100 protein-coding genes and 2 pseudogenes (1 of these 102 cut by a window edge) are annotated in these 113287 nt (G+C 66.4%); 66 read left to right on the forward strand and 36 right to left on the reverse strand.

Going from position 1 to position 113287, the window contains the following annotated elements; genetic code table 11:
• Positions 1–4 precede the first annotated feature (4 nt).
• The 5 genes from C1H66_RS06815 (at position 5) to C1H66_RS06835 (ending at position 4044) form a co-directional block, all read left to right on the forward strand.
• The gene (locus C1H66_RS06815; protein ID WP_423133077.1) at positions 5–133 is read left to right on the forward strand and encodes a muconolactone Delta-isomerase family protein; all 129 of its coding nucleotides are present in this window, start codon (positions 5–7) and stop codon (positions 131–133) included.
• Between the two features lie 67 nt (positions 134–200).
• On the forward strand, positions 201–1136 hold the full coding sequence (gene catA, locus C1H66_RS06820) for a catechol 1,2-dioxygenase (RefSeq protein ID WP_102627148.1): 936 nt from the start codon (positions 201–203) through the stop codon (positions 1134–1136).
• A gap of 65 nt (positions 1137–1201) precedes the next feature.
• Complete coding sequence (locus C1H66_RS06825; RefSeq protein WP_102627149.1) at positions 1202–2188, forward strand: TRAP transporter substrate-binding protein; 987 nt, start codon at positions 1202–1204, stop codon at positions 2186–2188.
• A gap of 42 nt (positions 2189–2230) precedes the next feature.
• A complete protein-coding gene (locus tag C1H66_RS06830; RefSeq protein WP_102627150.1) occupies positions 2231–2779 on the forward strand; it encodes a TRAP transporter small permease in 549 nt (182 codons plus the stop codon).
• The gene (locus tag C1H66_RS06835) at positions 2776–4044 is read left to right on the forward strand and encodes a TRAP transporter large permease (protein ID WP_102627151.1); all 1269 of its coding nucleotides are present in this window, start codon (positions 2776–2778) and stop codon (positions 4042–4044) included. Before C1H66_RS06830 ends, C1H66_RS06835 begins: the two co-directional genes overlap by 4 nt.
• A 162-nt stretch (positions 4045–4206) precedes the next feature.
• Here the strand turns inward: C1H66_RS06835 and C1H66_RS06840 are convergent, their stop codons facing one another.
• The 4 genes from C1H66_RS06840 to C1H66_RS06855 form a co-directional block, all read right to left on the reverse strand.
• Positions 4207–4863: a MarR family winged helix-turn-helix transcriptional regulator gene (locus C1H66_RS06840; RefSeq protein ID WP_146010695.1), complete on the reverse strand. Its 657-nt coding sequence runs from the start codon at positions 4861–4863 to the stop codon at positions 4207–4209.
• A gap of 218 nt (positions 4864–5081) precedes the next feature.
• Entirely contained in the window at positions 5082–6998 is a 1917-nt protein-coding gene (locus C1H66_RS06845) for a TRAP transporter permease (protein ID WP_102627153.1), read from the reverse strand.
• Positions 6999–7000: 2 nt separating this feature from the next.
• Positions 7001–7957, reverse strand: a complete 957-nt coding sequence (locus tag C1H66_RS06850) for a TAXI family TRAP transporter solute-binding subunit (protein ID WP_102627154.1) — start codon at positions 7955–7957, stop codon at positions 7001–7003.
• Positions 7958–8045: 88 nt separating this feature from the next.
• Positions 8046–8942 (reverse strand): MBL fold metallo-hydrolase, encoded by an 897-nt coding sequence (locus C1H66_RS06855; protein WP_102627155.1) that lies wholly within the window; start codon positions 8940–8942, stop codon positions 8046–8048.
• A gap of 393 nt (positions 8943–9335) precedes the next feature.
• On the opposite strand from C1H66_RS06855, the gene kynA reads away from it, so the two are divergent.
• The gene (gene kynA, locus C1H66_RS06860) at positions 9336–10193 is read left to right on the forward strand and encodes a tryptophan 2,3-dioxygenase (RefSeq protein ID WP_102627156.1); all 858 of its coding nucleotides are present in this window, start codon (positions 9336–9338) and stop codon (positions 10191–10193) included.
• A 25-nt stretch (positions 10194–10218) separates the two neighbouring features.
• Here the strand turns inward: kynA and C1H66_RS06865 are convergent, their stop codons facing one another.
• The gene (locus tag C1H66_RS06865; protein ID WP_102627157.1) at positions 10219–10686 is read right to left on the reverse strand and encodes an Lrp/AsnC family transcriptional regulator; all 468 of its coding nucleotides are present in this window, start codon (positions 10684–10686) and stop codon (positions 10219–10221) included.
• A gap of 137 nt (positions 10687–10823) precedes the next feature.
• Between C1H66_RS06865 and kynU the strand changes: the two genes are divergently transcribed.
• The 5 genes from kynU to C1H66_RS06890 all read left to right on the forward strand — a co-directional run bounded on the left by kynU (position 10824) and on the right by C1H66_RS06890 (position 16484).
• Positions 10824–12056: a kynureninase gene (gene kynU, locus C1H66_RS06870; RefSeq protein WP_102627158.1), complete on the forward strand. Its 1233-nt coding sequence runs from the start codon at positions 10824–10826 to the stop codon at positions 12054–12056.
• Positions 12056–12235, forward strand: a complete 180-nt coding sequence (locus tag C1H66_RS06875; RefSeq protein ID WP_102627159.1) for a hypothetical protein — start codon at positions 12056–12058, stop codon at positions 12233–12235. The genes kynU and C1H66_RS06875 overlap by 1 nt, the downstream gene beginning before the upstream one ends.
• Before the next feature lie 63 nt (positions 12236–12298).
• The gene (locus tag C1H66_RS06880) at positions 12299–13642 is read left to right on the forward strand and encodes a sodium-dependent transporter (RefSeq protein WP_102627160.1); all 1344 of its coding nucleotides are present in this window, start codon (positions 12299–12301) and stop codon (positions 13640–13642) included.
• Between the two features lie 322 nt (positions 13643–13964).
• Positions 13965–15455, forward strand: a complete 1491-nt coding sequence (locus C1H66_RS06885) for a glutamate-cysteine ligase family protein (protein ID WP_102627161.1) — start codon at positions 13965–13967, stop codon at positions 15453–15455.
• A complete protein-coding gene (locus C1H66_RS06890) occupies positions 15456–16484 on the forward strand; it encodes a M14 family metallopeptidase (protein ID WP_102627162.1) in 1029 nt (342 codons plus the stop codon). It begins immediately after the preceding gene.
• A gap of 299 nt (positions 16485–16783) precedes the next feature.
• On the opposite strand, the gene katG is transcribed toward C1H66_RS06890, so the two are convergent.
• Together katG and C1H66_RS06900 are read right to left on the reverse strand one after the other, a co-directional pair.
• The gene (gene katG, locus C1H66_RS06895) at positions 16784–18955 is read right to left on the reverse strand and encodes a catalase/peroxidase HPI (protein ID WP_102627163.1); all 2172 of its coding nucleotides are present in this window, start codon (positions 18953–18955) and stop codon (positions 16784–16786) included.
• Positions 18956–19183: 228 nt separating this feature from the next.
• Positions 19184–20125 (reverse strand): LysR family transcriptional regulator, encoded by a 942-nt coding sequence (locus C1H66_RS06900; protein WP_102627164.1) that lies wholly within the window; start codon positions 20123–20125, stop codon positions 19184–19186.
• A gap of 205 nt (positions 20126–20330) precedes the next feature.
• Here C1H66_RS06900 and C1H66_RS06905 point away from each other — a divergent pair, with 205 nt between their 5' ends.
• From C1H66_RS06905 to C1H66_RS06915, 3 genes are all read left to right on the forward strand, one after another.
• A complete protein-coding gene (locus C1H66_RS06905; RefSeq protein ID WP_102627165.1) occupies positions 20331–21830 on the forward strand; it encodes a CoA-acylating methylmalonate-semialdehyde dehydrogenase in 1500 nt (499 codons plus the stop codon).
• A gap of 131 nt (positions 21831–21961) precedes the next feature.
• On the forward strand, positions 21962–23818 hold the full coding sequence (locus tag C1H66_RS06910) for a sensor domain-containing diguanylate cyclase (RefSeq protein WP_170064111.1): 1857 nt from the start codon (positions 21962–21964) through the stop codon (positions 23816–23818).
• A gap of 101 nt (positions 23819–23919) precedes the next feature.
• Complete coding sequence (locus tag C1H66_RS06915; protein ID WP_102627167.1) at positions 23920–24507, forward strand: peroxidase-related enzyme; 588 nt, start codon at positions 23920–23922, stop codon at positions 24505–24507.
• 141 nt (positions 24508–24648) lie between these two features.
• Here C1H66_RS06915 and C1H66_RS06920 read toward each other — a convergent pair whose 3' ends face one another.
• Complete coding sequence (locus tag C1H66_RS06920) at positions 24649–25272, reverse strand: TetR/AcrR family transcriptional regulator (RefSeq protein ID WP_102627168.1); 624 nt, start codon at positions 25270–25272, stop codon at positions 24649–24651.
• Between the two features lie 333 nt (positions 25273–25605).
• Here C1H66_RS06920 and C1H66_RS06925 point away from each other — a divergent pair, with 333 nt between their 5' ends.
• The 9 genes from C1H66_RS06925 (at position 25606) to C1H66_RS06965 (ending at position 34586) form a co-directional block, all read left to right on the forward strand.
• Positions 25606–26448: a fumarylacetoacetate hydrolase family protein gene (locus C1H66_RS06925; RefSeq protein WP_205738634.1), complete on the forward strand. Its 843-nt coding sequence runs from the start codon at positions 25606–25608 to the stop codon at positions 26446–26448.
• Positions 26449–26636: 188 nt separating this feature from the next.
• Positions 26637–27575, forward strand: coding sequence for a 2,4,5-trihydroxytoluene oxygenase (locus C1H66_RS06930; protein WP_102627170.1), 939 nt, complete (start codon positions 26637–26639; stop codon positions 27573–27575).
• A 125-nt stretch (positions 27576–27700) separates the two neighbouring features.
• Entirely contained in the window at positions 27701–28786 is a 1086-nt protein-coding gene (locus C1H66_RS06935; protein WP_102627171.1) for a C4-dicarboxylate TRAP transporter substrate-binding protein, read from the forward strand.
• A 200-nt stretch (positions 28787–28986) separates the two neighbouring features.
• Positions 28987–29523 carry a TRAP transporter small permease subunit gene (locus C1H66_RS22835; RefSeq protein ID WP_170064112.1) on the forward strand — a complete coding sequence of 179 codons (537 nt, stop codon included), beginning with the start codon at positions 28987–28989 and terminating at the stop codon, positions 29521–29523.
• Between the two features lie 3 nt (positions 29524–29526).
• A complete protein-coding gene (locus C1H66_RS06945) occupies positions 29527–30846 on the forward strand; it encodes a TRAP transporter large permease (RefSeq protein ID WP_102627173.1) in 1320 nt (439 codons plus the stop codon).
• Positions 30847–30877: 31 nt separating this feature from the next.
• Entirely contained in the window at positions 30878–31276 is a 399-nt protein-coding gene (locus tag C1H66_RS06950) for a YciI family protein (protein ID WP_102627174.1), read from the forward strand.
• A gap of 90 nt (positions 31277–31366) precedes the next feature.
• Positions 31367–32224, forward strand: coding sequence for a hypothetical protein (locus tag C1H66_RS06955; protein ID WP_240618234.1), 858 nt, complete (start codon positions 31367–31369; stop codon positions 32222–32224).
• A 125-nt stretch (positions 32225–32349) separates the two neighbouring features.
• Entirely contained in the window at positions 32350–33855 is a 1506-nt protein-coding gene (locus C1H66_RS06960; protein WP_102627176.1) for a CoA-acylating methylmalonate-semialdehyde dehydrogenase, read from the forward strand.
• A gap of 140 nt (positions 33856–33995) precedes the next feature.
• Positions 33996–34586, forward strand: coding sequence for a malonic semialdehyde reductase (locus tag C1H66_RS06965; RefSeq protein WP_102627177.1), 591 nt, complete (start codon positions 33996–33998; stop codon positions 34584–34586).
• A 28-nt stretch (positions 34587–34614) separates the two neighbouring features.
• On the opposite strand, the gene C1H66_RS06970 is transcribed toward C1H66_RS06965, so the two are convergent.
• Positions 34615–35571: a LysR substrate-binding domain-containing protein gene (locus tag C1H66_RS06970; RefSeq protein ID WP_102627178.1), complete on the reverse strand. Its 957-nt coding sequence runs from the start codon at positions 35569–35571 to the stop codon at positions 34615–34617.
• Positions 35572–35693: 122 nt separating this feature from the next.
• Here C1H66_RS06970 and C1H66_RS06975 point away from each other — a divergent pair, with 122 nt between their 5' ends.
• The 6 genes and pseudogenes from C1H66_RS06975 (at position 35694) to C1H66_RS07000 (ending at position 40163) form a co-directional block, all read left to right on the forward strand.
• Positions 35694–36563, forward strand: a complete 870-nt coding sequence (locus tag C1H66_RS06975) for a pirin family protein (protein WP_102627179.1) — start codon at positions 35694–35696, stop codon at positions 36561–36563.
• A gap of 77 nt (positions 36564–36640) precedes the next feature.
• Complete coding sequence (ycaC, locus tag C1H66_RS06980) at positions 36641–37264, forward strand: isochorismate family cysteine hydrolase YcaC (RefSeq protein WP_102627180.1); 624 nt, start codon at positions 36641–36643, stop codon at positions 37262–37264.
• 104 nt (positions 37265–37368) lie between these two features.
• Complete coding sequence (locus C1H66_RS06985) at positions 37369–38310, forward strand: pirin family protein (protein ID WP_102627181.1); 942 nt, start codon at positions 37369–37371, stop codon at positions 38308–38310.
• Positions 38311–38348: 38 nt separating this feature from the next.
• On the forward strand, positions 38349–38927 hold the full coding sequence (locus C1H66_RS06990) for an antibiotic biosynthesis monooxygenase (protein WP_102627182.1): 579 nt from the start codon (positions 38349–38351) through the stop codon (positions 38925–38927).
• A gap of 278 nt (positions 38928–39205) precedes the next feature.
• Positions 39206–39337: pseudogene (locus C1H66_RS06995) on the forward strand (peroxidase-related enzyme); the annotation flags it as partial.
• Between the two features lie 61 nt (positions 39338–39398).
• The gene (locus tag C1H66_RS07000; protein WP_102627183.1) at positions 39399–40163 is read left to right on the forward strand and encodes an HNH endonuclease; all 765 of its coding nucleotides are present in this window, start codon (positions 39399–39401) and stop codon (positions 40161–40163) included.
• A 16-nt stretch (positions 40164–40179) separates the two neighbouring features.
• Here C1H66_RS07000 and C1H66_RS07005 read toward each other — a convergent pair whose 3' ends face one another.
• Positions 40180–40845, reverse strand: coding sequence for a hypothetical protein (locus C1H66_RS07005; RefSeq protein WP_102627184.1), 666 nt, complete (start codon positions 40843–40845; stop codon positions 40180–40182).
• Positions 40846–41072: 227 nt separating this feature from the next.
• Between C1H66_RS07005 and C1H66_RS07010 the strand changes: the two genes are divergently transcribed.
• On the forward strand, positions 41073–42479 hold the full coding sequence (locus C1H66_RS07010) for a sodium:solute symporter family transporter (RefSeq protein ID WP_102627185.1): 1407 nt from the start codon (positions 41073–41075) through the stop codon (positions 42477–42479).
• On the forward strand, positions 42476–43171 hold the full coding sequence (locus C1H66_RS07015; protein WP_102627186.1) for a TenA family protein: 696 nt from the start codon (positions 42476–42478) through the stop codon (positions 43169–43171). The genes C1H66_RS07010 and C1H66_RS07015 overlap by 4 nt, the downstream gene beginning before the upstream one ends.
• 21 nt (positions 43172–43192) lie before the next feature.
• On the opposite strand, the gene C1H66_RS07020 is transcribed toward C1H66_RS07015, so the two are convergent.
• Both C1H66_RS07020 and C1H66_RS07025 read right to left on the reverse strand, forming a co-directional pair.
• Positions 43193–43597 (reverse strand): helix-turn-helix domain-containing protein, encoded by a 405-nt coding sequence (locus tag C1H66_RS07020; protein ID WP_102627187.1) that lies wholly within the window; start codon positions 43595–43597, stop codon positions 43193–43195.
• Positions 43594–43887: a type II toxin-antitoxin system HigB family toxin gene (locus tag C1H66_RS07025; RefSeq protein ID WP_102627188.1), complete on the reverse strand. Its 294-nt coding sequence runs from the start codon at positions 43885–43887 to the stop codon at positions 43594–43596. The genes C1H66_RS07020 and C1H66_RS07025 overlap by 4 nt, the downstream gene beginning before the upstream one ends.
• A 187-nt stretch (positions 43888–44074) precedes the next feature.
• On the opposite strand from C1H66_RS07025, the gene ilvD reads away from it, so the two are divergent.
• Positions 44075–45763 (forward strand): dihydroxy-acid dehydratase, encoded by a 1689-nt coding sequence (gene ilvD, locus C1H66_RS07030; RefSeq protein ID WP_102627189.1) that lies wholly within the window; start codon positions 44075–44077, stop codon positions 45761–45763.
• Between the two features lie 77 nt (positions 45764–45840).
• Here the strand turns inward: ilvD and C1H66_RS07035 are convergent, their stop codons facing one another.
• From C1H66_RS07035 to senA, 4 genes are all read right to left on the reverse strand, one after another.
• On the reverse strand, positions 45841–47328 hold the full coding sequence (locus C1H66_RS07035; protein ID WP_102627190.1) for a PhnE/PtxC family ABC transporter permease: 1488 nt from the start codon (positions 47326–47328) through the stop codon (positions 45841–45843).
• A gap of 2 nt (positions 47329–47330) precedes the next feature.
• Positions 47331–47978, reverse strand: coding sequence for an ATP-binding cassette domain-containing protein (locus tag C1H66_RS07040; protein WP_240618236.1), 648 nt, complete (start codon positions 47976–47978; stop codon positions 47331–47333).
• A gap of 2 nt (positions 47979–47980) precedes the next feature.
• Positions 47981–48856 carry a putative selenate ABC transporter substrate-binding protein gene (locus C1H66_RS07045; RefSeq protein WP_102627192.1) on the reverse strand — a complete coding sequence of 292 codons (876 nt, stop codon included), beginning with the start codon at positions 48854–48856 and terminating at the stop codon, positions 47981–47983.
• Between the two features lie 101 nt (positions 48857–48957).
• On the reverse strand, positions 48958–50307 hold the full coding sequence (senA, locus tag C1H66_RS07050) for a selenoneine synthase SenA (protein WP_102627193.1): 1350 nt from the start codon (positions 50305–50307) through the stop codon (positions 48958–48960).
• Between the two features lie 43 nt (positions 50308–50350).
• Here senA and senB point away from each other — a divergent pair, with 43 nt between their 5' ends.
• The 3 genes from senB (at position 50351) to C1H66_RS07065 (ending at position 53245) form a co-directional block, all read left to right on the forward strand.
• Complete coding sequence (gene senB, locus C1H66_RS07055; protein ID WP_205738635.1) at positions 50351–51343, forward strand: selenoneine biosynthesis selenosugar synthase SenB; 993 nt, start codon at positions 50351–50353, stop codon at positions 51341–51343.
• Between the two features lie 148 nt (positions 51344–51491).
• The gene (locus tag C1H66_RS07060; RefSeq protein WP_102627195.1) at positions 51492–52085 is read left to right on the forward strand and encodes a TMEM175 family protein; all 594 of its coding nucleotides are present in this window, start codon (positions 51492–51494) and stop codon (positions 52083–52085) included.
• The gene (locus tag C1H66_RS07065) at positions 52082–53245 is read left to right on the forward strand and encodes a low temperature requirement protein A (RefSeq protein ID WP_102627196.1); all 1164 of its coding nucleotides are present in this window, start codon (positions 52082–52084) and stop codon (positions 53243–53245) included. The genes C1H66_RS07060 and C1H66_RS07065 overlap by 4 nt, the downstream gene beginning before the upstream one ends.
• A 23-nt stretch (positions 53246–53268) precedes the next feature.
• Here the strand turns inward: C1H66_RS07065 and selD are convergent, their stop codons facing one another.
• A complete protein-coding gene (gene selD / locus C1H66_RS07070) occupies positions 53269–55623 on the reverse strand; it encodes a selenide, water dikinase SelD (RefSeq protein ID WP_205738636.1) in 2355 nt (784 codons plus the stop codon).
• A gap of 97 nt (positions 55624–55720) precedes the next feature.
• On the opposite strand from selD, the gene egtD reads away from it, so the two are divergent.
• A complete protein-coding gene (egtD, locus tag C1H66_RS07075; protein ID WP_102627197.1) occupies positions 55721–56683 on the forward strand; it encodes an L-histidine N(alpha)-methyltransferase in 963 nt (320 codons plus the stop codon).
• Between the two features lie 96 nt (positions 56684–56779).
• Here the strand turns inward: egtD and C1H66_RS23390 are convergent, their stop codons facing one another.
• Positions 56780–57058, reverse strand: coding sequence for an XRE family transcriptional regulator (locus tag C1H66_RS23390; protein WP_102627198.1), 279 nt, complete (start codon positions 57056–57058; stop codon positions 56780–56782).
• Positions 57059–57466: 408 nt separating this feature from the next.
• Between C1H66_RS23390 and C1H66_RS07085 the strand changes: the two genes are divergently transcribed.
• The 4 genes from C1H66_RS07085 (at position 57467) to C1H66_RS07100 (ending at position 62787) form a co-directional block, all read left to right on the forward strand.
• Entirely contained in the window at positions 57467–58906 is a 1440-nt protein-coding gene (locus C1H66_RS07085) for an APC family permease (RefSeq protein WP_102627199.1), read from the forward strand.
• 263 nt (positions 58907–59169) lie between these two features.
• Positions 59170–60129 carry a TAXI family TRAP transporter solute-binding subunit gene (locus C1H66_RS07090; RefSeq protein WP_102627200.1) on the forward strand — a complete coding sequence of 320 codons (960 nt, stop codon included), beginning with the start codon at positions 59170–59172 and terminating at the stop codon, positions 60127–60129.
• Between the two features lie 28 nt (positions 60130–60157).
• Positions 60158–60766, forward strand: a complete 609-nt coding sequence (locus tag C1H66_RS07095; RefSeq protein WP_240618238.1) for a DUF1850 domain-containing protein — start codon at positions 60158–60160, stop codon at positions 60764–60766.
• Positions 60767–60777: 11 nt separating this feature from the next.
• Positions 60778–62787 (forward strand): TRAP transporter permease, encoded by a 2010-nt coding sequence (locus C1H66_RS07100; RefSeq protein ID WP_102627201.1) that lies wholly within the window; start codon positions 60778–60780, stop codon positions 62785–62787.
• A gap of 72 nt (positions 62788–62859) precedes the next feature.
• Here C1H66_RS07100 and C1H66_RS07105 read toward each other — a convergent pair whose 3' ends face one another.
• Entirely contained in the window at positions 62860–63270 is a 411-nt protein-coding gene (locus C1H66_RS07105) for a hypothetical protein (protein ID WP_102627202.1), read from the reverse strand.
• A 251-nt stretch (positions 63271–63521) separates the two neighbouring features.
• Here C1H66_RS07105 and purE point away from each other — a divergent pair, with 251 nt between their 5' ends.
• Both purE and C1H66_RS07115 read left to right on the forward strand, forming a co-directional pair.
• Positions 63522–64034: a 5-(carboxyamino)imidazole ribonucleotide mutase gene (gene purE, locus C1H66_RS07110; protein WP_102627203.1), complete on the forward strand. Its 513-nt coding sequence runs from the start codon at positions 63522–63524 to the stop codon at positions 64032–64034.
• A gap of 22 nt (positions 64035–64056) precedes the next feature.
• On the forward strand, positions 64057–65169 hold the full coding sequence (locus C1H66_RS07115) for a 5-(carboxyamino)imidazole ribonucleotide synthase (RefSeq protein ID WP_102627204.1): 1113 nt from the start codon (positions 64057–64059) through the stop codon (positions 65167–65169).
• Positions 65170–65256: 87 nt separating this feature from the next.
• Here C1H66_RS07115 and C1H66_RS07120 read toward each other — a convergent pair whose 3' ends face one another.
• From C1H66_RS07120 to C1H66_RS07130, 3 genes are all read right to left on the reverse strand, one after another.
• Entirely contained in the window at positions 65257–67281 is a 2025-nt protein-coding gene (locus C1H66_RS07120) for a PhoX family protein (protein ID WP_102627205.1), read from the reverse strand.
• 177 nt (positions 67282–67458) lie between these two features.
• Positions 67459–68010, reverse strand: coding sequence for a DUF2231 domain-containing protein (locus tag C1H66_RS07125; RefSeq protein ID WP_102627206.1), 552 nt, complete (start codon positions 68008–68010; stop codon positions 67459–67461).
• Complete coding sequence (locus C1H66_RS07130; protein ID WP_240618239.1) at positions 68007–69446, reverse strand: ethylbenzene dehydrogenase-related protein; 1440 nt, start codon at positions 69444–69446, stop codon at positions 68007–68009. Before C1H66_RS07130 ends, C1H66_RS07125 begins: the two co-directional genes overlap by 4 nt.
• Before the next feature lie 168 nt (positions 69447–69614).
• Here C1H66_RS07130 and C1H66_RS07135 point away from each other — a divergent pair, with 168 nt between their 5' ends.
• The 3 genes from C1H66_RS07135 (at position 69615) to C1H66_RS07145 (ending at position 74191) form a co-directional block, all read left to right on the forward strand.
• Positions 69615–70913: a ferredoxin reductase family protein gene (locus C1H66_RS07135; protein WP_102627208.1), complete on the forward strand. Its 1299-nt coding sequence runs from the start codon at positions 69615–69617 to the stop codon at positions 70911–70913.
• A complete protein-coding gene (locus tag C1H66_RS07140; RefSeq protein ID WP_102627209.1) occupies positions 70910–71737 on the forward strand; it encodes a cytochrome b5 domain-containing protein in 828 nt (275 codons plus the stop codon). The genes C1H66_RS07135 and C1H66_RS07140 overlap by 4 nt, the downstream gene beginning before the upstream one ends.
• A 90-nt stretch (positions 71738–71827) precedes the next feature.
• On the forward strand, positions 71828–74191 hold the full coding sequence (locus C1H66_RS07145; protein ID WP_240618240.1) for an EAL domain-containing protein: 2364 nt from the start codon (positions 71828–71830) through the stop codon (positions 74189–74191).
• Between the two features lie 2 nt (positions 74192–74193).
• Here C1H66_RS07145 and C1H66_RS07150 read toward each other — a convergent pair whose 3' ends face one another.
• Positions 74194–74991 carry a TraX family protein gene (locus C1H66_RS07150; protein ID WP_102627210.1) on the reverse strand — a complete coding sequence of 266 codons (798 nt, stop codon included), beginning with the start codon at positions 74989–74991 and terminating at the stop codon, positions 74194–74196.
• A 117-nt stretch (positions 74992–75108) separates the two neighbouring features.
• On the opposite strand from C1H66_RS07150, the gene C1H66_RS07155 reads away from it, so the two are divergent.
• From C1H66_RS07155 to C1H66_RS07200, 10 genes are all read left to right on the forward strand, one after another.
• Positions 75109–76068 carry a LysR family transcriptional regulator gene (locus C1H66_RS07155; protein WP_102627211.1) on the forward strand — a complete coding sequence of 320 codons (960 nt, stop codon included), beginning with the start codon at positions 75109–75111 and terminating at the stop codon, positions 76066–76068.
• Positions 76069–76278: 210 nt separating this feature from the next.
• The gene (locus tag C1H66_RS07160; protein ID WP_102627212.1) at positions 76279–76791 is read left to right on the forward strand and encodes a TRAP transporter small permease subunit; all 513 of its coding nucleotides are present in this window, start codon (positions 76279–76281) and stop codon (positions 76789–76791) included.
• On the forward strand, positions 76788–78110 hold the full coding sequence (locus tag C1H66_RS07165; protein ID WP_102627213.1) for a TRAP transporter large permease: 1323 nt from the start codon (positions 76788–76790) through the stop codon (positions 78108–78110). Before C1H66_RS07160 ends, C1H66_RS07165 begins: the two co-directional genes overlap by 4 nt.
• Before the next feature lie 100 nt (positions 78111–78210).
• Positions 78211–79269: a TRAP transporter substrate-binding protein gene (locus C1H66_RS07170; protein ID WP_102627214.1), complete on the forward strand. Its 1059-nt coding sequence runs from the start codon at positions 78211–78213 to the stop codon at positions 79267–79269.
• 138 nt (positions 79270–79407) lie between these two features.
• Entirely contained in the window at positions 79408–80361 is a 954-nt protein-coding gene (locus C1H66_RS07175; protein WP_102627215.1) for a LysR family transcriptional regulator, read from the forward strand.
• Positions 80362–80619: 258 nt separating this feature from the next.
• Positions 80620–82002 (forward strand): glutamine synthetase family protein, encoded by a 1383-nt coding sequence (locus C1H66_RS07180; protein WP_102627216.1) that lies wholly within the window; start codon positions 80620–80622, stop codon positions 82000–82002.
• Between the two features lie 9 nt (positions 82003–82011).
• Positions 82012–83397 carry an aldehyde dehydrogenase family protein gene (locus C1H66_RS07185; protein WP_102627217.1) on the forward strand — a complete coding sequence of 462 codons (1386 nt, stop codon included), beginning with the start codon at positions 82012–82014 and terminating at the stop codon, positions 83395–83397.
• A gap of 14 nt (positions 83398–83411) precedes the next feature.
• A complete protein-coding gene (locus C1H66_RS07190) occupies positions 83412–84593 on the forward strand; it encodes an iron-containing alcohol dehydrogenase (RefSeq protein WP_102627218.1) in 1182 nt (393 codons plus the stop codon).
• A gap of 49 nt (positions 84594–84642) precedes the next feature.
• Positions 84643–85371 carry a glutamine amidotransferase-related protein gene (locus C1H66_RS07195; protein WP_102627219.1) on the forward strand — a complete coding sequence of 243 codons (729 nt, stop codon included), beginning with the start codon at positions 84643–84645 and terminating at the stop codon, positions 85369–85371.
• Positions 85361–86563, forward strand: coding sequence for a cation:proton antiporter (locus C1H66_RS07200; protein WP_102627220.1), 1203 nt, complete (start codon positions 85361–85363; stop codon positions 86561–86563). Before C1H66_RS07195 ends, C1H66_RS07200 begins: the two co-directional genes overlap by 11 nt.
• Here the strand turns inward: C1H66_RS07200 and C1H66_RS07205 are convergent.
• Positions 86544–88736, reverse strand: coding sequence for a heavy metal translocating P-type ATPase (locus C1H66_RS07205; RefSeq protein ID WP_102627221.1), 2193 nt, complete (start codon positions 88734–88736; stop codon positions 86544–86546). The two genes, C1H66_RS07200 and C1H66_RS07205, sit on opposite strands and share 20 nt — an antisense overlap.
• A 75-nt stretch (positions 88737–88811) precedes the next feature.
• Positions 88812–89765, reverse strand: a complete 954-nt coding sequence (corA, locus tag C1H66_RS07210) for a magnesium/cobalt transporter CorA (protein WP_102627222.1) — start codon at positions 89763–89765, stop codon at positions 88812–88814.
• 163 nt (positions 89766–89928) lie between these two features.
• Here corA and cadR point away from each other — a divergent pair, with 163 nt between their 5' ends.
• Entirely contained in the window at positions 89929–90387 is a 459-nt protein-coding gene (gene cadR, locus C1H66_RS07215; RefSeq protein WP_102627223.1) for a Cd(II)/Pb(II)-responsive transcriptional regulator, read from the forward strand.
• 94 nt (positions 90388–90481) lie between these two features.
• Here the strand turns inward: cadR and C1H66_RS07220 are convergent, their stop codons facing one another.
• The 5 genes from C1H66_RS07220 to C1H66_RS07240 all read right to left on the reverse strand — a co-directional run bounded on the left by C1H66_RS07220 (position 90482) and on the right by C1H66_RS07240 (position 94871).
• The gene (locus tag C1H66_RS07220) at positions 90482–91249 is read right to left on the reverse strand and encodes a transporter substrate-binding domain-containing protein (RefSeq protein ID WP_102627224.1); all 768 of its coding nucleotides are present in this window, start codon (positions 91247–91249) and stop codon (positions 90482–90484) included.
• A gap of 126 nt (positions 91250–91375) precedes the next feature.
• Positions 91376–92101, reverse strand: coding sequence for an ABC transporter permease (locus C1H66_RS07225; RefSeq protein WP_102627225.1), 726 nt, complete (start codon positions 92099–92101; stop codon positions 91376–91378).
• Position 92102: 1 nt separating this feature from the next.
• Positions 92103–92804: an ABC transporter permease gene (locus C1H66_RS07230; protein ID WP_102627226.1), complete on the reverse strand. Its 702-nt coding sequence runs from the start codon at positions 92802–92804 to the stop codon at positions 92103–92105.
• A 53-nt stretch (positions 92805–92857) separates the two neighbouring features.
• On the reverse strand, positions 92858–93628 hold the full coding sequence (locus C1H66_RS07235; protein ID WP_102627227.1) for an ABC transporter ATP-binding protein: 771 nt from the start codon (positions 93626–93628) through the stop codon (positions 92858–92860).
• Positions 93629–93872: 244 nt separating this feature from the next.
• The gene (locus C1H66_RS07240; protein WP_102627228.1) at positions 93873–94871 is read right to left on the reverse strand and encodes a succinylglutamate desuccinylase; all 999 of its coding nucleotides are present in this window, start codon (positions 94869–94871) and stop codon (positions 93873–93875) included.
• Between the two features lie 259 nt (positions 94872–95130).
• Between C1H66_RS07240 and C1H66_RS22570 the strand changes: the two are divergent.
• Positions 95131–95730: pseudogene (locus C1H66_RS22570) on the forward strand (class I SAM-dependent methyltransferase); the annotation flags it as partial.
• A gap of 309 nt (positions 95731–96039) precedes the next feature.
• On the opposite strand, the gene C1H66_RS22575 reads toward C1H66_RS22570, so the two are convergent.
• Positions 96040–97113 (reverse strand): tartrate dehydrogenase, encoded by a 1074-nt coding sequence (locus C1H66_RS22575; protein ID WP_146010696.1) that lies wholly within the window; start codon positions 97111–97113, stop codon positions 96040–96042.
• Positions 97114–97224: 111 nt separating this feature from the next.
• On the opposite strand from C1H66_RS22575, the gene C1H66_RS07250 reads away from it, so the two are divergent.
• Together C1H66_RS07250 and C1H66_RS07255 are read left to right on the forward strand one after the other, a co-directional pair.
• Positions 97225–98157, forward strand: coding sequence for a LysR family transcriptional regulator (locus tag C1H66_RS07250; protein WP_102627264.1), 933 nt, complete (start codon positions 97225–97227; stop codon positions 98155–98157).
• Positions 98158–98171: 14 nt separating this feature from the next.
• Positions 98172–99431, forward strand: a complete 1260-nt coding sequence (locus C1H66_RS07255) for a glycosyltransferase (RefSeq protein WP_102627229.1) — start codon at positions 98172–98174, stop codon at positions 99429–99431.
• A 13-nt stretch (positions 99432–99444) separates the two neighbouring features.
• On the opposite strand, the gene C1H66_RS07260 is transcribed toward C1H66_RS07255, so the two are convergent.
• Positions 99445–100245, reverse strand: a complete 801-nt coding sequence (locus C1H66_RS07260; RefSeq protein WP_102627230.1) for a M90 family metallopeptidase — start codon at positions 100243–100245, stop codon at positions 99445–99447.
• Positions 100246–100249: 4 nt separating this feature from the next.
• On the reverse strand, positions 100250–101836 hold the full coding sequence (locus C1H66_RS07265) for a bifunctional GNAT family N-acetyltransferase/carbon-nitrogen hydrolase family protein (protein ID WP_102627231.1): 1587 nt from the start codon (positions 101834–101836) through the stop codon (positions 100250–100252).
• Between the two features lie 188 nt (positions 101837–102024).
• On the opposite strand from C1H66_RS07265, the gene C1H66_RS07270 reads away from it, so the two are divergent.
• The 7 genes from C1H66_RS07270 (at position 102025) to C1H66_RS07300 (ending at position 111323) form a co-directional block, all read left to right on the forward strand.
• On the forward strand, positions 102025–103257 hold the full coding sequence (locus tag C1H66_RS07270) for an ABC transporter ATP-binding protein (RefSeq protein ID WP_370741324.1): 1233 nt from the start codon (positions 102025–102027) through the stop codon (positions 103255–103257).
• Positions 103254–104561, forward strand: coding sequence for an ABC transporter substrate-binding protein (locus C1H66_RS07275; RefSeq protein ID WP_102627233.1), 1308 nt, complete (start codon positions 103254–103256; stop codon positions 104559–104561). Before C1H66_RS07270 ends, C1H66_RS07275 begins: the two co-directional genes overlap by 4 nt.
• 187 nt (positions 104562–104748) lie before the next feature.
• The gene (locus C1H66_RS07280; protein WP_102627234.1) at positions 104749–105636 is read left to right on the forward strand and encodes a carbohydrate ABC transporter permease; all 888 of its coding nucleotides are present in this window, start codon (positions 104749–104751) and stop codon (positions 105634–105636) included.
• Positions 105633–106475, forward strand: a complete 843-nt coding sequence (locus C1H66_RS07285) for a carbohydrate ABC transporter permease (RefSeq protein WP_102627235.1) — start codon at positions 105633–105635, stop codon at positions 106473–106475. Before C1H66_RS07280 ends, C1H66_RS07285 begins: the two co-directional genes overlap by 4 nt.
• Positions 106476–106603: 128 nt before the next feature.
• A complete protein-coding gene (locus tag C1H66_RS07290; protein ID WP_240618241.1) occupies positions 106604–108319 on the forward strand; it encodes a transporter substrate-binding domain-containing protein in 1716 nt (571 codons plus the stop codon).
• The gene (locus tag C1H66_RS07295; protein ID WP_102627236.1) at positions 108309–109718 is read left to right on the forward strand and encodes a sigma-54-dependent transcriptional regulator; all 1410 of its coding nucleotides are present in this window, start codon (positions 108309–108311) and stop codon (positions 109716–109718) included. Before C1H66_RS07290 ends, C1H66_RS07295 begins: the two co-directional genes overlap by 11 nt.
• A 324-nt stretch (positions 109719–110042) precedes the next feature.
• Positions 110043–111323, forward strand: a complete 1281-nt coding sequence (locus tag C1H66_RS07300; protein WP_102627237.1) for a dicarboxylate/amino acid:cation symporter — start codon at positions 110043–110045, stop codon at positions 111321–111323.
• Positions 111324–111459: 136 nt separating this feature from the next.
• Here the strand turns inward: C1H66_RS07300 and C1H66_RS07305 are convergent, their stop codons facing one another.
• The 3 genes from C1H66_RS07305 to C1H66_RS07315 all read right to left on the reverse strand — a co-directional run.
• The gene (locus tag C1H66_RS07305; protein ID WP_102627238.1) at positions 111460–112365 is read right to left on the reverse strand and encodes a DMT family transporter; all 906 of its coding nucleotides are present in this window, start codon (positions 112363–112365) and stop codon (positions 111460–111462) included.
• Between the two features lie 101 nt (positions 112366–112466).
• The gene (locus C1H66_RS07310; protein ID WP_102627239.1) at positions 112467–112733 is read right to left on the reverse strand and encodes a DksA/TraR family C4-type zinc finger protein; all 267 of its coding nucleotides are present in this window, start codon (positions 112731–112733) and stop codon (positions 112467–112469) included.
• 141 nt (positions 112734–112874) lie between these two features.
• Positions 112875–113287 carry the final stretch of a BCCT family transporter gene (locus C1H66_RS07315; RefSeq protein ID WP_170064113.1) on the reverse strand. 1228 nt of this gene lie beyond the right edge of the window, so 413 of the gene's 1641 nt are visible here — the last part of the coding sequence; the start codon falls outside the window, past its right edge; its stop codon occupies positions 112875–112877.

Genomic DNA, 113287 nt, shown 5'->3' on the forward strand with positions numbered 1-113287 from the left:
CAGCATCTTCGACGTCGAGGACAACGCCGAACTGCAGGAGATCGTCTCGAACCTGCCGCTGTTTCCCTGGATGGAGATCCACGTCAAGCCGCTGTGCCGACACCCCTCCTCCATCCGTGACGACGATAGCTGACCACGGGTGAACTCAGCCACGACCCGTAACGCAACGGGTAAAGAACGACAACTAGAGAGACAAGACCATGACCGTAAAGATCTTCGATACCCCCGACGTGCAGGACTTCCTGAAGACCGTCAGCGGCTTCGACCAGGCCGGCGGCAGCGAGCGGGCCAAGCAGATCCTGCATCGCCTGCTGTCCGACGTCTATCGGCTGATCGACGACTTCGACGTCACCCCGGAGGAGTTCTGGGGCGCCATCAGCCAGCTCAATGCCCTGGGCAAGGAGACCCAGTTCGGCCTGCTGGCGCCGGGCCTGGGCTTCGACCACTACCTGGACATGCGGTTGGATGCCGAGGACGAAGCGCTCGGCCTGACCGGCGGTACCCCGCGCACCATCGAGGGCCCGCTCTACGTGGCCGGCGCCCCGGAGGCCGAGGGCTTCGCGCGCATGGACGATGGCAGCGACACCGAAGCCGAGGTGATGTGGCTCACCGGCCAGGTCCGTGACGTGAATGGCAACCCCGTTCCTGGCGCCAAGGTCGAGATCTGGCACGCCGACACCAAGGGCAACTACTCCTTCTTCGATCCCACCCAGTCGGAGTACCACCTGCGCCGCACCATCCATGCCGATGCCGACGGCCGCTACAGCGCCCGCAGCATCATTCCGTCCGGCTACGGCTGCCCGCCGGACAGCCCGACCCAACAGGTGCTCGACCTGCTCGGCCGCCATGGCCAGCGTCCGGCGCACATCCACTTCTTCATCTCGGCGCCGGGTCACAAGCACCTGACCACCCAGATCAACCTGGCCGGCGATCCCTACACCTACGACGACTTCGCCTTCGCCACCCGCGAGGAGCTGGTGATCGATGCCAATCGCATCGAGGACGCCGCCGAGGCCGAGCTGCGTGGCCTGGAAGGGCCCTTCACCGAGGTGGTGTTCGACGTCGAGCTGGCCAGGACCGACGCCGCCGAGCTGCAGAGCCGTCACAAGCGGCCCCGGGCCCTCGAAGACGCCTGATGGATGGCCCGGCCCGCCGTGGCCGGGGCATTCGTTCTCGATGACATAACAAGAGAGACACTCCCATGACACCCATCAAGACCCTGGTGACCGCTGCCGTTGCGGTCTCCCTCTCCGTGACCGCCATGACCGCCCAGGCCCGGGACTTCCGCCTGGGGTTGATCACTCCCCCCGCCCACCTCTGGACCCAGGCCGCGGAGAACTTCGCCGCCGAGCTCGCGGAGCTGAGCGATGGCCAACACAGCGTCAGCGTCTTCCCCTCCCAGCAACTGGGCAACGAGGCCCAGATGGTCCAGCAGCTGCAAGCGGGCTCCCTGGACATGGCCTTCCTGACCATCGCCGAGATCTCCAACCGGGTGCCCGACTTCGGTGCCCTCTATGCCCCCTACCTGGTGGAAAACGTCGACCAGGCGGCGGCCCTGCTGCGCTCCGAGACGGCCATCGACCTGCTGGAGCAACTGCCGGCCCGGGCCGGCCTGGTGGGGGTCGGCTACGGCATGGCGGGCATGCGTCAGGTACTCAGCCGCAGTCCCATCGACAGCGCCGGCGACCTGCGCGGCAAGAAGCTGCGCATCACTCCCTTCGACCCGATCCGTGACTTCTACCTGGCCGCCGGTACCGCCCCGACCCCGCTGCCGCTGCCCGCCGTCTATGACGCCCTGGCCAATGGTCAGGTGGACGCCATCGACATGGACTTCGACTCCATCCTGATCCTCAAATTCTACGAGCAGGCCGATAACCTTTTGATCTCCAACCATATGATGTTCCCGATGGTGGGAGTGGTCTCGGGGCGCGTCTGGCGTGAGCTGGGCGAGGAGGATCGCGCGCTGATCCAGGCCAGCATGAACCGGCACCTGGACGGGGTGATCACCGCCTTCCAGCAGCAGGATGCCGATCAGGAAGCCGAGCTGCGTGGCCTGGACATCCATATCGTGGATGCCGATGACGCCTTCTTCGGCGAGGTGATCGAGGCCTGGGAGGCCACCTGGGCCGCCAAGGCACCGTCACTGGCCGCGCTGCGCGAGGCAGCCGCCGAGCTGGCATCCCCGTAACCGCCTACGTGCCCCGGGCCTGCCCGGGGCAAGGACGTCGATATGCTGAATACCCTGTCTAGAGGCCTGGCGCGGGTGGAGCTGTTTACCGCCGCCCTCCTGGCCGCGGCGATCACCGGGCTGATCCTGCTCAATATCGTTACCCGAGCCCTGGGCAATGCCCTCTACTGGACCGACGAGCTGGCGATCCATGCCATGGTCTGGATGGCCTTCCTGACCACTTCGGTGGTGCTCAAGCGCCGCGAGGGCATCGCCGTGACCCTGCTCGTCGATGCCCTGCCTGCCGGGGCCCGCACCGTGGTGGCACTGTTCGTCGATGCCATGGTGCTGTTCTTCGCGGTGCTCCTCTTCGTGCTCTGCTGGCGCTGGTACGAACCGGCCATGCTGTGGGCCACCGGCTTCGATATCGACGCCTTCCAGATGGAGACCTTCAACTTCATCTATTCGGAGCGCACCAACACCCTGGGGATCCCGAAGTTCTGGTCATGGCTCTGCCTGCCGATCTTCTCGGTATCGCTTGGCCTGCATGGCCTGGTCAATCTCACCGATAGCCTGAAGGGCCTCTGGCCCGGGCAAAGGAGGCTGGCATGACCCTCGCCGTTTTCGCCCTGCTGCTGCTGGGCGCCGTGCCCATCGCCCTGGTGCTGGCGCTCTCTGCCGCCTGGTATATCCTCGATTCCGGCAACACCCTGCTGTTTGCCTCCTACCCGCAGCAGCTCTACGGGGCCATCGAGAACTACGGCCTGCTGGCCATCCCGCTATTCATGCTGGCCGGCGAGCTGATGAACGAGGGTGGCCTGACCCGGCGACTGATCGACCTGGCGCGGATCCTGGTGGGGGGCTTCCGTGGTGGCCTGGTCTATATCAACCTAGTGGCCAACATGATGATGGCGGCCATCGTCGGTTCGGCGGCCTCGCAGATCGCCATCATGTCCAGGGCCATGGTGCCGGCCATGGAGAAGGAGGGCTACGACAAGGCTTACTCGGCAGCGATCACCGCCGCCGGCGGCCTGATGTCGCCGATCATTCCGCCGTCGATGCTGTTCGTGCTGTTCGGGGTGATGGCCCAGGTGCCCATCGCCGACATGTTTATCGCCGGCATCCTGCCGGGGCTGCTGATGGGGCTGCTGTTCTTCGTCGCCATCACCGCCGTCGGCCTGGTGCAGCAGTACCCCAAGGGCGAGTGGCCGACCCGGGCCCAGGCGCGCCGCTTCCTGCTGATGGGGCTGCCGGCCATGAGCATCCCGGTGATCATCATCGGCGGTATCCTCTTCGGCCTGGCCACGCCCACCGAATCGGCGGCGCTGGCCTCATTGGCGGCGCTGCTGATCGGGCGCTACGTCTACGGTGATTTGAGCTTCGCGCGGCTGCCGCAGATTCTGGAGCGCACCGCCATCAATGCCGGGCTGGTGATCGTGCTGATCGCCGCCGCCGGGGTGTTCGGCTGGGTGATCGTCTATGAACAGCTGCCGCAGATGGCCGCGGCCTGGATCGCCTCGCTGACCACCGACCCCTTCCTGTTCCTGCTGCTGGTGGTGGGCGTGCTGCTGCTGGTGGGGATGATCGTCGACGGCATCGCCGCCCTGATCCTGGTAGTGCCGATCCTGCTGCCTATCGCCCAGGGCCAGTTCGGTATCAGCCCCTTCCAGTTCGGGGTGGTGGTCTGCCTGACCCTGGTGCTGGGGCTGCTCACGCCGCCGGTGGGGGCGGGGCTGTTCATCAGTTCCTCCATGACCGGGGTGCCGCCGATGCGCATCTTCCGCGCCCTGCTGCCCTTCCTGGCCATGAGCCTGGTAGCCCTGGTGCTGCTGGCCTGGCTGCCCTGGCTGACCCTGGCGCTACTGCAAGGCTGGTAGGCATCAGCGCTCGAGCCGCGGTACCGGAGGCGCCGGACTTCTTCGAGGCCTGGCGTCGCCGGCACCCTCCACTTCTCGGTGATGGAGGCCTTCCATGAAGAGGGTTAGGCAGGTCTGTGTGGTAACGGTCCACTTACGACAAGACCTATGTGGTGAGGCTGATCAAGGTAGGGCATTGTGATTAACACGCCTTAGAAAGCCGATGAAAAGCTGTGCCTCACTTTCGTCGAACCCATGAAGAAGTTTCTTATGGACGCTGCAGACGACAGGTAGGATTTCCGAGAATTTGTCGCGGCCACTTTTTGTAAGGAAAGCAAGCGAAAATCGCTTGTCCGTACAGTTATCTTGCTTTGTAATCCAGTCACGATCTCTCATGCTGTCGGTGATTCTGCTGACCCTTGAACGCTCGAGAAGCGTCATGGCAGAAATCTCGGTGGTGCTCAGGCCATCCGTTTCATTGAGCGAGGCCAGGATACGCCACTCCTGTGGAGTTACTCCATGAGGCCTGAGGGATTGGGCCAGGTTGTCCTGCAGGCGCTTCTGAATGGAGGCTATATAATAGAATGGGAAGTCCTTGAACCTGTAATCAAAGTTGGCTGTGTCACTCTCGAGCTCGGCGAGAGCCTTAAGAATTTCACTCATTATGATTTCCTTCTTGCCAAGATTTTTTTCAAATTTTGAGTCAGGCGCACTTGAAGGTGTGAGAAAATCTATGATGATAGCGTCTGTCGATGTTTTATTCAACAGCATGTGTGTGCCTTTATTTGCCGGGTGAGTAGGCAGGGCATTCGTTGAGAATACGGATGGTGCATGCTTCACACCTCCTGGTATTTAATATTCCATATATGCGGAAAATGGCTTTGACTCTGTTGTGGGCGGCGATATCATTTTCCACTTGGCCATGGGGAGCGGTCATGTAGATCTCGATTTTAGTCCTGGTTGGCCATGACTTGTGCCTCCGAGGGAGGAGGTTTGGCCGGAAACGTCCGGCCAAATGGAAGTTGTTGCTATAATTGTTATGCATATTGGTGCGGTGGTTATGTGGTCTGGCTCGCGGAATTACTCCGTTTTCCTCTCATGCCCAAGAAGACTAGGAGAGCAATTGAAGTTGTGCCCATTATGATGCCAGGCATGGGGTAGAGGACACCCAGAAGGCAGCCGGCACCCATGGCGGATATGATTATTCTCATAAGCAGTGAAAGCTTGCCAAAATAGTATCCCACGCTACCCACTGAGACGAGCGCAATACCCAGAATGGACATCGTTACCGCCTCTGTCACTTCCAGTGCGCTACCCTCCAGTAGCAGGGGAGGAGAGACGACGAAAAGGAAGGGGATGACGTAGGCTGTCCATGCAAGAAGCACGGTCTTTCCTGCTGTCAGCATTGGCCTTGTACCTGCGATTGCGGCTGCCGAGAAAGCTGCAATGGCGACAGGAGGCGTGATCATCGACATCATGCCGAAGTAGAGCACGAAGAGGTGAGCCCCCATCAGAGTCGTTCCTGCTTCGACGATCGCCGGGGCTACCAGAGTACCCAGCAGTACATAGACGCCGACGGTTGGCATCCCCATGCCAAGAATGATACTCAGCGCGGCGGACATGATGAGCAGAGTAGCCAGGTTTTGTCCTGTCAGCTCAAGAAGCGAGAGAGTCAGGGCGAATCCCAGGGTGCTGATATTCAAGACTCCGATAATGATGCCTGCCGATGCGCAGATCACAATGATCGTGGCGCAGGTCTTTCCAGCTGTGGACAGCAGATCCACGATGCCTGAAAAGGATGAGATACGGTGCTCCTTTCGTCCGATGCCAGGAAAGAACTGAACGATGAGTAGAAACGCAGAAGAAAATAGGGCCGACTCCCCGGGCGGGAACCTGAAGGCGAATAAGGAAACGATCAGTATTATGAATGCTGTCAGGTAGTGAAGTCCACTGAAGAAGATGTTTCCGAATACGGGGATGTCCTCTTTCGCTACCGGACGGATGCCATCTCGTCGTGCCAGCAAGTCAGTCTGTAAATAGAGAGATATGAAGTAGAGGGAGGCTGGAATCAGAGCCGCAATGACGACTTCCTGATAAGGAATCTGCAAGGCCTCAGCCATGAGGAAGGCGGCAGCGCCCATGACAGGAGGTGCCAATTGACCGCCCGTGGAGGCAACCCCTTCGATAGCCGCTGCTTGCTCTGGTTTATAGCCAGTCTTGCGCATCATCGGTATTGTCACTACCCCGGTTGAAGCAACATTGGCCACGGCGCTACCGGAAATTGAACCGAAAAGTGCCGAAGCTGTAATGGCGATTTTTGCTCCTCCACCGGTATATTTTCCTAAAAGAGATAGTGACAGGTTGGTGAAGTAGCTTCCTCCTCCGGTTTTTTCAAGTATTACGCCAAATAAGATGAAGGCGATAATGATATTAATAGTGACTGATAGCGGCATTCCGAGCATGCTGTTCGAATCACCGGCAAGGTAGGCCATCAGGAGGTCGAAGTCGGTCTGCCTTCCCTGCAGGTCTCCAGGGATCAGGTGTCCGACAAGTCCAAATAGAAGAAAGAAAAATACCACTAAAGCCAAGGGGAGTCCTGCCACCCGCCGGGTCGCTTCAAGACACACCACAACGATGATAGTGCTGCAGACAAGAAGGTCTGCCGGACGGGTGTACAGCTCACTGATCACCCGCGGATAGTTTATCGCAATATAAGTAGCGGATAGGAACCCCAGTAAGCCAAGGGTGACATCCAGAGGGACTCGCCATGTTGAAAATTTTTCTCCATTGGAAAAGCTAAGAAAAGTGGCAGGAAGGGCGAGCGCGATAGCGCTCGCCAAGACCTGTTCATTATATAGGTTGATCCCTAGTATGTCGGCGATACCAAGTGCCCATGCGATTCCAAGCAAGGGAATGAGGGCGAATAGGGTGATCGCTACCGACGCCAAGGCTTGCCTTGTTTGTTGAGTTGCCATGATCAGGGTTCCTCAATCTCTTCATAAAACTTCAAGGCGCCTGAGTGGTACTCGATGTCTTCAAGCTCAACCATCATGTTCATGGGGTCAAATGACTTGAACACCGCTGCAGCAGAAGCCAGCGACTCTGCATGATCATGAATGAGTCGTGTGACTTCGTAGACGAGATCATCAGGGGTGTTGTCACTGGCCAGTAATACGAATGGTGTCATCCAGACATTGGTTTCATCGATGATGCCGGGGAGGTTGGGAGCAGGGCTCAAAGTGGCGATGAAAGCCCCCGGTGTTACTCCTCTGATGGTTTCTAGCTCCTCGGGGGTATCGCTGAGTGACAGGAAGCGAATGCCTCCAACACTGGCATTGGCTTCTGCCACGGCGCCTGAGCCTACTGAAAACACAGCCGCATCAGTGCGCCCAGCAATGAAATCCTGGATGCCCCTTGTGCCGCTGGGAGTAAAGACGCCATTGATATCATCCTCACTCAGCTGCTCGGTAGCCAGCATGGCACGGCTCATCATCAGCAGGCCCTGCTGGCGTCCGAAACCTATCGGTACCCGTTTCCCAGCTAGATCGGCAATGTTATGAATGTCGGAGCTTTCATGCACAAAGAAGCCAACATTGAGAGGGAATAGCGCGGCCACTACCTTCATGTTGCTGTACTCTCGCCCTTCGAAGATCTCCTGGCCGCGGACGGCATAAATGGCATCGACAGCATTGGATACGGAGAACTCCATGGCTCCATCATTGACCATGGGAATCGTCGTTTCCGGGCCTCCTTGTGGCACTACACGCATGCGGTGGTCGGAGTTTTCCGAGACGACTCGCGCAATGGCGGAGGCGGAGGAGTAGGCGACGGATCCTTGGGGGTTGCTTCCTATGCCCACCGTGGCTGCATGGGCGTGCCCTATGATCAGGGCAGCGGCAAGGATTGATGGGATAATCTTGTGTATTATTTTCATCTTATTGCCCTTTAGGTTAAGGGAATGATTTCTGTCTGAGCCGTGTGATGGTCTACACGGCTCTGGAGAGGGTTTCTATGAAATTTTTCTATATGTCGATTCTCATAAGGTCGTGGGCCAGTAGCACGTGACCATCATATTCTGACTTGATGTCCTCGCTCACGGAGTCAAGAAGCTCTGCTCCGATCATTCCGGGGGGGAAATGAGATTTCAGATACTTTTGGACGACTGGACTCGGGTTGTCATAATGAACGATGTGATTGGCAACGAGCCGTTTGGCACCAGCTCGCTGTGCAATTCTTCCCGCTTCGCGAGGCGTAGAGTGGGAGAAGGTGCCAACTCCGAGCTCTTTCCTGTAGTCCATCGCTTCCTGAGGAAAGGTCGTATCATGAATCAGGACATCCACCCCCTTGGCGAAATCCACCATGGAGTCCAGGGCCGTGGTGTCGCTGCTGAAGACGACCGATTTGCCATTTGCTTCCACTTTGAAGGCAAAGCATACGCACGTCTCGGGAGGGATGTGGTCGACTGGCAGGGCATATACCTTGGCTACGCCATCATCGAAAATAAGTCCCCCCTCTTCGATCTCCGTGATCTCGGGACGAATCGCAAACATGTTGGATTGGCGCTTGGGATAGGCCGAGCGTGCCTCAATATCGACCTTGAATGCGCCGTTCTCGAGTAGGCCTTCACTGAAGTCTCTGGTCCCCTTGGGGCCGAACAGCTTAATTTGTGTGTCCCTATTACACATCCAAGTCGAGATCACGAAGTAAGGATAGTCGGAACAGTGATCATGGTGAAGGTGACTCAGAAAGATGTTATTCACCATGGCTGGATCGACATTCGCCTCGACGATACGATGCGTAGCACCATGGCCACAGTCGAGCAGGTAGTGGTGGTCCTGGTCGACGGTGATGAGGAATGCCGAGTGCATGCGCTTCGGGTCGGGCAGAGCTGCGCCGCTGCCCAGGATGGTCACTTTCATTGTCGTCACCTTGGTATGAGGATAGGTCCGATTCTGTCCGCGCGATCATTTTATGCATTCATGTGCTAAAAATGTGCTAATCGCGTGCCAATGCACGCAATAACTATCGTCCAGCATCCAAAGGTTGTCAAGCCCGGTTCGTGATATAACAGTAAAGTTGTTATAATACAGTGTGTTATATGATGTTCTTGCACCGTTTTGCTGCTGGTGGAGCGGGTGTCGGCAGTCTTCGTGTGGGGGAGCAGGTCAGGCGGGAAGCACCGGCGAGGCGTCGATCTCCCCTGACGGTAGCTCTGGAGAGGATCGCGGCAAGAGGGATCATCGCCAGGCGCTGGCGCCCCGGCCGGCCGTCGCCCACCCTGAAGCAGGAGAGTCCCTGAGCGAGGAGGCACCATGGCCAAGCGCGAGACGCCATCCGGCGGTCCCCCACTGGACAGCCTGGTAGGTGAAGCGGTGCATTGGGACCAGGCGATGAGCTACGGCCAGTACCTGAACCTGGAGTCGCTGCTGGCCTGTCAGCAACCCCAGTCCGGTGAGCATGACGAGATGCTGTTCATCGTCATCCACCAGGTCTCCGAGCTATGGCTCAAGCAGTGCCTCCACGAGGCCCACGCCGCCGCCGCGCATATCGCCGAGGACCGGCTCCAGCCCGCCTTCAAGATGCTCTCGCGGGTGGCCCGCATCCAGGAGCAGATGATCAAGGCCTGGGAGGTGCTGGTCACCCTGACCCCGGCGGATTATGTCAGCTTCCGCGACAGCCTGGGGCAGAGCTCGGGCCTGCAGTCCTACCAGTACCGGGAGCTGGAGTTCCTGCTCGGCAACAAGAATGCCGCCATGGTCGAGGTGCACCGCGGCCATCCACGGCACTACGAACGGCTGACCGAGGTGCTCGAGGCGCCGAGCCTCTACGATCTCTGCCTGCAGCTGCTGGCCCGGCGCGGCTTCGAGATTCCCGCCGACCTGCTCGCGCGGGACTGGTCGCAGCCCTACCAGGGCAGCGCCGAGGTGGAGCGGGCCTGGGCCGAGGTCTATCGCCATACCGACGAGCACTGGGAGCTCTACGAGCTGGCCGAGAAACTGGTCGACACCGAGTACAACTTCCACAAGTGGCGCTTCAGCCACATGAAGACGGTGGAGCGGATCATCGGCGGCAAGCGCGGCACCGGGGGCACCAGCGGGGTCGCCTACCTGACCAAGGTCCTGAACCTGCGCTTCTTCCCCGAGCTCTGGTCGGTCCGAACGGCTATGTAGGAACCCGATCCCTCGACCCGGGCCTTCAGGGGGTTACCCTCAGCGGGCCATTGACCTTGAGGGTATCCATGGCCACCTGGGTGGCGATATCGCGGATGCCCGCCATGGGGCTGATGGTGGTGGAGAGGAAGCGGGAGAGCTCGGCGAGATCCGCCACCACCACCCGCAGGATGAAGTCGTGGCTGCCGGTGACGGTATGGCAGTCGATCACCTCGTCCCGGGCCAGCAGCTCGGCGACCGCCTCCCGGGGCGCGGCCATGCGCCCCTTGTCCACCGAGAGAAAGATGAAGGCGGTGACCTTGAGCCCCAGGGCCTCGGGGTTCAGGCGCAGGGCATGGCCCTCGATGATGCCCTCCTTCTCGAGCCGGGCGATGCGCCGGGAGCACTGGCTGGGGGAGAGACTGACGGCCTCCGCCAGGGCGCCCAGGGTCAGGCGTGCGTCCCGCTGCAGGGCTCGCAGGATCCTGCTGTCGAAGCGGTCGATGTTGATCATTTGCACGAATCCTGATGATTTCGCAATTATCTTGCATCATTGGCCGGAATCCCGCCAGACAACGCAAGCCCATCCCGCGCCGGGCCTCCTAGAATCATGGTCATGCAGTCGCTGCCCATCTTCTCCGGAGGTACTCCATGCCCGTGACCCTCGACACCGTGCGTGAACTCGATCGCCGCGATCCCCTGGCCCATTTCAAGGCCCGCTTCGCCCTGCCCGAGGGCGTGCTCTACCTGGACGGCAACTCCCTCGGGGCCCAGCCCCTGGCCGCCCGGGAGGCGCTGGCCACCACCCGCGACCAGTGGCGGGACGAGCTGATCAAGGGCTGGAACCAGGGCTGGTTCGATGCCCCGGAGCGCCTGGGTAACCTGCTGGCGCCGCTGATCGGGGCGGGGCCGGGGGAGGTGATCGTCACCGACAACATCACCCTCAATCTCTTCAAGCTGCTGGGCTATATCACCGAGTCCCGGGGCCGGGTGCGCCCGGTGATCCTCAGCGAGGGCGGCAACTTCCCCACCGATGGCTATATCGCCCAGGGCCTGTGCCGCTTCGCCCGCCTGGAGCACCGGGTGCTGCCGGAGGGCGCCGAGCTCGCCGACCACCTCGATGATCGGGTGGCGGCGGTGGTGCTCAGCCAGGTCAACTACCGCACCGGGCGCCTGCGGGACATGGCCGCCACCACCGAGCTGGTGCACGAGCATGGCGCCGAGATCGTCTGGGACCTGGCCCACACCGCCGGCGCCCTGCCGGTGGACCTGCATGGCAGTGGTGCCCGCTACGCGGTGGGCTGCACCTACAAGTACCTCAACGGCGGCCCCGGGGCCCCGGCCTTCCTGTACGTCCATCGTGACCACCAGGGGGGCGGCTGGCAGCCGCTATCCGGCTGGCACGGCCATGCCGCCCCCTTCGCCTTCGACGCCGACTATGCCCCGGCGCCGGGTATCACCCGCTTTCGCACCGGCACCCACTCGGCGCTGAGCTACGCCCCTCTGGAGGCCTCGCTACGGTTGTGGCAGGAAGTCGACATGGCGGCGCTGCGCGACAAGAGCCTGGCGCTCAGCGAGCTGTTCCGCGACGGCCTGGCCGACCTGCTCGAGGCCGAGGGCATCGCCGATATCACCCCGCCCGCCGCCGAGCGCGGCAGCCAGGTGGCGCTGATCGAGCGCGAGCACGGCTATGCCATCGTCCAGGCGCTGATCGCCCGGGGCGTGATCGGCGACTACCGGGAGCCGGGTCTGATGCGCTTCGGCTTCACGCCGCTCTACCTGAGCCATGAGGACGTCTGGCAGGCGGCGCGCCACTTCCGCGAGGTGGTAGAAAACCGCGAGTACCTGGAGGCTCGCTTCAAGGTGCGTTCGGAGGTCACCTGATGGAGCCCTTCGGGGATCGTGCCGAACGCGAGCACGCCTTTTCGCCGAGCCGCTGGGCCCGGGACTTCGAGGCCAGCCTGGCCCGCGACTTCCGGGCCGCGGTCCAGGCCGTCGGAGGCCAGGCGGTCCTCGAGGAGCTGCCTGGCTGCGATCACTTCGACATCCTCGACCATCTCTAGGCCGCCTCGGCGGAATTACAACAACCAAGGGGCCGTTGGAGACCCCTGAGGGACCCTTTCGTCATGAACAACACCAGAGCACAGTTCTCCTCCCGCTTCGGCTTCCTGATGGCGGCGGCCGGTGCCGCCGTCGGTCTCGGTAACGTCTGGAGCTTCCCCTCCATGGCCGCCAACAACGGCGGCGGGGCCTTCCTGCTGCTGTATGTGGTGATGGCCTTCGTCCTGGCCTATCCAGCGCTGATGGCCGAGCTGACGCTGGGGCGTTACGCCCAGAGCGGGGTCATCCAGGCCATGTCGCGAGTCGGCGGCAGCGGCACCGCCGGTCGCCTGGGCGCCGGTATCGGGGGGCTGGCCATCCTCACCGCCTGCCTCGGCCAGGCCTTCTACGCCATCGTCACCGGCTGGCTGATCGGCTTCACGGTCACGCCACTGCTCGACGTACTGGGCCTCGACGCCTGGGCCACGATCTTCGGCGAGGGCGGCTTCTGGAAGGACTGGTGGCTGGCCTGCGCGGCGATGCTGGTGACCGTCGCAGTGGTGCTGGCCGGGGTCAACAAGGGCATCGAACGCTGGTCCAAGCGCCTGATGCCGCTGCTGATCGTGCTGATGCTGGTGCTGATCGGCGTGGTCATGACCCTGCCCGGCGCGACCCAGGGCCTCGGCGCCTACCTGGTGCCGGACGTCTCGCGAATCGATGGCCAACTGGTGGTGGACGCCATGGGTCAGGCCTTCTTCTCGCTGTCCATCGGCGTGGGCGCCATGGTGATCTACGGCTCCTACCTGAGCCGCGAGGCCAGCCTGCCGAAGACCGGCGCCCAGGTGATGTTCATCGACATGGGGGTGGCCTTCATCGCCGGCCTGCTGATCGTGCCCTCGATGTTCGTGGCCGACGAACTGGGGGTAGACATCTTCAATGCCGCGGGTGAGCTGCAGAGCTCCTCCACCCTGCTGTTCGACGTCATGCCGGCGATGTTCGCCCAACTCGGCGGCATGGGGGCCGGCCTGGAGATCCTGTTCTTCGCCCTGCTGGCCATCGCCGCCCTGACCTCCATGTTCCCGGTGCTCGAGGTGCCCGTCGCCACCCTGGCGGAAACCGGCCGGGTGTCACGCTCCTGGGCGACCTTGCTGATGGGCGGGCTGATCTTCGCCATCTCGACGCTGATCCTGATGTACTTCGACGTGCTCTTCGGCCTGGCCATCGAGGTGACCATCACTTACAACATGCCGCTGATCGGCGCCCTGGTCTGCCTTTACGTGGGCTGGCTGCTGTCGCGCAACGCCAAGCTGCAGGAGCTGCGCCAGGGCGCACCGGAGATCGAGGACACCCTGTTCTGGAAGCTGTGGCCCTGGTACATCCGCTTCGTCTGCCCGCTGCTGCCGTTGGTGGTGCTGGTCAACAGCCTCTAGGCCGGGTTGTCAGCGGCCGAGCCGCCTGCTTGACTGACGAGGGCCGCGGCTTCACCGAGCGCCCGAACAAGCTGGCCCGGTTGCCTGGGGCTCGAGCGCTACTATGTGCTGATCGAGGGGCGTCGCGACCACTTCGTGGCCATGGTGGCGACCCTGGCGCTGAGCTATGCGGACTGCGTGCGCCAGGACTTACACACCTTCCTCGAGGGGCGGTAGGGGGCTATCGGGTGGACATCAGGGCGTGATCCGCGTTCGGCGCCCCATCCCCCGGCGCCATTACCTAGACTGACAGCAGTGACGGCCGCTCCGGGGAGTGGGTGTTATGGGCGCGATCATCGACCGCGACGCCTTCTCGGCGTCGGACTACCAGCGCTTCGGCAAGCGCCTGCGGGATAGCGTCGAAGTGCTGCGCGAGCTGCTCGCCCAGCCGGGCTTCGGAGCGGGGGCACCCAGCATCGGCGCCGAGTTGGAGGCCTACATCGTCGACGACCGGGGCCGGGTCGCCCTCCTCAACCAGGCCCTGGTCGACGCCCTGCAGGACCCCCAGCTGCAGCTGGAGCTCAACCGCTTCAACATCGAGTACAACCTGGCGCCGCTGCCGCTCTCGGGCTGCCCCCTGCATGCCCTGGAGCGCCAGCTGTTGCAGGCCCTGGCGCGGCTCGAGGCGGCCGCGGCGCCCTACCGGGCCCATGTGGTGCCGATCGGCATCCTGCCCACCCTGCGCCGTACGGACCTGGGTGAGCACGCCATGAGCGACCTGCCGCGCTATCGTGGCCTGGAGCAGGGTCTCAAGCGGATGCGCGACGAGCCCTTCGATGTCGAGATTCATGGCGAGGACAGCGTCCGGGTCAGCAGTGACCATGTGGTCCTGGAGGGGGCCAACACTTCCTTCCAGCTCCACCTGCGAGTCCCTCCCGAGCGCTTCGCCGCGACCTTCAACACCGCCCAGATCGTCACCCCGCTGGTACTGGCGCTTTCCGCCAACTCACCGCTTTTCCTGCAGCGCCGGCTGTGGGACGAGACCCGCATCGCCCTGTTCAAGCAGGCAGTGGACTGCCGGATGCGCGGCGCCGGCCGCTGGCGGCAGCCGGCACGGGTGACCTTCGGCCAGGGCTGGGTGCGCGAGGGCGCCTGGGAGTTGTTCGCCGAGGCGGTCGCCCTCTACCCGCCGATCCTGCCGCTCACCGCCGAGGCCCTCCCCGAGGATCGGCCACCCGGCACCACGGCCCCGGGCCTGGCGGAGCTGCGCCTGCACATGGGCACGATCTGGCCCTGGAACCGGGCGGTCTACGATCCCGGCGACGGCGGCCACCTGCGGGTCGAGATGCGCGCCCTGCCGTCGGGGCCCACCGCCGTGGACATGGTGGCCAATGCGGCCCTGCTGCTGGGGCTGGTGGCCGCCCTGCGCGACGACATCACCGAGTGGCTGAGCGCCATGCCGTTCCGCTATGCCGAGTACAACTTCTATCGTGCCGCCCAGTCGGGGCTCGACGCCCGGCTGCTGTGGCCGCATCGCAAGCATCATCGCCTGGAGGAGACGCCGGTGGTGACGCTGCTCGAGCGGTTGCTGCCCGAGGTTCAGCAGGGCCTGCGCGCCCTGGGCGTGGCGGATGCCGACAGCCATGCCTACTTCGGGGTGATCGCCGAGCGCCTCCAGGCCCGGGCCAGCGGTGCCCGCTGGCAGCGCCAGGCCCTGCGGCGCCTCGAGGAGGCGGGCCTCTCCCGTAACGAGGCCTGTCGACGGATGTTCGCGGCCTACCGCGCCGCGTCGGCAACCAACCGGCCGGTAGCGCGCTGGCCGCAGGAGGGGTGAATGGAAGGACTGTCGCTGCCGGTGATCATCGACCCACCGGTCGATCATGCCGACGTGGAGTCCTGGCTCCAGGCCCTCGGCGGGCCAGTCTGGCTCGTCCTCGAGGGCGAAGACGACCGGCGCTGCCGGGTGGTCACCACCCTGCTGCACGGCAACGAACCCTCCGGGGCGCTGGCACTGCATCGCTGGCTGGCGGAACGCCCCCGGCCCCGCACCCGGCTGGCGGTGCTGCTGGCCAACGTCCGGGGGGCGCTGTCGCCCCCGACCTTCACCCATCGTCATACCCTGGACGACCGGGACCTGAATCGCTGCTTCCGCCCCCCCTTCGCGGGGCCGGACGGGGAACTCGCCTGGACCATCATCCAGGATCTGGAGACCTGGGCCCCGGAATGCGTCATCGACCTTCACAACACCTCGGGCAATGGGCCCGCCTTCGCCGTGACCACCCGTCGCCACCCCGTCATCGAGGCCCTGGCCGGCCGCTTCTGCGAGCAGTTGATCGTCACCGACCTGAGGCTGGGCAGCCTGATGGAGCTGCCGCTCCGGATTCCGGGGCTGGCCGAGTGCCCCGTCTTCACCCTGGAGTGCGGCGGTGCCCTGCAGCCCGGGGCCCGGGAAGTGGCCGACGGCCTGTATCGGCTGCTCGCCGAGTGTTCGGACCTGACGGTCCTGCCCTCTGCTCCGGGGCTCGAGGTGTTGGTCCATCCGCTGCGGGTGGAACTGCGACCCGGCGCCAGCGTCGCCTATGACCGCTCGCCCCGTCCCGACGTGGATCTGACGCTCTGGGTGCGTATCGACGAGCACAATCGTGGCGTGACCTCCCCGGCCGCGCCGCTCGGCTGGCTGGGACACCACGGCCTGGCCTGCCTGCAGGCGCGAGACGGGGATGGCCGGGAGCATGTCGGGGAGCTGTTCTGCGTCCGGGAGGGGAGGCTCCATGCCCGCCGCCCGCTTCGTCTGTTCATGGCCACCACCAACAGCGAGATCGCCCGCAGCGATTGCCTCTTCTATGCCGTCCCCCTGGCATAGTCGAGGTGGCCGGGGCCGGGACTTGGCGGCCAGCCAGGCTCGTTTGGTCAGCCAGCAGGCAATGCCCGTGTCGCTTGGCAATGGCTTGCCGGGAGTTCAAGGTTTCATGGATAAACGTTTCTACCTGGTTGGCCAACTCATTCGGGCTGTTTTCTGCACTGATGGTCAGCACAGCGATGCCCATTGATTCGAAGAACTTCAGTGCATTCCGGCGACTGAACCTGCCCGCGCCGGGAGCGGGATGCCCGAGCGCCACCGGATGACGGCAGCGCCCGAGCGTTTCGCTATGCGCGTCTCGATCAAGCGAGGTCGAAGCGATCCGCGTTCATCACCTTGGTCCAGGCCTTGACGAAGTCCTTGACGAACTTCTCCTGGTTGTCGTCCTGGGCGTAGACCTCGGCGTAGGAGCGCAGGATGGAGTTGGAGCCGAACACCAGGTCGATGCGGCTGGCGGTCCACTTCACCTGGTCGCTGTTGCGGTCGCGAATCTCGTAGAGATTGTTGCCCACCGGCTTCCAGGTGTTGCCCATGTCGGTCAGGTTGACGAAGAAGTCGTTGGTCAGTTGACCTTCCCGCTCGGTCAACACGCCGTGGTGACTGGAGCGAGCATGGTTGGTGCCCAGCACGCGCATGCCGCCGATCAGCACGGTCATCTCCGGCGCGGTCAGGCCCATCAGCTGGGCGCGATCGAGCAGCATCTCCTCCGGCTTGACCACGTACTCCTGCTTCTGCCAGTTGCGGAAGCCATCGGCCAGCGGCTCCAAGTACTGGAAGGACTCGGCGTCGGTCATCTCGTCGCTGGCATCGCCGCGCCCCGGAGCGAACGGCACGGTGATGTCGACGCCGGCGGCCTTGGCGGCCTGCTCGATGCCCACACTGCCGCCCAGCACGATCACGTCGGCCACGCTGGCGCCGTTGTCGGCAGCGATCTTCTCGTACACCCCCAGGACCCTGGCCAGACGGTCCGGCTCGTTGCCCTCCCAGTCCTTCTGCGGGGCCAGGCGAATACGGGCGCCGTTGGCGCCGCCGCGCAAGTCGGAACCGCGGAAGGTGCGTGCGCTGTCCCAGGCGGTGCTGACCATCTCGGCGATGGAGAGGCCGCTCTCGGCGATCCGCTGCTTGACCGCCTCGACGGAGTAGTCGGTGCTGCCGGCCGGTACCGGATCCTGCCAGACCAGGTCCTCCCTGGGGGCTTCCGGACCGATATAGCGGGACTTGGGTCCCAGGTCGCGGTGGAGCAGCTTGAACCAGGCCCGCGCGAAGGTGTCCTGGAAGTAGCCCGTGTCCTTGCGGAACGCCTCCATGTACTTCCGATAGCTGGGGTCCATCTTCATCGCCATGTCCGCATCGGTCATGATGGGATTGTGGCGAAGGGAGGGGTCGCTGGCATCGACCGGCTTGTCCTCCTCCTTGATGTCGACGGGCTCCCACTGGTTGGCGCCGGCGGGGCTCTTCTTCAGCTCCCACTCGTGGTCGAGCAGCATGTCGAAGTAGCCCATGTCGAACTTCGTCGGGTACTTGGTCCAGGCCCCTTCGATGCCGGAGGTCACCGCATTGGCGGCCTTGCCCTGCATGTTGGGGTTCTTCCAGCCCAGGCCCTGCTCCTCGACGTCGGTCGCCTCGGGTTCCGGGCCCAGCGCGGCGGCATCACCGTTGCCGTGGGTCTTGCCCACGGTATGGCCACCGGCGGTCAGGGCAGCGGTCTCCTCGTCGTTCATCGCCATCCGCTTGAAGGTCTCGCGAACCTGCTCGGCGGACTTGAGCGGATCCGACTGGCCATTCACGCCTTCCGGGTTGACGTAGATCAGCCCCATCTGCACCGCGGCCAGGGGATTCTCCATGGTGTCGGGCTGGTCGACGTTGCCGTAGCGCTCGTCGGAGGGGGCCAACCACTCCTTCTCGGCGCCCCAGTAGATGTCCTTCTCGGGGTGCCAGATGTCCTCGCGGCCGAAGGAGAAGCCGAAGGTCTTCAGGCCCATGGATTCGTAGGCCACGTTGCCGGCCAGGATGATCAGGTCGGCCCAGCTCAGCTTGTTGCCGTACTTCTTCTTGATCGGCCACAGCAGGCGGCGCGCCTTGTCCAGGCTGACGTTGTCGGGCCAGGAACTGATCGGCGCGAAGCGCTGGTTGCCGGTACCGCCGCCGCCGCGGCCGTCGGCGATGCGGTAGGTGCCGGCCGCGTGCCAGGACATGCGGATCATCAGGCCGCCGTAGTGGCCCCAGTCGGCCGGCCACCAGACCTGACTGTCGGTCATCAGGTCGTGGAGGTCCTGCTTGAGCGCATCGAAGTCGAGCTTCCTGACCTCGTCGCGATAGTTGAAGTCCTCGCCCATCGGGTCGGTCTTGCGATCATGTTGATGGAGGATGTCCAGGTTCAGGGACTCTGGCCACCAGTCGGTGTTGGAATGACCGCTGGCGGTCTGGCCACCGTGCATGACTGGACACTTGCCTGCGTTCTGCTGATCACCCATCTCGCTCTCCAAGCTTGGCTGCGTTGAGGGAACTGTCACCTGTGTATAGACGATGACGTTCCGATGGGACAATGAACCGAATCAACCATGCCCATTCGGGCGCCTGACGGTCGGGTTCCTCGTCGTCGCCCTTATAAGCTAATCACCGGTCTCTATTAGGACAAAGCGGGAATATCCACCGACTCGATAGCCAGCCTTTATCAACCCGAGACTCGGGGGACGAGGGCCTCAGGGGGAAGGCAACACCAGCGTCCCGGTGCTACCCATCAGGAAGGCACGGTTGGCGTCGAGCGCCTCGCGCAGGAAGTCCCACAGCAGCCGCACCCGGGCCAGGCGGCGCTGCTCCTGGCGGGCGGTGATCCAGAACTGGCGGTCGATCGCCACCTCGTCGTCGAGCACCGTGACCAGCGACTCGCTGGTTTCCGCCATGAAGCAGGGCAGCACGGCGAGCCCTGCCCCGTACAGGGCGGCGGCGTGCTGGGTGGTGACGCTGGTGCTGCGCATGGCGAAGTGCGGCCCCGGGTGGCCGACCACCGAGGGATCGAGCAGCGGCTCCAGGTAGCTCAGCTGCTCGCTGAAGATCAGGTCGTCGACGTAGCCGATCAGCCGGTGCCGACCCAGTTCGGGCAGATGCTGCGGGGTGCCGTGGCGTTGCAGGTAGGCGCGGCTGCCGTAGAGCCGCAGGCGATAGTCGCAGAGCCGCGAGATCACCAGCCCCGGGCTCACCGGACGCTCCACGGTGATCGCCAGGTCCGCCTCGTGGCGGCTGAGGTTGACCACCCGGGGCAGGGCGAGCAGGTCCAGGGTCACGCCCGGGTGGCGCTCGCAGAACGCCGAGAGCAGCGGGGCGATCACCCAGGTGCCGAAGCCTTCGGTCACCCCGAGGCGGATCTGGCCGCCGATCTGGTGGTTCTGGTCGGTGAGGCTCTCGCCGGCCTCGAAGGCGTGGCGGGCCATCTCCTCGGCGTGGGCGAGCAGCCGCTGACCGGCCTCGGTGAGGTGGTAGCCGTGGGTGCTACGCTCGAAGAGCTGGGTATTGAGCTTCTGCTCGAAGCGGCGGGTGCGCCGCGACAGCGTGGAGTGATCCAGCCCCAGGCGCCGGGCGGCGTCGGTGAGGCGCTGGCTGCGCGCCACCTCCAGGAAGATCTGGATATCCTGCCAGTCCAGCATCGGCGTCTCCCCTGATCGCTTGTTTGTGCATGGGTGCACAAACAATGTGCCCGAGTGCCCGTTGTCATGCCCTCGAGCGTCTGGATAGACTCGATGACATCACATTCCGTGCCGTCATGCACATAAAGTCGAAAGTCGACTTCCAGTGTCCAACGCAAGAGCCGAATAACAAGGCAACGCCACCCAATCACAGAGGAGCACCCCCATGCCTATCCGCGAGATCCCCATGTATATCGATGGCCAGGCCGTCGCGTCCCAGAGCCAGGAGTGGCGCGACGTGGTCAACCCGGCCACCCAGGAGGTGGTCGCCCGGGTGCCGTTCTGCAGCGCCGAGGAAGTCGACCGTGCCGTGGCCAGCGCCAAGCAGGCCTTCAAGACCTGGCGCAAGGTGCCGCTGGGCAAGCGCATGCGCATCATGCTCAAGCTGCAGGCGCTGATCCGCGACCACACCGAGGAGCTCGCCGCGCTGATCACCGAGGAGCACGGCAAGACCCTGCCCGACGCCGAGGGCGAGGTGGGCCGTGGCCTGGAAGTGGTCGAGCACGCCTGCTCGATCACCTCGCTGCAGCTCGGCGAGCTGGCCGAGAACGCCGCCAACGAGGTCGACGTCTACACCCTGAACCAGCCGCTGGGCGTGGGCGCCGGCATCACCGCCTTCAACTTCCCGATCATGCTGCCGTGCTTCATGTTCCCGCTGGCCATCGCCACCGGCAACACCTTCGTGCTCAAGCCCTCCGAGCAGGATCCCAGCTCCACCATGCGCCTGGTCGAGCTGGCCCACGAGGCCGGCATTCCCGCCGGCGTGCTCAACGTGGTGCACGGTGGCCCGGACGTGGCCAACCAGATCGCCGACCACCCGGACATCAAGGCGCTCTCCTTCATCGGCTCGAGCCATGTCGGCACGCTGCTCTACAACCGCGCCGCCGCCGCCGGCAAGCGCATGCAGTCGATGATGGGCGCCAAGAACCACTGCGTGGTGATGCCCGACGCCAACCGCAGCCAGGCCATCAACAACCTGCTGGGCTCGGCCTTCGGCGCCGCCGGCCAGCGCTGCATGGCCAACTCCGTGGTGGTGCTGGTGGGCGAGGCCCGGGCCTGGCTCGAGGACATCGTCGAGGGCGCCCGCAACATGAAGGTCGGCCCGGGCACCCAGCGTGACGCCGATCTCGGCCCGCTGGTCTCCCCGGCCGCCCGCGATCGCGTGGTACGCCTGATCGGTGCCGGCGAGCAGGAGGGCGCCACCCTGGCGCTCGACGGCCGCGGCTGCCAGGTGGCGGGCTATCCCGACGGCAACTTCGTCGGCCCTACCGTCTTCGCCGACGTGACCGCGGAGATGACCATCTACCGCGAGGAGATCTTCGGCCCGGTGCTCTGCGTGGTCAGCGTCGACACCCTGGACGAGGCGATCGAGTTCATCAACGCCAACCCCAACGGCAACGGCACCTCGATCTTCACCAACTCCGGCTGGGTGGCGCGCCGCTTCGAGACCGACATCGACGTCGGCCAGGTCGGCATCAACGTGCCGATCCCGGTGCCGGTGGCCTACTTCAGCTTCACCGGCTCGCGTGGCTCCAAGCTCGGCGACCTGGGCCCCAACGGCAAGCAGGCGATCCAGTTCTGGACCCAGACCAAGACCGTCACCGCGCGCTGGTTCGAGCCCGAGAACGTCTCCAGCGGCATCAACAGCACCATCTCGCTGCACTGATCCCGCCGGCAGCGTGAAACGCGGCCCCGTCTCGCGAGAGGCGGGGCCGCCTTGCGTTGACGATGCCTGCCTGGCCGGTCGGGAAAGCTGGTAGAGTCCCGTTATCGTATGGATACGATGCCGGAGCTCATTTGACTCGTCACACTTCGCCGTTCTCGTCGGTGGCCAGCCGGCTGTGCTGGGCATTGGCCCTGCTCTGCCTGCTGGCGCTGCCGGCCCAGGCCGCCATCGAGGTTACCGGGATGCCGGGCGAGCTCAACCTCGGGCCGCGGGTAGCGGTGCTCGAGGACCCCGATCGCGAGCTCGACATCGCGTCGCTGCTCGCCCGCCGCGACCGGCTGCCCTGGCGGGCCTCCGACCAGGACACCCTCAACTTCAGCTTCTCGTCGTCGGCCTGGTGGCTTGAGGTCGACCTGGCGAATGCCTCCGCGGCGCCAGAGCGCCGGCTGCTGGAGCTGGCCATGCCGCTGCACGACTACCTGGATGCCTGGCTGGTCGACGAGCGCGGGGAGGTGGTCCAGGCGTGGCAGACCGGCAATCGCCGCGACTTCGACTCGCGCCCGGTGGCGCACCGCACCTTCGTGCTGCCGATCGCGCTGCCGCCCGGCGAGACGCGCCGCGTGATCCTGCGGCTGGACACCCACGACGGGCTGTATGACGCCACGCCGCTCTACCTGATGGACGATGCCAGCTTCCTGGCCAAGACCCAGCGGGAGCTGATGGCCTTCAGCCTCTACTTCGGGGCACTGCTGGCGCTGCTCATCTACAACCTGCTGCTCTACGTCGCCACCCGCGAGCGCCCCTTGCTGCTCTACGTGATCTATCTCGGCACCTTCTTCGTGCTGATGTTTGCCGCACGTGGCTTTGCCTTCCAGTATTGGTGGCCGACCCTGCCGACGTTCAACAACCAGATGATCCCGCTGAACATCGGCCTGTTCGCCATCACGCTGGCTATCTTCAGCAGCAATTACCTCAGCCTGCAGCGGCAGGCGCCGGGAGTGGCCCGGGCGCTGTACGGGGTGGCGGGCGTCTGCCTGGCGAGCGCCCTGCCGGCGCTGCTGGGGCACTATGCGCCGATCTTTCGCCTGATGATTCCCGCGGCCATCGTGCTCTCCACGCTGCTGCTCGGCGTGGCCGCCTGGCTGAGCTGGCGGGGCGACGTCCTGGCCAGGATCTTCCTGGTGGCGTGGAGCGTGCTGCTGGTCGGCGTCTCGCTCTACTTCCTGCGGGTGGCCGGGGTGCTGCCCTACAACGCCGTCACCGAGTACGCCGTCCAGGCGGGCTCGGGGCTCGAGTTCCTGATGCTGGCCCTGGGGCTGGCCTGGAAGATCAATCGGCTCAAGAACGAGAAGCTCGCGGCCGAGCGCGCCACTCACGAGATGCAGCGGACACTCAACCAGCAGCTGGAGGCGCAGGTCCGGGCGCGCACCAGTGATCTCGAGGCGGCCAACCGGCAGCTCGTCGCCCTGTCGCGCACCGACCCGCTCACCGGGCTGCTCAACCGTCGCCAGTTCCATGCCCTGGTCGACGACGAGCTGCAGCGTCGTCGTCGCCACGGCCGGCCGCTGCTGTTCGCGGTGATGGATATCGATGCCTTCAAGGCCTACAACGACACCTATGGCCACCAGGCGGGCGACGAGGTACTGGTGAGGGTCGCGGCGCTGCTCGAGAGGCATTTCCGGCGCGCCGGCGATCGGCTGTTCCGGCTGGGCGGGGAGGAGTTCGGCCTGATGCTCGAGGCCGACACCCTGGCAGCCGGCCTCCAGGCCCTGGAGCAGTTCCGTGCGGCCATCGAGGGGCTGGGGATTCCCCACGCCGGCTCCGGGCATGGCGTGGTCACGGCGTCCTTCGGCCTGGTCGCCTGCGAGGACTTCGACAGGGTTCCGGATACCCAGGCGCTCTATGTCCAGGCGGACCAGGCGATGTACGAGGCCAAGGGCCGGGAACGCAACCGCATCGTGACGCGCCACCTGGCCTTCGGCGCCTGAGCGCCGGCAGCCTGACGCCGGCATGGACAACAGGATGACGTTGACGTTAACTGGAGATATCGCGTTCACTGATCCGACAACGACGTCACCCAGGAGCCGCCATGTCCGCCCCCATCAGCCGCTTTCCCGTTCCCGAGTCGATCCACGACCTGCCCGACGACATCCGTGACGCCATGCTGGCGGTGCAGGAGAAGGCCGGCTTCGTGCCCAACGTCTTCCTGATGCTGGCCCATCGCCCGGCCGAGTTCCGTGCCTTCTTCGCCTACCACGACGCCCTGATGGAGCGCGAGTCGGACACCCTGACCAAGGCCGAGAAGGAGATGATCGTGGTGGCCACCAGTGGGCGCAACCGCTGCCTCTACTGCGTGGTCGCCCACGGCGCCCTGGTGCGCATCTACAGCAAGGACCCGCTGCTCGCCGACCAGGTCGCCGTCAACCACCGCGTCGCCGACCTGAACGAGCGCCACCGGGTGATGCTCGACTTCGCCTTCCACACGGGCCTGGAGGTGGGCGAGCTCACCGAGGCGTGGCAGGCCCGCCTGCTCGAGGCCGGCTTCACCCTCGACGACATCTGGGACATCGGCGCCATCGCCGCCTTCTTCGGCATGTCCAACCGCCTGGTCACCCTCGCCGGCACCCCGCCCAACGAGGAGTTCTACCTGATGGGGCGGGTGCCGCGGGAGAAGTAGGTCTCGTTTACGTGGCCGGCTGAATACAAACCCCGTGCAGTCAGCAGTGGGAGATAGTCTGACACTCCTCCAGCAGTTGCAGCACCGGCATGAGCTGGCTCTCGTGCAAGCGTCACGAGGCCGGGCGCCGGTCATGACGCCTCAAGGGAGGCTGGCCCTTCGGTAGCCGATGCCATCGAGGAAGATGTCGATCGCCTCGTCGGACAGCGCCCGCAGTTTCTCCTTGTCCGGCTCATCGACGAGGCCCAACAGGCATCGTAGCTGGATATCCCCGGTGAGGGAGTCGAGGAACAGCCGCGCACGGTTGTAGGGACTGCCTGGCGTGATCAGGCCCTCGTTCTCGGCCCAGGCGAAGTAGTCCGAGAGGCAGCGGTACGAGATGGAGGGGGCGGCGGAGAAGAAGGCCCGGCCCGCGTCCGGGAAATGCGGGCTCTCGGCCACCACCAGTCGATGGAGCTCCAGGGTGTTCGGGGCCAGCAGCACGTCGAAGAAGGCGTCGGCCATCTTGCGCAGTGCCCGATCCGGCGCCAACCCGATGAGATCGAGCGACACCATGGGGGTGACGATCTTCTGACACAGGTGGGAAATCAGCGCCGAGAAGAGCCCATCCTTGTCGCCGAAATAGGCATAGATGGTGCGCTTCGATCCTCCCACCTTGGCGACGATGGCGTCGACGCTGACGCGTGAGTAACCGCTTTCCAGGAAGAGCTCGGTTGCGGCATCGAGAATGGCTTCACGCTTCTTCGCTTGTGATGGGCGTGCCATGCGTTCCCTCGGCGATACGGAAAAGATACCTGAAAGTACCATACTACCCGGGGCCGTCGGATAGCAAACCGACGGCCCAGCCGCGTCGGTCGATGACGGGTCAGGGGCTTGAGGTAGGCATCATGGCTCGCGCACGGGCTCGAGGCCCGGCCCGGCGCGTCCCGCCGATGTGGCCGCCCTGCAGGTGCCGCCTTCGACGAAGGTAGGGCATCCCGATCGAGAAATCGTTTGACAGCGAGGAGTCCGTGGGCGATCTTTGATCCAGATTGGTACGGTACAGTACCGTACCGCAGTTAAGACAAATCCAACCAGCAGGAGGAAGACATGCGATTCGTGACCTTCGAACAGGATGGGCATCAGGGCCTGGCGATCGAGGAGCAGGAGGGGCTGCGAGGGCTGACAGTGAACGATGCCGGCTATCCAGGGGACCTTGCGCAGTTGCTGAAAGAGGGCGAAGCGACGCTGCAGAAGGCGCATCGATGGCTCGGTGGGGGCCGCTCCCTCGAGGGCGAGTCGATCCGTTTTCTGCCCCCTTTGCCGCGACCCGCGAAGATCATCTGCGTGGGACTTAACTATGCCGATCATACCAAGGAGAGCCCCTATGACCAGCCCGATTACCCGACGGTCTTCACGCGCTTCGCGTCCAGCTTGATCGGCCACAATGCGCCGATCATCCGTCCTGCAGGCTCAGAGCAGCTCGACTACGAAGGCGAGATGGCCGTCATCATCGGCACCGGTGGGCGCAACATATCGCGGGGCCGAGCGCTGGATCATGTCGCCGGCTATTCGATCTTCAACGATGCCTCGGTGCGGGATTACCAGTTCAAGTCACCCCAATGGACCATGGGCAAGAACTTCGATGCCACGGGCGCCTTCGGTCCCGCCTTCGTCACCGCCGAGGAGTTGCCACTGGGTGGGAAGGGTCTGCAGCTCAGGACCCTGCTCAACGGGGAGGTCGTCCAGCAGGCCAATACCGATGACCTGATCTTCGATGTGGCAGACCTGATCTCCATCATCAGTGAAGTGCTGACCCTGGAGCCCGGCGACGTGCTGGTCACAGGCACGCCCGCCGGCGTCGGTTTCGCCAGGACCCCGCCGCTCTACATGCAGGAAGGTGATGTCTGCAGCGTCGAAGTCGAGGGGCTGGGGACCCTGATAAACCCGGTGTCCAGATAATCCTCTGACCGCGCACCAGCGATCTCGAAGCCGTGGAGGGAAGGGAGAGCGGAATCCAGGGAGATAGATCAGGACATGGGCCGAAGGGGAGTCGCTCCTCCTCGGCGGGAAGCAAGACAAGAATCCGTGTTTCCTTGGCTGTACCTCCTAGCGGTGAATAACGACAACAGCGAAGAAATGGAGCGAATATGCTTAGGGTCAAAGATATCCATCATGTGGTGTATCGCCACGCCGACCTGGAAGCGCTCGAAGCCTTCCTCGGCGACTTCGGCATGGTGGTGGCGTCCAGGGACGACGATCGGGTGTTCTTCCGGGGCGCCTGCTCGGCCCCCTACATCTATATCGCCGAGCGTGCCGAGACGCCATCCTTCGGCAGCATTGCCTTCGAGGTCGAGAGTCGCGACGACCTGCTGAAAGCCGCCGCCCTGGAGGGCGCCTCCGAGGTGCAGGCGCTCGACAGGCCAGGCGGCGGGGAGCGGGTGATACTCCACGACCCCGCCGGCCGTCAGGTCGATATCGTCCATGGCATCTCGACAGTGGCGCCGCTGCCGATGCGACCCGCCCTGACCTACAACACCGCCGACAGCAAGCAGCGGTTCGGTGATACGCAACGACCAGAACCGGGCCCCGCCCAGATCCTCCGGCTCGGGCATATCGCCCTGGGCGTCCAGGATCTCCACGCGAACCTCCAGTGGTATACGACCGTCCTGGGCATGTTGCCGTCCGACATGGTGGTCGAAGAACAGCGGGATAACCCCCATGCCGTCTTCCTGCGGATCGACCGCGGCGATGACTGGACGGACCATCACACCGTCGCCCTCTTCGGTGCCCCCAGAGATCACGTCCATCACTCCTCGTTCGAGGTTCAGGATGTGGACTCCCAGTATCTCGGCAACCAGTGGTTGACGCAGCGGGCATGGACGCCCTTCTGGGGGGTAGGCCGACACCTGCTCGGCAGTCAGGTGTTCGACTACTGGTACGACACCTCGGGCAACATCGTCGAGCACTTCACCGACGGCGACCTTTACAACCGCGAGTCGCGAACCGGCTACGTGGAGGGAGGAAGCAACACCCTCTACCAATGGGGACCCGACATGGCGATCGAGGACTTCCTCGGTCATGAGTGACGGTGAGCCCGCTCGCAGCCTGACCAGGACGAGAAAGGGGCGTGGGCGATAACCCTCGACGACAACAGCCCCGTCCCCCTCCGCTCGACACTCCAACAATACACAACAAGCTCAGGAGTCAGACGATGAACCTCAAGCTGATTTCCCCCCTTGCCCTGGCACTCCCCCTGGTACTCTCCGGCTGCGGCGAAGAATCCGCCCAGGCCATGGAGACGATCAATCTCAGGGTCGGGGCCAGCCATCCGGCATCCCTGCCATGGGTGGGCGCCATTTCCGATCACTTCATCCCCGAGGTCGACCGCCGCATCGCCGAGCTGGATCTGGGCTACCGGATCAACTGGCAGGAGTCCTACGGGGGCAAGCTGTACAAGGCCAACGCGACCCTCAGCTCGGTGTCGCAGGGCATCGTGGATATCGGCTGGGTGTTCAGCACCCTGGAGGGTTCCCGACAGCCCTTGACGCAGGTCACGGCCTATACGCCGGGCGTTACGGATGACCCGGCGATCATGATGGATGTCTTCAACGAGCTGAATCGCTCCGTGCCGGCGTTGAAGGCCGAATGGGAAGGCAATAACACGGTCTTCCTCGGCGCAACCGCCAGCGATCCCTTCCAGATCTTCACGGCCTTCCCCCTCGACTCCCTGGATGACCTGCAGGGCCAGAAGATCTCGGCGGCGGGGGTGCTGTCTTCCTGGCTGCGCGGGACGGGCGCCGTGGGGGTGCAAGGGGCCTTGCCCGATTTCTACATGCAGGTTCAGACGGGCGTCTCCAATGGCAGCCTGGTACTGCCGTCCGGTGCCTTCAGCATCAAGCTCCACGAGGTGGCGCCTTACCTGACGAAGGTGAACCTGGGTTCCACCTATTTCGGTGGGCTGGCCATCAACAAGGATACCTTCGAGGGCCTGCCCGACGAGCTCCAGAAGATCCTGCTGGAGGCCGGGGATGTCTACTCCGAGCACGTCGGGGTCGGGGCGATGGGCCTCTACGACCAGGGCATGGCGGCGATGGAGGAGAACCCCGACGTCACCATCGCCACCTGGTCGGAGGAGCAGACCCGGGAGTGGATCGACACCCTGCCGAACCTGGCGAAGGAATGGGTCGAGGACAATCGCGCCAAAGGTCTGCCTGCCGGGGAAGTCCTCCAGGCCTATATGGACGCGATACGCAAGCGGGGCATCGAGCCCATGCGTGCCTGGGACCAAGAAATCTAGTGGTGGAAACCTCGGTGAAGAGGCTACCCGGGAATGGGCATCGATGGATCACGCACAGGGACGTTCATCGACGACGCGACGTCTTCGGGTGTCGCCGGCGGAAACGCCTTCATCGAGCCCCTTGCATCCATGACGTCTCCAATGATCTTGGCTGCGCTCGGTGCTACCGAGGCGCCGAGAGAGTGAAAGGAGGTCGGAAAATGAGCAATACAAGAATGATGAATGAATGGTTCGGCCGTGTCGTCGATGGGCTCAATGCCGTGGGGTCGCTGCTGATATTCGCGATGATGGTCCTGGTGTGCGCGGACGTGGCGTCCAGGTCTCTGCTCAATCAACCCATCTATGGCGTCACGGAACTGATGTCGCTGTCCATCGTGGTGATCGTCTTCCTGCAGATGGCCAGCACGTTGAGGCATCGGCGCATGGCGAAGGCGGATATCTTCATCGAGAAGTTCATCACGACGTCCCCCGTGGCGGGACATGTCCTGAGTGCCGTGTACAGCCTGGGCGGCATCCTGGCCAGTGCCCTGATCGTCTACGGCACCTACCCGCTATGGGCGCAGGCATGGCATGCCAATGAGTACATCGGCGTCCAGGGCCTGCTCACCGTGCCCACCTGGCCGGTGAAGACCGTCATCCTGATCGGTGGCAGCGCCACCGGAATCCAGTACCTCATCGATGCGCTGCAGGACCTGGCTTCCGCAAGCGACCACTACAAAGAACGGAAGGGAGGCTGAGCCATGTCCGCCATGATCATTGGGCTGATCGCGATCGCCTCGATGCTGATTGCCATCTATCTGGGCGTTCACATCGCCATCGCCCTGATACTGATCTCCTTCGTCAGTCTCTGGCTGATGCTGGACCCGTCCCTCGCCCTGCGGATGGTGGCTTCCGCCGCCAATGATGCGATCCAGGACAGCCTCTACGGCGTGGTCCCGCTCTTCGTGTTGATGGGGCTCTTCGTCTCGGTCTGTGGCGTCGGGCGGGACACCTTCGATGTGGCCGGCTGGTTGCTGAGGAAAATCCGGGGAGGGCTCGGCATGGCCACCGTCGGTTCGAATGCCGCCTTCGCCGCCATCACGGGCGTCAGCATCGCCTCCGCCGCCGTCTTCAGCAAGATCGCCGTACCCGAGATGATGCGTCACGGGCATACCAGCCGCTTCTCGGTGGGCGTCGTCGCCGCCAGTTCGGTGCTCGGGATGCTGATTCCCCCCAGCCTGCTGCTGATCATCTACGGGGTGCTCGCCGAGGAGTCGATCGGCCGGCTCTTCATCGCGGGGGTCATTCCGGGGCTGCTGCTGGCGGGCTGCTTCTGCCTGCTGATCGTGGTGCTGGCCAGGTTCTTCCCCGACTTCGTGGGCAATGCCGACAGTCTGCAGCAGCACCCCGATGAGGAAAGGGCGGAAACCCTGGCGTCCCTGCTCAAGAAGGGCGTCCCCATCCTGGCCCTGATCGTCCTGGTGCTGGGTGGCATCTACTCGGGCATCTTCACGCCGATGGAGGCCGGCGCCGTGGGGGCCCTGGGCGCCTTCATCATGACGCTGCTGCGGGGGATGTTGACGCCGAGCAGGTTCTGGAAGGTGCTGGTGGAAACCGGGCATGTCTCGGTCTCCGTCCTCTTTCTCATCATCGCCGCGAGTCTCTACAGCAGGATGTTGGCGATGAGCGGCGTGCCCGAGCAGATCACCCACCTGATGATCGGCTCCGGGCTGGGGGCGGTCGGGTTCGTCCTCATGTACCTGCTGGTCATCCTGCTCCTCGGCTGCGTGCTCGACTCGGTCTCCATCCTGTTGATCATGGTGCCCATCGCGTTGCCCATCTCCGCTAGCTTCGGGATGGACCCGATCTGGTTCGGCATCATCACCGTGGTGGCCGTGGAGATCGGCTTGATCACCCCACCCTTCGGGTTGTCCGTCTATACGGTCAAGGCCTCGCTGGATGATCAGAGCGTGGCCCTGAAGGAAGTCTTCGTGGGCGTGATCCCCTTCGTCCTTTGCATGTTGTGCGTGCTGCTGATTCTGGCGGCATTTCCATGGCTGAGCCTGGTGCTGGCTCGCTGATTATCGACCATTACAAGAACCGGAGTCGATCATGAGTAACGATACCCTGACCAAGGATTTTATCGTCGGTGTCTGCAAGGAGAAGGGCTTTCTCGCCAAGCAGATGTATGTCGTCTCGACCACCTCCGCGGGGGACATGGACAGGATTCTGGCGAACCTCGAGGAGCATCTCGCCTATCAGGTAGAGCTGGAAAGGCGAGGCATCATGTTTTCCGCGGGACCCGTGTTCTCGGAAGATGGCCAAACATGGCATGGCGAAGGGATGGTCGTCATTCGGGCGGATTCTCTGGATGAGGCCCGTGACATCGCCGGCGCCGATCCGATGCATCGCAGCGGGGCACGCAACTTCACCGTTCGCCCCTGGCTGATGAATGAAGGCTCGATCCAGATCCGGGTGAACTATTCCGACGGTAGCGTTGAGGTGGTTTAAACAACCTGGCGTCGCTCCCATGGATGGGGCGGCCGGAAGACTCGATGCGCGACTAACAACGACAACACTTCAAATTAAAAGTGATACATGATGAATAAAAAATATATGCTTTGGCTCTCTGTCGCCATGCTTGGCAGCATGATCCTGACCGAAGCGCAAGCCGCAAGCTGGAGTGACACCTTCCTCGGCTACCGCTATGGCACTCAGTTTCACGAGCCTGGCATCGAGGAAGAGATTGAACAGCATATCGTGCAGTTTTCCCATGTCAGTGGCTATAAGTACGGATCCAATTACTTCAATGTGGATTTCATTCAGTCTGACCGGAATGATGCAATCAACGGTGGTGGTTCCGGGGCCATTAATGTTTACTCGGTCTATCGTCATCAATTGCATTACGGAAAGCTGTTCGGAGAGCCGTTGAGTTTCGGCCCCGTCAGGGATGTGGCCTTGACGGCTGGATTCGACCTGAGTCACAAGAACAGTAGCTTTGCATCCCGTAAACGGATGCTGTTATTGGGGCCAACGCTCAAGTTCGATCTGCCAAGAGGGTTTGTCGATCTGAGTGTCTTGCTAGCTCGTGAATGGAATCACTGTGGTCTCGATGTCTGTCGTCTCGAAGGTAACCAGGACAGCATCGATTTTGATCCCTACTATCAGTTCAGCCTGGCATGGGGGGTTCCTTTCGAAGCCGGCAGCCTTCCGATGAAATTTCAGGGTTTTTTTAATTACAACACCGAAAAGGGGGGAGATTACTTTGGTGTGGCGACGAAGCCGGAGCAACTTTCCCGCACCTCGCTCATGCTCGATGCAGGTGAGCTCGCCTGGGGAAGCAGCAATAACCTATGGGTAGGTGTCGGGTATGAGTTATGGAGGAACAAATTCGGAAACCACGGCAAGCCAGGCGTCGATGTTGATGCCATCACCTTCAATGCCGAGTGGCACTTCTAGAGCCTGATGATTTTCTGGTTCGTTGGCTCTGTCAATTGCGTAGCAATTCGCGGGGGAAGTTGGTGGGATGTCAAGCCAGCTTTCTCGGGGGCTTTCTGAGATCTAAACACTACTTCGAGGTGAATATGAATAATACCTTGCATCACTATGTTGACGGCGAAAGGCTCGCCGGCCAGGGGAATCGCTTTCACGATGTGTACGATCCGGCGACCGGCCAGGTGACGGCACGCCTGCCCCTGGCCGATGAAGCCGAGGTGGCCCAGGCCGTCGCCGCGGCGAAGCGTGCCTTCCCGTCCTGGTCCGCCATGACCCCCTTGCGCCGTGCCCGGGTCATGAGCCGCTTCAAGGCGCTGCTGGACGAGCATGCCGATGAGCTCGCCCGCATCATCTCCATGGAGCATGGCAAGGTGCATTCGGATGCCATGGGCGAGGTGCGGCGAGGGATCGAGGTGGTGGAGTTCGCCTGCGGGGGGCCTCATCTGCTCAAGGGGGAGGTCACCGAGAACATCGGCACGGACATCGACTCCCTCTCGCTGCGCCAGCCCCTGGGAGTCGTTGCCGGTATCACACCGTTCAACTTCCCCGCCATGGTGTCGCTGTGGATGTTCCCCGTCGCCCTGGTGTGCGGCAACACCTTCGTGCTCAAGCCTTCGGAGCGCGATCCGTCGGCCGCCCTCTTCCTGGCGGAGCTGCTGGAGCGGGCGGGGCTGCCCGATGGCGTCTTCAACGTCATCAACGGCGACAAGGAGGCGGTGGATGCGCTCCTCGCGCATCCCGACGTCCAGGCGGTGAGCTTCGTCGGCTCCACGCCGATCGCCCGCTACGTCTATGCCACCGGCTGTGCCAACGGCAAGCGAGTGCAGGCCCTGGGGGGCGCCAAGAACCACATGGTCGTCATGCCCGACGCCGACCTGGACAAGGCGGCGGATGCACTGATGGGCGCCGCCTACGGCTCGGCCGGCGAGCGTTGCATGGCGATCTCGGTGGCGGTGGTCGTGGGGGACGAGGTCGCCGATGCCCTGGTCGAGCGCCTGGCGCCTCGCGTTCGCACCCTCAAGGTGGGGCCCAGCAGCGACGAGACCGCCGAGATGGGGCCGTTGATCACCGCGGCGCACCGGGACAAGGTGGCCTCCTACATCGGCATCGGCGTGGAGGAGGGGGCCGGGCTGGTGGTCGATGGGCGCGACGTCGCCATCGCCTCGCCCGGTCATGAGGAGGGCTTCTTCCTCGGGGGGAGCCTGTTCGACCATGTCACCCCCCAGATGCGCATCTACCGGGAAGAGATCTTCGGCCCCGTGCTGGGCATCGTGCGCGTCGACAGCTGGGAAGAGGCGCTCGACCTGATCAATGCCCATGAGTATGCCAACGGGACGGCCATCTTCACTCGCGATGGTGATGCGGCCCGGCGCTTCGCCCACCGGATCGAGGTGGGCATGGTCGGCGTCAACGTACCCATTCCCGTGCCGATGGCCTTCCATAGCTTCGGTGGCTGGCGCAACTCGCTGTTCGGCGATCACCATCTGCATGGCCCCGAAGGCGTGCGCTTCTATACCCGCCTGAAGACCATCACCTCCCGCTGGCCCACCGGCATCCGGGCCGGCGCCGACTACGTCATGCCGACCATGGAGTAGCCGGCGCCGGATCCCCCCGCCCGGCCATGGCGTCGCCGGCGGCGGGATCCGGCCTCATGCGAGGCGGTGGGGCAGGACCCTGCCGCCAGTCGAGTCAAGGGCGCCCGCTGCGTCGAGCGCCCCAGTCAAGGAGTCATCTCATGGCTGCCATCGATGCCCGAGCCGTCGAAACGCTCTTCACGGAAGCCCGTACCCACAATGTCTGGTACGACTTGGACATCCGCGAGGAGACGCTTCGCGAGCTCTATCACCTCATGCAGCACTGTCCCACTTCCATGAACTGTCAGCCGCTGAGGATCCTCTTTCTCAGGAGTCCGGCGGCCAAGCAACGCCTCAAGCCGGCGCTGTTGCCCGGCAACGTGGAGAAGGCCATGACGGCGCCGGTGGTCGCGGTGCTGGGCTACGATACCGCCTTCTATGAGCACCTGCCGCGGACGTTCGCCCACAGCCCCGGGGCCAAGGCGATGTTCGAGGAGGACCCGGCGTTCGCCGATGTCACGGCCTTCCGGAACAGCTCCATCCAGGGCGGTTACTTCATCCTGGCGGCTCGTGCCCTGGGGTTGGACGTGGGGCCCATGTCCGGTTTCGACCATCGCCTCGTCGACCAGGAGTTCTGGCCGGACGGCAGGGTGAAGAGCAACTTCCTGTGCAACCTGGGGTTCGGGGATGCCTCGGCGCTCTTCCCCCGGGGCGAGCGCTTCGCCTTCGACGAGGCCTGCGGGTGCCTGTAGGCCGCGGTCGCCCGTTCTTCCCGGGCGGTCAGTCATCCAGGGAGGCGCTGGTCCGTTCGGTCGCCAGGATGACGTCCCGGGTCGCGACGTCTTCCTCCGCGATTTCCTCGGCGAGGAAGTCCAGCAGGGCCCGGACCGAAGGCAGCAGGCAGCGCCGGGAAGGGAAGATGGCATGCAGGATCCCGCCGCGTGGCACCCAGCCCGGCAGCACATCGACCAACCGGCCGGCCTGGAGGTCGCGCCCGGCGACCAGTAGGGCCAGCTTGACCACGCCCATCCCGGCCAGGGCCGCCTCATGCAGCGTTTCGGCGCTGTCCGTCACCAGGCGGGGGCGATGAGGGATCTGGGCGGTGACCCCGTCGGGGCCGACCAGATCCCAGCGATGCTGCTTGTCGGGCTGGTCGAAATCCAGGCTGGGTAGCTGGCACAGGTCGGCGGGCGTGCGGGGCAGCGAGTGGTTCTCGAACAGGCCGGGGGCCGCCACTAGCCGCTGGGGGCTGCGCGACAGGATCTTCATGGTCAGGTCGCTGTCTTCCAGGGGCGGGAAGCGGATCCGGATCGCCATGTCGAAGCCTTCCTTGACCACGTCCACCCGGCGACTGGTGGCCTCCACCTGGATATCGACCTTGGGGTACCGGGCCATGAAGCGGACCAGCAGGGGGGTGATCAGGTAATGCAGCACGCTCGGCGAACAGCTCAGTCGTATCACGCCCCGGGGCTCGGCGCGATTAAGCTGGATCAGTTCATCAGCCGCTTCCGCCTCCACCAGCATCGCCACGCAATGCCGGTAATAGGCCTGGCCGATCTCGGTCACCGAAAAATGGCGCGTCGAGCGATTCACCAGCCGAGTTTCCAGGCGCTCCTCCAGCTGGCCGATGCGACGACTCAGCTTCGACTTGGGGATCCCCAGGGCGCGACCGGCCGGTGCGAACCCCCCGTGATCCACTACCTGCACGAAGTAATAGAGGTCATTGAGGTCCTGCATTCTATTGTCCTATTAATGCAACGGTCTGTGCCGGATGTGCCGTCTAGTGGGTTCGTCGTTCATTTAATAGGCTTGTTGTCATCGAGGCTACCGGCCTCCCTACAACACTCAGGAGCCCGACGATGAAGAAGATCCAAGCGGTATACGGCGCCCCCCGCGGGCACTGGGTCGGTGACGGCTTTCCCGTGCGTTCCCTGTTCACCTATGAGCGCATGGGGGCCGAGCACATCAGCCCCTTCCTGATGCTGGATCACGCCGGTCCCTACACCTTCGAGCCGGCCAAGCAGCCTCGCGGCGTGGGGCAGCACCCCCACCGCGGCTTCGAGACCGTGACCCTGGTCTACGAAGGGGAGCTGGAGCACCGCGATTCCACCGGCAGCGGCGGCAAGATCGGCGAGGGGGACGTGCAGTGGATGACCGCCGGTGCCGGCATCATCCACGAGGAGTACCACTCCCGGGCCTTCACGGAGCGCGGTGGCAAGCTGGAGATGGTGCAGCTCTGGGTCAACCTGCCCGCTCGCGACAAGGATACCCCGGCAGCCTACCAGACGCTGCTCGATGCCGACATTCCCAGCGTGCCGCTGGACGACGAGGCCGGCCGGGTACGGGTGGTGGCCGGTAGCTATCTTGGACATGAGGGACCGGCCAGTACCTTCACGCCGATCAACATGTGGGACGTGCGGCTGGCCTCTGGCAGGCATGCCACCCTGCCGGTGCCGGAGGACCACACCACCCTGTTGGTGGTGCTGGGGGGCACCGTCCAGGTCAATGGCGAGACCATCGTGCGCGACGAGGCGGTGGTGAGCTTCGAGCGTCGCGGCGAGGAGCTGCACCTGGAGGCCAACAACGACGCCAAGTTGCTGCTGCTGAGCGGCGAGCCCATCGAGGAGCCGGTCGTCGGCCACGGGCCCTTCGTGATGAACAGCGTGGAGGAGATCCACCAAGCCTTCGCCGACTTCCAACGCGGGAAGTACGGCGCCCTGAACGACTAGCGGGGGGAGTTCCGCTGGCGTGCTTGCCCGGCAGCCGTGCTGCCGGGCCATTCCAACCTGACGAAAGGAGTACCACCATGTCCTTTACCTACAACCGCCTGGACAAGGATGACGTGGCCCTGTTGATGGTCGACCATCAGGCCGGCCTGCTGTCCCTGGTGCGCGACTACAGCCCGGACGACTTCAAGAACAACGTGCTGGCACTGGCGGATATCGCCAAGTTCTTCGATATCCCCACCATCCTCACCACCAGCTTCGAGACCGGCCCCAACGGCCCCATCGTGCCGGAACTCAAGGAGATGTTCCCCCAGGCGCCCTACCTCGCCCGTCCGGGCCAGATCAACGCCTGGGACAACGAGGAGTTCGTCGCCGCCATCAAGGCCACCGGCAAGAAGCAGCTGCTGATCGCCGGCGTGGTCACCGAGGTCTGCGTGGCCTTCCCGGTGCTCTCCGCCCTGGAGGAAGGCTACGAGGTCTTCGTGGTCACCGACGCCTCCGGTACCTTCAACCAGACCACCCGCGAGGCCGCCTGGGATCGCATGTCCCAGGCCGGTGCCCAGCTGATGACCTGGTTCGGGGTCGGCTGCGAGCTGCACCGTGACTGGCGCAACGACATCGAAGGCTTCGGCGGCCTGCTGGCCGGCCACCTACCGGCCTACGCCAACCTGATTCAAAGCTACAACCAGCAGACTCAGGGCTAAGTGCGGTCGGCTCGGTCCCGAGCGATGGTTCAGGGGGGCGCCTATGCTGAAGGCGGCCCCCTCGAGGGCCGAGCCCCATTCACCAGTTTCGGAAGGATGCCCCCATGAGCACTCTCGTCGATGATCGCGACCTGGCCTCGTCCCGCGACTGCCCGGTCGTCGAGGGCAAGCGCCAGGTCCAGCATGTCGCGCCCCGTACCGCCGATGTGGGCGGGATTCCCGTCAATCGGGTCTTGCCCTCCCGCCACCGTCGCCTGGTGGGCGCCTGGTGCTTCCTCGATCACGCCGGCCCCGCGGTCTTCAAGGGCGATTCCCGTGGGCTGCGCGTCGGCCCGCATCCGCATATCGGCCTGCAGACCTTCACCTGGATGATCGAGGGCGAAGTGCTGCACCGTGACAGCCTGGGCAACCAGCAGGTGATCCGTCCCGGGCAGGTCAACCTGATGACCGCCGGACGCGGCATCAGCCATACCGAGGAGTCGGTGACCGGCGAGACGCACCTGCATGCCGCCCAACTGTGGATCGCCCTGCCGGAGGCCGACCGCCGCACCGACCCGCGCTTCGACCACTACCCGGAGCTGCCGCGCTGGCAGGAGGCGGGGGTGGACTTCACCCTGCTGACCGGCGAATTCGCGGGACGGCGGGCACCGACCCTGGCCTTCTCGCCGCTGGTGGGCCTGGATCTCGTCAGCCGGGAGGCGAGCCCCCTGCGGTTGACGCTGCGGGAAGACTTCGAGTACGGCGTGCTGCCCCTGGAGGGCGAGCTGGACATCGAGGGCGACACCTTCCTGTCCAACGAGCTGGCCTATCTGGGGTGCGGGCGCGAGGCCGTCACCCTGTCCCTCCCGGCGGGTGGCCGGGCCATCCTGGTGGGGGGCGCGCCGCTGGACGAGGAGATCCTGATCTGGTGGAACTTCGTCGGCCACAGCAAGGCCGAGATCGCCGAGGCGCAGCGGGACTGGGAAGTCGGCAGCGCGCGCTTCGGCAGCATCCCCGGCTACGACGGTGAACCGCTGATGCCGCCGCCACTGCCCTGGCAGGCATAGCGAGACGCCAAGGTTTCCCCGACCGCGAAGGACAGCGCATGACCGAACTCCAATCCGCAGCGCCATTGTCGGGCGGCGATGGCGTCACCATCCGCATCCATCACCGGGTCCGCCCCGATGCCAAGGACCGTTACGAGACCTGGCTGCGCCAGATCATCGAGGCCGCCTCTCGTTATGCCGGTCACCAGGGCGTGCATATCCTGAGACCCCACGAGGGCGGCCAGGACTACGAGATCGCGGTGCGCTTCGCCTCCGAGGCCCAGGCCGAGCGCTGGCGCTCGTCCGACGACCGCCGCGAGCTGATGGACGACATCCGCGACGCCCTGCAGCAGGACGAGGCGGTCGAGATCCTCAGCGGCATCGACTACTGGTTCACGCCGCCGACTGCCACCAGCAAGCAGCCCGTACGCTGGAAGCAGTGGCTGGTCACCACGGGCGTCATCTGGCCGCTGACCCTCGTGGTGCCGCTGCTCTGGCAGCCGCTGTTCTCCCTCTTTCCGCTGCTCGATACCTGGGGGCTGCGGCACGGGATCATCGCCGCCACCATCGTGGCGTTGGTGGTGTATGTGGTCATGCCGCGAGTGGTGCGGCTGGTGGCAAGCTGGATGTTCAAGTAGCGTTCGGGCGGGCGCCCCTCCATCAGTCGGTGACTAACGCTGGATGGGCGAGCGCAGGCAAGGGTCAGGCAAGGGGGAGCCCCTGGGGCCTCCCCGCGACTTTCGAGAAGATGCTAGCGTGATGGGCGACGAGCGGCACGATGCCGGCTCCGCCGGCGCCGGCAACCAACCACCATCCGTGCAGGTAGCCATAGGCACCGGTCAGCCCCGGCAGCAGCGTCCGGCCGCCCCGGCGTTGCTGGGAAGTGGGAGGGTATCCGCTGGCGTTCCCGTCGAAGGCCGGCTTCACCCTCGACGACATCTGGGACATCGCCGCCTTCTTCGGTATGTCCAACCGCCTGGTCACCCTCGCCGGCACCCCGCCCAACGAGGAGTTCTACCTGATGGGGAGGGTGCCGCGGGAGAAGTGAGCAGACTGGCTTCTCCGAAGGCCACGACGTAGGCTCGAGGCAGGGACGTTGGGGGGAAGTCATGACAACGGAAAGAATGGCATGGACGGATCGAGACCGGCTACAGGTATTGTCACTCTACTGCCGGCTGACGTTTGGGCAGTTACACCGGGGACGACCCGAAGTCATCCAGTTGGCCGAGCGTATGGGTCGCTCGGTCAATTCGGTCGCTATGAAGCTCTCCAATTACGCGAGTCTCGATCCCGAAGTGCTGGCGCTGGGCAAGAAGGGGCTTTCAGGTGCCTCCCAACAGGACCGGTTGCTTTGGCAACGCTTTATCGCCGAACCGGAAGCCGTGGCGTGTGAGTGTGAGGAGGCCTGGTTGTCGCTTCATGGAGAGATGGAGCAAGGGGAGGGCGGCTGGGAACCTGACTACATGGGCCGGGATGTCGTGGGACTGCAGAAGCGGCGCGTGGGGCAGCCGCTCTTCCGCAAGGCAGTGATGATTCGCTATGACACTCGCTGTGTGATCACCGGTGTGCGCCATGAAGACCTGCTAATCGCCAGTCATATCGTGCCTTGGCAGGAACGTCCCGAATCGCGTCTCGATCCGGCCAACGGGCTGTGCCTAAATGCCTTGCATGATCGCGCCTTCGACAAGGGATTGATGGGAATTGATAGTGAGGGCCGCATTCGCATCTCTCGCGAACTGGCTGAGAGCCACCTCAATGGTCGGTTGAAAGACCAGTTGATGGATCTCGACGGACAGCCTCTCGATCTGCCCCCTACGACCTCTCCCAATCGCGAGTACCTGGCTTGGCACTTCCGTGAGTGCTTTCGCCAATAGCGAACCAACCGAAGGGTTAACACTCCTCCAGTAGCTGCAGCACCGGCATGAGCTGGCTCTCGTGCAGCAGCAGCACGCTGTCGCCGGCCTCGCCCTCGGCGGGGGCGATCACGGCGAACTCGCCTTCCTCCAGGTGGAATTCGTGGATCTCGCGGGGGCCGTCGGGCGTCTCGCAGTGGATGGAGCGGTAGGCGTCGTCTTCGCCGTAGGTGAGGCGGTGGTAGACCTTGAAGAAGGTGTAGAGCGTGAGCCCCCGCTCGAAGGCGGGCCAGCGGGCGGGGCTGGTGCGGGTCTCGTCGTCGAGGGCCTGGCCGGCGGCTTCGGCGGCGGCGATGGCGGCGGCCAGCGGCCCGGCCAGCAGCGAGGTGGTGTCGCGGGGCAGGGGTGCCTGGGCCTCGAAGGCCCGGTGATAGCGGGTGGCGACATCGCGCAGGTCGTCCAGCGAGCCGATCCGGTGGTCGCTGTGCTTGAGGTCGGCGGGCTCGAAGTAGCCGTTCTCCCAGCCATGGATCACGCGCAGGAGCAGCCGGTCGTCGGCCATGGGCTGGCCGACCAGCGCCGCGACGGCCACGCGCAGGTGCAGATGGCGTTCGGGGACCAGGTTGTCGAAGGCGGAGTAGGGGTCGGCGAAGATCGCGTGCAGGCGCCCGGGGGCGTGTTCCTTGGCTTCGGTAAACGGCATGCGCGGTGTCCTGCGAGGGTGACGTTCGAAATCCGGTGTCGTTGTGTCATTCTAGTGGGTCGAACGTTATGTCGGCCCTTGCGGCCATAACTTGAGGTTCGTTCACGATTTTACATCCACTGTCGCCAGGGGAGTCCCGCCGCGTTGCTCGGGGCGGGGCTGAGAGGGCGCCATATGGCACCGACCCTGGAACCTGACCCGGTTCACACCGGCGGAGGAAGCGCGACATGCCCTACCTGACGTCTGCCGTGCTCGGCGCGGCGCTGTTCTGTTTTGCCGTTCTCGGTTTCAGGGCCCGCCGGGTCGGCGGCCCCCTCGACGACTATGTCACCGCCCGCAATTCCCAGACCGCCTCGACCCTGGGGCTGTCGTTCCTGGCCTCGAGCATGGGCGCCTGGATTCTCTTCGCCCCGCCGGAGATCGGCGCCTTCGTCGGCCCGGTGGCGCTGGCCGGCTACGCCATCGGCTCGTCGCTGCCGTTCCTCGTGCTGGGGCTCTACGGGCCGGCGATCCGCCGCCACCTGCCGGAAGGCCGCAGCATCGGCGAGTTTGCCGAGGCCTGCTACGGTCCCGGGGTACGCCGTTGGGTGTCGCTGGTCTCGATTCTCTACATGGCCTGCTTCCTGGCCGCGGAACTGACCGCCATCGGTGCCATCGCCGCGCTGCTCTCCGAGGTGCCACCGGCGCTGGTGGTGATCGGCGTGGCGGTGGTCACCCTGGTCTATACGGTGCTGGGGGGGCTGCGCGCCAGCCTGGCCACCGACCGCTGGCAGGCGTGGCTGCTGCTGGCCCTGCTGGCCCTGGTCGGTGGGGTGGCGGTATGGCGGTTACCGGAGATGCCGGTGGGGGCGGGGCTGCCCTCGGTGCCGATGGGCAGTGCCCTGAGCGTGGCGCTGACGCTGGTGATCGCGGTGACCGCGGCCAACCTCTTTCATCAAGGCTACTGGCAGCGCATCTGGGCGGCTGAGAATGATCGGGCGCTGGGCCGTGGCGCCCTGCTGGGCGGGGCCAGCACCCTGCTGGTGATCCTGGCGATCGGGGCCCTGGGCATGCTGGCGGCCATGAGCGGGCTGCCGCTGGGCGAGCCGCCGATTCCCTTCTTCGCGCTGCTGTCCGCCGCGCCGGCGTGGCTGGGCCTGCCGGCCCTGGTGCTGGCGGTGACCCTGGTGGCCTCCAGCGTGGATACCCTGCAGAACGCCATTGCCTCGCTGGCGGTGGCCAGCGCCGGCCGGCGTGGGCTCTCCGTCGGGGCGGCGCGTCTGGCCACGGTGGTGCTGATGGTACCGGTGGTGTGGGTGGCGCTGCAGGGGCTCTCGGTGCTGCGCCTGTTCCTGATCGCCGACCTGCTGTGTGCCGCCATCGTGGTGCCGGTGTTGCTGGGCCTGTGGCGGCGCATGAGCCCGCTGGCCGCGGTGGCCGGCGGGGTGGCGGGCATGCTCGGCGCCGTCCTGCCCGGCTGGGTGGCCCAGGGCAGCCTGGCCGGTGGGGTGCTGGTGGCCAGCTTCCCGGACAGCATCCCGACCCTGCCGCCGTTCCTCGGCGCGCTGCTGGCGTCGACCCTGGTCAGCCTGTTGATCGCCTGGCGCCGGCCGGCTTCCCGCTTCCCCCTGGCACGCGAAGGAGACGCCCGATGACCACCCGCTCGACCTGGAACGCCTGGGCCGCCGGCCGCGAAGCGGCACGCCTCACCGACTGGCTGCGTGAGATCAGCGAGCCCGACTGGACGGCCACGGTGGCCCACCCGCTGTTCGATGCCCTGGCCGAGGGGCGGCTCTCCGGCGAGGCCTTCGCCGCCTACATGGTGCAGGATTACGGCTTCGTCGACCCCTTCACCGCGCTGATCGGCCATGCCATCGGCCACGCGCCGACCATGGCCGACCGCGTGGTGCTGGGCCAGTTCATGGGCATGCTGACCAGCGACGAGAACAGCACCTTCCAGCGCACCTTCGATGCCTTCGGGGTGCCGGAGCAGGTTCGCCTGGCGCCCGACTACCTGGCGCCTACCCGAGACTTCCGCGGTCTGCTGCACGACACCGGGATGCACGGCAGCTACGCCGAGATGCTGGCGGTGCTGGTGGTCACCGAGTGGCTCTATCTGGAATGGGCCCTGCGCGTGACACGCGTCGAGGGGCTGCACCCGCTGATGGGGGAGTGGATCGACCTGCACGACAACCCGGCCTTCCGGGACTTCGTCGCCTGGCTGCGCCGGCGCCTGGACGAGGAGGCGGCACGGCTGGACGAGGCCGGCTTCGCGCGCATGGCCGAGCGCTTCCGCGAGACGGTGGCCAGGGAACGGGCCTTCCACGACGCCGTGCACACAGAGTAACGTCAGCCCAAGGGTGAGGCGTCAGTCGAGGAAGAGGTCGGCGGGTAGTCCGAAGCGCGCCGTCAGTGCCTTGATCTGGCGTACGTTCAGGCGCCGCTTGCCGGCCAGGATCTCGGAGATCACCGACTGGGTGCCGACTTCCGGAAGGCTCGACTGGTCCAGGCCGTGCCATTGCATCAGATGGCGCAGCATCTCGGCGCCACTGACCTCCGGCATCGGGTGGTGAGAGTCGTCGTAGGCTTCGATCAGGTCGCCCATGTGCGATGCGAGGCTTGCCAGGGGGTGCTCCTCATCGTCACCGATCAGGGTGAGCAGCTCGTCCAGGGCCTCGACAAGGGCATCGTAATCGCTCTCGGACTCGGGGGCGTGGAGCAGGGGGGACACGAATCGCCAGTGGGCGGCGGCTTGTTGGACGATGCTGGTCATGTCGACTCCTTCCAGGTGCCCTTGTCGTATTCCGCATGATCGAGCACATGCTGGATATAGATCTTCTTGTAGCGGTAGTGCACCACCGCGATCAGGCGGATCTTGTTGCCGCCGATATCGAACACATGCTGTCGGCCTACCTTGTCGGTCGCCGGGAACAGTGCCTTCATCTCGGCAAAACCGGCCGGTTCGCTTGCCTTCATCAGGCGGTACCAGGCATCCAGTGCCGATGCCGTCTGGGGCCATTTCCGCTTGGCTTCCCAGATGCGTTTCTGTGTGATGATGTGCAAGGCGATCTCCCTATCGCATTCTGCGATAAAGTGTAGCGCCCAGCGAGTGGCCCGGCAAGCAATGGCCAGGGGGAGGTCGGGTATCGACGGGGTGTCGAGCGGACGGAGCGATCGAGACATGGACAAGTGCCACTGCCGAGAGCCACCCTCTGTAGAACACCGACGATCGACCAGAGGAGGCCCTGCCATGAGCGATACGCCGAAGGATCCCCGCCGCCGCCACTCCGCCCCGGTGGTGGATGGCCCCGGCAAGGCGGCCAGCCGTGCCATGCTGCGCGCGGTGGGCTTCACCGACGAGGATTTCGTGAAGCCCCAGGTGGGCATCGCCTCGACCTGGAGCAACCTCACCCCCTGCAACAGCCATATCGACGAGCTGGCCGAGCGCGCCAGCGCCGGTGCCGACGGGGCCGGGGGCAAGGGGGTGATCTTCAACACCATCACCATCTCCGACGGCATCGCCAACGGCACCGAGGGCATGAAGTACTCACTGGTGTCGCGGGAGGTGATCGCCGATTCCATCGAGACGGTGGCGGGCTGCGAGGGCTTCGACGGCCTGGTGGCGATCGGCGGCTGCGACAAGAACATGCCGGGCTGCCTGATGGGCCTGGCGCGGCTGAACCGGCCCAGCGTCTTCGTCTACGGCGGCACCATCCTGCCCGGTGCCGGGCACACCGATATCGTCTCGGTGTTCGAGGCCATGGGCGCCTACAGCCGCGGCGATCTCGACCTGATCGAGGTGAAGCAGATCGAGGAGACGGCGATTCCCGGCCCCGGCTCCTGCGGCGGGATGTACACCGCCAACACCATGGCCTCGGCCATCGAGGCGCTGGGCATGAGCCTGCCGGGCAGCTCGGCGCAGAACGCGGTGTCGCAGGCGAAACGCGACGACTGCGAAGCCGCCGGGGCCGCGGTGCTCGAGCTGCTCGAGCGCGACATCAAGCCGTCGGACATCATGACCCGCGAGGCCTTCGAGAACGCCATCACCGTGGTGATCGCCCTCGGCGGCTCCACCAACGCGGTGCTGCACCTGATCGCCATGGCCAGCACCATCGGGGTCGAGCTCTCCCTCGAGGACTTCACCACCCTCGGCAAGCGGGTGCCGGTGCTCGCCGACCTGCGCCCCAGCGGCCACTACATGATGAGCGAACTGGTCGAGATCGGCGGCATCCAGCCGCTGATGAAGACCCTGCTCGAGGCCGGGCTGCTGCACGGCGACTGCCTGACGGTCACCGGCCGGACGCTCGCCGAGAACCTGGCGGGGGTGGCGCCCTATCCCGAGGGGCAGGCGATCATCGCCCCGCTGGAGGCGCCACTCAAGGCCGAGAGCCACCTGCGGATCCTCTACGGCAACCTGGCGCCGGAAGGGGCGGTGGCCAAGATCACCGGCAAGGAGGGCACCCGGTTCTCGGGAACGGCACGGGTCTTCGGCTCCGAGGAGGAGGCCCAGGCGCGCATCAACGACGGCAGCGTGGTGGCCGGCGACGTGGTGGTGATCCGCTACGAGGGGCCGAAGGGCGGGCCGGGCATGCGCGAGATGCTCACCCCGACCTCGGCGATCATGGGCCGGGGGCTCGGCAACGACGTGGCGCTGATCACCGACGGGCGCTTCTCCGGTGGCAGCCACGGCTTCGTGGTCGGCCATATCTCGCCCGAGGCCTTCGACGGCGGCCCGCTGGCGCTGCTGGAGGACGGCGACGTGATCACCATCGACGCCGAGGCCGACACCATCGAGGTGGGGCTTTCCAACGAGGAACTGATGCGTCGCCGCGCCGCCTGGCGGCAGCCCTCGCCGCGCTACACCCGTGGCGTGCTGGCCAAGTACGCCAGGGCGGTGAGTTCCGCCTCCACCGGCGCGGTGACCGATCAGGCGGACTGATCCTGTCCCGAGTCCCATCTAGAGACGCCCCTGCCGGCTTGCCGGCGGGGGCATTTCTCGCCTGATCGCCGGTCCGGTTACGGCTCGCTCTGGGCGGTGTGGCTCAGGCGCAGGCGGGCGCGCAGCCGCCGGGCGAGAATATCCACGCCGATGTTGAGCAGGGCGGTGATCACGATGAGCACCAGGGCGCGGTCGAAGCGCAGCTCCTGGATGGCGCTGTCGACGTAGAAGCCCAGGGTGGTGATGCCGAGGATGCCCAGTATCGCCGTCTCGCGCATGATGATCTCCCAGCGGTAGAAGAGCAGCGCCAGGAAGGGACCGTAGACCCGCGGTGCCACCTCGTAGGCGTAGCGGTTCATGCCGCCGGGGGCGTCCTGGCGCAGGTGGATCTCGTTGCTGCGGCGCCCGACCAGGTGGCCGATGATGCCGCCGTTGTGCAGCGCCAGGGCGACCACCGCCGGCAGCATCGAGGGCCCCCACAGCTGCAGCAGGATGAAGGCCAGCAGATACTCCGGCGTGGAGCGCATCACCACCAATACCCCATGCCCGAGGGCGCCGCGCACCCGGCCGGTGAAATGGCGCCCCGTGAAATGATGAGAGACGAGCGGGAACAGCGTCATCGCCAGCGCGCCGGTGAGCACCATGGCGATCTGGGTCAGCAGCAGGGTATTCCAGATGCCGGGCACGGCCTGGTCGGCGAGGAGGTCGCCCAGCCAGGGCAGAAGGCCGCCGAGCCCCTCACCGTGGCGCAGCGGGGCGGGCACGATGTCCTCGGTGAAGAAGCGCGAGACGTTGCTCCACAGGATCGGCAGCCCGGTGCCGAGCAGGAAGGGGGAGGCCAGCAGATAGAGGGGCAGCAGCCGTGGCCGCACCCACAGCCGCAGGGAGGCGATGAGGGCGTAGAACAGCAGCAGCAGCGCGCCCACCGTGCCGTAGTGGCCCTGGGCGAAGGCACCCGCGAGATGAAACCCCAGGGTCGGCATGCCGACGAAGCCGAGCACCGCGCTGGAGCGCAGGCCGCACTCGAGGCGGTAGGCCGTATAGCTGACCAGGTGCGGCCAGGCCTGGCTGATTCGGGTATAGACCAGCGCCGAGAGCCGCCCGGCGCGCCGCGGCAGGGTGCGTTCCGGCTGCGGATCGCCCTCGTCGAGGATCTCGGCATAGACCTTGGCGAAGGTGCCGGCGTAGGGGATGGCGATGGCCAGTACCCCGGTGATCGGGTGCAGGCCGAAGCTCTGCAGGAAGATCAGCGCCCAGAACAGCTCATGGATGGCACGGATGAAGGCGCAGAAGGTGCGTACCCAGACATGCCCGAAGAGCAGGGCCAGCAGCATGCCCGCCGCCGCGCCGAGCCCCACGCCGACGAAGGCGAAGGCCAGGGTCCGCAGCAGGGCCTCGCCGAGGAAGTCGACGCGGGAGAAGTCGGGCTGGATCAGCCCCATGAACAGGCGGCCCAGCGCCTGCCAGGGGTCGTGGGTACTGATCTCGAAGTCGCCGAACAGCAGGCACACCCCGGCCAGCAGGATCAGCCCCAGGGTGACGCGGCGGGTGGCGGTCAGCGGCATGATCAGTAGAGCGTCAGGAGGTCGGTGGCGGCCAGGCGCTGGCTGGGCTGGTCGATGGCGATGGCGCCATCCTGGATGCCGATCACCCGGGTGCAGTAGCGCAGCGCCAGGTCCACGTCGTGCATGGCCAGCACCGCGGTCGGATAGGCGTCGGTGAGGGCGGTCAGGACCACCTCGGAGAGGGGGCCATCCAGCGCCGAGACCGGCTCGTCGGCGAGCAACATCCCGCCGCCCTGATGGATGACCCGCGCCGCGGCGACGCGCTGCCGCTGCCCGCCGGAGAGTTCGCCGCAGGGGGGCCAGAGCTTGTCGTCGAGGCCGAGCCGGCTGAGCAGGACGTCGATCTCCGCCACGTCGGCTCGCCGCGGACGCACCAGGGTCAGCAGGTTGCGCCACCAGGGGTGGCGGTCGAGCCGGCCCATGTAGACGTTGTGGAACACCGAGAGCGTGGCCACCAGGCCGAGGTCCTGGGGCATCAGGGCGGCCCCCTGGTCGCGCCAGCGGTCATACATCACCGACAGCAGCGTCGACTTGCCGGCACCGCTGCGGCCGACCAGCGCCACACGCTCGCCGCGCGCCAGCGTCAGGCTCAGCGGGCCGAGCACGCGGGTCTCGCCATAGGCGGCGACGGCGTCATGCAGCGCCAGCATGGTCATTCGTCGAGCAGCCCCAGGGACTGCGCGACCTCGAGGATTTCCCGGTAGTCGTCGTTCTCGGCCGGGACGAAACCCGAGCGCGGGAAGCTGGCCAGCAGCTCGGGATCATTCATGTCGAGCAGTGCCTGCTGCAGGCGGTCGGTGAAGCCCTCGCCGAAGCGTTCGTCGACATCGCCGCGCACCGTCCACTGGTAGTCGGGGTAGGGCGGTGTCTCCCAGATCACCCGGACCCGCTCGTCATCGACGCTGCCGCTCGCCACCTCGTTCTCCCAGGCCTTGTAGCTGACCACCCCGGCCTGGTAGGCGCCGGACTGCACCACCGCGATGGTGCGGCTGTGGTTGCCGCTGAAGCCGACCCGCTCGAACAGCTCGTCGGGCGATGCGCCGAGGTCCTGGCGCAGGAAGTATTCCGGCATCAGGCGCCCGGAGGTCGAGCTCTGCGAGCCGAAGCTGAAGGTCAGGCCGCGCAGCGCCTCGGGGGCGCTGTCGCCGTCATGGGGCTCGAGGCCGGTGGCCCGGTTGGCGATGACGTAGCTCCGGTACTCGGGATCCTCCACGCCCTGGGCGATGGCCCGGGAGCCCGGCACCAGCTGGCGGGCCTGGACACCGGTGAAGCCGCCGAACCAGGCCAGTTGTACCTGGTTGTTGCGGAAGGCGGTGACCGAGGCGGCGTAGGAGGTGACCGGAATGAAGCGCACCTCGACGTCGAGCGCCTCGGCGAGGTAGTCGGCCACGGCCTGGAAGCGCTCCTGCAGGCGGGTCTCGTCCTCGTCGGGAATGGCGGTGAACACCAGGGGCTGGGCGGCGGCCAGGGGCGGGGTGACGAGAGTGACGAGCAGGACGGCCAGGGCAAGGGGCAGGTGTCTGAGCATGGGGAGCAACCCTTATGGAACGTTGGAAGTGGCCAGCGGCACCCGGGGCGGCTGGAAGGGGCATGATACCGAAAATTGCCGAGGCATCCCGTGTCGGACTCTCAGACGGCGCAGGTGCGAAACCCCGCCAGGGTGTCGTTACGGTCCGGGGTGAAGAAGTTGCGGTAGCCGGTGTGGATCAGCCGCCCCCGGGTGGCCCAGGCCCCGCCGCGCAGCACGTAGCGCCCCTCCTTGAACCAGGGGGCCGAGTAGTCGCGGTAGAGCTCGGGTTCGAATCCGGGGAAGGGGCCGAAGGGCGAGGCCGTCCATTCCCAGACGTTGCCCAGCATCTGCCGGCAGCCGAAGGCGCTGTCGCCGTCGGCAAGCGCCGCCACGTCGAGGCGTCCCAGGCGCCAGCCATCCAGGTTGGCCAGGCCGGCCTCCGGCGGCGATTCGCCCCAGGGGTAGCGGCGCTTGCCCGGCGCCAGGGCGCGGCCGTCGGCACTCGGCGCCCGGCTGGCGGCGATCTCCCATTCGGCCTCGCTGGGCAGGCGGCGCCCGGCCCAGCGGCACCAGGCATCGGCCTCGAACCAGCTGACATGCACGACCGGCTGATGGGGGGCCAGCGGCCGCCAGCGATCGAAGGTACGCTCTTCCCAATGGCCGGCGTCGGCCCGGCGCCAGTAGATGGGCGCCTGCAGGCCCTGCTGCTCGCGCCACTGCCAGCCGGCCGCGCTCCACAGCTCGCGTCGCCGATAGCCCCCGTCGTCGACGAAGGCGGCGAAGTCGGCGTTGGTGACCGGTGCCCGGGCGATCGAGAAGGGCGCCACCTCGACCTCCATGGGCGGCTTCTCGTTGTCGAACCGGAAGGGCAGGGTCGCGTCGGAGCCCAGCCGATGGCGCCCCCCGGGGATGTCGACATCCCCGGGCAGTGCCCCGGCGGGCGTCTCGGTGGCGGGCGCGGTGGTGAGATGGCCCCGGGGTGGCGTGCCCAGCGCGGGGGGCGGATCGCCCAGGGTCTGGCGCGTGTAGAGGAAGGCCTCGCCGTGCATGTCCTCGTGCAGCGTGGTGAGCTGATAGACATAGCTCTGGGCGGCACTGGCGTCGCCATCGGGCAGGCGCTCGAGCATGGCCTGCTGTACCCGTGACAGGTAGTCCAGGGTGGCCTCGCGTGACGGCAGCGGTAGCGACCAACGGTCGACATGGGCGATGCTGCTGGAATCGAACAGCCGGTCGGCCTCGGCGAGGCGGTAGTCGGGCAGGCCATAGAGGCCGCGCAGGGCGAAGTGGTCGTGGAAGTAGCCCAGGTGGCCGAGCTCCCACAGGGGGGGATTGACGATCGCCAGCCGCGGGCCGAGTTCGCGGGCCTCGAGGATGTCCCGCATCAGCGCCAGGCTGCGTTCGCGGGCATCGGTGAGCATCGCCGCCAGTTCGTCGGCGGCCCTGGGGGGTGTCGGAGGCGTCTGGATCATGCCGACCTCGTGGATGGAGTGGGACGGTGAGGGAGTGTGGATAGTGTTGAAGGTAGCCCTGATCACACCGGCGGGTCGAGGGTCTCACGCCGGCAACCGGGCCACGGCGACCCGCTGGGCGGGACTGCTGCAGGAGCTGGGCTGCCGCGTCCGCCTCGCCGGGTCCGAGGATGGCTCCGATGCCTGCCGCCTGGCCGGCCAGCCACCGGATCTGGTGCTGGCGCTGCATGCCGTTCGCAGCCACGCCGCCATTCGCACCTGTCGCGCCGCCTTTCCGGAGTGTCCGCTGGTGGTGGTGCTGACCGGGACCGACGTCTACCGCTTCCAGCACAGCCACCCCGAGGCGTTCCTCGATAGCCTCGCCGCGAGCGATGCCCTGATCGGCCTGCACGATTGCCTGGCCGAGGACCTCCCGCCGCGCTTCCTGCCGCGCCTGCATGTCGTCCACCAGTCGGCGCGCCCCCTGCCGCCCCGGGCCCCGCGGCCCGGCCGGCGCCGGTTCGAGGTGCTGGTCGCCGGCCACCTGCGCGAGGAGAAGGACTCGCTGCGCGCGGCCCTGGCCGTTCGCGAGCTGCCGTCGGCGTCGCGGCTGCGCGTGGTGCAGCTCGGTGGCGCCCACAGCCCGGACTGGGCCGACGCCGCCCGCGACGAGATGGCGGGCAATCCGCGTTACCGCTGGCTCGGCGACCTGCCCCGCTGGCGGGTGCGCCAGTGGATGGCCCGGGCGCGGCTGATGGTGATCAGCTCGCGCATGGAAGGGGGCGCCAATGTGGTCAGCGAGGCCTGCGTGGCCGGCCTGCCGGTGCTGGCCTCGGCGATCCCCGGCAATCGCGGCCTGCTGGGCGAGGACTACGCCGGCTACTTCCCGGTGGCCGACACCGCGGCCCTGAGGGCCCTGCTGCGCCGCGCCGAGGCGGAGCCGGCCTTCGTCGACCGGCTCCGCCGGCAGGTGCTGGGGCGCGCGCCGCTGTTCCGCCCCGAGGCCGAACGGGCGGGGCTGGCGCGGGTCCTGGCCGCCTGTGAGCTTACTCCTTGATGCCATCCGTCAGATGGATGGGCGCCAGCGTCTGGCCGGGCTCGAGGACACGGCCCTTTGCATCTACCGTTACAGATGCTTACGCTGGTATTCAAGGTCGCTGAAGGAGGCCAGTAGTGACGCAGACAACGAGCGAATTCAAACTGAGATGAATACCGGACGTGTTGAGGCCCTGACCGATGGCCTGCTGGCCATTATCATCACCGTAATGGTGTTCGATATTACGGTCACCAGCGGTGATCGGCTATCGGACCTTCTGGCCCTGTGGCCGGTGTTGCTGAGCTTCGCCCTCAGCTTTATCTATATCGCGATTTACTGGAACAACCACAGTTATCTGCTATCGGCCTGCCGAAAGCTCACCCCGGCGGTCATGTGGGGCAATATGCACCTGCTGTTCTGGCTGTCGCTGATTCCCTTTACCACTCGCTGGGTGGGCAGCCATCCCTTCGCGCCGGTGCCCAGCGCTATTTATGGTGTGGTCTTGCTGATGGCGGCGCTGGCCTACTTCTACCTGCAAACACGCATTCTGGCTCAGCACGCCCATGACCACCCTCTGCGCCATGCCTTTCGCGCCGACTGGAAGAGAAAAACCTCGATGGGCCTTTACGCCGCTGGTATCGGTTTGGCGTTCCTGCAGCCGGTATTTTCCTGGTTGCTTTATGCGGCCGTGGCCATGTTGTGGTTCGTTCCCGACCCGCGCATCGCACGCGCACTGCACGATCATCAGGAAACCGACGCATGAGCACTGTCCATCTGTTTCGCCAGCGCGGTAGCGCCGGTGATGGCCATGTGTCCTTTGTCGAGCTGTTTTTCGATCTGGTGTTCGTCTTCACCATCATCCAACTGTCCCATACCCTGGCGGCCCACTATTCTCCGCGCGGTTTTCTCGAAGGCATCATGCTGGTGCTGGCGATCTGGTGGGTCTGGGTCTATACCACCTGGGTGGCCAACTGGCTGAACCCCGAGCACTGGATTGGCCGCTGCCTGTTTCTGGGCCTGATGCTGATCGGCCTTTTGCTCTCCACCTCGATACCCGAAGCCTTTGGCGAGCGCGGCCTGATATTCGGCATCGCCTTCGCAGCCATGCAGGTGGGGCGCTCGGCGATAGTCATGTGTCTGCTGCGCGGCGTGGATGAACGCAATTACCGCAACTTTATTCGCATCACCAGCTGGCTGGCGCTGGCCGGGGTGTTTTGGGTGGCCGGGGCACTGGCCGAGGGCGATAATCGCCTGCTGCTCTGGGCCATTGCCCTGGGCATCGAGTACCTCTCCGCCGCCGCCGGCTTTTGGGTGCCGGGACTGGGCCGCTCCACCGGACGCGACTGGGAGATTTCCGGCGCGCACATGGCCGAGCGCTGCGCCCTGTTTATCATTATCTGTCTGGGCGAAACGATACTGGTGACGGGCAATACCATGACCAAACTGGAGCCGTCACCCACGGTCTTTCTGGCTTTCACCACGGCATTTTTCACCACCATCTTGCTGTGGTGGATCTATTTCCGCTTCGGCCATCAACGCGCTGCCAAACTGATCGAAGCATCGGACAATCCCGGCGCGCTGGGACGACTGGCTTACACCTACGCCCACATTCCGCTGGTGGCCGGCATCATCCTGACCGCCGTGGGGGCGGAGTTTCTGCTCGCCCACCCGCAGGACATTGCCGGCTGGACATGGGGCAGTGCGCTGATCGGCGGCCCGGCGGTCTATCTGATCGGTAATCTGCTGTTCAAGGCCATCGCCTGGGGCCGCGTTCCGCTGTCCCACCTGATAGGGCTGGTGCTGCTGGCCACGCTGGCGTTGACCGCAACGGGGCTGCCGGTGCTGACCCTGGCTCTGCTGGTGACAGGCACCTTGGCCGTGGTCGCGATCTGGGAATTGAGGGTGTTGAGCCAGCCAGCCTGAGCATCAGTTATCCCTCCCTAGCGCTACCGCTCCGGCCGCCTGTGGCCATACTCCTTGATGCCATCCGTCAGATGGATGGGCTCCAGCGTCTCGCCGGGTTCGAGGATACGGCCGATGACGGCGGCCCGGGCGTAGCCCTGCGCGTGCAGGGCGTCCAGGCAGGCCGCTGCGCGCTCGGCGGGCACGCTGGCCAGCAGGCCGCCGGCGGTCTGGGGGTCGAACAGCAGCGGGTAGCGGGGGTGCTCGACCCAGGCCGCCTGGTCGCGGATGGCCCGGCGCAGGCGGACGTTGGCAGGCTGCAGGGAGCTCAGGATGCCGGCGGCGACGGTCTCCTCGGCGCCCTCGAGCAGCGGCAGCGCCGCCAGGTCGAGTTCGGCATCCACCCCCGAGGGGCGCGTCATCTCGACCAGGTGGCCCAGCAGGCCGAAGCCGGTGAGATCGGTGCAGGCGGTGGCGCCGTGCTCGCGCAGGCAGGCCGCGGCCTCGCGGCTGGACTGGCACATGCTTGCCAGCGCCGCGTCGATCCAGCGCCCCCGGGCGCCCAGCCGGGCGTGGGCGGCGAACAGGGTGCCGGTGCCGATGGGCTTGGTCAGGATCAGCACCTGGCCCGGGCGCAGGCCGCCTTTCGTCAGGATCGCTTTTCTCGTGGGGCTGTCGCTCGCGCCGTCGGCATCGATCAGGCCGTTGACGGCGAAGCCCAGGGCCAGCTCGGTGCCCTCGCCGGTGTGCCCGCCGACCAGGGCGCAGTCGGCGGCGTTGAGCACCTCGAGGGCGCCGCTCATCATCTGGAAGACGGTGTCCTCGACCTTGGCCTCGAGCCCCTGGGGCACCGTGGCCACGGCGGTGGCGGTCTGTGCCTCGGCGCCCATGGCGAAGATGTCGCCCAGGGCGTGGTTGGCGGCGACCTTGCCGAACACATAGGGGTCGTCGATGAAGGCGCGGAAGAAGTCCACGGTATGCACCATGGCCTTGCCCGGCGGCACCCGCACCACGGCGGCGTCGTCCGGGGCGTGCAGGCCCACCAGCACCTCGTCCCGGTCCACCGGTTGGAGGGTCGCCAGCGCCCGGGACAGCACCGAGGCGCCGACCTTGGCCCCGCAGCCGCCGCAGCGCATGGCGATGGCCGAGATCGCCTGGGCGTTCTCCTCCGCGTCCAGCGCCACCCGGCTGGGCCTGGGGGCCGGCATGGCACCCTGCTCCATTGGCGGCAGGTCGTTGAATTTAGCCATGAAGCGCCGGTCGATGGCGTCCTTCCAGCGCCACACCCAGTCGCCGGCCAGGTAGAGCCCGCCGCGTGACGCCACGGCATGCCGGTCGCCGGTGCTGATCAGGGCCAGCCACTGCGCCTGGGGGCGGTAGGCCTTGAGGGGCTTGCCGGTCACGGCGGCGCGCAGGTTGTCGGCCAGCGGGCGTCCCTGGCGCACGGCGAAGACCCCGGCCTTCTCCCGCGGGTGGTTGACCTGGTGGGCGATATCGCCGGCGGCGAAGACCCGCGGATCCGACAGCGAGCGCAGGGTGTCGTCGACCCTGATGAAGCCGTCGTCGTCGAGTTCCAGGCGGGTCTCGCGCAGCCAGGCGGCACCGCCGGCATCGGTGACCCAGGCGATCTCGTCGGCGGCGTGCCAGCTGCCGTCGGCGGCCTGCAGCCGGCCCGCCTCGACGCCGACGACGTCGGTGGCGGTATGGACCTCGACACGGCGCCTGGCCAGGGTGGCGAGGAAATGGGCGCGCACGCGGGCGTTGTGGGTGGGCAGGATCCGCTCGCCGCGCGTAAACAGGGCAAAGGTCAGCTCGCCGGGGTCGCGCCCCAGGGCCGCCAGTTCCCTGCCCAGCCGGTACTGCATGGCCAGCAGCAGTTCGACCCCGCCGGCGCCGGCGCCGACCACCGCCACCCGGGTGCGGCCCGCGTGGCGCTTGACGCGCTCGAGCAGCGACTGCCAGCGGTCGTTGAAGCGATGGATGGGCTTGACCGGCACGGCGTGATCGCCGGCGCCGGTCACCGAGTCCACGCGGGGCGTCGAGCCGATGTTGATCGACAGCTGGTCGTAGGGCACCCGGGGGCGCGAGCGACAGAGCACCTGGCGGGCATCGTGGTCGATGCCGACGACCTCGTCGCCGAAGAAGCGCGCCCCGGCGTACTCCGCCAGCCGGCGCAGGTCGATATGCACCTCGTCGTAGGTGTAATGCCCGGCGATATACCCCGGCAGCATGCCCGAGTAGGGGGTCTGCGTATCGCGGCAGATCAGGGTGAGCCTGACGCCGGGTTCCGGGCGCATGGCGAAACGCTTGAGGACGCCGACGTGGGAGTGGCCGCCGCCGATCAGTACGATATCCCGCAGCACTTGTAACCCCAGGGGTTGCTGCAGTTGTTGCATCATGGGGCTCGCTCTAGATTTGAGGGGCATGCATCTCGTCGGCCCAGTCTAGCCGGATTCCGCCGACGGGATGCCATCCAGTCGCCAGCGAGGGTATCAGATGTCCAGTGCAGTGCGTTTCCATGACCAGCATGTCGACGCGGCGGGGCCGTCGTTTCGCGACGACGTGATCGCCGGACTGAGCCTCGAGCGCAAGCGTCTCTCGCCCAAGTACTTCTATGATCGCCGCGGCTCCCTGCTCTTCGAGGCCATCTGCCGCCAGCCCGAGTACTACCTGACCCGGACCGAGGAGGGCATCCTGGCCGCGGCCGCCGAGGAGATCGCGGCGCTGGTCGGGCCGGAGTCGCTTCTGGTCGAGCTGGGCAGCGGGGCCAGTCGCAAGGTGCGCCTGTTGCTGGAGGCGATGCGCCCGAGTCGTTACCTGGGGGTGGATATCTCCCGCGACTTCCTGCTGCAGAGCACCCGTCGCCTGGCGGCCGACTACCCCTGGCTCGAGGTGCACGCGGCCTGGGCGGATTTCTCGGAGCGGCTGCGGGTGCCGTCGGGTGTCGAGGGCCGGCGGGCGGTGGCCTTCTTTCCCGGCTCGAGCATCGGCAACTTCGCGCCGGCCGAGGCCGAGGCCTTCCTCGCCCGGTTGCGCCGGGCCCTGCCCCCGGGCAGCGGCGTGCTGATCGGTGTCGACCTGGTCAAGGACCGGCGCCTTCTCGAGGCGGCCTACAACGACGCCGCGGGCGTCACGGCGGCGTTCAACCTCAACCTGCTGGAGCGCATGCGCCGGGAACTGGGTGCCCCGGTGGAGCCCGGCAACTTCCGGCACCTGGCCTTCTTCGATGCGGCGGCATCCCGCATCGAGATGCACCTGGTCAGTGAGTGCCGCCAGGCCCTCGTCGTCGATGGGCACCGCTTCGACTTCGCCCGGGGCGAGACGCTGCATACCGAGAATTCCTGCAAGTACAGTCGCGAGGGGTTCCAGGCGTTGGCCGGGCGAGCCGGTTATCGGTCGAGCGCGGTGTGGAGTGACGCCGAGGGGTTGTTCAGCGTGCACTATCTTTCGAGTGACTGACTCTCGAGTGGCTGAGGCGGAGCCTCGGCAGGGGCGCCCAGACAGCAACGTCCCGCCGGCTGGCGGGACGTTCGGTGTGCGGGCGAACCGCGGCGACTAGTGCGGCGAGGCCTGGGAGTCGATGGTGCGATGGAGCTGGCGCAACTCGTCGATCGAGAGGTGCTCGAGGCGCCCGGCCAGCAGATCGCTGATCTTCTGCATCGGCAACCCGGCGCGGCGGGCGATCTCGCGACTGCCGAGATCGGACACGGCGATCAGCCGGGTGATGATGCGCATGAGGCGTGTACGTTGTTCCAGGTCCCTGACGTCGAGGTCAGGGCTGCTTCGCGGAGGATCGATCGGTTCCGCGTAGGCGGTATGACGTGCCGTGCTCATGATGCTCCAGATAACGATGGCGACGAGTACATCATGGGGGCTTCGCGCGTTTTTTGCCAGTGTGGATTCGTTGATGTTTGGATGCCGGGGTCACCGGCGAGCGCCGGGGGCGTGGGGGTGGCGGAGTTGTGCAAGATATCGAACGTTCGACCCGGCCGGACGGAATCGCGAGTCGATGCCTGTTGCTCTCGGTGTAATTTGTGTATCCCTTTGTTTTAACAGGTATTTAAATGGCTATTTTTGCGGGTTTCTGCGGCCTGGCATGGTCGGTTGGCGGGTGAGTCTGCGACGAAAGTTTGGCGATATTTTACAAGGATGGCTTGTGAGGCTGTCGGTTATTCACTATTTTTAGCGACGTTTCAGGGCGATTTCCCACTACTACAAGATGCCACCGACGGGAGGATGACCATGAGCAATGACGCTTCGACACCGGGCCAGCTGACGCGAGTCCTGGCGCGCAAGGATGTCCTGGCCCTGGCCTTCGGCGCCATGATCGGCTGGGGCTGGATCGTGCTGACCGGCAGTTGGATCCAGTCGGCCGGCAGCCTGGGCGCCATCACCGCCTTCCTGATCGGCGGCCTGATCATCGTGCTGGTCGGGTTGACCTATGCCGAACTGGCCTCGGCGATGCCCCAGGTCGGCGGCGAGCACGTCTACAGTTACCGGGCCATGGGTCACTTCGCCTCCTTCCTCTGCACCTGGGCGATCACCCTGGGGTACGTGAGCGTGGTGGCCTTCGAGGCCGTCGCCCTGCCCACGGTGGTGGAGCATCTGTTCCCCGACTATGCGGTGGGGCACCTCTGGACCATCGCCGGCTGGGAGGTCAAGGCCACCTGGGTGGCCGTCGGCGTCGCCGGGTCGGTGGCGATGATGTGGGTCAACTACGTCGGCATCCGTACCGCGGCGCTGCTGCAGAAGGTGGTGACCCTGCTGATCCTGGTGGTGGGCATCATGTTCATCACCGGGGCCCTGTTCGAGGGCGAGCGGGCGACCATGGACCCGCTGTTCAATGTCAGCGAGGGGGTCGTCGGTGGCATCATGATGGTGCTCATCATGGTGCCCTTCATGTTCGTCGGCTTCGACGTGATCCCCCAGGCGGCCGAGGAGATCAACCTGCCGTTTCGCGAGATCGGCCGGGTGCTGATGATCTCGGTGATCCTGGCGGTGTTCTGGTACTCCTTCATCATCCTGGGCACCTCGCTGATGCTCAACCCGGAGGCCCTGGCGGCAAGCTCGCTGGCGGTGCCGGATGCCATGCAGGCGGTCTTCCGGGCGCCCTGGGCCGGCAACCTGATGATCCTGGCCGGTATCGCGGGGATCATCACCAGCTGGAACGCCTTCTATGTCGGCGGTTCGCGGGCCATCTATGCCCTGGCCCACTCGGGCATGCTGCCGGCCTTCCTCGGCAGATTGCACCCGACGCACCGCACGCCCACCAGTGCCATCCTGTTGATGGGCATCCTGTCGTGCATCGCGCCCTTCTTCGGCCGTCCGGCGCTGGTGTGGCTGGTGGTGGCCGGCGGGCTGGGGATCGTCATCGCCTACCTCTTCGTGGCGCTCTCCTTCGTGATGCTGCGCCGCCGGGAGCCCGACATGCCGCGTCCCTTCCGCGTTCGCCACGGCAAGCTCGTCGGGTTCCTCTCGGTGGCCCTCTCGCTGGGCCTGATCGCCATGTACCTGCCCGGCAGCCCCTCGGCGCTGGCACCGGTCGAGTGGGCGATGTTCGCCGGCTGGATGCTGATCGGCCTGGCGCTCTATGCCTGGTCGCGCATGCGCTACGGCACCGACTACAGCGATCGGATGATGCATCGCGAGCTGGCCGGTTCGGAGCCTTACCCGGGTCGCTGAGCCCTTCCCGCCCGCAACTCGACAGCCCCGGCCCCGGTCGGGGCCGCGTCGTTCATGGCGACGGCAAGCGGCTCTGCCTCGGGCAGCGTGCCGAGTGAAGCCCGCGTCGACCATCGGAGGATTGCCGAAAATCCCTGAAAACGTAGAAATAATGCCGTTGGCCTCACACGCTGAGGGCGTGCTAGCTTTCGACTAGGTGCCTTGCCCGCCCGGGTGCCGTCGACAATCACACAACAACCTGGTTCCAGGACCGGAGGAGTTCCATGCAAATCGTCAAGTACGCCGTCGCTGCCTCGCTGATCGCCACGGCCCCGCTGGCCGCGGCCCAGCAGCTCTCCATCGCCACCGGCGGTACCGGTGGGGTCTACTACCCGATCGGCGGCGGCTTCGCCGAGATCATCAACAATCACCTCGAAGGCTACGACGCTACCGCCGAGGTGACCGGCGCCTCGGTGGAGAACATGGGCCTGATCATGCGCGGCGATGCCGACCTGGCCCTGGTGCTGGCCGATACCGCCATGCAGGCCTATGAGGGCAGCGGCGACTTCGAGGGGCGCCAGATCGAGAACACCCGTGCCCTGGCGTCGGTCTACCCCAACGCCGTGCAGCTCGTCACCCTGGCGGATTCCGACATCGAGTCACTCGCCGACCTGGAGGGAAAGCGCGTCTCGGTGGGGGCGCCGGGCAGCGGCACCGAGCTCAATGCCCGTGCCCTGCTGGAAGCCAACGGCATCAGCTACGATGACTTCACGCCCCAGCGCCTCAACTTCAACGAGACCGCCGACGCCATCCGCGACGGTGACATCGACGCCGGCTTCTGGAGCGTGGGTCCGCCCACCAGCTCGATTCTCAACCTGGCGGCCACCCGCGACATTCGCCTGATCGGCCTCTCCGACGAGGAGATCGCCAACGCCCAGGAGAACGAACCGGTGTTCGCCGCCTACGAGCTCAAGGCCGGCATGTACGATGGCATGGACGAGGCGGTGCAGACCATCAGCATCCCCAACGTGCTGGTCGTGAATGCCGACATGGACGAAGAGCTGGCCTATAACCTGACCAAGCTGCTCTATGAGCGCATCGACGACCTGATCGCCGTGCACCCGGCCGCCAACGACACCACCGTCGAGTTCACCATGGAGTCCACGCCGGTGCCGCTGCATCCCGGGGCGATCCGCTACTACGAAGAGGTCGACGCCGAGATTCCCGACAAGCTGCGCCCGTGATACGGAACCGCGACACGGGATGTGACGCATGAACGTCGCATCGTTGTCGCGCTCGGCAAGCAAGCGCATGGCAGGGGGGGCGAAGACGTCTGCCCTGTCGTCGTGTGGCCGGACCTCAGGTATCTCCCCGCGCCGCCTGCTGGCGGGCGCCATCGCCGGGTGGCTCGGCCTGGGCGCCCTGGCGGCCGACGCCATCGACGGGGCGAAGCTGGCCGTGCTCGATGCATCGGGACACACCCTGGTCGAGATTCCCCTCGAGCCCGGCATGCGCTGGTGCCTGGGCTGGAATCACTCGGTCAGGAACTTCCCGGTACTCGACTGCTATCGCTACCAACAGGGGCGGATGGTGCTGGAGCGCAGCCATCAGCCCGACTTCGCCGCGGGCCTGGGGCATACCCCGGGGCGTGGCGAACAGGTATCCGACGGGCGGGGCGGCTACTGGATAGAGAATATCGACGAGCCCGTCCCCGGTGACCGTTATACGTTGCGGGTCGGTTCGCCAAGCGTCGACCATCGCCTGCTCTGGCAGGCCGCCGGGAACGAGCACCGCGTCAGCCTGAGCGAGCTGGCCGCCGGCGAGCGCGTCACCCTGCACCTCATCAAGCCCGAAGCCCTACGCAAGCCTGACGACGTCTGACGAGGAGTCCGATGAACGAATCCAACAGCCCGCCCGTGACGATGCCCGGGGGCAATGCCATTCAGCCGCGCTTCGTGTTATGGCTGATCACCATCGTGGCGGTGGGGCTGTCCCTGTTCCAGCTCTACTCGGCGGGGGTCCAGCCACTGGGGCTGTTCTATCAGCGCGGCATTCACCTGGCGCTGATCATGATGCTGGCCTTTTTGATGTTTCCGGTATTCGGGCCCCACCGCAAGCGCGGCCCGATCGGCTGGCTGATCGATATCGCCTTCTTCAGCGGTGCGGTGATCACCGGGGGCTACCTGGTCCTCTACCTGGACGAGATCATCAGTCGCGCCGGCTTCTGGAGCGAAACCGATATCCGCGTCGCCATCATCGCCACCGTGACGGTGCTGGAGGCGAGCCGACGCGCGGTGGGGCTGGGCATGACCGTGATCGGTGCCTTGGCCATCGTCTACGCCTTCGCCGGGCCGCGGGGCGAACTGCCCTGGCTGGCCGACTGGATGCCCGGCATCATGAGTCATCGCGGCTACGGCCTGGATCGCGTGGCCGGCCAGCTCTACCTGGGGCAGGAGGGCATCTTCGGCCTGCCGCTGGGGGTGGCGGCCACCTATATCTTCATCTTCGTGCTGTTCGGGGCCTTCCTCGAGAGCACCGGCGCCGGCAAGTTCTTCATCGACATGGCCTACGCGGCCACCGGTCGCCAGCGCGGCGGCCCGGCCAAGGCGGCGGTGCTCGCCTCGGCGGGCATGGGGTCGATCTCCGGTAGCGCCATCGCCAACGTGGTGACCACGGGGGCCTTCACCATCCCGCTGATGAAGCGCCTGGGCTACAAGCCGCACCAGGCCGGCGGCATCGAGGCCGCCGCCTCCACCGGTGGCCAGATCATGCCGCCGCTGATGGGGGCAGGGGCCTTCCTGATCGCCGAATACACCAACACGCCCTACCTGGATGTGGTCAAGGTCAGCGTGCTGCCGGCGATCATGTACTTCGCGACCGTCTACCTCTTCGTGCACATCATCGCGCTCAAGCAGGGCATGCAGGGCATGGCCCGAAGCGAGCTGCCGCAGATGCGCGACGTGCTGCGCGCCGGCTGGCACTTCCTGCTGCCGCTGGGGGTGCTGGTGTGGCTGCTGGTGATGAACATGTCACCGATGCGCGTGGGCTTCTATGCGGTGGTGACCATGGTCGTCGTGGCGGTGCTGCGCTACACGTTCTGGTTCCTGTTCATGGCGCCGCGTGAAGGCAAGAAGGTGACGCCGGCGAGCATTCGCCGGGTGATCTTGGCCGGCCTGGTCAAATTGGTCGAGGGGCTCGAGCTCGGGGCGCGCAACGCCGTGGCGGTTTCCATGGCCTGTGCCGTCGCCGGCATCATCGTCGGTGTGGTCGGCCTGACCGGGCTGGGGCTCAAGTTCTCCTCGATGATGATGGCATTCTCGGGCGGCAACCTGCTGCTGGCCCTGGTCATGGTGCTGTTGGCCAGCCTGGTGCTGGGCATGGGCCTGCCGGTCACCGCCAGCTACATCGTGCTGATCGTGTTGGTGGGGCCGGCACTGACCGCCGAGTTCGGCGTGCCGCTGCTGATCGCCCACCTGGTGGTGTTCTGGTACTCCCAGGACTCCAACGTCACGCCACCGATCGCCCTGGCCGGCTTCGCCGGGGCGGCGATCGCCGGCAGCAAGCCCATGGAGACCGGCTTCCAGGCGTGGAAGTTCGCCAAGGGGCTCTACCTGATCCCGCTCTTCATGGTCTACAACCCGGAAATCATCACGGGCGGGCCGCTGTCGGTGCTGGTATGGACCGCGTTCATCGGCTTCCTGGCCCTGGGGGCCTTTGCCGCGGCCCTGGAGGGGTATCTCTTCACGTGGATGTCCTGGCCGCTGCGCCTGGTGCTGCTGCCGGCGATCGCCGCGGCCTTCTACCCGAACCCGATGGTGGAAGTGGCCGGGGTGGTGGTGATGATGCTGGCCATGGGCGGCAACTGGCTGGCCAGCCGGCGCGAGGCGGTGGCCCACGGCTGACACGGCCCTCGAACAGAGAAGGCCCGGCAGGCATGGCCTGCCGGGCCTCGGGGGCTGTCGTCGATGTGGCCGTTACTGGTCGTCGTCCTCGGTCGCGTCTGCGTCCTCGGCGGACGTGTCCGCGTCATCAGCCATGGGCTCGTCTTCCGCGTCCATGGCGTCGCTCTCCTCGGGAATCTCGTCGGTCGCCGTGGCATCGGCCTCGGTGTCGACGGCGGTATCGGAGGAGCCGGCGCCCGCTTCGGCCTCTTCCTGCAGCATGGTCTCCTGGGAGCCCTGGAGATCCTCGTCCGGCTCGTTCGCGGCCGCGTCGTCGTCGGTCATCGCCTCGGCCTCGTCGTCGCCGGCGGTGGTGAACTGCTCGTCGGCCGTGGTCTCGGTGGCCTGGTCGGTGGTGTCCATCGCCTCTTCATCGGCGCTGTCACAGCCGGCCAGTGCCAGGGTGCCGGCGAGTGCAGCAATCAGGATCATGGAACGCGTCATGGTGTTGTCTCCTTCCCGGGATAAGGCTCGTGAGGTGTCACGAGCGTCGTGTCATTGCCCAAGACTAAGGGATAGCCGGCCTGACAGAGCGCAACAAGGATGCAATCGTTGTCGCCCGCCAGCGACAGTGGCAGGCGGCGAGGCTTTCCACGACCCGCGGGAGGCGGTATGCTGCGCGGTTTTCGGGCGGCTACGCTTGTAGCGTCGGGCCGTCGTTGCGTGTCGCGACATCATCACCGGGGGAGTTGTCCATGCAGTCGTCGCACCAAGCGCCACGGGTTGGCGTAATCATGGGATCGAAATCCGACTGGCCGGTCATGGAGCATGCCGTGGCGATGCTCGAGCGTCTCGGCGTGCCCCACGAGACTCGCGTGGTCTCGGCCCACCGCACCCCGGACCTGCTGTTCGACTACGCCAAGTCCGCCGCCGAGCGCGGCCTGCAGGTGATCATCGCCGGTGCCGGCGGGGCGGCGCACCTGCCGGGCATGGTGGCCTCCCAGACGCCGTTGCCGGTACTCGGTGTGCCGGTGGAGTCCAAGGCGCTCAAGGGCCTCGATTCGCTGCTCTCCATCGTGCAGATGCCCGGCGGCATCGCCGTGGGCACCCTGGCCATCGGCAAGGCCGGCGCCACCAATGCCGGTCTGTTGGCGGCCCAGATCGTCGGCCTGCAGGACGAGACGGTGCGTGCCGCCGTGGAGGCCTTTCGCGCCGAGCAGACCCGCACGGTGCTCGACAACCCCGATCCGCGCCCCGCGGCCGAATGAGCCAGCGAGAGGAGAAAGCGACATGAACATCGGCGTACTGGGAGCCGGCCAGCTCGGCCGCATGCTGGCCCTGGCGGGCTACCCGTTGGCCAATCGGTTCACGTTTCTCGACACCACCGGCCACCCCAGCGCGGGCATCGGCGATGTCATGGTGTATACGGATCAGCACCATCTCGACGACTTCCTGGGCAAGGTCGACCTGGTCACCTACGAGTTCGAGCACCTGCCGGTGGCGCTGGTCCAGGCCATCGAGGAGGTCAAGCCCGTCTACCCCTCCAGCGAGGCGATCCGGGTGTGTCAGAACCGTGCCGAGGAGAAGGCGCTGTTCGACCGCCTGGGCATCCCGACCCCGGCCTACCGGCTGGTGGAGCACGCCGACGAGCTCGAGGCCGCCGCCCGCGAGCTGGGCTGCCCGGTGGTCGCCAAGTCGGTGACCGAGGGCTATGACGGCAAGGGCCAGGCGGTGATCCGCGATCCCGCCGAGGCCGCCGAGGCCTGGCGCGCGATCAATCACCCCCGGCTGATCGTCGAGGCCTTCGTCGACTTCGTGCGCGAGGTGTCGATCATCGCCGTGCGCGGCCGCGATGGCGAGGTGGTCTTCTATCCCATGGCCGAGAACGTCCACGTCGACGGCATCCTGCGCTACTCCCTGGCGCCGATGCCGGATCTCGACGACAGCGTGCAACTGGTCGCCGACGACTATATCCGTGCGCTGCTCGACGAGCTCGACTACGTCGGCGTGCTGACCCTGGAGCTGTTCCAGACCCGCGACGGCGGGCTCTTGGCCAACGAGATGGCCCCGCGGGTGCACAACTCCGGCCACTGGAGCATGGACGGGGCGGTGACCAGTCAGTTCGAGAATCACCTGCGGGCCATCCAGGGCCTGCCGCTGGGCGATACCGCGGCGCGGATGCCCACCTGCATGGTCAACGTGATCGGGCGTGAGGGCGATCCGGCCGCGATCCTGACGATGCAGGACGCCCACCTGCATCGCTACGACAAGGCCGAGCGCCCCGGCCGCAAGCTGGCCCACGTCAACCTGCTGGCGCCGACCCACGAGGCGCTGCTCGCCAAGGTGCGCGCCTGCGCGGCGTTGCTGCCCGAGGCGCCCGAGCCGCGCTTCAGTTTCGAATAGCGAGCGCTGCCCGGTACTGCACGCGACGACGAAGGCCCCGCCATGGCGGGGCCTTCGTCGTCTTGCCGGTCAGCAGCGGGGTCGCGCTCAGGCGCCGATGATGCCGCCGTCCTCGCGGGTGATCACCAGGGTGGCGGAGCGGGGAACGGCGCTGCCGCCCTCTGGCCAGTGGCTGGCGAAGTCGCCGGCGGCGAACGCCTCGGCCCCGGTGGTGGCGCCGGGGTGCTGGACGTTGACGAACAGGGTGCGCTGGTCGGGCGTCATGGTGATGCCGGTGATCTCCTGGCCCACGGGGCCGGTGAGGAAGCGCTTGATCTCGCCGGTCTCGGGGTTGGCGGCCAGCATCTGGTTGTTGCCGAATACGTCAAAGATGCCGTTGTTCATCACCGACTCGCTGATGTCGGTCTGGATCCAGACGCGGCGATCGGGGTCGATCCACAGGCCGTCCGGGCTGGCGAAGATGGCGTCCCGGTCGAGGGGCTGGCCGGCCAGGTCGCGGCTGTCGTCCTGGTCGCCGGCCAGTGCGAAGAGGTCCCAGGCGAAGCGCTCGGCGGTGTGGGTACCGTCCTCCTGCCAGCGGATGATATGGCCGAAGCCGTTGTCGGGCCGCGGGTTGGCGGCGTGCTCCTGGCCCGCCTCGCGGCGGGTGTTGTTGGTGAGGGTGAAGTAGACCTGGCCGGTGACCGGGTCCACGGCGCCCCACTCGGGGCGATCCATCCTGGTGGCGCCGACATGGTCGGCGGCGCTGCGGGTGTTGACCAGGATGTCGGCCAGGTCCGCGAAGCCGTGCTCCGGGGTCAGGCCGTTCTCGCCCGGGGCCAGGGCCAGCCACTCGCCGCTGCCGTCCTCGTTGAACCTGGCCACGTAGAGCGTGCCCTCGTCGAGCAGTGAGCCGTCGGCGCTGGCGGCCTGATAGGGCCGGGCCGAGACGAACTTGTAGATGTACTCGAAGCGGGCGTCGTCGCCCGAGTAGCAGACCACCGGCTGGCCCTCCTCGGCGGGGGCGAAGATCACGCCCTCGTGGGCGAAACGGCCCAGGTGGGTGCGCTTGACCGGCGTGCTCTCGGGATCGTGAGGGTCGATCTCGACCATCCAGCCGAAGGCGTGGGGCTCGTTGCGGTAGTCCTCGCCGGCCGAGGCGCCGCGGGAGCTGGCATCGAAGCGCAGGGTCTCGTCGGCGCCGCCCGTTGCCTTGTGCCACTGGTAGCGGCCGGTATCACGAGTGACGATGCCGTAGCGGGTCTGGCGACGGTCGATCTCGGTGTCCTGGTTGGCGAAGTAGCCGGACCAGTTCTCCTCGGCGGCCAGGTAGGTGTTCCATGGGGTGACGCCGTGGGCGCAGTTGTTGAGGGTGCCGCGGGTCATGCTGCCGTCGGGGCTGTACCTGGTCTGCACATGGGCGGTGCCGGCCACCGGACCGGCGAGGCGCATGGGGGTGAGGCCGGTGATGCGGCGGTTGTGGGCGTCCGCGACCACCTGCCACTGGCCGTCGTCACCCTGGCGCACGCGAACGACGGAGACGCCATGGGCGTTGAGTTCCTTGAGCACCTGGTCGGGGTCGCGGGAGCCGTCCTCGTGCTGCGGAAAGCCCTCCGAATCGAGCGCCAGGCCCCGGGCGGCGCCGTGCAGGAAGCGCGGTTCCACGTACTCGTGGTTGAGCACCAGCAGGCCGTCGCGGGAGCTGCCGTCGATCGGGAAGAAGTGCATGCCGTCGTGGTGGCTGCCGATCTGCTGGGCCTGGTCCTCGCCGCTGGCGTCCAGCGAGAAGGCCGGCATGTCGCCGCTGATCGGCGTGCCCCAGGGAATGAAGGTCTGTACCCGGTAGCCTTCCGGCACCACCACGCGGTCGGCGGCGCTGACCGGAATCGCCTTGAAACCGAGGCTCGGCGCGGCGGCGCGACTAACGGTGGCGGCGAAGGCGCCGCCGAAGGGCAGGGTGGTGGCCATGGCGCCGGCCACGGCGGCGGCCAGGCTGCCGCGCAGCAGGGCCCGACGGCTGACGCGCGCCTCGAGGATATCGCCGAAGTAGGCATTGGGCGACGTGTTGCTCGCGGGCTCGTCGCCGGCGGCGAGAATCGGGTCGGTGCTGCCGATGTGCTGGGGCTGTTGCATCTGCCTGCCTCACATGAAGTCACGGGGAGCTCCATGGTCGGCAGGGGGGGTTACATCGGTATGAACGAATAGAGTCGATATCGTGACGGCCTGGTGTCGCGTCGGGAGATGACCGCAACGCCGAAGGCCCCTCACCTGGGGGCTTCAGCGTTCAGCCGGAGCGTGCCGGCCGGTGCGTCAGCGGGCCTGGCGCCGGGTCATGATGCCCAGCACGGCGCAGGCCAGGCCGATGAGCACCATCACGGCGATGACCCAGAGCGGGCTGTAGAAGGTGGTGTAGACCTCCCAGCCGGTGAGGCGCAGCAGCTCGGAGAACCGGGTCGTCGCGCCGGCCAGGTGGCCCCCCAGGGTGCCGGTGGTGGCGAACAGCAGCCCGCCGATCAGTGCCAGGATCACCAGCACCCAGCGCCGGCCCCCGTCGAAGGCGGCCGCGCCGGCGCGCCACACCAGCACGGTGAGCATGGTGTAGAGGCCCAGCGACCACAGCGCCATCAGGACATGGTTGCGCACCATCGGGCTGGCCAGGTTGGCCTCCAGCGGCCAGACCAGCAGGCCGGTGACGATGGCGGCCAGGGCGCCGAGCAGGCTGAGCACCAGCACCGGCAGCAGAGCGGCGCGGCTGAGCTCGGCCAGGCGGCCGGACAGCAGGGCGCCGACCAGGATCATCAGGGTGGCCAGTGCCCAGAACGCCTCCGGGAAATGGACGAGCATATGGTGCATGCCGGTCATGAGCGGTCTCCTCGGCGAGTCGGGCGGAAGGCGGGCAGCAGGGCGAGGGTCACGCCGAGCATGGCGAGCAGGCCGGCGATCAGCGTCAGGCCCCATTGGCGGGTGATGGCATCGTTGAACTCCCTCTCCACGCCGTAGAGCGCCAGCTGCTTCTCGCTGTGACGGGGCCGCACCGGCATGCCGGCGGCGATGTCGTCGGCTCCGGCATGGGCGCGGCTGGTCAGCAGCGGCCAGTCCACCTGCCCGGGGTAGAACAGGGTCATCTCGAACCAGTCGTCGCTCCAGTCCGGAGAGTCGCCGTCGATGCGTTGGGCCTGGATGTCGGCGTGGCGGCCGAGCCCCAGCGAATGGGGGTGCGAGACGTAGTGCCAGCGACTGCCGGTGGCATTGCGATACACGGCGATGCCGATGTCGTAGACGCCCTGTTCGCGGAAGGCCTTGTCGTCCAGTGGGCTGCGGGTATCCATGTCGCGCACCAGGGTCACGTCCCAGTGGCCCTCTTCCCAGCGGGCCTGACCGTGCACCGCGATGTCGCCGCGGGAGCCGGCGGGATCGCGCAGCAGGCGGCGCGGGATGACGTCGCCGTTCTGCCAGTCGTGGTCGGGGTCGAAGTCGGTGCGGTTGGCCTCGGAGAGGTAGTAGAGGCCGTCGAAGTCGACCTGGCCGGACGTCACGTCCTCCCAGCGCAGGGTGCGCTGGCCGGTCTGCTCGGGGTCGAGCATCCAGAGTGGGCGGTTGTTGTCGGCGTCCCAGTTGGTGGTGTAGGGGCCGGTGCCGGCGTCGCTGTTGCGGTACTCGCCGATCCACTGGTCATCGGAGGCGCCGATGGGGTTGGAGCGTCCGGCGCGCCAGTGCCAGAGGTCGAGGAAGTAGCCGGCCTCGCGCTGGGTTGCCAGGACGTCGGCATCCACCACGCTGCGCCAGTCGTGCTGGTCCGTCCGCGTGCCCGGCAGGTACTTGCGCACGTCGCTCTGGCCGAGTCGCTCGCCCAGGTGTGGATGGGCGATGACCTCGGCGGGCGAGGCCGAGTCGCTGAAGAAGCGCATCCGGTCGCCGACGGTGATATAGCCGCCGTAGCGGCCGAAGTCCGGGACGCCACCGTCGTCGACCAGCATCGCCACCCGGTCCTCATAGGTGCCGTCGGGATCGGGGCCGGCTCGGGAGTTGCCGTGACGGATCCATTCGCCGTCCTCGAAGCGCAGCATGTCGTGATAGACGTGGGCGCGTTCGGCGGGCCAGCGGTAGCGGAAGAAGATTCGGTCACCGTTGTAGGCGGCCTGCACCTGCAGCGGCATGGTCAGTTCATCGGGGACATGGATATTGCGCTCGAGGTCGTTGCCGACCACTCCGGTGCCCTGGGTGATCCAGGCCAGTCCGAGGGCAATCGGCAGGCCGAGGACCAGCCACGGGCCGGCACCCTTGTCATGACTCGCCATGTGATCTCCTGCATCATGGGGTAAGCGGATGTTTCCTGGTGTCAGTGTGGACCATGCACGCATGAACGACCTGACACAGATCAAGTCAGGCGTGACAATCCGCCACATCGGTTGAATGTGCCGGCCGATCCGCAACAATGAGCAGCAGGCGTGGGACGAGAGGGGACGATGCGACGCTACCCGAAGCCGGGCGATATCGCCCTGGTGGTGGCCCTGCTGGTGCCGCTGGTGGTGGCGCTGCCGCGGCTGGGCTGGCCGGGCGCCGAGGGTGCCGGTGCCTGGCTGGGCTGGATCGGCCGCACCACGGGGATCCTGGGGCTCGCCATGCTGCTGCTGGCGGCGGCGGTGAGCATCCGGCTGCCGGGCATGGATCGCTGGTTCGGCGGGCTGGCCCGGTTGTGGCACCTGCATCACTGGCTGGGGTTCGGGGCCTTCATCCTGGTGATGATCCATGCCCTGGCGCTCGGCCTGGCAGCGGTGTCCCTCTCGCTGGAGGTGGCGGTGGTCACGCTCTTCCCGCCGCTTTCCCACGCTGCCGTCTGGTTCGGCTGGCTGGCGTGGCTGGCCATGGTGATCTTCCTGGCGCCGACTTTCGACTTCTTCGGCCGGCCCCATTACCAGCGCTGGAAGCGGCTGCATCTGGTCTCTGCCGCGGCGCTGGTGCTGGGCCTCGGGCACGCGCTGCTGCTGGCCGGAGAGACGGCACTGTGGTGGCTGCTGGGGCTGGCCGGGCTCGCCGCCATCGCCTGGCGCAAGCTGGTCTCGCCCCGAGTCGCGCGGCACGCCTACCGGATCGAGACGGTGACGCCCCTGGCGCGAGGTGTCGTGGAGCTGGTGCTCGCGCCGGAAGGAAAGGGCATCGAGCACGAGGCGGGGCAGTTCGTCTATCTCACGCCGCTGGACGAGACCCTCACCGCCGGACATGGCGAGGAGCACCCCTACACCATCGCCTCGGCGCCGGGGGACGCGCGGTTGCGCATCGGCATCAAGGATCTGGGCGATGCCAGCCATGCCCTGCTGGGCGTGACCCCGGGCACCCGGGTGCTGGTCGAGGGGCCCTACGGCGAGTTCTACGGTCGCCGCTTCCCCGAGCGTGACCGGCTCTGGCTCGGTGGCGGAATCGGCATCACCCCCTTCGTCGGCGGTGCCCGCGAGATCGCCGAGCGGGGCCTCGCCGGGGGGCGTGTGCACCTGGTCTACCTGGCCAACGGGCCGGATCGCGCCTACTACCTGGATGAGCTCGAGGCGATCGGCGCGCGGGTCGAGGGCTTCACGGTCACGCCTCACTTCTACCGCGAGCTGGGCCCTTTGACCGAGGCCTTCCTGCGCGAGCACTGCTCCGACTTCACCGAGCGCGAGATCTATCTCTGCGGGCCGCCGGCCATGAATGCGTTTCTGAAACGGTTGCTGGCCGACCAGGGAATTCCGGCGTCACGACTCCACAGCGAGGTCTTCGATTTCCTATGAACAAGATCGCCTATACCGCTTTCATCGCTTTCGTCGCCAGCGTGCTGACCCTGGTATCGGTCAGCGCCCTCTCCGGTGCCGACCGTGATGCCGCCGCCGATGAGGCCCTGGGTCCGATCACCCTGGAGGAACTTGCCGAGCATGACAACGCCGAGAGCTGCTGGAAGGCCATTCACGGCCGGGTCTACGACATCACCGACTACGTGCCGCGGCACCCGACCGACGAGGCGGTGATCCTCGAATGGTGTGGCCGGGAGTCCACCGCGGGCTGGGATAACAAGCGCCCCGGGGTGCCCCACAGCCCACGGGCGGCCACCCTGCTCGAAGACTACCTGATCGGTCGCCTGGTGGACGAGCGCGGTGAGCCGGAGCTGGCCGCGAATCCCGCCGTGGAAAGCCCCGACGATGGTGTGTCCCGGGCGCAGTCGCCCGCCGCCGACGAGCGGCTACACCGTGCCATGCTGGGCCTGCCCCAGGATGGGCACTATCGCGGCGTCTTCATCGACCGTGGCGTTATCCAGGTCAATGTCACCTTCGACCTGCGCGATGGTCGCTTCGAGTCGATCGACTACCGCCACCTGGCCTATCGCGACGTCGACTACCTGACCCTGGCGGAGGGCGACGACCTGCATCCGGTGCGTGTCCAGCACGAGCAGATCGCCGAGCGCCTGGTGGGTGAGCCGGTGACCGCCATCTTCGCGCTCTACGAGCCGGAGCGGGTCGTCGACGACATCGACGGCTTCAGCGGTGCCACCCTGCGCGGCGCCAAGGTGATCTCGGCGATTCGCGACGGCCTCAACCGCGGTGTCTACAGCTGGCCCTGATCCGGGTCAGGATGGGGAGGCTCGCCATCGGGCAGGATATGCGGTAAAGGTAATGGATTAACAATGACAACCACGGCCGGGAACTTCCGCATGTCCACGCCCCCCAGGCCCGCCGTCGCAGGCGACAGCGATCGCGTCGCCGCCACGGACGTCGAGCGTGCCCATCTGCTGGTGGGCGAACAGGTCCATATGCTCTACGAGCGACTGTGGCAGCCGGTGCTCTGTAGCGTGCTGGCGGCCATCCTGCTGGTGACGGCCATGTGGCCGGTGCTGCCGGCCGAGCCGTTGTTGGGCTGGCTGGGGGCCGTGCTGGTGGTGTCGGGGCTGCGCCTCTGGCTGGCCCGGCGTTTCCAGGAACTGCCCGGCTGGCGCCGCCGCCAGCGTCGCTGGCTGTGGCGCTTCGCCCTCGGCACCCTGGTCGCCGGTGGGGTATGGGGCATCGCCGGCCTGGTGATGTTCACCATGGAGCACCACGGCCAGCTGGCGGCCCTGACCATCGTGCTGACCGGCATCGCCGCCGGTGGTGTCACCACCCTCTCGGCCGTCTGGTGGGTGGCACCGGCCTTCGTGCTGCCGGCCATGTTGCCGCTGCTGGTGCAGTTCCTGCTGCAGGGCACTCCGCTGGCCTGGTTGCTGGCGGTGCTGGTGGTGCTGTTCCTGGCGCTGGTGATGGTGATCAGCAACCGTCTGTATCGCTTCATCTCCGACAACCTCGAGCTGCGCCTTACCATGGCCTCCCGGGAGCAGCAACTGCGCGAGAGCGAGAGTCGCTATCGCACCATCTTCCGTCATTCGCCGCTGGGGGTGATGCACTTCGACCGCCATGGCCGGGTGCTCGACTGCAACGCCCGTTGCCTGGCGATTCTCGGCATCCGTCGTTCCCGCCTGCTGGGCCTCAATCTACTCGAGCAGGTGGAGGATCCCCGGGTCGTCCGTGCGGTGAGCGATGCCCTGGAGAACGGTTCCGGTGTCTTCGAGGGCGAATACCGCGCCCTGGCGAGTGGCAAGACCACGCCGTTGCGCGCCTTCTACAGCGCCATGCGGGACGCCGACGACAGGGTGACCGGCGGGGTGGCGATCATCGAGGACTTCACCGAGCGCAAGCGGGCCGAGGCGACCATTCACCGCCAGGCCTATTTCGACCCCCTCACCGATCTGCCCAACCGCCGCCTGCTGATCGAGTCGCTGGAGACGGCCATCGCCACCCGGCGCGGGTCGGCGGGGCAGGGGCTGGTGATCTTCCTCGACCTCGATCGCTTCAAGATGATCAACGACTCCCTGGGCCATGCGATCGGCGACGAACTGCTGCGCCAGGTGGCCGCCAGGCTCCGGGCCTGCCTCGAGGAGGACGACATGGCGGCCCGGCTCAGCGGCGACGAATTCGTGGTGCTGGTGCCGCGGCTCTCACTCGCCGAACCGGCTGGCGACGGGACCGGCCTGCTGGCCCTGGCCGAGGCTCGCGCCGGCAGCCTGCTGGCGGCGGTGCGTCGGCCCTACGACCTGGATGGCCGCCGGATCAGCGTGACCCCCAGCATCGGCTACACGCTGTTTCCCTTCGGCGATGAGGCGGTAGGTGACGTGCTGCGCCACGCCGACACCGCCATGTACCAGGCGAAGGCCCAGGGGCGGGCACGGATCTGCCACTTCGAGCCGGCCATGCAGGCGCGGGTGGCCTGGCGGCTCGAGATGGAGCAGGCCCTGCGCCGGGCGTTGCTGGCGGGGGAGCTGGCCCTCCACTACCAGCCCCAGGTGGACGAACGGGAGCGACTGGTCGGGGTCGAGGCGCTGCTGCGCTGGACCCATCCGGACCACGGTGTCGTCTCGCCGGGGGTGTTCATCGCCATTGCCGAGGAGAGCGACCTGATCGTCGAGCTCGAGACCTGGGTGCTCGACAGCTGCTGCGCCCTGCTGGCCCGCCAGTCCGAGGCGTGTCTGCCGCGGCTCTCGGTGAACATCAGCGCCCGGCACTTCGCCCAGCCGGAATTCGTCGAGACCCTGATGCGCCTGCTCGAGGCCCACCGGGTCGACCCCGGCCGGCTGACCGTGGAGCTCACCGAGAGCATCATGATCGACAGCCTGGACGCCGCCGCCGAGCGCATGCGGGCGCTCAAGGCGCTGGGAGCGCGCATCGCGCTGGACGACTTCGGCACCGGCTTCTCGTCGCTCAGCTACCTGAAACGTCTACCGCTGGACGAGCTCAAGATCGACCGCAGCTTCGTCAGCGACATCGAGACCGACGCCAGCGACGCCGCCATCGTCGAGACGGTGCTGGCCATGGCCCGTCACCTGAAGCTCGCGGTGGTGGCAGAGGGGGTCGAGAATGCGGCCCAGCTCACCTTCCTGGCGGCGCGAGGCTGCCGCTGTTTCCAGGGGTTCCACTTTCACCGGCCGATGCCGGAGCCGGCGCTGGCACGCCTGTTGGGCGAGCGGGTGCAGGTGCCACCGTCGGCCTGAGTTCATCCGATGACGCCGCTGGCCCACAGCCACAGTGCGATCAGCGCGAAGTGGCCCGGGTACCAGGCAAGCCATAGCCGTCTCGGCATGGCGCTCGGTACCGCGGGGGTCAGGCGATGGGCCCCGGCGGCCAGCCACAGGATCGCCAGGCAGGTGGCCACGGTGAACGACTTGGCCATGTCGGAACTGTTCATCAGCCCGGCCACCACCAGCACCGGTAGCGTGAAGGCCACCGCCGTCAAGCGCTCGGTCAGGGCGTCGCCGGCCTGGTGCAACCGGTGCATGGCGAGCATGAACAGGGGGATCAGCAGCAGGCCGCGGTGACCGTACTCGACCCAGTCGCCGAGCAGCTGCCAGACTGTCAGCGAGACCGCGATGCCGAGCACGACCCAGTAGGCCTCGAGCTCGCCGCGGCGCTGGCGGGCGAGCAGGTCGCGCAGCCAGGCGCCCCAGGCCAGCCCCGCGGCCAGGGTGAAGCAGACGTTGAGAATGAACGCATCCGAAGCCCGGGGCATCATCATGTAGGGCAGCTGGGCGACCAGGCCGATCACCAGGATGCGCCGGGCGTAGCGCAGCGGGTTGCGGGTGTTGAAGAGCCCGTGCCAGGCGACCATGGCGGCGAACAGCGGGAAGGCGATGCGTCCGATCGAGGCTCCGGCCCAGTCGAGCTCCCAGCCGGTGGGCAGCGCATAGCGGGTCAGGTGGTCGATGGTCATGGTGACGAGTGCCAACCATTGTCCCCAGCCGGTCCAGGTCGAGGAGGGGCGGTCGGCGGTGGCAGCGGCGGCCTGGGCGGTCATCGTGACCTCCATGTGGTGATGACAGTGGTGATGACAGTGGTGACGACAGTGACGGTGGACCGAGGGCCGGGGCGGGAGTTCCCTGCCGGTGGCCGAGGCTCGAGCGGGAGAGCGTCGATGCGGAACGGTTTCGGATTCGACCTGCGCAGCATGGAGATCTTCGTCGAGACGCTCGAGCAGGGCAGCCAGAGTGCCGCGGCGCGTAGCCTGGGTCTCAAGCAGTCGTCGGTCTCGCAGAGCCTGGCCAACCTGGAACAGGCGCTGGGCGTGGCGCTGTTCAAGCGCCATTCACGGCCGCTGGAGCCGACCGGCGCGGGGCGCTTCTTCTACGACCGGGCCAGGCACCTGCTCGACGATGCCCGCGCCACCCGTCGCGAACTGGTGTCGGGCGCCTTCGGCCAGCTGCACCAGGTACGCATGGCGCTGGTCGACTCGCTGGCCACCGCGGTAGGGCAGCCACTGATCGAGGTCATCAGGCGCCATACCAGCGACTATACGCTGACCACCGGCCTCTCCCATATGCATGGCCACTCGCTGCTGACGCGACATGTCGACATCATCATCTCCGACGATCGCCTGGAGAATTACGATGGCCTGGAGCGCCACGCGGTACTGGGGGAGCCCTTCGTGCTGGTCCTGCCGGGTGACTGGGGCGGGCCGGTGGACAACCTGCGCTGGCTGGCACGGCAGCTGGACTTCGTGCGCTATACCCCGCAGTCGCTGATCGGCCAGACGGTCGAGCGCCACCTGCGCCTCAACCGGCTGGAGCTGCCGGCCCGGCTGCATCTCGACAACACCTTCGCCTTGCTCCGCCTGGTCAGCGCCGGCGTGGGCTGGACCATCACCACGCCGTTGTGCCTCTATCAGGCGGGCTTCGCCGGCCTGGGGGTAAGGGTGGCGCGGTTGCCGACCGAGCCGCTGCGCCGCGAGCTGACCCTGGTGTCGCGGCGTGACGAGCTGGGTGGGCTGCCGGGCCAGCTGGCCAGCGACAGCCGCCGCCTGCTGGAACGTCACTTCTGCGTCGATATCGAGCGTGAGCTGCCCTGGCTGGTGCCGGAGCTGCGTCTCGGCGCTTGACGCCGAGACGGCCTCTCGTCCTGAGCGGCCCGCTGCCTGGTGGTGAAGTCGCGACCGATGATGCCCCTGGCGGGTGCATTATCGATTTCATCGATAGTGCGAGCGTCATCGGGATCGATGATCTTTGTGCTTTGCCGACCCCTCTGCTCAGACTGGAACGATACGGATTGTCACCACGAATCGTTACCGGATACGGGGCACTGCGACACGATGCCAAGAACAATACGGCTCTATGTCCGCTGGGTGGATGCGTTCAACCGCCGGGTGGGGCGGATCATCATGTACCTGGTCTTCGTGATGATCGGTGTGCTGCTCTTCGCCTCCGTTTCGCGTACCGCCTTCAACAGCCCGCTGATCTGGAGCGTCGAGGTCTCCCAGTTCCTGATGGCGTCCTACTACCTGCTGGGCGGTGCCTACTCGATGCAGCTGGCCGCGCACGTGCGCATGGACCTGTTCTACTCGCGCTGGTCGGATCGCACCCGCGCCGTCGTCGATGCCCTCACCATCGTGCTGCTGTTCGTGTTCCTCGGTGCCCTGCTGGCCGGCGGGATCTCGAGTACCGAGTACGCCCTGCGCTACGGCGAGAAGAGCTACACCTCCTGGGCGCCGCCGCTGGCGCCGATCAAGATCATCATGACCTTCGGCATCGTGCTGATGCTGCTGCAGAGCCTCTCGACCTTCTTCAAGGACGTCGCCCGGGCGTGCGGGGAGGCCCTCGAATGAGCTATCAGATGATCGCCCTGACGATGTTCTCGTCGATGATGCTGCTGCTGCTCACGGGGCAGCGGGTGTTCGGGGTCATCGGCTTCGTCGGCGCGGCCTCGGCCCTGCTGCTGTGGGGCACCGGCGGGGTCGAGATGCCCTTCAACGCGGCGATCCAGCTGATGAACTGGTACCCGCTGCTGACGCTGCCGCTGTTTGTCTACATGGGCTACATGCTCTCGGAGTCGGGGATCGCCAGCGAGCTCTACGAGATGTTCCACGTATGGATGGGCTCGCTCAAGGGCGGGCTGGCCGTGGGCACCATCGGCCTGATGGTGGTGGTGTCGGCGATGAACGGGCTGAGCGTGGCGGGCATGGCCATCGGGGCGACCATCGCCCTGCCGGAACTGCTGCGCCGCGGTTACGACAAGATCATGGTCACCGGGGTGATCCAGGCCGGGAGCTCGCTGGGCATCCTGGTGCCGCCCAGCGTGGTGCTGGTGCTCTACGGCATGATCGCCCGCCAGCCGGTCAGCCAGTTGTGGCTGGCCGGGGCGATTCCCGGGCTGATCATCGCCGCGCTGTTCGTCGTCTACATCGTCATCCGCTGCCACTTCCAGCCCCACCTGGGGCCGGCGCTGCCCGCCGAGGAACGCCAGATGAGCCTGGCCGAGAAGCTCCGGTTGCTGCGTGCCGGCATCCTGCCGCTGCTGATCTTCTTCTTCATGACCGGGCTGTTCCTGATGGGGGTGACCAGCCTGGTGGAGAGCTCGGCGGTGGGGGCGCTGGCGGCGACACTGGCGGCGCTGGTCAAGCGGCGGCTGAGCTGGGTGGTGATCGAGAACACCGTGCGCAAGACGCTCGGCATCAGTTGCATGTTCATGTGGATCATCCTCGCGGCGCTCTGCTTCGGGGCGGTGTTCGACGGCCTGGGGGCGGTGCGCGCCATCGAGGGCCTGTTCCTCGACCGCATCGGCATGAGCCCCTGGCAGATACTGGTGATGATGCAGCTCTCCTACATCCTGCTCGGCATGTTTCTCGACGATACCGCCATGCTGGTGATCGTGGCGCCGCTCTATGTGCCGCTGGTGATCAGCCTGGGGTTCGATCCGATCTGGTACGGGGTGCTCTACACCATCACCGTGCAGATCGCCTACATGACCCCGCCGTTCGGCTACAACCTCTTCCTGATGCGCGCCATGGCACCGCCCGAGATCTCGCTGGGCGATATCTACCGCAGTGTGTGGCCCTTCGTCGGGATCATGCTGATCGGGCTGGCGCTGATCACCGCCTTCCCGCAACTGGCGCTGTGGCTGCCGCAGCTCTATCGCGGCTACTGATGCGCCGAGGCAACCGATCGGAGCCAGGAGGTGCCTTCACCCGACACGACCGCCTGACATGTCTTGCCACACAACAAGCACAACCGCAGGAGAAGAGACCATGAGCAACCGTCGCGACTTCCTCAAGAAGGCCGGGGTGGCCACCGCCGCCACGGTCGGCGCCGCCACCATCGGCGCCCCCTATGTGCATGCCCAGTCACGCAGCCCGATCCGTTGGCGGCTGCAGACCTATGCCGGCCCGGCTCTCGCCGAGCATGTCATCAAGCCCTCCATCGACGCCTTCAACCGGGCCGCCAACGGCGAGATGGAAATCGAGCTCTACTACTCCGATCAACTGGTGCCCACCGGCGAGCTGTTCCGTGCCATGCAGCGCGGCACCATCGATGCCGTGCAGAGCGACGACGACTCGATCAATGCGCCGGTCGACGTCTCGGTGTTCGGTGGCTACTTCCCCTTCGCCTCGCGCTACAGCCTCGACGTGCCGGCGCTGTTCCACCACTACGGCCTCAAGGAGATCTGGGAAGAGGCCTACGGCGAGATCGAGGGCGTCACCTGGCTGGGCTCGGGGGCCTGGGACCCGTGCAACTTCGTCACCCGTGACCCGATTCGCAGCCTCGAGGACCTGCGGGGCAAGCGGGTCTTCACCTTCCCCACCGCCGGGCGCTTCCTCAGCCGCTTCGGCGTGGTGCCGGTGACCCTGCCCTGGGAGGACATCGAGGTGGCGATGCAGACCCGCGAGCTCGACGGCATCGCCTGGGCGGGCATCACCGAGGCCTATACCGTGGGCTGGGCCGATGTCAGCAACTACTACCTGACCAACAACATCTCCGGCGCCTGGTCGGGGTCCTACTTCGCCAATACCGAACGCTGGGACGAATTGCCCGAGCACCTCAAGACGCTGTTCCGGCTGTGCATGGACAACTCCCACTACTACCGCCAGCACTGGTACTGGTGGGGCGAGGCGCACTACCGCACCACCGGCGGCAAGCTCGAGCTGACCTCGATTCCCGAAGAGGAGTGGCAGACCATCGAGAACGAGGCGCTGGCGTTCTGGGACGAGATCGCCGCGGAGAGCGAGCGCAGCGCCAGGCTGGTGCAGATCCTCAAGGACTATCGCCAGACCATGCAGGATGCCGGCCCTCCGTATCGCTACGGTTGATACGACGCCTGGGTGACGCTCGCCGCCGACGACACCGGACAGGCGCTGCCGTGGTGTCGTCGAATCCTGACATCGCTGTGCCCCGGACCGATGCGGGGCCGGCCTGTCACGATCGGTTCCCGGGCCAAGGAGAACGCGATGCGCAGCGGTTTCGGCTTCGATCTGCGTAGCATGGAAATCTTCGTCGAGACCCTCGAGCGTGGCAGCCAGACCGCCGCGGCCGAGAGCCTCGGCCTCAAGCAGTCGTCGGTGTCCCAGAGCCTGGCCAATCTCGAGGAGGCGCTGGGCGTGACCCTGCTGAACCGTCACTCGCGCCCGCTGGAACCCACCGGCGCCGGCCGCTTCTTCTACGATCGCGCCAAGCGCCTGCTGAACGAGGCGCGCGGCACGCGGCGCGAACTGGTGTCGGGGGCCTTCGGTCGCCTGCATCAGGTGCGCATGGCGCTGGTCGACTCCCTGGCCACGGCGGTGGGCAAGCCACTGATCGAGGTGATCAAGCGTCATACCGGCGACTATACGCTGACCACCGGCCTGTCCCACATGCATGGCCATGCGCTGCTGACCCGCCATGTGGATATCATCATCTCCGACGACCGGCTGGAAAACTATGACGGTCTGGAGCGGCATGCCATCCTCGGTGAACCCTTCGTGCTGGTGCTGCCCGCCGACTGGGCAGGACCGGTGGACAACCTGCCCTGGCTGACACGGCAACTGGACTTCGTGCGCTACACGCCGCAGTCGCTGATCGGCCAGAGCATCGAGCGGCATCTGCGCATCAACCAGGTGGAGTTGCCGGCCCGGCTGCATCTCGACAACACCTTCGCCGTGCTGAGCCTGGTCGGCTCCGGCGCCGGTTGGACCATCACCACCCCGTTGTGCCTCTACCAGGCGGGGCTCGACCGTTTGACCGTGAGGGTTGTTCCCCTGCCCACCAAGCCGTTGCACCGTGAATTGACGCTGGTGGCACGGCGCGACGAGCTCGGCGACCTGCCGGCGCAACTGGCCCGTGACGGTCGTCGCCTGCTCGAGTGCCACTACCGCGCCGAACTGCAGCGGCACCTGCCCTGGGTGCTGCCGGAGATCGTCACTTGATGGCTGGCCCCTTGCCCCCGCTATGGGCCGTTCCGATGGCGACCCTGTCAGCGCGACCGATGCTGTTTGCGGAGCGTCTCGACACCGCATCACACTGTAGATACACCCCGGGCCCCGGCGGATAGGGGACCTCGTGGTCCAACAGCTGGGTCTACAGCTGAGGGCCTGCAGCCATGTTCCAACAGCTATGTTCCAGCGGCTATGTTCCAACGGCTATGTTTCAACAACAACGAGAAACGAGAGACTGAGGAACGCTCGATGAGTCGAATGCAAGCGAGAGACATCAAGACCCCGGAGGATGCCCGGCGGATCGTCGAGGAGCGCGGCCTGAGCCACGTCAAGGTGGGCATGTTCGACATCGACGGCGTGATGCTCGGCAAGTACATGCGGCGCGACAAGTTCTTCTCGGCCCTGGAAGACGGTTTCGCCTTCTGCGACGTGGTGCTGGGCTGGGACAGCAAGGATGAGCTCTACGACAACGTCACCTTCACCGGCTGGCATACCGGCTATCCCGATGCGCCGCTGAAGATCGTCCCCGACAGTTGCCGCGAGCTGCCCTGCGAGGGCGACGACATGCTGCTGTTCCTGGCCGAGTTCGATGGCCCGGCCGAAGGGCTCTGCCCGCGTGGACTGTTGCAGCGTGTCCTGGAACGCGGGCGCGGGATGGGTTACGAGGCCTTCGGCGCGCTGGAGTACGAGTTCTTCCTGTTTCAGGAGACGCCGGAGTCGGTGCGCGAGAAGGGCTTTCGCCATCTCAAGCCGCTGACCCCGGACATGATGGGCTATTCGATGCTGCGCAGCTCGGTGCACAGCGAGCTCTACCATGAGCTGCTGGCGCTGTCGGAGGCTATGGACTTCCCCATCGAGGGCCTGCATACCGAGACCGGCCCCGGCGTGCTCGAGGCGGCCATCGGCGTCGACGGCGCCCTGGCCGCCGGCGACAAGGGCGCGCTGTTCAAGGTCTTCACCAAGGTCTGGGCCCAGCGGCGTGGCCTGATGGCTACCTTCATGGCCAAGTGGTCGCCCGACTACCCGGGCCAGAGCGGGCATATCCACCTGTCGCTGCGCGAGATCGACAGCGGCAAGTCGGCATTCTTCGCGGCCGACAAGCCCCATCAGATGAGCGACGTGCAGCGCCACTTCGTGGCCGGGCAGCAGAAGCTGATGCCGGAGCTGCTGGCCATGTTCGCGCCGACCATCAACAGCTACACCCGGTTGATCCCGGGCTTCTGGGCCCCCACCGAGGCCACCTGGGGGGTCGAGAACCGCACCACGGCGCTGCGCGTGATTCCCGGCAGCGACAAGTCGCAGCGCGTCGAGTACCGCCTCGGCAGCGCCGATGCCAACCCCTATCTGGCGCTGGCCGCGGCGATCGGCGCCGGGCTCTACGGCATCGAGCAGCGACTCGAGCCCGACGAGCAGGTCGAGGGCAATGCCTACGAGCTCGACCACCCCGAGCATCAGGCCCTGCCGCGGACCCTGTGGGAGGCCGCCCAGCGGTTGAGGGCCTCCGAGGCGGCCCGCGAGCTGTTCGGCGACGCCTTCGTCGAGCACTTCGCCGCCACCCGGGAATGGGAGGAGCGGCAGTTCCGCCGGCATATCACCGATTGGGAACTGGATCGCTACTTCGAGATCATCTGAGGACAAGCCATGGCCATACAGAAAACGATTTCCCCGGTCGACGGCTCGGTGTATGTCGAGCGCGAGCAGGCCGATGCGGCACGGGTCGAGGCGGCGCTGGCGCGGGCGGTCGCGGCTCAGCGTGAATGGCGGGAGACGAGCCTCGCCGAGCGGGCCCGCTACTGCTCGCGCATGGTGGATGCCTTCGTCGCCCGTCGCGACCAGTTGGCCGAGGAGCTGACCTGGCAGATGGGCCGGCCGATCGCCGCCGCCGGCGGCGAGATCGGCGGTTTCGAGGAGCGCGCGCGGACCATGATCGGCCTGGCCGAGGCGGCCCTGGCCCCGATCGCACTTCCCGACAAGCCGGGCTTCACCCGCTACATCACCCGCGAACCGCTGGGGGTATCGTTCATCGTTGCGCCCTGGAACTTCCCCTTCATGACCGCGGTGAACGCCATCGTGCCGGCGATCATGGCCGGCAATACGGTGATCCTCAAGCACTCGGCCCAGACGCCGTTGTGCGCCGAGCGTCTCCAGCAGGCCTTCGACGAGGCGAACCTGCCGGAGGGTGTCTTCCAGCATCTGCACCTGTCCCACGAGGCCACCGAGGCGCTGATTCGCGATGCTCGCATCGATCACGTCTCCTTCACCGGGTCGGTGGGGGGGGGCGCGATGGTCGAACGCAATGCCGCGGGGCGCTGCATCGCCACCGGCCTCGAGCTGGGCGGCAAGGATCCGGCCTACATCCGCGCCGACGTGGATCTGGACAGTGCCATCGAGGGGGTGATGGACGGCGCCTTCTTCAACTCCGGCCAGAGCTGCTGCGGCATCGAACGGATCTATGTGCAGCACGAGATCTTCGACGTCTTCGTCGCGCGCGCCGTGGCCTGGGTCAAGCAGCTCCGGCTCGGCAACCCCACCGACGCGGCGACCACCCTGGGGCCGCTGGTCAAGCCGGCGGCGGCGGACTTCGTGCGTGGCCAGATCGAGGAGGCGGTGGCGGCCGGTGCCAGGGCCTGGATCGACCCCGGCGACTATCCGCTGTCCACGCCCGGCAGCGCCTACCTGGCACCCCAGGTGCTGACCGGCGTCGACCACACCATGCGCGTCATGCGCGAGGAGAGCTTCGGCCCGGTGGTCGGGATCATGCCGGTGGATTCCGACGACCAGGCCATCGAACTGATGAACGACAGCGATTTCGGCCTGACCGCGGCGGTCTTCACCCGCGACATCGCCGCCGGCGAGGCCATCGCCCGGCGCCTCGAGGCCGGTACGGTGTTCACCAACCGCTGCGACTACCTCGACCCCGAACTGGCCTGGACCGGCGTCAAGCACTCCGGGCGCGGCTGCTCGCTGTCGCGGCTGGGTTACGAGACCCTGACCCGGCCCAAGTCCTTCCATCTCAAGCATGCCTGACGGCGGAGGTCCCCATGAGCTTCGAACCCGACCACTACCGCATGGGCTGGAACTATCCGGCCCCCATCCTCACCGGGCCCGGTCGCATCCGCGAGCTTCCCGGGCTGTGCCGTGAACTGGGCATGAAAGCGCCGCTGCTGGTCACCGACCCGGGCCTGGCGGGATTGCCGATGGTGCGCGAGCTGGTCCAGGCCTGCGCGGATACCGGCCTGGGTGTCGCCGTGTTCAGCGACATCAAGGGCAACCCCACCGGCAGGAACGTGGACGACGGCGTGGCGGCCTTCCGCAACGGCGGCCACGACGGCGTGATCGCCTTCGGCGGTGGCTCGGGGCTGGATGCCGCCAAGGCGGTAGCGCTGATGGCCAATCAGCGCGAGGAGCTGTCGCTGTGGGCGCTGGAGGACATCGGCGACAACTGGAAGCACGCCGACGGTGAGGCCATCGTCCCGGTCATCGCCGTGCCCACCACCGCGGGCACCGGTTCCGAGGTCGGCCGGGCCTCGGTGATCACCGACGAGGACGAGCACGTCAAGCGCATCATCTTCCACCCCGGCATGGTGCCGGCCACGGTGATCCTCGACCCCGAGCTCACCGTAGGGCTGCCACCGGCGATCACCGCCGCCACCGGCATGGATGCGCTGTCCCACTGCCTGGAGGCCTGGTGCTCGCCGCGCTACCACCCCATGGCCGAAGGGATCGCCGTGGAGGGCATGCGCCGGGTGCGCGACTACCTGCCGCGAGCGTTCCGGGACGGTGGCGACCTCGAGGCGCGCATGAACATGCTGGTGGCCTCGAGCATGGGCGCCACCGCCTTCCAGCGCGGGCTGGGCGCCATGCATGCCCTGGCCCATCCCCTCGGGGCGCTGCATGACGCCCACCACGGCACCCTGAACGCCATCCTGATGCCCTATGTGCTGCGTGCCAACGAGCGCGCCATCGGCGAGCCCATGGTGCGGCTGGCGCGCTACCTCGACCTGCGCCAGCCCGGCACGGCGGCGGTGATCGACTGGGTGCTCGAGCTGCGCGAGCGGCTCTCGATTCCCCATGCCCTGGCCGAGCTCGACATCGACACCCGCCAGGCCGACAAGGTCGGACAGATGGCGGTGGCGGATCCCTCTTCCGGTACCAACCCCATCGCCTTCGATGCCGGCCAGTACCGCGAGATCTTCGTCAAGGCCGTCGAAGGACGGCTCTAGGCCGCGGCATTGCGGTTGCGGGTGGCACTACCGGAAAGGAGGTGCATCGATGCGTATCGGACTTCTGCAATGCGATGACGTGGCGCTGGAACTGCGTGACGAGCATGGCAATTACCCCGAGATGTTCCAGCGGCTGTTCACATCGGTGGATCCGACCCTGACGTTTCGCGTCTGGCGTTGCCTCGATGGCGAGATTCCCGACGATGTGGACGTCGTGGACGCCTGGCTGACCACCGGATCGAAGTTCGGCGTCAACGACGGCCTGGCCTGGGTCGACGAGCTGTGCGGCTTCGTGCGCGAGCTGTGGTACGCCGGCAAGCCGCTGGTGGGCATCTGCTTCGGCCACCAGCTGATCGCCAGGGCACTGGGCGGCGAGGTGGTCAAGAGCCCTCGTGGCTGGGGGGTGGGGATGTCGTTCAACCGGGTCACCGAGCATGCCGAGTGGATGACGCCGTGGCAGGAGGGGCTCGATCTGGTGGTCAGTCATCAGGATCAGGTGAAGGCGCTGCCGCCGGAGGCGAGGGTGCTGGCCGGCAGCGACTTCTGTCCCGTCTACCTGATGCAGGTCGGCGAGCACTTCCTCGGCGTGCAGGGCCACCCGGAATTCGCCAAGCCCTACTCCCGTGACCTGATGCAGCTGCGCCGCGAACTGGTGGGCGCCGAGCGGGTGCGCGAGGGCCAGGCCTCGCTGCACGCCCCGGTGGACGATCAGCTGATGGTGCGCTGGATCCTCAACTTCATGAAGCGTGCCATGGAGGGCGGCGGAGATGACGGCTGACACGGCCTGGCAGTGGCCCATGGCTGAACTCGATGCCGCCACGGCCAACCTGATCCTGCTGGGCATCATCCTCAGCCTGAGCATCTGCGCCGATGCCGTGGCCAACCGCATGCGCTTGCCGCGGATCTCGCTGCTGGTCGTGGTGGGTGTCGGAGTGGCGGTCGTCCAGCAGTGGGGGCTGGGGCAGGCCGGGGCCAGGCCGCTGGACGGCCTGAGCGAGCCGCTGCTCCAGGTGGCGCTGGTGATGGTCGCCTTCCTGCTGGGGGGCGAGCTGACCCTGGCGCGGTTGCGCAGCACCGGCCCGCTGATCGTGATCGTCTCGCTGGCGGTGATCGCCATGGGGGTGCTGTTCGTCGGTGCCGGCCTGCTGCTGCTCGGTTTCCCGCTGGCGGTGGCGGTGAGCCTGGCGGCGATCTCGGTGGCCACCGACCCGGCGGCGGTCAGCGAGACGGTGCACGAGAGTGGCGACACCCGCTTCCGCGCCCGCCTGCTGATGGGCATCGTCGCCATCGATGATGCCTGGGGGATTCTCGTCTTCGGGCTGGCCATGGCGCTGCTCGGCTGGCTGCTCTCCGGCGACGGCGGCCTGGCACTGGCGCAGGCCGGCTGGGAACTGGGCGGTGCCCTGGTGCTGGGTAGCGTGGTGGGGCTGCCGGCGGCCTGGCTGACGGGGCGACTGAGGCCCGGGGAACCTACCCAGGTCGAGGCGGTCGCGCTGATCCTGCTGCTGGCCGGGCTCTCCACCTGGCTCGAGGTCTCGGCCCTGCTGGCGGCGATGATTGCCGGCGCCCTGGTGGCCAACCTCTCTTCCCACCATACCCGCTCGTTCAATGAGATCGAGCACATCGAGTGGCCCTTCCTGGTGTTCTTCTTCGTGCTCTCCGGGGCCAGCATCGATTTGCGCCACCTGGGCGACGCCCTCTGGCTCACCCTGGCCTATGTCGTGCTGCGCCTGGCGGGCCGCTACCTCGGCGGCGTGCTGGGGGGCCACCTGGCCCGCCGGCAAGCTACCCGCCTGCCCCACGACATCGGCCTGGCGCTGACCCCCCAGGCCGGCATCGCCATGGGCATGGCGCTGCTGGTGGTGGAGCGCTATCCCGAACACGGGGCGGTCCTGCTCGCGGCGGTGGTCGCCTCCACCGTGGTCTTCGAGGTGGTCGGCCCGTTGATGGTCAGGCACGTGCTGCGCTGAGCAGTCGCAGGCCGTTGGCCACCACGATCAGGCTGGCCCCCATGTCGGCGAACACCGCCATCCACAGGGTGGCGTGGCCGCTGAACGCGAGGCCCATGAACACGGCCTTGATGCCCAGCGCCAGCACGATGTTCTGCACCAGCACCGAGCGCGTGGCCCGGGAGAGGCGCAGGAAGGTGGCCAGCCGCCGCGGGTCGTCGTCCATCAGCGCCACGTCGGCGGTCTCGATGGCGGCGTCGCTGCCGGCGGCGCCCATGGCGAAGCCGATATCGGCCCGGGCCAGCGCCGGAGCGTCGTTGATGCCGTCCCCGACCATGCCGATCGCCCCCGCCCCGGCACGCGCCTCGATCATCGCCAGTTTCTCTTCGGGCAGCAGGGCCCCGTGGGCCTCGTCGATGCCGGCGTCGGCGGCGATGGCGGCGACGCTGGCCGGGTTGTCGCCGCTGAGCATCAGCGTCGTCACGCCCAGCTCATGCAGGTCGGCGATGGCCTCGCGGCTCTCGGGCTTGAGCGGGTCACTCACCGCGAACAGTGCCAGCGGCCGGTCGCCCTCACCGAGGATGACCAGCGTCTCGCCACGGGCTTCCCGCTCGGCCAGGCGCGCTTCGAGCCCCTCGTCCAGATCCGTGAAGCCTGCCAGCAGGCGGCGGTTGCCGAGCCAGACCGGGCGCCCTTCGACCCGGGCGGTGACGCCGCGGCCGGGCCGCTCGTTGAGGGCCTCGATCTCCAGTGCCTCGATGCTCTCCTCCCGGGCGGCCCGGGCCAGGGCCCGGGAGACCGGGTGGCCCGAGCGTTCGGCGAGCCCGGCGGCCAGGGAGCGCAGCCGGCGACGCTCGGCCTCGCCGGCGGCCGCCTCCAGCGGCTGCCAGTGGCACTGGGTGGGCTCGCCGCGGGTCAGGGTGCCGGTCTTGTCGAAGGCGAGGGTGCGCAGGCGACGGCCCTGCTCGAGGAAGGTGCCCCCCTTGATCAGGATCCCGGCCCGCGCCGCCGCCGAGAGGCCGCTGACGATGGTCACCGGGGTGGAGATCACCAGGGCGCAGGGACAGGCGATCACCAGCAGCACCAGGGCACGGTAGATGCCCTCCAGCCAGGCGACGCCGAGCAGCCAGGGGGCCAGCAGGGCGGTGAATACGGCGACGGCGAACACCGCCGGGGTGTAGACGGCAGCGAAGCGGTCGATGAAGCGCTGGGTGGGGGCGCGGCTGGCCTGGGCCTGTTCGACGGCGTGGATGATCCGCGCCAGGGTGGTGTCGGCGGCGGCCCGGGTGGTGCGGTAGGTGAACTCGCCGTCACGGTTGACGGTGCCGGCGAAGACGGTATCGCCCGGGGCCTTGTCGACCGGCAGGCTCTCGCCGGTGATGGGGGACTCGTCCAGCGCCGGGTGGCCGAGCTCGATCTCGCCATCCAGGGCGATGCGCTCGCCGGGGCGCACCCGGACCCGGCTACCGGTCGGAACCGCGGCGGCGGGCTGCAGCGCGTAGCGGCCATCGGCCTGCTCGACCGTGGCCTGCTCCGGGGCCAGCGAGAGCAGCTCGCGGATGGCGTGGCGGGCGCGGCCCAGGGAGCGCGCCTCGATGCGTTCGGCCAGGGTGAACAGCACGATCACCATGGCCGCCTCGGCCCAGTGGCCGATCAGCAGCGCCCCGGTCACCGCCACGCTCATCAGCGCGTTGATGTTGAGGGTGCGGTGGCGCAGGGCGATGAAGCCCTTCTTCCAGGTCGGCAGGCCCACCATGGCGATGGCCACCAGGGCCAGCAGGGCAGGCAGCCAGGGGGTGGCCAGTTCCAGCCACTCGCTCGCCTCGGCGGCGAGCGCCACCAGGGCAGCGATGCCCAGCTTCCACCAGCGCTCCTCGCCGCCGCTGGCGGCCTCGCTCCGGCGTGCCGGGTCGAGGGCTTCAGGGGTCATGCCGGTGGAGGCGATGCGCCGGCGGATCGCCTCCTCGTCGACGTCGCGGTGGTGGACGGTCAGTACCCGCCCGATCAGATCGAAGTCGAGCCGCTCGATGCCCGGCATGCCCCCCAGCGCGCGGCGCAGCAAGGCTTCTTCGGTGGGGCAGTCCATGGCCTCGATGCGCAGGCGCAGCGAGCGGGCGTCCGGCGGCGGTGCGCTCGGCCGCTCCGGGGCGAGGGGGGGCGCGGTGCAGCTCGAGCAGCAGGATCGTTCGGTCATGGATGGGGCTCCGTGTCATCGTCTATGCTGATGACACACCCTGTAGTGGCTACAGGGTCAAGCGACAACGCTGGGCTATAGCCAGTTCTTGTGCTTGAAGTACAGGTACGGCGAGATGCCGGCAATGGCCATCAGGCCGAGGGCGAAGGGATAGCCGACGGGCCAGGACAGCTCGGGCATGACGTCGAAGTTCATGCCGTAGATGCTGGCGATCATCGTGGGTGGCAGGAAGACCACGGCGGCGATCGAGAAGGTCTTGATGATCTGGTTCTGCTGGATGTTGATGAAGCCCTGGGTGGAATCCATCAGGAAGTTGATCTTGTCGAACAGGAAGGCGGTGTGGGTCATCAGCGTATCGACGTCGCGCTTGACCTCGCGGGCCGTTTCCTGGAGCTCGGCATCACCGCGCAGGTGGCGGATCAGGAAGGACATCGAGCGCTGGGTGTCCATGAGGCACAGACGGATCTTGCCATTGCTATCCTCGAGCTTGGCCAGTTGGTCGATGGCATCCTCGAGGTCGGCGTCATCCTCCTCCAGCACCAGGTGGCTGACGTCCTCGAGCTTGCGGTGAACGTCTTCCAGGGTATCGGCGAGGTTTTCCACCTTCTGCTCGAAGATCGTCAGCATCAAGCTCTGCGCCGAGTCGGCTTCCACCTGGCCACTGCGGGCACGCAAGCGGAGCAGGCGGAAGTCGGCGAGTTCGGTGTCCCGGAAGGTGATCAGCCGTTCGGGCTGCAGGATGAAGGCGACGGTGGTGTTGCCGTGGCGTCCCTCGCTCTGCGACAGGAACAGCGAGTGCACGTGAATGCCGTCGGCGTCGACGAAATAGCGCGCCGATGACTCGATCTCCTCGACGTCGTCGGTGGCCGGCAGTTCATCGGCCAGGAAGGCATTGAGCCGCTCGCGCTCGCCCTCGTCGGGTTCGTGGGCATCGATCCAGGTCGCCTGGGCCAGGCGCTCGGACAGTGGCCGGGTGTCCTCGGTGGCTTCCTGGATGGTCTGGCGATTGAGCTGGAAGGTGCGAATCATCGTCGTCCCTGGTGCGTCTGGTTGGATTTGCCCAGATTAGGTGTTTACGACCATCAGGCCAATCACGATGGTCGAGCCGTCCTCGCGTAACGTCTGGTGATTCGCTGTTGCGGAGCACATACCCTATAGTGACTATAAGGTAGGGCGACCGGAGGCGTGAGGCATGAAGATCGGCGAGCTGGCCACCCGCACGGGGTGCGCCGTGGAGACCATTCGCTACTACGAGCGGGAGGGGCTGCTGCCCGAGCCGGCGCGCAGCCAGGCCAACTACCGGCTCTACGCCGAGACGCACACCCAGCGGCTACGCTTCATCCGCCACTGTCGCGCGCTGGACATGACGCTGGACGAGATCCGCACCCTGCTCGACTACCACGATCATCCGCGCCAGCCCTGCGATGCCGTCAACGGCCTGATCGACGATCACCTGGAACACGTGGAGGCGCGTCTGTCCCAGCTCCAGGCGTTGCGCGAGGCGCTGGTCAGCCTGCGCTCGCGCTGCAGTGGCGAGGCCGACTCCGGCCACTGCGGCATCCTGCAGGAACTGTCCCAGCCGCTGCCGGGCGTGGGATCGGCCGAGCTGGTCGACGACAGTCACGTACCGGGGCCGCATCGCGTCGGCTGAGCCCCTTGAACGATGCCCCCCGGCCAACGGCCGACGGCCGGGGGGCAGGGGGCAGGATGGCGATTCGCCGTCGCGCGGCGGCTTGCACTGTGCCTCACTCCTCGCCGAAGTATTTCTCGTAGATCTCGTCGTAGGTGCCGTCTTCCTTCAGGGTGGCCAGGGCCTCGTTGAAGCGCTCGGCGAGCGCTTCGTCGCGCTGGCGGAAGGCGATGCCGAAGCCTTCACCGAAGTACTCCTCTGGCTCGGTGACCATCTCCCCGACCACCTTGTAGCTGCCCTCGTCGTTGTCGAGCAGGGTGGTCTTGCCGACCACGAACTCCAGGAAGACGAGGTCCAGACGCTGCGCATCCAGGTCCAGCACCATGTCGTCGGCGGTGGAGTAGCGGTTGATCGTCGCGAGGTCGCCGAAGGTGTCGGTGGCATAGTTGTCGTAGGTGGTACCGCGCTGCACGCCGATGCTCTTGCCGGACAGGGCCTCCTCGTTGATCTCCTCCAGCTCGCTGCCGGCCGCGGCGAACCAGGCGCCGGGGATGGTGATGTAGGGGTCGGAGAACAGCAGCGTCTGGCGACGCTCGTCGTTGATGGTCATCGACGACATGATGGCGTCGTAGTTGCGGGCCAGCAGGCCGGGGACGATGCCGTCCCACTCCTGCTCGATCCACTCGCAGGTGATGTCCATCTCGGCGCACAGGGCGTTGCCCAGCTCGATGTCGAAGCCGGTCAGCTCGCCGTCCGCGGTGCGGTACTCCATGGGCTCGTAGGGAACGTCGACGCCGAAGCGTACATGGTCGTAGTCACGGGCCTGGGCGCTCCCGGCGGCCAGCGCCATGCCCAGGATCGTGATGGTCAGCAGTTTCTTCATCTCTTCGGTTCCTCGTTGTCGTTTCTAGCACGCGATGGTGATGTCGAACCTGAATGTAGCGCAGCCGTTTCGGGGGTGAAATGCCCGCGGCAACGACGTTTCCAACGTTCGTTTGACGCCGTCGATTCAGGCAGGTTTCAGGTGAGCGAGCAGGCGTTTCTCCAGGTAGCGGAAGAAGTAGAGGATGGCGAAGGTCAGGCAGAGGTAGATCGCCGCCACGAACAGGAAGGCCTCGAAGGGGGCGTAGAAGCGGGCATAGACGAAGCGCGCCGCCCCGGTGAGGTCCATCAGCGTCACCACGCTGGCGATGGCGCTGGCGTGGAGCATGAAGATCACCTCGTTGCCGTAGGCCGGCAGGGCACGGCGGAAGGCGCTGGGCAGGATGATGCGCCGCATCATCAAGGCCTGGGACATGCCGTAGGCCCGTGCCGCCTCGATCTCGCCGCGGGGCGTGGCCTTGATCGCGCCGCGGAAGATCTCGGTGGTATAGGCCGCGGTGTTGAGGGTGAAGGCGATCAGCGCCGGGTAGAAGGCCTCGCGCAGGATCGGCCACAGGAAGGTCTGCTGGATGCCGTCGAAGAACACCACCCCGTAGTAGATGATGTAGAGCTGGATCAGCAGCGGCGTGCCGCGGAACACGTAGGTGTAGGCGTAGATCGGCAGGCTGATCCAGCGATGGCGCGAGCTGCGCCCGATGGCCAGCGGGATCGCCAGCACCAGGCCGATCACCAGGGAGAGAAACACCAGCTGGCTGGTGGTGACCAGCCCCGTCCAGTAGTAGCCCAGGGTCTGGGGCGTGAAGATGACGTTGCCGGCGAGCAGGTCATTGAACCAGGTCGTGAGGTTGTCCATGTCAGTGCTCCCCGAAGCCGACGTCGTAGCGCTTCTGGAGTCGAGCGAAGAACCACTCCGAGACGCTGGCGATCAGCAGGTAGATGGCGGCCACCGGCAGCAGGAAGGTGAAGGGCTCGTGGGTGGCGCGGGAGGCCTCGGCGGCGATGCGCACCATGTCGGAGAGGCCGATCACCGAGACCAGCGCCGTGGTCTTGAGCAGCACCATCCAGTTGTTGGAGAGCCCCGGCAGGGCGTGGCGCATCATCAGCGGGAAGCGGATGCGGCGGAACACCAGCCAGTTGCTCATGCCGTAGGCCTTGCCGGCCTCGATCTGGCCGTGGTCCACGGCCATGAAGGCGCCGCGGAAGGTCTCGCCCATGTAGGCGCCGAAGATGAAGCCGATGGTCAGCGCCCCGGCGGCGAAGGCGTTGAGGTTGACGTACCAGTCGACGCCGAAGCGGTCGTAGAGGGCATCGGTGGCGAGGTTGAGCACCATCTGCCCACCGAAGAACAGCAGCATCATCAGCACCAGATCGGGCACCCCGCGGATCAGCGTGGTGTAGAGGGTGGCGACCTTGTGCAGCAGCCAGTTGCGCGACATCTTGGCGCTGGCGGTCAGCAGCCCCAGCACGATGGCGAGTGCCAGCGAGAGGATCGCCAGCTGGATGGTGACCCCGGCGCCCTCGAGCAGCCGCGGGCCATAGCCGTGAAGATCGAACATCTCGGTTCCCTTCCGTGCGTGGGTGTCAGCAGGTGTACATCGTTGCCGATGCCTCAGTATTTGGGCGCCAGGAACTGCTTGAGGCGCGGCGACTGCGGGTTGCCGAGCACCTCGGCGGGAGGACCGACTTCCTCCACCAGGCCCTGGTGCAGATAGATCACCTGGCTGGACACGTCCCGGGCGAAGCTCATCTCGTGGGTCACCACCACCATGGTGCGGCCCTCGGCGGCGAGGTCACGCATCACCTTGAGTACGTCGCCGACCAGTTCCGGGTCGAGCGCCGAGGTGGGCTCGTCGAACAGCATCACCTCCGGGTCCATGGCGAGCGCCCGGGCGATGGCGCCGCGCTGTTGCTGGCCGCCGGACATCTGGGCGGGGTAGGCGTCGGCGCGTGCGGATAGCCCCACACGCTCGAGCAGCGCCCGGGCCTGCTCGATGGCCTCCTTCTTCGGCTTGCCGAGCACATGGACCGGGGCCTCGATGACGTTCTCGAGCAGGGTCATGTGGGCCCAGAGGTTGAAGCTCTGGAACACCATGGAGAGCTTGGCACGCATGCGCACCACCTGCTTCCAGTCGGCGGGCTCGCGCCCATGCCGCGTCTGCTTGAAACGGATCTCCTCGCCGTGGACGAGCAGGTCGCCCTCGTCGGGCTGCTCGAGCAGGTTCATGCAGCGCAGGAAGGTACTCTTGCCGGAGCCGGAGGCTCCGATCAGGGTGATGACATCCCCCTTGCGGGCCTTGAGTGACAGGCCCTTGAGGACTTCGGTGTCGCCGAAGCGTTTCTTGATGTTGCGCACTTCCAGCGGGATCGGGGTATCGGCCATGGAACGGGCTCCGGGTCAGGTAAGGTCGCCATGGGCGACGCGCCGGCGGGGGCGAGGGGCGCGAAAAGGGGGCGATTCTAACAGTCCGTCGGGCATTCGGCAGCGGTGCATTGCCGCGCCAGCATTCGACTTTGGTATGATTTTCGATGGTTCATCATCATGATGTTTTCTCCATATTGTTGTAGTTTTTCAATTTTTTCGTCTGCGGATACGCATTTCGGCCACAGGATCCGGTGGTTGGCGATCAGGCCTCCGGTGCCGGCGCGGGGCTGACCAGCAGGGCCGCCCGGGCCCCCAGCTCGACCCTGGCATTGGGAAAGACCACCCGCAGGGGCCTCTCGCCGACCCGGGTGTCGCCGGCCCGGGCGTCCTCGGCCAGCAGGGTGCCGGGGGCGAACTCGGTGAAGTTGGGCGTGTCGTCGGGAAAGCAGAGCCGGAACGCCTCGGCCTCGCGCATCAGTTCATGCTCCACCCGGAAGAAGGCCATCCTCTCGGGGTCACCGGTGGGCGGCTCGCGTCCGGCGACCAGTGACTCGAGCAGCCGCCCCATGGGGGCCAGGGCCGCCAGGTCGTTGTGGCCGAAGGGCAGGGCGCGCCCGAGCTCGAGGGTGAAGGCCTGGGCCCCATGATAGTGCTTCGAGTAGTGGGAGAAGGTCCAGCTGTGGCGATGCTGGTGCAGCACCGCCTGAATGCCGGCGGCGGCGAACCAGCGCCACTGCTCGGGGGACACGGCGGTCTCGGCGAAGGGGCTGACCACGAAGCGCGGGTAGCGGCTGTCGCGGATCGCCGTGTGCAGGTCATAGTGCAGGGGGGAGCCCCGGCGCGACGGGCCGGCGTGACGGGCATGGAAGGCGTCCACGGCGGCCATCAGCTCCCGGGCCCGGTCGGGCTCCATCCCCGTCGCATCGATATCGCGGCGAAACAGCCGATTGAGGTTGGTGTCCACGTAGCGCTCGGCACGGCGGATCGCCTCGAGGTTGCCGAGGACCACCAGCACCGGCGCGCCCAGCCGCATGAGCCCCGCCTCGAGTCGCGCCAGGCACTCGCCCAGCAATTCGATGGGCGCGGTCTCGTTGCCGTGGATGCCGACCGAGAGCACGCAGGCCCGGGCTGATTCGGCCGGCACGTCGGGGGTGAGTTCGAGCAGGCCGGGGCCGAGCAGCCGGTAGTGCCCGCCGGGTACCCGGCCTCGCTCGGTGGCCCGGTCGCCTGCCAGGCTGTATTCGATCCACTCACTCAGCATGGTCGCCTCGCTCTGACGGCTCGGCGCGCCGGTCGCAATGGAATGGTCGAATAGCGTGCATGGAGTACCCGTCGTGGTCTTGTGTGGTCTGGCGACACCTTCACTGACGGCGTGACGGCTTCACAAGCCCCGGGGTCGGTCTGGTGAAAACGCGGGTGCGATATTGAAACTCGGCGGATCACGCTGTGACCTTTGCCCGATGGGGAAGGGCACGCCGACGGGCTAGACTGTCGGCGCCCCGAATCGCCAGGACATCGCCATGACCGACCATGCCAGCCGCCTCAACGCCCACTATGATGCGCTCGCCGTGGCCGGTGGTGGAGGCCTGCTCCGGCGACTGCGGGCCGCCTTCCGCGCCGCCGGCTGCGACCCGGATCGTCTGACCCTCGAGGCGATCGCCGGCATCGATCAGCTGCACCTGGGGGGCCGCGCGGCCAGCCGTTCGCTGGCAGCGCTCGCAAGACTCGGGCCCGGCGCGCGGGTGCTGGACGTGGGCTGCGGCACCGGCGGGGCGAGCCGGTTGCTGGCGGCGGAGGTTGGCTGCGAGGTGATCGGGGTGGACATCACCACGGCCTTCGTGGTGGTGGCCGAGTGGCTGAGCGCGGCCACCGGCATGGCCGAGCAGACCCGCTTCCTGTGTGCCGATGCGGCCCACACTCCGCTGCCCGATGCCGGCGTCGATGCCATCTGGTGCCAGCATGCGCTGATGAACATGCCGGACGTGCCCGGCGTGCTGGCCGAGTGGCACCGCCTGCTGGTGCCCGGGGGGCGGGTGCTGCTCCACGAGGTGGTGGCCGGCGACAACCCCGAGCCGCTCGCCTTGCCGGTGCCCTGGGCGCGTACCCCGGCGACCAGCCATCTGCAGCGGCGCGAGGCCCTGGAGGCGAGCCTGGCGGGCGCGGGATTCTCGCCCGTGTGCGTGCGTGACGTGACCGAGGCGGCGCTGGCCTGGCGGCAGAAGCACACCCGCCGGGAGGCAGGCGAGGAGGCCGGCCGCGTACCGCTACCCGGGCCGGCGCTGATCTTCGGCGACACCTTCGTCGAGATGGGGCGCAACCTGCGCGACAACCTGGCCGCCGGCAAGGTGGGGATCCTCGAGGGCGTGTGGCGACGGGCCAGTGCCCCGCCCGTGAAACCGGGCGGGGCACCGTCGGTGACGGGGCGGCTATCAGCCGGCGATGCGCTCGGCGATGGCGCGGCCCAGGGTCTCGGTCGTCCCGTGGCCGCCGGCATCCGCGGTCAGCACCGCCGGGTCGGCCTCGGCGAGTACTGCCTCGAAGGCATCGACGATGGCCTTCCCGGCCTCCTTGTGGCCCAGGTGCTCGAGCATCATGGCGCCGGACCAGATCTGGCCGATGGGGTTGGCGATCCCCTTGCCGGCGATGTCCGGGGCGCTGCCGTGAACCGGCTCGAACAGGCTCGGGAACTTGCCTTCCGGGTTGATGTTGGCCGAAGGGGCCACGCCGATGGTGCCGGTGCAGGCCGGGCCCAGGTCGGAGAGGATGTCGCCGAACAGGTTGCTCGCCACCACCACGTCGAACCAGTCGGGGTGCATGACGAAGTTGGCGGTCAGGATGTCGATATGGAACGCATCGACGTCGACGTCGGGATAGTTCGCACTCATCGCCTTCACGCGCTCGTCCCACCACGGCATGGTGATGGCGATGCCGTTGGACTTGGTCGCCGAGGTGAGCTTCTTTCGAGGGCGGGTCTGGGCCAGGTCGAAGGCATACTTCAGCACCCGGTCGACACCCACGCGGGTCATCACCGTCTCCTGGATCACCACCTCGCGGTCGGTGCCCTCGAACATCTTCCCGCCGACGCTGGAGTACTCGCCCTCGGTGTTCTCGCGCACCACGTAGAAGTCGATGTCGCCGGGCTGGCGATCGGCCAGCGGGCTCTTGATGCCCGGCAGCAGCTTGCAGGGGCGCAGGTTGATGTACTGGTCGAACCGGCGGCGGAACTGCAGCAACGAACCCCACAGCGAGATGTGGTCCGGTACCTTCTCCGGCCAGCCCACGGCGCCGTAGAAGATGGCGTCGAAGCCCTTGAGCCGGTCGAACCAGTCGTCGGGCAGCATCTTGCCGTGCTCGAGGTAGTAGTCGCAGCAGGCGAAGTCGAAGTGCTCGAGGGTCAGGTCGATGTCGAAGCGCCTGGCGGCGGCTTCGAGTGCCCGCAGGCCTTCGGGCATCACTTCGGTGCCGATGCCGTCGCCGGGAAGCACCGCGATACGATGGGACATGAAACGTCTCCTGAGGGTGGACATGATCGGGTAGCCCCAGTCTAGTCCGTGATCGGGGGGAGATAATCGGGCTATAGTGCAATCCATTGTTGAGTGAAAGTGGAGGATGCCGTGGCCCAGCTCGACGACCTGACCTTCTTCCAGCACCTGGCCCATGCCGGCAGCCTCACCGCCACGGCCCGTGCGCTGGGGTTGTCGCTGTCGGCGGTGAGCAAGCGCCTCAAGCAGCTCGAGGGGCGGTTGGGCGTGGAACTGGCCAGCCGCACCACGCGCCGCTTGACCCTGACCCCCGAAGGAGAGCGTTACCTGGCCCGCGGGGCCGCGATTCTCGAGGAGTTGCTCGAGCTCGAGGAAACCCTGGGCGAGCACCAGGCCGAACTCTCCGGCCCCCTGCGGATCAACTCCACCTTCGGTTTCGGCCGCCGCCATGTGGCACCGCTGCTCTCCGCGTTCTGCCGCGACCACCCCGGCATCGTGGGGGGGCTGGAGCTCTCCAGTTTTCCGCTGAGCCTCGGGGATCAGGCCTTCGACATCGGCATCCGGGTGGGCGAGCCACCGGATTCGCGGCTGGTGGCGCGGCGGATCCTGGCCAACCGCCGGGTGCTGTGTGCCTCGCCGGCCCTGGTGGCGCGCTTGCCGAGGCTGTCGACCCCGACCGACCTGGCCGGCCGCCCCTGCCTGCTGCTGCGCGAGAACGACAGCGACTTCGCCGTGTGGCGGTTCCAGCGACGTGGTCGCCCGGCACAGGAGCAGGCGGTGAAGGTCGCCGGCCCGCTCGCCAGCAACGACGGCGAGGTGATCGTGGGCCTGGCACTGGACGGGCACGGCATCGCCCTGCGCTCCTGGTGGGACGTGCACCCGCACCTGGCCAGCGGTGCCCTGGTCGAGCTGCTGCCGGAGTGGCGGGGGGTACGGGCCGATTTCCATGCGGTCTACCAGCAGCGGCGCCACGTGCCGGCGCGCATCCGGGCGTTTGTCGCCTATCTTGAACAGGAGATGGCCAACAGGGTGCCGCGCCTGCCGGATGCTGCCGCGACGGCCTGAAGTGGGGAGTCGCCGTGAAGGTGCTGATGTTCACCAATACCTATCTGCCCATCGTCGGCGGGGTGAGCGAATCGGTGCAGCGCTTGAAGCGCCGGCTACAGGACGCCGGGCACCGGGTGCTGGTGGTGGCGCCGCGCCTGGCGGGGCAACCCGCCGAGGAGCCCGATGTGGTCCGGGTGGCGGCGGTGCAGCATTTCAACGGCAGCGACTTCTCGCTGCCGATACCGCTGCCCGGCCAGCTCTTCGACGAGATCGAGACCTTCGAGCCGGACATCGTGCATGCCCATCACCCCTTCCTGCTGGGGGGAACCGCGGCTCGGGTGGCGGAGACCTATGGGCTGCCGCTGGTGTTCACCCATCACACCCTCTACGAACACTACACCCACTACGTGCCCGGTGACTCGCCGCGCATGCGGCGTTTCGCCATCGCCCTGGCCACCGAGTACACCCGCCTGTGCGATGCGGTGATCGCCCCCAGCGAGAGCATCCGCGACCTGCTGCTCGAGCGTGGCGCCAATCCGGAGATCAGCGTGGTACCCAGTGGCGTCGATACCCTGCGCTTCGTCATGGGGAACGGGAGCGGCCGGCGCGAGCGCCTTGGGATCGCGCCCGAGGCTTATGTCGTCGGCCACTTGGGGCGCCTGGCCCGGGAGAAGAACTTGGCGTTCCTGGCCGAGGCGGTCGCGTGTGCCCTGGCCGTGTTGCCCGAGGCGCACTTCCTGGTGGTCGGCGAGGGTGAGGCCCGCCGTACCATGGCGGAGATCGCCACGGTACGGGGCGTGGCCGCACGTTTCCATTTCACCGGCAGGCTGGAGGGGCAGGCCTTGATCGATGCCTACCATGCCATGGATGTCTTCGCCTTCTCCTCCCACAGCGAGACCCAGGGCATGGTATTGGCCGAGGCCATGGCGGCGGGACTGCCGGTGGTAGCCGTGGCGGCCCCCGGTGTGTGCGAAGTGGTGGTCGACGGGCACAACGGGCGGCTGCTCGCCGAGGACGACGCCGCGGCGATGGCCGCGGCGCTGATCGATCTCGCCGGGGTCGAGCGGCGGGCGCCCCTGGGCGAGGCGGCGCTGGCGACCGCCGCGGCGTTCGATGAGGCATGCTATGCCGAGCGTTGCCTGGTGGTCTATCGTCGGGCCATGGCGTGTCGCCCCCCCTTTGCCCAGGTCGACGACCGCGGCTGGGAGCGGGTGCGCAGCCGGCTGGGGGCCGAGTGGCAGCTGCTGCGTCATCGCGGACGCTTGCTGAAGCATCTGGTGCAGGAGGAGTAGCGCGCCCGACCCGTCAGTCCGCCGGCCGCCGCGCCAGCGGGTCCTGGCGAAAGTAGCGGGCGAGGAGATCGTAGAGCGCCGGGTAGGCCTGGTGCAGCACGTCGGGGGCGGTGAAGAAGTGCTCGCAGCACACCGCGAAGCACTCGCCGGGGTGGCTGGCGGCGTAGTCGTCGATGGGCGTTTCCTCGCCGCGCTCGAGCCGTGCCTGGAGGTCCTCCCACACGCCCATGAACACCCGGTGCCAGTCCCGCGGGTCGATGTCGCGGGGCAGCGGAGGGAAGCCGTCCACGTCGAGCGAGTTGCCCAGGTCGAGCTTGTGGGCCAGCTCGTGGATCACCACGTTGAAGCCGTTGAAGTCGCCGCTCTCCATCAGGTCGGGGAAGGCCACCACCACCGGGCCCTGGGAGGAGGTCTCGCCGGCACGCTCATCCTCGTAGGCATGCATCACACCGAACTCGTCCATCTCCTCGACCTGACGCCGGAAGGCCTCGGGCAGCACCAGGATCTCGTGGACCCCGGTGAAGGCCTCGTCGTGTTCCATCTCGCTCCAGCCCAGGGTCAGCAGGCACGCCTGGGCGGCCAACGCCAGCTGGGCGGGCAGGTCGAAGGGGGTGGTCTCGGCGAGCTCCGGGTGCAGGCTGAGTCGCTTGGCATGCAGGAAGCGCCAGGCTCGCCGGCCGAGGCGTCCTGCCTCGTCGTCGGGTAGCGCCGCCAGCAGCGGCAGGCGCGAGCGGGCCTCCTGCCAGGCCTCCCCGGGGAAGGGGTGGCGTGCCTCGAAGCTCCTGGCTCGCCAGCGACGCAGGTGGCCCAGCATGGTGTCAGCCCTCCTCCAGAGTCGCCCCGGGTGGCCGGCCCCCGGACTTCCATGACCAGTCACGCCAGCGCAGGTCGAAGAGGTCCTTGCGGCGATCCTTGAGGTTGGTCACCGAGCCTTCGGCGCGCACCACGGTGAGCCGCGTCAGGTCCAGGTCCGAGAACATGATCATCTCGGTGTTGGGGGTGGTCTCGGAGAGCACGGCGTCGTGGGGGAAGGCGAAGTCCGAAGGCGAGAACACCGACGATTGGGCGTACTGGATGTCCAGGTTCTTGATCGAGGGCACGTTGCCGACGCTACCGCACAGCACCACGTAGCACTCGTTCTCGATGGCCCGGGCCTGGGCACAGTGGCGCACCCGCAGGTAGCCGTTCTTGGTGTCGGTCCAGAACGGGACGAAGAGGATGTCCATGTCCTGGTCGGCGAGCAGCCGCGAGAGTTCCGGGAATTCCACGTCGTAGCAGATCTGGATGCCCACCCGGCCGGCATCGGTATCGAAGACCTGCAGCTCGTCGCCTCCCTCGATCACCCAGTCGCGACGCTCCTGGGGGGTGATATGCAGCTTGGCCTGGCGCTCGATGTCCCCGTCGCGGTGGCACAGGTAGGCGATGTTGTAGAGGCGGTCGTTCTCTCCCACCTCGATCATCGAGCCGGCGATGATGTTGATGTTGTAGGAGACCGCCATGCGCGACAGCTCGGTCTTGAACTGCTCGGTGAAGCCGGCCAGGTAGCGGACCGCCTCCATCTGGTCCTGCTGGGTGGCCCGGTCCTGCAGGCCCATCAGCGGCGCATTGAACAGCTCCGGGAAGACGGCGAAGTCGCTCTGGTAGCCGGAGAGCGCATCGACGAAATACTCCACCTGCTGGAGCACCGCCTCGACCGAGTCGAACTCACGCATCTGCCACTGCACGGCGCCGACCCGCACCTGGGTGGGACGGTTCTCCAGCACCCGTTCGGCGGGCTCGAAGAGGATGTTGTTCCATTCCAGCAGGGTGGCATAGCCCTGGGACTTCTCGTCCTCCGGCAAGTACTTCCTCAGCAGGCGCTTGACCTGGAAGTCGTTGGCCAACTGGAAGGAGAGGATGGGGTCGTGGATCTCCTTGCGCGCCACCTTGTCGAGGTATTCGGCCGGCGAGAGCTCGTGGGCGTGCTCGTGGTACTGGGGGATGCGCCCGCCGGCGAGTATCGCTCGCAGGTTCATCGAACGGCACAGCTCCTTGCGCGCCTCGTAGAGGCGCCGGCCCAGGCGGTAGCCGCGATAGTCCGGATGGATCAGCACGTCGAGCCCATACATGGCGTCGCCGTCCGGGTCGTTGAGGATGGTCTCGCGCTTGCCGATCAGGTCGTCGTAGCGGTGCGGGTTGGAGAAGGTGTCGTAATCGACCAGGGCCGTCAGGGCCACGCCGACGATGATCTCGTCGTCCTCGATGACGATCTGCCCATCGGGAAACTCCTTGATCAGCTTGTCGATGGTGGGCCTCGGCCAGGCGCCGCCGATGTCGTCGTAGACCCGGTCCATCAACGCCTGGAGCTGCGGGTAGTCGTCCGGGGTCAGGTTGCGCAGGTTCAGATGCAGATCGTCGAGGGACATGACGCGTCGGTTCCTGGTCAGGGTGAAGGGCGAATTCTAGCATGCCCGTGAGAGTCGCCGGCTGTCATGCCCCGGCTGGCGTGTCGCCGCCATGACGGCGTCATCGGGTTGTCACCCGGCGCATGGAAGATGCCCGCAAACCGATGAATCACCGGCTACGCTGTTCAAGGGAGGACGAGGTGAACGGCATGTCGCCCTTCCCCGGGCATCCTGGTAACGAGCACGCCATGCACGACGACAAGCACAATCACCAGCGAATCCGGCTAGAGGCGGTGAGCAAGGCCTGGAGCGGGCAGACGGCCGTCGAGCGGATCTCCTTCGAGGTGGCGCCCGGCGAGTTCGTGATCCTGCTCGGCCCCTCCGGCTGCGGCAAGTCGACCACCCTGCGCATGATCGCCGGCCTCGAGCAGGCCAGCGCCGGCCGCATCCACATCGGCGAGCGCGACGTCACCGACCTGCCACCGGGAGACCGCGGCATCAGCATGGTGTTCCAGTCCTATGCGCTCTTTCCCCACCTCAGTGTGGCCGACAACATCGTCTTCGGTCTACGCAGCCGCAAGGTGCCCAGGGCCGAGCGCCAGGAGCGGCTGACCCGGGTGGCTCGACTCGTCGACCTCGAGGCCTACCTCGCGCGCAAGCCGGCCCAGCTCTCCGGCGGCCAGCGCCAGCGGGTCGCCCTGGCGCGGGCGATCATCTCCGAACACCCCATCTGCCTGATGGACGAACCGCTCTCCAACCTCGACGCCCGGCTGCGCGGCGAGATGCGCCGCGAGATCAAGGCCCTGCAGCGGCGACTCGGCATGACGGTGATCTACGTCACCCACGACCAGGTCGAGGCCATGAGCATGGGGGACCGGGTGATCCTGATGGAGGCGGGGTGCATCGTCCAGGACGGTACCCCCGGCGAACTCTACAACCGGCCGGCCACGGCCTTCGCCGCGAGCTTCATCGGCAGCCCGGCGATGAATTTGGTGGCGCTCTCCGCCGCGGCCGACGGCGCCGTCATCGACGGCGAGCCGCACTGCTCCATCGCCTCCCACGAGGCCAAGGGCCACCTGCTGGGCGTGCGCCCCGAGGACATCGCCATCCTGCCCATTGAGGCGCCCGGCGTACCGGGCGAGGTGATCGATGCGGAGTATCTCGGTGCCGACAGCATCGTGCGTCTCAAGGTCGGCAGCCAGGAGCTGCGGGCCCGGATCGACGGCGTGCCCGAGGTCGGGGCGGGATCGCCCTGCCGGCTGCAATGGCCCCCCTCGGCGGCACACTTCTTCAGTACTGGAGACGGGCAACGCCTGGCACTCCAGGGCTATGACCTCGCCGCGGGCCCCGGCCGGCTGGCGCAGAAGCAATCCATGCACAGAAACGAGGCCCGGACCTCGCCCACTCAAGCAGGGAACGACTCTCCAGGAGTTAACCGATGAACGCGCGAAACTCATTCCCCAAGGGCAAGCTCAAGAGCAGTGGCCTGGCCGTGGCCGGCCTGCTGGCCGCCGGCTCGCTGCCCGCCCAGGCGCAGACCGAACTGACGATGTACTACCCGGTGGCGGTGGGCGGCGCCTTGACCGATGTGATCGACGGCCTGGTGGCCGAGTTCGAGGCCGAGCATCCCGACATCTCGGTGGATGCCATCTACGCCGGCAACTACGACGACACCCGGGTGCGGGCGATGTCGGCCATCGAGGCCGGCAACCCGCCGCAGCTCTCGGTGCTGTTCTCCATCGACCTGTTCGACCTGCTGGAGCAGGACGCCATCGTCGCCTTCGACGAGGTCATCGAGACCGACGAGGAGCGTGAGTGGCTCGACGGCTTCTACCCGGGACTGATGGAGAACGGCCAGATCGACGGCCAGACCTATGGTATTCCCTTCCAGCGTTCGACCATCGTGCTCTACTGGAACAAGGAGGCCTTCGAGGCCGCCGGACTCGACCCGGACACACCACCGGAGACCTGGGAGGAGATGGCCGAGATGGCTGCCGCGGTGCGCGAGGCCAGCGGCGGCGAACAGTGGGGCGTGATGGTGCCTTCCACCGGCTACCCCTACTGGATGTTTCAGGCCTTCGCCTTCCAGAACGGTCATCGGCTGATGAACGAGGAGGGCACCGAGATCTACTTCGACGACCCTGCCGCCATCGAGGCGCTGGAGTACTGGGTGGCGTTGACCCAGGAGCACGAGGCAATGCCCGACGGTACCATCGAGTGGGGCACCCTGCGCCAGAACTTCCTCGAGCAGTCCACCGCCATGATGTGGCACAGCACCGGTAACCTCACTGCGGTGCGAGGCGAGGCCTCCTTCGACTTCGGTGTGGCCATGCTGCCCATGAACACCCAGCGCGGCAGCCCCACCGGCGGCGGCAACTTCTACCTGTTCAAGGACAGCAGCGAGGAGGAGCAGCGCGCGGCGATGACCTTCATCCGCTGGATGACCGATCCCGAGCGTGCGGCGGCCTGGTCCATCGAGACCGGCTACATGGGCGTCAGCCCTGCCTCCTACGAGACCGAGGCGCTGCGCGACTACGTCGAGGCGTTTCCGCCGGCGGCGGTGGCCCGCGACCAGCTCGAGCACGCCACCGCGGAGCTGGCCACCTACCAGGGCGGCCGCGTGCGCCGGGCGCTGGACAACGCCGTGCAGGCGGCGCTGACCGGTCAGATGAGCCCCGAGGAGGCACTCAAGCAGGCCCAGGCGGAGGCCGATGCGGCCTTGCGGCGCTACGCGCGCTCCCGCTGAGGAAACGCTGACAAATGGCTGCGCGAGCGAATCGCTGCGTTGCGCGGTGCTCGGAATCCTCACCTATACCCCATAGGCTCCGGTTCCTGTGCTCCGTGCGCCTTGCGCTTCATCTCGCTCGCCTATTTGTGCAGCGCTTCCTTTCGTGGACTCAACAAGGAGAGGCAAAGAGGAGCGGGGGCAAGCCATGGTGATCCACAACGCCGACCGACGCATGCAGATCTACGGCGCGCTGTTGCTGCTGCCGGCGGCGGTGTTACTCGGCACCTTCGCCTATCTGCCGACCGTGGCGACGCTCATCAACAGCTTCTTCCTGCCCGGCTTTCGCGGGGCGCCGCCGGAGTTCGTCGGGCTCGAGAACTACGCCATGCTGGTCGAGGATCGCACCTTCTGGCGGGTGGCGCGCAACAACCTGATCTATGCGCTGGGTACCATTCCCACCTCCATCGCCCTGGCGCTGGGCATGGCGCTGTTCGTCAATGCCCGACTGCCGGGGCGCGGCCTGGTGCGCATGGCCTACTTCACGCCGACCATCCTGCCGATGATCGCTGCGGCCAACATCTGGATGTTCTTCTACGCCCCGCAGATCGGCCTGTTCAACAAGCTGCTCGGCGCGCTGGGCATGTCCGGCATCAACTGGCTGGGTGACCCGGGTGTGGCCCTCACCTCGGTGATCGCGATGACGGTGTGGAAGGAGGCCGGCTTCTTCATGATCTTCTACCTGGCGGCGCTGCAGAGCATCCCGCCCGAACTCGAGGAGGCCTCGGTCCTTGAGGGCACCAGCCGCTGGAGCTTCTTCTGGCGGGTGACCTTCCCGCTGCTGATGCCGACCACCCTGTTCGTGCTGATCAATGCGCTGATCAATGCCGTGCGGGTGGTCGATCACCTGTTCATCCTGACCAAGGGCGGGCCCAACAACGCCACCAACCTGCTGCTCTACTATGTCTACGAGAACGCCTTCTCGTTCTTCGACCGCACCTACGCCGCCACCATCACCGTGGTGATCCTGCTGGTGCTGGCGGTGGTGGCCACGCTCAAGTTCACTGTGCTCGACCGCAGGACGCACTATCAATGAACCAGACCACGAGCCCCACGACCGGACGACTCGCCATGCGGGTGCCCAGCCTGGAGACCACCGCCGCCTGGCTGCTGGCGGTCATCTGGATCTTCCCGCTCGTCTACGCGGTATGGGCCGCCTTCCATCCGCCGGCCTACATGGTGCGCTTCGACCTGTTCGCGCCGCTGACGCTGGACAACTTCGCCAACGCCTGGGCCCAGGCGCCGTTCGCCCGCTACTACCTCAATACCTTCCTGCTGGTCACCGGCGTGGTGCTGGCGCAGTTCGTCGTCTGTACCCTGGCGGGCTTCGCCTTCGCCCGCTTCCCCGTTCCCGGCCGCGACATCCTGTTCATGCTGGTGCTGATCCAGCTGTTCGTCTTCCCCGAGGTGCTGATCGTCGAGAACTACCGCATCGCCAGCGGCCTGGGGCTGGTCGACACCATCACCGGCATCGGTCTGCCGTACGTCGCCAGCGCCTTCGGCATCTTCCTGTTGCGCCAGACCTTCAAGACCATCCCGCGTGAGCTGGAGGAGGCCGCCAGGGTGGAGGGCTGCGGCTGGATGGCGATCCTGCTCAAGGTCTACGTGCCCTTGGCCAAGCCCACCTACCTGGCCTACGGCCTGGTCTCGATCAGCCACCACTGGAACAACTTCCTGTGGCCGCTGGTGGTGACCAACTCGGTGGAGAGCCGCCCGCTGACGGTGGGGCTCGGCATCTTCTCGGCGCCGGAAACCGGCGTCAACTGGGCTACCGTCAGCGCCGCCACCCTGCTCAGCATCGCCCCGCTGCTGGTCGCCTTCCTGCTCTTCCAGCGCCAGTTCGTGCAGTCGTTCCTGCGCGCGGGGATACGCTGAGCCGTCGTCACGCACGGTGACCCTGGCAAGGTCGTCGGCTTTGCAATACTCGAGGAGTCGGTTAACTTGTCGCCGGACTGCTGCAGCGCCATGGCGCTGCCGGTGATGGCACGGTTGGAGTCTGAGCAATGGTTGTTCTTTTGCGACGCAGGGTGATGGGCTGCCTTATCGGGCTGGTCCTGTCCCTGGCGGGCGTCATGGACGCCGCAGCCAGCAGCCAGGCCGTTGGCCAGAGAGGCGTCATCATCGTCGGCGGCGACCACAACTACCCACCTTACGAGTTCATCAACGAGGAGGGGCAGCCGGACGGCTACAACACCGACCTGACCCGGGCGATCGCCGAGGTGATGGGGATCGATGTCGAGATTCGGCTGGGGAACTGGGCCGAGATACGCCAGCTCCTCGAGGCCGGTGAAATCGACGTGGTGCAGGGGATGGCCTATTCACCCGAGCGTGCCGAACTGTACGATTTCGCGCCTCCCCATGCCATCGTTCACCAGTCGATCTTCGCTCGCAAGGGGCAGGCGTCTATCACCGACTTGCAGGAGCTTCGGGGCAAGGAGGTGATCGTGCAGGAGCGCGGCGTCATGCACGACCTGATGTTGCAGAACGACATTGGCGCCCAGTTGTTTCCGGCGGAGGCCCACGCCGATGCCTTGCGGATGCTGGCATCCGGCAAGCACGACTATGCGCTGGTGGCGAACCTGCCGGGGCTCTATCTCGGCCGGGAGCTGGAACTCTCGAACATCGAGCCAGTGGGCAGGACCTTCGGTGCGCGGCGTTACGGCTACAGCGTTGTCAAGGGCAACGAGGAGTTGCTGGCTCAGTTCAGCGAAGGCCTGGCGATTCTCAAGAATACCGGACGCCAGCAGGCGATCTATGACCGGTGGCTGGGCCCGCTCGAGAAGTCGGGAGTGGCATGGAAGAAGATCGGCCAGGGTGCCGCAGTGGTATCGGCGGTGTTATTGCTGGTGCTCGGGGGGATCGTCATCTGGAATCGGATGCTCACCCGCGAAGTCGCCCGACGCGCGCAGGAACTGCAACTCCAACAGCAGAAGCTGATCCAGGCTGACAAGATGACCTCCCTGGGGGTGCTGGTCTCGGGGGTTGCCCACGAGATCAATAATCCCTGTAGTCTGGTGCTGATGAACCTGTCGATGCTCAAGGAGGTGCTGCGTGACAGTGAGGAGGCATACGAGGCGTTTTTTCAGCAGCATGGCGATTTTGTGCTTGGCCACTTACCCTACAGCCGGATGAGAAAAGAGATACCGAGGATGTTGGAGGATATCTCCAGCGGGGCCCAGCGTATCCGTCGGATCGTCGATGACCTGCGTGATTTCGCCCGGCAGGGGCCGGTCGACCTGAGCGAGTCGGTGGATCTCAATGACGTGGTGGCCGCCGCCATCCGCCTGGTCGACAGCACTATTCGCAATTCCACCGACCATTTCCGGGTCCGCTACGACGAATCGGCACCGCGATTCCGAGGCAGCGCCCAGAAAATCGAGCAGGTGGTGATCAACCTGATCGTCAATGCCTGTCAGGCGTTGGACTCCCGCGATAAAGCCATCTCCGTGACAATACAATACGAGGCTGCCAAGGGACTGTTGCGTCTCGAAGTGCGGGATGAGGGACGCGGTATCGAACCGGAAAACCTCTCGCGGCTCAGCGATCCCTTCTTTACCACCAACCGGGAACAGGGCGGCATGGGGCTTGGCCTATCGGTATCCCTGAGTATCGTACAGGAGCATGGTGGTACGCTGGATTACGATTCCGAACCCGGTAAAGGGACGCGCGCCGTTCTTTCATTACCGATCAATCCGGGAACTTTACCGAATGAGCAGTAATCTCTATCCGGCCTTCGGCGTTCTGCTGGTCGACGACGAGGCCTCGTTCCTACGCAGTTTCAGCCTGATATTGGAGACTCAGGGAGGGATCAACCATCTCTACCAGTGCCAGGACAGCCGCGACGCGATGCAGGTTATCGTCGAGAATCCGATCGGGCTGGTGCTGCTCGACCTGACCATGCCACACCTGTCCGGTGAAGCGTTGCTGCAGCAGATCGTCGAGGAGCACCCGGATATTGGCGTCATCATCATCAGTGGGCTGAACCAACTGGAAACCGCGGTTAACTGTATTCGCCTAGGTGCCTATGACTATTTCATAAAAACGACGGAGGAGAACCGCCTGCTCGATGGCATTCACCGGGCGATCCGCATGCAGGAAATGCGGCTGGAAAACCTGGAGATGCGCCGGCGGTTTCTCAGCGATACGCTGGATCGGCCGGAGGTGTTCGCCGACATCATTACCCGTGACAAGGGCATGCGTTCGGTGTTCCAGTACCTCGAGACGGTGTCGGCAAGCAGCCAGCCGGTATTGATCACCGGCGAGAGCGGGACCGGCAAGGAGGCGATCGCCCGGGCCATCCACACGTTGAGCGGACGCCGTGGACCGCTGGTGTGCGTCAATGTCGCCGGCCTGGACGATAATATCTTCGCCGACACCCTGTTCGGTCATCAGCGTGGCGCCTTTACCGGCGCCGACAAGGCTCGGGCGGGCATGATCGATCAGGCCGGTGGTGGCACCCTGTTGCTGGACGAGATAGGCGATCTCAGCCTGGCTTCACAGGTAAAGCTGCTGCGGCTGTTGCAGGAGGGGGAGTACTATCCCCTCGGCAGCGACAGGCCCAAGCGTATCCATGCCCGGGTGCTGGTGGCTACCCATCAGGACCTGGACCAGAAGCAGCGTGACGGCGAGTTCCGCAAGGATCTCTATTATCGCTTGCGTACTCACCAGGTGGAGTTGCCACCGCTGCGTCAGCGCCAGGGTGACATCCCGCTGTTACTGGATCACTTCCTCGCCGAAGCCGCCGAGGACCTGGGCCGGAGCAAGCCTCCGGTACCCAAGGAGCTGGTGGCACTGCTACGCAACTATGCCTTTCCCGGCAACGTCAGGGAGTTGCGCGCCCTCTGTTTCGATGCCCTCGGCCGCCATCGTGGGAGCGTGCTGTCAATGGATGTGTTTCGCCAGGCGGTCGGACAGGAAGGCGCGATACTGGAGTCCGAAGCGGACCCTGCAATGCCCCTCTTCGCTCCCGATCAGCCGTTGCCGACCCTGCAGGAAGTCGCGGATATGCTGGTGGCCGAGGCGATGGAGCGGGCGCAGGGCAATCAGTCCCGGGCCTCGCGTCTGCTGGGTATTTCCCAGCCGGCATTGAGCAAGCGACTGAAAAAATCCCAGTCGTGATGAGTTGGCATCGATCACTATAACCAGGGTTATAGTTATAACCCTGGTTTTTTTATTTTATAACTCATTGAAAGTATAGCTGATATTCAGGAGTCGGTGTGCCGTTCCATTCCCCTGGTTATACCTTCCCGGTCGACGTCTCCGTCATTCACTCATCAATTTAATCTATTTAAAACAATATCTTATCCTCTGTTCTCGTGGGCTGGCATTGTTCTTGCCAAGTGACGGTCTGGGATCGGGCTATGACGGGCCACTCACTGGCCCGCTGCGCCGCCGCCTGTCGCCCAGGCTGGTTGACCACAACGATAACGGAAGAGAAAACCAATGGAACATGCAACGTTAGAGACACCTCGTGCCGGTTTCTGGAGCAAACTGGCACTCTGGAAGAAGATCCTGATCGGCATGGCCCTCGGGATGCTGGTGGGGGGGCTTCTGGGCCCCGATGCCGAGCTGTTGAAGCCGATCGGCACGCTCTTCCTCAACGCCATCAAGATGCTCATCGTGCCGCTGGTGTTCTGCTCGCTGGTGACTGGCGTCACCTCGATGCAGGACACCCGCAAGCTGGGGCGCATCGGCCTTAAATCCCTGGTGCTCTATCTCGGCACCACGGCCGTCGCGATCAGCATCGGCCTTGGCATGGGCACGCTCTTCGCAACGGGCGAAGGCGTCAATATGGCGGCGGCCGACAGCGCGCCTGCCGCCGGCGAGGCGCCTACCCTGGTCGAGACGCTGCTCAACATGATTCCGACGAATCCGGTCGATGCGCTGGCGACCGGCAACATCCTGCAGATCATCGTCTTCGCCCTGGGATTGGGCATTGCGCTGAACCTGTGCGGTGAGAAGGCGAAGCCGGCGGTGCAGGTGTTCGAAAGCCTGGCGGAAGGCATGTACAAGCTGACCGAACTGGTGATGAAACTGGCACCCTACGGCGTGTTCGGCCTGATGGCCTGGGTGGCCGGCACGTACGGCATGGACATCCTGCTGCCACTGATCAAGGTGGTTGCCGTGGTCTATCTCGGCTGTGTCATTCACGTGATGGTGTTCTATACCGGCCTGGTCAGTGTCCTGGGGCGTCTGAATCCGGTGCGCTACCTCAAGGGCCTGATCAATCCGGCTGCGGTGGCCTTCACCACGACCAGCAGCGCCGGGACCCTGCCGGCTTCCATCAAGGCCGCCGGGGAGGAAATGGGCGTCTCCAAAGGGGTCTCCAGTTTCGTACTGCCGCTGGGTGCGACCATCAACATGGACGGTACCGCGCTCTACCAAGGGGTCTGTGCATTGTTCATCGCCCAGGCCTTTGGCGTCGACCTGGCGTTCTCCGACTACCTGCTGATCATCATGACCTCCACTCTGGCGTCGATCGGTACGGCCGGCGTACCGGGCGCGGGCCTGATCATGCTGTCCCTGGTGCTGACAACCGTCGGCCTGCCGATGGAAGGACTGGCGATCATCGCCGGTATCGACCGCATCCTGGATATGGCCCGTACCACCGTCAATGTCTGTGGTGACCTGATGGTGTCGGTCCTGGTCGGCAAGAGCGAAAACGAACTCGACGAAAGCATCTACAACCGTTCGCGCCCCGCCACCCAGCCCAGCGCTGCCTGATTCACCCAAGGGGGATGCACGTTACGCCGTGCATCCCCCCACGTTCACCTTCCCTGGCACCCATCCGGCACCCTGCTCGGCATCGCTCCGCTGCTGGCCGCCTTCCTGCTCATCCGGCGTCACGTGCGGTGATTTCCTAATCGGTGATGGAGTCCCTGCTTGCCCGCCGCAGCGGCCGGGTCAGCGTCTGGGCCATGATCACCCCGGCCAGCACCAGCACGCCGCCGACGAAGTGGAACAGCGCGATCTGCTCGCCGAGGAAGGCCATGGCGATCAGGGCGCTGAACAGCGGCATCAGGTTGATGAAGATGCTGGCCTGGCTGGCGCCGATCTGGCGGATGGCGCGCATCCACAGGAAGGTGGTGACGATCGAGGCGGGAATGCCGGCGTAGAGGATCAGCCAGACGTTGTGGCCGTCGACCGGGGTCATGGGGCCCATCAGGTAGCCGGGCAGCAGGAAGAGGGTGGCGAAGACGGCCTGCAGGTAGAGCACCACCCAGGGCGGCAGGTCCAGGGGCCAGCGCTTGAGCATCACGCCGTAGAGCGCATAGCAGGTGGCGGCCACCACCATCAGCGCATCGCCGAGGGCGACCCGCAGCTCCAGCAGCGAGAGCGGGTTGCCGCGGCCCAGCAGCACGGCGACGCCGAGCAGCGCCAGCACGCCGCCCAGGGTGCCGCCGAGGCTCGGTGCCTCGCGCAGGATCAGGGCGCTGAGCAGCACGGTGAGCAGCGGTACCATGGCGGCGAGGATGCCCATGTTGGTGGCCGAGGTGGTCTCGGCGGCCACGTAGGCCAGGCCCTGCCACAGGGCCATGCCGAGCAGACCCAGCACCGCCAGCTTGGGCCAGGCCCGGCGGATCGCCTCGCGATGGCGCCAGGCGACGGGCGCCAGGAAGGGCGTGAGCACGGCCAGCGCCAGTACCCAGCGCAGGAAGGCGATGCTGCTGGGGGCGATGGTGCCCACGGTCAGTTGGTTGATGGTCATGTTGCCCGACCAGATCAGCACGGCGCCGAGCGGGGGCAGGAAGGTGAGCAGCGGCATGGTGACCTCTAACGTGCAAGAGCCCCGATACGGTCGGGGCTCTCGAGCCTTGCATACAAGAGGCCGATGATACGCGGCAATTGATGAGGACGCTAATGAGGTCAGCGCAGCTGGCTATCCTTGCTGCCGCGGCGGTTGTAGCCGCTGAAGGCGGTCCGCTGCTTGTCGCGCTCGCTCTGGCAGGCGATGCACAGCCGCACGCCCGGGACGGCCTCGCGGCGGGCCTGGGGAATCTCGTCGCCGCACTCCTCGCAGTGCTTCAGGCTCTCGCCCCGTGGTAACTCGCTGCGCGCCCGCTGCAGCGCGTCCTCGATGGTGCTGTCGATCTGCTCCTGCACGGCACCGTCCCTCGACCAACCTCCAGCCATGATGTCGTCTCCTTCGGCTCTCGATGAGCCGTCTACCGATCCTGACAGTCTGGGCTATCCGAACGGTTAGGACCACTCCTCCCGGTCCCGTTTCGCCGGGCCCGGGGGAGCACGTCGTGTCAATGACGCATTCGGCGTCCTTCAGGAGGGTTTGCGGCGCAGCTCGCCATTCAGCGCCTTGATGATGGAGTAGCACATCAACAGCATCACGATGGAGAACGGAATCGCCGTCGCCGTCACCCCGGCCTGAAGCGCCGACAGCCCGCCGCCGAGCAGCAACACGATGGCGATCAATCCCTCCACCGTGGCCCAGAACATCCGCTGCGGCCGGGGAGCATCGATCTTGCCACCGGCCGTGATGGTATCGATCACCAGGGAGCCGGAATCCGACGAGGTGACGAAGAAGATCAACGCCAGAGTGATGCCCAGGGTAGACATCAGGCCCGTCAGCGGCAGCTCATTCAGCATGCCGAACAGCGACAGCTCGGGGCTGTAATTGTCGATCACGTAGTCCTTGACCAGGCTGCCCGCAGGGTCGGCATAGAGCTGATCGA

The sequence above is a fragment of the Halomonas heilongjiangensis genome, from assembly GCF_002879645.1.
In the GTDB taxonomy this organism is placed as follows: Bacteria; Pseudomonadota; Gammaproteobacteria; order Pseudomonadales; family Halomonadaceae; genus Halomonas; species Halomonas heilongjiangensis.

What these genes read in the sequence shown, in the direction of transcription:
- catA (WP_102627148.1), top strand. Translation starts at nt 201, where the DNA reads ATGACCGTAAAGATCTTCGATACCCCCGACGTGCAGGACTTCCTGAAG.
- C1H66_RS06825 (WP_102627149.1), top strand. Translation starts at nt 1,202, where the DNA reads ATGACACCCATCAAGACCCTGGTGACCGCTGCCGTTGCGGTCTCCCTC.
- C1H66_RS06830 (WP_102627150.1), top strand. Translation starts at nt 2,231, where the DNA reads ATGCTGAATACCCTGTCTAGAGGCCTGGCGCGGGTGGAGCTGTTTACC.
- C1H66_RS06835 (WP_102627151.1), top strand. Translation starts at nt 2,776, where the DNA reads ATGACCCTCGCCGTTTTCGCCCTGCTGCTGCTGGGCGCCGTGCCCATC.
- C1H66_RS06845 (WP_102627153.1), bottom strand. Translation starts at nt 6,998, where the DNA reads ATGGCAACTCAACAAACAAGGCAAGCCTTGGCGTCGGTAGCGATCACC.
- C1H66_RS06850 (WP_102627154.1), bottom strand. Translation starts at nt 7,957, where the DNA reads ATGAAAATAATACACAAGATTATCCCATCAATCCTTGCCGCTGCCCTG.
- C1H66_RS06855 (WP_102627155.1), bottom strand. Translation starts at nt 8,942, where the DNA reads ATGAAAGTGACCATCCTGGGCAGCGGCGCAGCTCTGCCCGACCCGAAG.
- kynA (WP_102627156.1), top strand. Translation starts at nt 9,336, where the DNA reads ATGGCCAAGCGCGAGACGCCATCCGGCGGTCCCCCACTGGACAGCCTG.
- C1H66_RS06865 (WP_102627157.1), bottom strand. Translation starts at nt 10,686, where the DNA reads ATGATCAACATCGACCGCTTCGACAGCAGGATCCTGCGAGCCCTGCAG.
- kynU (WP_102627158.1), top strand. Translation starts at nt 10,824, where the DNA reads ATGCCCGTGACCCTCGACACCGTGCGTGAACTCGATCGCCGCGATCCC.
- C1H66_RS06875 (WP_102627159.1), top strand. Translation starts at nt 12,056, where the DNA reads ATGGAGCCCTTCGGGGATCGTGCCGAACGCGAGCACGCCTTTTCGCCG.
- C1H66_RS06880 (WP_102627160.1), top strand. Translation starts at nt 12,299, where the DNA reads ATGAACAACACCAGAGCACAGTTCTCCTCCCGCTTCGGCTTCCTGATG.
- C1H66_RS06885 (WP_102627161.1), top strand. Translation starts at nt 13,965, where the DNA reads ATGGGCGCGATCATCGACCGCGACGCCTTCTCGGCGTCGGACTACCAG.
- C1H66_RS06890 (WP_102627162.1), top strand. Translation starts at nt 15,456, where the DNA reads ATGGAAGGACTGTCGCTGCCGGTGATCATCGACCCACCGGTCGATCAT.
- katG (WP_102627163.1), bottom strand. Translation starts at nt 18,955, where the DNA reads ATGGGTGATCAGCAGAACGCAGGCAAGTGTCCAGTCATGCACGGTGGC.
- C1H66_RS06900 (WP_102627164.1), bottom strand. Translation starts at nt 20,125, where the DNA reads ATGCTGGACTGGCAGGATATCCAGATCTTCCTGGAGGTGGCGCGCAGC.
- C1H66_RS06905 (WP_102627165.1), top strand. Translation starts at nt 20,331, where the DNA reads ATGCCTATCCGCGAGATCCCCATGTATATCGATGGCCAGGCCGTCGCG.
- C1H66_RS06915 (WP_102627167.1), top strand. Translation starts at nt 23,920, where the DNA reads ATGTCCGCCCCCATCAGCCGCTTTCCCGTTCCCGAGTCGATCCACGAC.
- C1H66_RS06920 (WP_102627168.1), bottom strand. Translation starts at nt 25,272, where the DNA reads ATGGCACGCCCATCACAAGCGAAGAAGCGTGAAGCCATTCTCGATGCC.
- C1H66_RS06930 (WP_102627170.1), top strand. Translation starts at nt 26,637, where the DNA reads ATGCTTAGGGTCAAAGATATCCATCATGTGGTGTATCGCCACGCCGAC.
- C1H66_RS06935 (WP_102627171.1), top strand. Translation starts at nt 27,701, where the DNA reads ATGAACCTCAAGCTGATTTCCCCCCTTGCCCTGGCACTCCCCCTGGTA.
- C1H66_RS22835 (WP_170064112.1), top strand. Translation starts at nt 28,987, where the DNA reads ATGAGCAATACAAGAATGATGAATGAATGGTTCGGCCGTGTCGTCGAT.
- C1H66_RS06945 (WP_102627173.1), top strand. Translation starts at nt 29,527, where the DNA reads ATGTCCGCCATGATCATTGGGCTGATCGCGATCGCCTCGATGCTGATT.
- C1H66_RS06950 (WP_102627174.1), top strand. Translation starts at nt 30,878, where the DNA reads ATGAGTAACGATACCCTGACCAAGGATTTTATCGTCGGTGTCTGCAAG.
- C1H66_RS06955 (WP_240618234.1), top strand. Translation starts at nt 31,367, where the DNA reads ATGAATAAAAAATATATGCTTTGGCTCTCTGTCGCCATGCTTGGCAGC.
- C1H66_RS06960 (WP_102627176.1), top strand. Translation starts at nt 32,350, where the DNA reads ATGAATAATACCTTGCATCACTATGTTGACGGCGAAAGGCTCGCCGGC.
- C1H66_RS06965 (WP_102627177.1), top strand. Translation starts at nt 33,996, where the DNA reads ATGGCTGCCATCGATGCCCGAGCCGTCGAAACGCTCTTCACGGAAGCC.
- C1H66_RS06970 (WP_102627178.1), bottom strand. Translation starts at nt 35,571, where the DNA reads ATGCAGGACCTCAATGACCTCTATTACTTCGTGCAGGTAGTGGATCAC.
- C1H66_RS06975 (WP_102627179.1), top strand. Translation starts at nt 35,694, where the DNA reads ATGAAGAAGATCCAAGCGGTATACGGCGCCCCCCGCGGGCACTGGGTC.
- ycaC (WP_102627180.1), top strand. Translation starts at nt 36,641, where the DNA reads ATGTCCTTTACCTACAACCGCCTGGACAAGGATGACGTGGCCCTGTTG.
- C1H66_RS06985 (WP_102627181.1), top strand. Translation starts at nt 37,369, where the DNA reads ATGAGCACTCTCGTCGATGATCGCGACCTGGCCTCGTCCCGCGACTGC.
- C1H66_RS06990 (WP_102627182.1), top strand. Translation starts at nt 38,349, where the DNA reads ATGACCGAACTCCAATCCGCAGCGCCATTGTCGGGCGGCGATGGCGTC.
- C1H66_RS07000 (WP_102627183.1), top strand. Translation starts at nt 39,399, where the DNA reads ATGACAACGGAAAGAATGGCATGGACGGATCGAGACCGGCTACAGGTA.
- C1H66_RS07005 (WP_102627184.1), bottom strand. Translation starts at nt 40,845, where the DNA reads ATGCCGTTTACCGAAGCCAAGGAACACGCCCCCGGGCGCCTGCACGCG.
- C1H66_RS07010 (WP_102627185.1), top strand. Translation starts at nt 41,073, where the DNA reads ATGCCCTACCTGACGTCTGCCGTGCTCGGCGCGGCGCTGTTCTGTTTT.
- C1H66_RS07015 (WP_102627186.1), top strand. Translation starts at nt 42,476, where the DNA reads ATGACCACCCGCTCGACCTGGAACGCCTGGGCCGCCGGCCGCGAAGCG.
- C1H66_RS07020 (WP_102627187.1), bottom strand. Translation starts at nt 43,597, where the DNA reads ATGACCAGCATCGTCCAACAAGCCGCCGCCCACTGGCGATTCGTGTCC.
- ilvD (WP_102627189.1), top strand. Translation starts at nt 44,075, where the DNA reads ATGAGCGATACGCCGAAGGATCCCCGCCGCCGCCACTCCGCCCCGGTG.
- C1H66_RS07035 (WP_102627190.1), bottom strand. Translation starts at nt 47,328, where the DNA reads ATGCCGCTGACCGCCACCCGCCGCGTCACCCTGGGGCTGATCCTGCTG.
- C1H66_RS07040 (WP_240618236.1), bottom strand. Translation starts at nt 47,978, where the DNA reads ATGCTGGCGCTGCATGACGCCGTCGCCGCCTATGGCGAGACCCGCGTG.
- C1H66_RS07045 (WP_102627192.1), bottom strand. Translation starts at nt 48,856, where the DNA reads ATGCTCAGACACCTGCCCCTTGCCCTGGCCGTCCTGCTCGTCACTCTC.
- senA (WP_102627193.1), bottom strand. Translation starts at nt 50,307, where the DNA reads ATGATCCAGACGCCTCCGACACCCCCCAGGGCCGCCGACGAACTGGCG.
- C1H66_RS07060 (WP_102627195.1), top strand. Translation starts at nt 51,492, where the DNA reads ATGAATACCGGACGTGTTGAGGCCCTGACCGATGGCCTGCTGGCCATT.
- C1H66_RS07065 (WP_102627196.1), top strand. Translation starts at nt 52,082, where the DNA reads ATGAGCACTGTCCATCTGTTTCGCCAGCGCGGTAGCGCCGGTGATGGC.
- selD (WP_205738636.1), bottom strand. Translation starts at nt 55,623, where the DNA reads ATGATGCAACAACTGCAGCAACCCCTGGGGTTACAAGTGCTGCGGGAT.
- egtD (WP_102627197.1), top strand. Translation starts at nt 55,721, where the DNA reads ATGTCCAGTGCAGTGCGTTTCCATGACCAGCATGTCGACGCGGCGGGG.
- C1H66_RS23390 (WP_102627198.1), bottom strand. Translation starts at nt 57,058, where the DNA reads ATGAGCACGGCACGTCATACCGCCTACGCGGAACCGATCGATCCTCCG.
- C1H66_RS07085 (WP_102627199.1), top strand. Translation starts at nt 57,467, where the DNA reads ATGAGCAATGACGCTTCGACACCGGGCCAGCTGACGCGAGTCCTGGCG.
- C1H66_RS07090 (WP_102627200.1), top strand. Translation starts at nt 59,170, where the DNA reads ATGCAAATCGTCAAGTACGCCGTCGCTGCCTCGCTGATCGCCACGGCC.
- C1H66_RS07095 (WP_240618238.1), top strand. Translation starts at nt 60,158, where the DNA reads ATGAACGTCGCATCGTTGTCGCGCTCGGCAAGCAAGCGCATGGCAGGG.
- C1H66_RS07100 (WP_102627201.1), top strand. Translation starts at nt 60,778, where the DNA reads ATGAACGAATCCAACAGCCCGCCCGTGACGATGCCCGGGGGCAATGCC.
- C1H66_RS07105 (WP_102627202.1), bottom strand. Translation starts at nt 63,270, where the DNA reads ATGACGCGTTCCATGATCCTGATTGCTGCACTCGCCGGCACCCTGGCA.
- purE (WP_102627203.1), top strand. Translation starts at nt 63,522, where the DNA reads ATGCAGTCGTCGCACCAAGCGCCACGGGTTGGCGTAATCATGGGATCG.
- C1H66_RS07115 (WP_102627204.1), top strand. Translation starts at nt 64,057, where the DNA reads ATGAACATCGGCGTACTGGGAGCCGGCCAGCTCGGCCGCATGCTGGCC.
- C1H66_RS07120 (WP_102627205.1), bottom strand. Translation starts at nt 67,281, where the DNA reads ATGCAACAGCCCCAGCACATCGGCAGCACCGACCCGATTCTCGCCGCC.
- C1H66_RS07125 (WP_102627206.1), bottom strand. Translation starts at nt 68,010, where the DNA reads ATGACCGGCATGCACCATATGCTCGTCCATTTCCCGGAGGCGTTCTGG.
- C1H66_RS07130 (WP_240618239.1), bottom strand. Translation starts at nt 69,446, where the DNA reads ATGGCGAGTCATGACAAGGGTGCCGGCCCGTGGCTGGTCCTCGGCCTG.
- C1H66_RS07135 (WP_102627208.1), top strand. Translation starts at nt 69,615, where the DNA reads ATGCGACGCTACCCGAAGCCGGGCGATATCGCCCTGGTGGTGGCCCTG.
- C1H66_RS07140 (WP_102627209.1), top strand. Translation starts at nt 70,910, where the DNA reads ATGAACAAGATCGCCTATACCGCTTTCATCGCTTTCGTCGCCAGCGTG.
- C1H66_RS07145 (WP_240618240.1), top strand. Translation starts at nt 71,828, where the DNA reads ATGTCCACGCCCCCCAGGCCCGCCGTCGCAGGCGACAGCGATCGCGTC.
- C1H66_RS07150 (WP_102627210.1), bottom strand. Translation starts at nt 74,991, where the DNA reads ATGACCGCCCAGGCCGCCGCTGCCACCGCCGACCGCCCCTCCTCGACC.
- C1H66_RS07155 (WP_102627211.1), top strand. Translation starts at nt 75,109, where the DNA reads ATGCGGAACGGTTTCGGATTCGACCTGCGCAGCATGGAGATCTTCGTC.
- C1H66_RS07160 (WP_102627212.1), top strand. Translation starts at nt 76,279, where the DNA reads ATGCCAAGAACAATACGGCTCTATGTCCGCTGGGTGGATGCGTTCAAC.
- C1H66_RS07165 (WP_102627213.1), top strand. Translation starts at nt 76,788, where the DNA reads ATGAGCTATCAGATGATCGCCCTGACGATGTTCTCGTCGATGATGCTG.
- C1H66_RS07170 (WP_102627214.1), top strand. Translation starts at nt 78,211, where the DNA reads ATGAGCAACCGTCGCGACTTCCTCAAGAAGGCCGGGGTGGCCACCGCC.
- C1H66_RS07175 (WP_102627215.1), top strand. Translation starts at nt 79,408, where the DNA reads ATGCGCAGCGGTTTCGGCTTCGATCTGCGTAGCATGGAAATCTTCGTC.
- C1H66_RS07180 (WP_102627216.1), top strand. Translation starts at nt 80,620, where the DNA reads ATGAGTCGAATGCAAGCGAGAGACATCAAGACCCCGGAGGATGCCCGG.
- C1H66_RS07185 (WP_102627217.1), top strand. Translation starts at nt 82,012, where the DNA reads ATGGCCATACAGAAAACGATTTCCCCGGTCGACGGCTCGGTGTATGTC.
- C1H66_RS07190 (WP_102627218.1), top strand. Translation starts at nt 83,412, where the DNA reads ATGAGCTTCGAACCCGACCACTACCGCATGGGCTGGAACTATCCGGCC.
- C1H66_RS07195 (WP_102627219.1), top strand. Translation starts at nt 84,643, where the DNA reads ATGCGTATCGGACTTCTGCAATGCGATGACGTGGCGCTGGAACTGCGT.
- C1H66_RS07200 (WP_102627220.1), top strand. Translation starts at nt 85,361, where the DNA reads ATGACGGCTGACACGGCCTGGCAGTGGCCCATGGCTGAACTCGATGCC.
- C1H66_RS07205 (WP_102627221.1), bottom strand. Translation starts at nt 88,736, where the DNA reads ATGACCGAACGATCCTGCTGCTCGAGCTGCACCGCGCCCCCCCTCGCC.
- corA (WP_102627222.1), bottom strand. Translation starts at nt 89,765, where the DNA reads ATGATTCGCACCTTCCAGCTCAATCGCCAGACCATCCAGGAAGCCACC.
- cadR (WP_102627223.1), top strand. Translation starts at nt 89,929, where the DNA reads ATGAAGATCGGCGAGCTGGCCACCCGCACGGGGTGCGCCGTGGAGACC.
- C1H66_RS07220 (WP_102627224.1), bottom strand. Translation starts at nt 91,249, where the DNA reads ATGAAGAAACTGCTGACCATCACGATCCTGGGCATGGCGCTGGCCGCC.
- C1H66_RS07225 (WP_102627225.1), bottom strand. Translation starts at nt 92,101, where the DNA reads ATGGACAACCTCACGACCTGGTTCAATGACCTGCTCGCCGGCAACGTC.
- C1H66_RS07230 (WP_102627226.1), bottom strand. Translation starts at nt 92,804, where the DNA reads ATGTTCGATCTTCACGGCTATGGCCCGCGGCTGCTCGAGGGCGCCGGG.
- C1H66_RS07235 (WP_102627227.1), bottom strand. Translation starts at nt 93,628, where the DNA reads ATGGCCGATACCCCGATCCCGCTGGAAGTGCGCAACATCAAGAAACGC.
- C1H66_RS07240 (WP_102627228.1), bottom strand. Translation starts at nt 94,871, where the DNA reads ATGCTGAGTGAGTGGATCGAATACAGCCTGGCAGGCGACCGGGCCACC.
- C1H66_RS22575 (WP_146010696.1), bottom strand. Translation starts at nt 97,113, where the DNA reads ATGTCCCATCGTATCGCGGTGCTTCCCGGCGACGGCATCGGCACCGAA.
- C1H66_RS07260 (WP_102627230.1), bottom strand. Translation starts at nt 100,245, where the DNA reads ATGCTGGGCCACCTGCGTCGCTGGCGAGCCAGGAGCTTCGAGGCACGC.
- C1H66_RS07265 (WP_102627231.1), bottom strand. Translation starts at nt 101,836, where the DNA reads ATGTCCCTCGACGATCTGCATCTGAACCTGCGCAACCTGACCCCGGAC.
- C1H66_RS07270 (WP_370741324.1), top strand. Translation starts at nt 102,025, where the DNA reads ATGTCGCCCTTCCCCGGGCATCCTGGTAACGAGCACGCCATGCACGAC.
- C1H66_RS07275 (WP_102627233.1), top strand. Translation starts at nt 103,254, where the DNA reads ATGAACGCGCGAAACTCATTCCCCAAGGGCAAGCTCAAGAGCAGTGGC.
- C1H66_RS07280 (WP_102627234.1), top strand. Translation starts at nt 104,749, where the DNA reads ATGGTGATCCACAACGCCGACCGACGCATGCAGATCTACGGCGCGCTG.
- C1H66_RS07285 (WP_102627235.1), top strand. Translation starts at nt 105,633, where the DNA reads ATGAACCAGACCACGAGCCCCACGACCGGACGACTCGCCATGCGGGTG.
- C1H66_RS07290 (WP_240618241.1), top strand. Translation starts at nt 106,604, where the DNA reads ATGGTTGTTCTTTTGCGACGCAGGGTGATGGGCTGCCTTATCGGGCTG.
- C1H66_RS07295 (WP_102627236.1), top strand. Translation starts at nt 108,309, where the DNA reads ATGAGCAGTAATCTCTATCCGGCCTTCGGCGTTCTGCTGGTCGACGAC.
- C1H66_RS07300 (WP_102627237.1), top strand. Translation starts at nt 110,043, where the DNA reads ATGGAACATGCAACGTTAGAGACACCTCGTGCCGGTTTCTGGAGCAAA.
- C1H66_RS07305 (WP_102627238.1), bottom strand. Translation starts at nt 112,365, where the DNA reads ATGCCGCTGCTCACCTTCCTGCCCCCGCTCGGCGCCGTGCTGATCTGG.
- C1H66_RS07310 (WP_102627239.1), bottom strand. Translation starts at nt 112,733, where the DNA reads ATGGCTGGAGGTTGGTCGAGGGACGGTGCCGTGCAGGAGCAGATCGAC.